Genomic DNA, 115343 nt, shown 5'->3' with positions numbered 1-115343 from the left:
ACCAACAAATGTAAAGATCATACCCATGCACCAAAGCATAGGAGGCTCAAAGCGAATCCGACCTCTATACATCGTAAGCAGCCAATTAAAAACTTTTACACCGGTTGGAACTGCAATAATCATCGTAGCAATACTAAAGAAGGTATTTACAGCTTCACCCCCACCCATTGTGAAGAAATGATGGCCCCAAACAAGAAGCGAAAGAATCAAAATAACCAACATGGCCCATATCATTGAAGTATAACCAAAGAGGCGTTTTGAAGAAAAAGTTGATACAACTTCAGAAACAATTCCAAAAGCAGGAACAACCAAAACATAAACCTCAGGATGACCAAAAACCCAAACATAGTTAATCCATACCATCGGATTTCCGCCACCAACATTGGTAAAGAAATTCATGTTCAAATAACGATCACATGCCAAGAGTGCAAATGCTACAGCCAAAACAGGATAAATGACTACAATAAGAACATTGCTGACAAAAGCACTCCAACAAAAAATAGGCATTCTCATCATTGTCATTCCAGGAGCACGCATTTTAATCATCGTTGCAATAAAATTCACTGATCCCATTGTTGTTGCAATACCAGAAAGCTGAAGTGACCATAAATAATAATCTACCCCTGTATCTGGACTCGTTTGCAATTCTGTAAAAGGTGGATACATCAACCAACCACCACGACCAAAATTCCCAACACCTAGGGATATGTTAATCAATATCGCCCCTGCAGCCGTAATCCAAAAACCTAGATTATTTGCAAAGGGAAAAGCAACATCACGCGCACCAATTTGAAGTGGTATAAGATAATTAAAAAGACCAAATAAAATAGGCGTGGCCATGAAAAAAATCATGATCGTACCATGCGCCGAAAAAATTTGATCAAAATGCTCAGGGGGCAAATAACCTGCTGTTTCACTCCCAAGAGCTAAAGCTTGATGCGTTCGCATCATAAGTGCGTCCGCAAAACCGCGAACAAGCATAATAATTCCAAGAACGATGTACATAATACCTATGCGTTTATGGTCAACCGTTGTAATCCAATTTCGCCATAGAATCCCCCACCACCCAAGTACTGTTAGAGCAATAACAGCAATTAAACCAACCAAAACAATCGCAATACATGTATACAAAACGATCGGTTCATGTGCAAGCGCATGAAAAGCACCTGCCGTAGGATCTGTAAGTCTTCCAAACATTTCTCAACCCATTTCAAATGAAATTCAAGTTTAAAAGAAACCTTTGTTAAAAGGGCTCTTTACTTTATTGACTCTGTTAAATAACATCAGGATCAAATACTGAACATAGTGCACCCCATAGCGTCTGAGCAGCAGCACGTTTCATTAAATCTTCATTACATACCGTCTTTTCATCGACACATCGATTAACAACACGATAGTAAAGCCGCTTCTCAACAGGTGCAAAATAACGAACTTCAGCATCTTTTTCCTTCGCAGCAATATCACCCATACGAGGCGCAATAGAAAGTTGACGATAAGATGAACGATCAAGTACTCGACCATTAGCCCGAGCTTTTACAATCCAATCCTCAAAATCCTGCAAAGACACAGAATGCCACTTAAACCGCATACCCGAAAAACCATCACCACTATAATTTGCTGAGGCTCCTTTGAATACTCCTTGCTCTTCAGCGACCAAATGCAACTTAGCATTCATCTGCGGCATAGCGTAAAGAACTGTACCCAATTTGGGAACCCAAAAAGCATTGACAGAATTCTCTGACGTCAATTGCAATAAAACTTGACGTCCTTCAGGCGCATAAATCTCATTAATCGATGCAACACCGTATTCAGGATAAATAAAAAGCCATTTCCAATCAAGAGCAACAGCATCAATCTGTAATGGCTTTCCTTCACCTACAACTTCCACTGGAAGAGGATTTGTAGGTTCAAGCTTATAGGTATAATAAGCTGTTAATGAACCTAAAACCATTACAATTACAACTGGAATACCCCACATCAATGCTTCAATTTTATTTGAATGTGCCCAATCAGGAGAATAGTCCGCTTTCATATTCGATGCACGATATTTTATAGCTAAAAATACCACACTCACCATAACTGGGATAACAATACAAAGCATCACCACCACACAAACAACGATCAAAATGAGCTGTTGACGTGCAACATAACCTGATGGCTGCATAACATCAATTTTACAACCAGACAAAAGCAGTGCTCCCCCTAAAATCACAAGCATTTCTAATTGTCTAACAAAGCTTTTCATCTCTATTTACCCCCGTCATACGCACTAAAAACTGTCATAAATATATACCTCACATTGTACAGATTTGAAAATAATTATCAAGAGAATTAAATGCCTATATTACTCTTATTAAACGCTTACTCTTTACCTATCACAATTTAATTGTTTTGCTTAATTGTTTTGCAATATACTCAAGTGCAAACCGATATCCATCACCTCCACACCCAGTTATGATAGCGTCTACACCTGCAGATGTATAAGAATGGTGACGAAAAGCTTCACGCTGATAAATATGAGATAAATGAACTTCTACTTTCGGCCCTGAAAACATTTTTAGGGCATCAAGAAGTGCAACAGATGTATGACTGTAAGCCGCTGGGTTAATGATCAATCCAGAACTTGCCTCTATTGCTTCTTGTATCCATGCCACTAATTGCCCTTCATAGTTACTTTGATAAAAATTTATTATAATATCATTTTTTTTTGCCCATTCTCTGCATCTTTTTTCAATATCTTCTAGAGTTTCAGTTCCATAAATTTCTGGCTCACGTTGACCTAGAAAATTTAAATTAGGACCATTTAAAATCGTTATTATCTCTGACATAGCAAGCCTTTTCTTTCAGACCTATCACTTATTAAAAAAATATTTAGCATGTTTTTACGGCAATAAAGCTCCATCCTTAATCTCAAAGAATTCTGCGCGTCCTTTTAAGTCATCAAATAAAAGACGATCTGTTCCTGTCATAAATGTTTGTACAGCTAAATCATCAAGAATATCAAATAGAGCAGCACGTCGATGCGAATCAAGATGGGCAGCCATTTCATCAAGAAGAAGAATGGGAGATCTTTCCGACATCATACCTGTTAGACGTGCATGACACAAAACTAAACCTGTTAGCAGCGCTTTTTGTTCACCTGTTGAACAAGATGTTGCTGCTCTATTTTTATCAGCATAAAAAACCTGCAAATCTGCACGATGTGGTCCTTCTAACGTCCGACCAGCAGCACGATCCATTGCGCGATTATGCCGCAATCGATCACAAAATTGTTCTTCAACTTCAGTTGCTGATATTTCACTAAGAGCTGTTTCTAAAAAACCATCAATTTGCAAAAAAGCTCGTGGAAAAGGTATCTGTGAGGGCATTTGTGTAAACATGTCATTTAAAAGACGAATAACATCAACACGCGCCGCAGAAATAGCTGTCGCCAATTCTGCCATTTGCTTTTCTAAAGCATCAAACCAAGCACAATCTTCATTTCCATCTAAAAACAAACGATTACGTGCGCGCATAGCTCTATCATAATCGGCTATGCGACGCCTATGCAAGGGATCAATCGCCAAAACCATACGGTCCAAAAAACTACGGCGCTCAAGTGAAGGACCTGTAAAAAGACCATCCATAGACGGTGTTAGGACACTAATATGACAATAATCTGTTAGGCAATCACTCGACTCATTCACACCATTAATATGGACCTTTCGACTGTTATCGCTAACCTCAAAAGCTGTACCAATCTTTACTTCACCATAAAGAGCGCATTCAAGACGCGCAAATACAACAAATCCTCCACCACCACCATCTACAAAGCTAACGTCAGAATAAACAGCACGCCGCAAACCACGACCAGGAGAAAGAAAAGATAACGCCTCTAAAAGGTTCGTCTTACCAGCACCATTATGGCCAGTAAAAACCACATGCTGACCAGAAAAATGAATATTGAAAAAAGAATAATTGCGATAACGTAAAAGCTTCAGCTGCCTCACTGCCACTTTGTGCACATGACTGGCCATGCATTGCAAAACAACTGCCCCTAAACGCGAATAGGCATTAGTACATAGAGCACATTCGCATCATCATTATCACGAATCAGAGCTGGTGCTCCAGCCTCAGCCAACATAAAAACCATCTCATCACTTGAAAGCTGCCCAGCAATATCCAAAAGATAACGTGAATTAAATCCTATCTCAAGCGGTTCAGATGCATAAGTTACTGATAATTGATCTTCTGCACTGCCCGAATCTGGGCTATTAACAACAAGCCTTAACTGTCCATGCTCAATCGTTAATTTAACTGCACGCCCCCGATCACTTGAAATCGTTGAAACACGATCAACTGCAGAAGAAAAGTCCTGCCTATTAACAATTAATTCTTTATCATTTCCAAGAGGGATAACACGTTGATAATCTGGAAATGTTCCATCAATTAATTTTGATGTAAAAATCACAGAGCCTATAGAAAAACGAATTTTTGTCTCCGAAAGCTCTATACATACATCGCTATCATTTTCTTCTGAAAGAAGTTTTTGCAATTCTCCTACAGCTTTACGGGGAACAATAACACCAGGCATTCCCTCAACTCCCGAAGGAGCTTCCATCTCAACTTGTGCCAAACGATGACCATCAGTTGCAACCAAACGCAATTTCAAAACACCATCATTAATAATATGGAAATAAATACCATTAAGATAATAACGGGTTTCTTCGGTAGAAATAGCAAATTGTGTACAATCAAGTAAATGTTTTAAGCCTGATGCTGATAGAGAAAAACGATAACCAAATTGCCCAGGAAGCGACTCCGGAAAGTCTGCCTTCGGAAGACATTGAAGCTGAAAATGTGCACAACCCGAAACAACGGACATTGTACCTGCTTGATTCTCATCGAGGGATAATACAACTTCATTGCTATCAGGAAGTTTTCGAATGATATCATAGAGCAAATGTGCCGGAACAGTTGTTGCTCCAGCTTGTTTAACATTAACTGCAAAAGATTCCATAACCTCTAAATCAAGGTCTGTTGCTTTTAACTGTACACGGCCATTTTCTGCATCAATCAACACATTCGATAAAATAGGAACAGTATTACGGCGCTCTACCACACGGTGAACCCGACCAAGAGACTTGAGAAATTGACTGCGATCAACTGTAATACGCATAAAAGCCCCGTATGATTTACTAAAAACTATAAGAATTCCTTAGAATTAAAGAATAGATCCCTTTAGAGAATCGCCTGCTAGAGTTTATTAAACCTCTCTTAAAATGGCAAGTCACTCCTGCATAAGAAAAAATAAATCTTTTCATTAAATTCTTTAAAGTCTCTCCAAAGAAAGAAACGATAAACACTATACAGCCTGTTCTCCAATCAACCGCTTAAGCAACTCAAGTTCCTTAGCCAAGGTCTGATCACCACAAACCAAATCTTCAATTTTACGCACAGCGTGTAAAACTGTTGTATGATCACGCCCACCAAAACGGCGCCCAATTTCTGGTAATGAGCGAGGAGTTAATACTTTTGCTAAATACATTGCAACTTGCCGTGGCTTCACAACCGTACGTGTTCGACGATTAGATAACAAGTCCTGTTTAGAAACATTATAATGGCGTGCTACCGTACGCTGAATTTCTTCAATCCGAATACGCTTAGGTTCACCAGGACGTGTCAAATGACCTAATAACTCATCAATCCGCTCTAAAGATAAATCAGACTCAAAAGATTGACGAAACAAGAGCTGATTAAACGCACCTTCAATATCACGCCCCGACCCTAAAACCGTTTTCGCAATATATTCCAAGATATCATCAGAAATTGATACCATGCCATCATCTTGTTGTGCCACCTTCAACCGCTGGCGCAACATTTGCAAACGCATTTCATAATCTGGTGCTTCAATTTCAAGAGCTACCCCTCCCTGAAGACGAGAGCGAACGCGAAGATCAAGCGATTCTAATTCTGCTGGTGGACGATCTGCAGCGACAACAACCTGTTTTGCACTATCAAGCAACATATTAAGCAAATGGCAAAACTCATGTTGTATCGACTTACCCTGCAAAAACTGCATATCATCAATAATCAAAAGGTCGATATCACGAAGCTGTTCTTTAAAAGAAAGAGCATCATTATCACGAATAGCTGTTGCAAAACGCCACATAAAATATTCAGCAGTTAAATAAATAACGCGCGCAGACGTTAAACGCTTCAATGCAGAAGCAGCAATCGCTTGAAGCAAATGTGTTTTTCCTAAGCCAACAGATGCGTGAATAAAAAGAGGATTAAAACGTAAGGCACTTTTATGCCCCTCTGCAATGGAACGCGCAGCTGCTAAAGCAACACGATTAGAAGCCCCCTCAACAAAACTTTCAAAAGTATAGCGAGAATCAAGTGGAGATCCAAAAACTCCCGTTTGAGAATTCTTAACTGAATGCTCTGCGCAACTTTCAACAAAAGATGAAGTCGCCTGCTCCTCTAGCACAACAGGAGGAACACTTCTTTTACAAACGACATCTCTTGAAACGCGTTCCATACCACGAACAATAACTTCAACACGAAGAATTGCTGAATTCTCTTGTTTCCATAAATGAGTCAAAAGAGAACCATAGTGATTATTAATCCATGAACGTAAAAAAGCAGTAGGAACAGAAAGTTTTACAAGAGTATGACTATATTCAGCAAGCTTCACACGTCCAAACCAACTGGTATAAGCCTCAACACCAACCTGCACCTTTAATTGCGCCATAACACGTATAAAAGCCGCCTCACTTTCCTCCTCTGAAACAATAGAATGCCCTATAGAAGCATTTCTACAAACGTTCTCATCACTTTCCGTCATCCTATTCTTTATTATGTTCTCTGCCGACAGGATATTTACCGAAACCCTTTTAAAGGAACTAGCTTTAGAGTTCAATTTATCCACCATCTTCCATCCTGATAAAAATAAAATTTTGTCCTGCCAAACAACTAAAATAAATCTAGCGAAGGCAAAACGCCCTACCCCAAATAAGATTACTCACCCTCCCCTAGGATAGCCTCATCACAACCCTACTAACAAAGATGACCAATAAGATTTACTTGCACTCATGATATGACCCACCCTTCTAAAATGGTAAACATATCCATTAAGAAAACTAAAAAACCGTCAGAAAACCTCTCCAACACAAAAGTTTCGAAAAGCCTAAATCAAAACATCTTGTATTCAACAAAATACAGAATAATGCGCTGATGTGACCCCTTCATGCTTCTTAGTCTTCATAAGAACCATACAAAACAGCAGAGGTAAAATGCAAGAGGTCAAAATAAAATCAAAAAACCCGAAAAAAATGCTTATATTAATGAGGACTGAAAAAAATATTGATTCAATTCATTTTTTTTCTCTAAATTTACCAATAATTAAAGAATCTCTTCAGATTTAAAAAAAAATAAAATGCTTGACAAAAAAGACTCTGTACAAATCCACAAAGCTTGTGGATAACCATACCTCCCTCTATAAACTTTCTCTCCTTTTTCAAGTGGAGAATCATTATCGATTCTTATTTTCAATAGAAACTTTTTGAAATAATAAACAAAAAGCCAGCATCCTTATGGATACTGGCTTTGTTCTCAATTAAAGGAGAAAAAGCTTAAACGCTGAGAGCCTTCAAACGTTTAGCTAAACGCGATACTTTCCTCGCAGCAGCATTTTTATGAAAAACCCCTTTAGAAACTGCACGCATAATTTCAGGCTCAAAATTCTTAAATGCAATCTCTGCAGATGCCTTATCGCCACCCGCTAAAGCATCATCAAACTTACGTATAAAAGTACGAACGCGTGAACGGCGGGCCTTATTAACCTGTGCGCGCGCCGCAACCTTGCGCACCGCTTTTCGAGCAGAAGGTGTATTCGCCATAAATATAATCTCTCTTTCAACACCTTGGTAAAATGAGTCTCAATAATAACTCTACCAATATAAATAAATCTAACCCAAGCAAAACTATAAAGCTGCCTATAACCGTGTGGGTTATAGCGCAATCCTAAAGCTAACGTCAATTAGATTTTCAAAGATAGCCATAAAAAAACGAAGCCAAACTCTTTGATCCGCAACTTTATAGCTTAATAATAGATATTCCTTAACAAACAAAAGAATTTAAACGGCTAACTTACGCAAGACATATTGCAAAATTCCACCATGATGCAAATAATCTAGCTCATCTTCAGTATCAACACGGCATAATAATGGAACGGTTTTTACCGTACCATCAGAAAAAGTAATTTTCGCTACAGTCTTTTGACGAGGTTTCAAGTTATGAATCCCTTCAATTGTCACCTTTTCATCTCCCTTTAAGCCTAAAGATTTCCAACTTAGCCCCTCCTCAAAAACAAAAGGGACAATGCCCATACCAACAAGATTAGAGCGATGAATCCTTTCAAAAGACTGCACAATCACTGCTTTGACACCAAGAAGATTGGTCCCCTTGGCAGCCCAATCGCGAGATGATCCATTACCATATTCAATACCTGCAAAAACAACGAGTGGAATACCTTCTTGTTTATACGCCATTGCTGCATCGTAAATGGTTTGTTCTACCGCTGACGGATAATGAACCGTATAACCTCCTTCTCGACCATTTTCCCCTAACATGAAATTACGAATGCGAATATTGGCAAAGGTCCCACGCACCATAACTTCATGATTCCCACGACGCGTTCCATACTGATTAAAATCAGCCACTTTAACACCATGATCCATTAAATATTTTCCGGCAGGAGAAGCTGCTTTAATAGAACCAGCAGGAGAAATATGATCCGTCGTGATTTTATCACCAAATAAACCTAAAATCCGTGCATCTTTAATATCTGGTAAGATATCAGGTGTTTTCTGCATATCATCGAAATAAGGTGGATTGCGTACATAGGTGGATTGCTCATCCCAAGAATAGGTAGAACCCGTAGGAATCTGAACTTTTTGCCAATTTTCATCTCCCTTAAAAACATCTGCATACTTTTCGGCAAAAACCTTCCGCGTGACATTTTTTTCGATAAACTCCTGTATTTCTTGAGAAGTTGGCCAAATATCTCTCAAATAAATGGGGTGGCCATTTGAATCTTCACCTAGAGGCTCCTTGGTTAAATCTTTACACACCGTCCCGATGAGCGCATGTGCAACAACTAACGGTGGTGAAGCTAAATAATTCGCTTGCACATCAGGGGAAACACGCCCTTCAAAATTACGATTTCCTGAAAGAACCGCAGATGCAATTATACCATTGTCATTAATCGTTTTGGAAATAGCTGGATGCAAAGGACCAGAATTCCCAATACATGTTGTGCACCCAAATCCTACTAAGTTAAATCCTAATGCATCTAAATCTTTTTGCAGACCCGAATTTTGAAGGTAAGCTTCAACGACTTGTGAACCAGGTGCAAGAGAAGTTTTTACCCATGGTTTACTCTTAAGACCCTTTGCCACAGCATTTCGTGCCAAAAGCCCCGCTGCAATAAGAACACTTGGATTCGATGTATTCGTACACGACGTAATCGCAGCGATCACCACATCACCGTGACCAAGCGTATATTCTTCACCCTCAACCTGATAACGCTTATCTTGTCCAGAAGTCATCTTATAGTCTTCGACCAATGCCTTCTCAAAACCCTGCCCAACATTTTCCAATGCAATACGTCCTTCAGGACGTTTAGGACCAGCCATAGAAGGGACAACGGTTCCCATATCTAATTCAATTGTATCACTAAAAATGGGATGAGCCACCATTTCATCATGCCACATCCCTTGTGCTTTGGTGTAAGCCTCCACTAAGGCAATCCGACTTTCATCACGCCCTGTCATATTGAGATAACGCACTGTCTCCTTATCAATTGGGAAAAAACCACACGTTGCTCCATATTCAGGTGCCATATTTCCAATCGTTGCCCGATCAGCAAGCGTCATATGCTCCAAACCAGGACCAAAAAACTCAACAAATTTACCGACAACACCCTTCCGACGTAGCATTTGGGTCACCGTTAATACGAGATCGGTGGCTGTTACACCTTCCTTAAGTTTACCTGTTAGACGAAAACCAATCACTTCAGGTAACAACATAGAAACAGGTTGGCCTAACATTGCTGCTTCTGCTTCAATACCACCCACACCCCAACCTAAAACCCCTAAACCATTTACCATAGTCGTATGCGAATCAGTTCCCACACAGGTGTCAGGATAAATCGTCTCACAGCCCTCTTCATTCTTCATCCATACACATTGTGCTAAATATTCTAAGTTAACCTGATGACAAATCCCTGTTCCTGGAGGAACAACGCGAAAATTTTGAAAGGCTTGTTGCCCCCATTTAAGGAAACGATAGCGTTCACCATTGCGTTCATATTCATGCTCAACGTTTTCCTTAAAAGCCATGGAATTGCCAAAAGCATCAACAATAACTGAGTGATCAATGATGAGATCAACGGGAATGAGAGGATTGATTTTTTCAGCGTTACCGCCAAGTTTAACCATAGCATCACGCATTGCAGAAAGATCAACAACTGCTGGAACACCTGTAAAATCCTGCATAAGAACACGTGCAGGACGGTAAGCAATTTCTGCCCCAGCGCTCCCTTTGTCGTTTAACCACTTAGCAACATTGAAGATATCCTCTTTTTTAACTATGCGCCCATCTTCGAATCGCAATAAATTTTCGAGAATAACTTTCATCGAAAACGGTAAACGAGAAACACCTTCAAGTCCGTTCTTCTCCGCTTCAATCAAGCTATAATAAGTATATTCTTTGCCACCAACATTTAATACTCTACGACAATTAAAGCTATCAATTTGAGTCATGACTGTCCACCCTCATACTATAACTACCCAATTTCCAGGAATGAACAACACAAACTACGAGTCAAGGTCGCAGCTTGAGCGCAGACGCAATTACCTCCGCCATCCATTTCCCCCTCCACCCTCTAGGCATAATGCGGAAATCAGCGCCAGAAACCATTTTACACCAGATATTGATGTAAGGTATCCCTTATAGAACTATTTCTAGAACTATTCTAGGTACAATTGCATAAAAAATGTGTTTTTTATTCTATAATGCAATAAAGAATATGAAAATAAAAACAAAATAGGCAATCACATGGTGTTATCAGGCAAAGATTTAGCCGCTTACAGAAACGAGGAAATTCTGTTTCAAGGTCTTTCTTTTTGTTTATTTTCACAGCAACTTATGACAATCACCGGTCCTAATGGTATCGGAAAGTCTACATTACTCCGAATCATTGTCGGTCTTCTTGAGGCTGCTGAAGGTCATATAATACTTAAAGACCATGATCAAATATACACTGTTGCAACTGCTTGTCATTATCTTGGTCCTCAAAATGCTATGAAACCTCTCTTATCTGTCATTGATAATTTGCAATTTTGGGCAGATTTTTACGGTCAACATTTACGTTTTGCGCATGAAGCTCTTGCCGATATTGGTCTTTCTAACCTTGAACATTTACCCTTTAACGCCCTGTCAACTGGACAACAAAGACGCGTAGCTATTGCGCGCCTTTTGCTCTCCTATCGTCCTCTTTGGATTTTAGATGAACCAATATCTGGGCTTGATAACCATGCTCAAAAACTCCTTGCTCGTATTTTCCAGCGTCATCTCAATCAAGGAGGTATGATTATCGCTGCAACTCATAATTCCATAGGCATTCCAGAAAACCATAAAATCGCTCTGGAAAAATTTTTACCTCTCTAGGAGAGAATAAAATGAAAGCACTGTTCTGGCGTGATCTTAAACTATTATTAGCGCTACAAGCCACTTCACTAACAGGATTATTGTTTTTTATCGCTGTTGTTGTCATAACCCCCTTTGCCATTGGACCAGATCCCAAAACTCTTGCACAAATAGGACCAGGTATATTGTGGTTTGGAGCCCTTCTTGCAGGACTCCTCAATCTGAACAAACTTTTCCAAATCGATCGCGATGATGGTAATCTCGACCAATTTATCCTTTCAGGAAAAAGACAAAGTTTTACACTAATTGTCTTTACAAAATGTCTTGCCCATTGGGTAGGAACAATGCTTCCTCTTATTTTTGCCACACCTATTTTAGCCCTCATGCTCCATTTAGATGTAGTAATAACTTTTACAACAATACTTACCCTTTTATGCGGAACACCAGCTATTATTTTTATTGGTGCTATAGGCGCTGCACTCGCAACCTCATTGTTGCACAGTACTTTGCTTATTTTTATCATTATCTTGCCGTGGATCATTCCAATTATGATTTTTGGTGTTTCCGCTGCTACAGCCCCAATAAACCCAAATACCTCTTTTCTCACTTCTCTAGCTCTTCTCAGCGCTTTTTCACTTCTTTTGAGTCTCTTTAGCTCTTTTGTTGCTGCGATAACGCTTAAACTTTTATCAGAATAATAAAAGATGATTGCCGCATAGCAAAACTCTGCCTATTATGAATTTTATGAATAAACTATCTCGTACATATAAAATCAGGTTACTCCCTGCAAGTTTCACCCTTTTCATGAAAATAAGCAGAGTCGTCTTACCTTGGTTGGCCGGCATAACATTGTGTTTCCTTATCTTAGGGCTTATTCTAGTGATGCATTCCCCTGATGACTATCAACAAGGCATTACTGTTAAGATTATGTACCTTCATGTACCCTTTGCGTGGTTGTCTACATTCTGCTATGTAACGATGAGTGCAGCGGCTTTAGGAAACCTGATTTGGAAATATCATCTTGCTGATGTAGCACTTAAATGTGGAGCGCCTATTGGGGCAATTTTTACCGCCTTGGCTCTCATGACAGGAGCGCTTTGGGGGCGACCTACATGGGGAACATGGTGGGTTTGGGATGCACGATTAACATCAGTTTTAATTCTGCTTTTTATCTATCTCTCCATTATCCTGCTTGGGCGTGCTTTTGACAACCAAGTAAAAGCCGCTCGTGCTACTGCAATTCTTACACTTGTTGGATTTGTTAATATCCCTGTTATTAAATTTTCCGTTAATTGGTGGAATACATTGCATCAACCAGCATCATTGTTACGTGCTGGAGGATCAACAATCGACAATGCTATGTTATGGCCCCTTATAACAATGCTCTTTTGTTTCATCTTTATGTTTATTGCTCTTTATTTGATGGCTATGCGAAATGAAATCAATCGTCATTATATCCGAATACTTCAGATTAAAAAATCCCGTCGTGCACAACAACAGGACGCTTCATCATGCTCGACCTAAATGGCATCCACGGCGGACTTTTAGGAAATCTATCTCAGAAAATTGATTTTTTCCTGAGCACCCTTAAACACGAGCAAATTGTTGTTTTAAGCTATGTGCTTTCTGCAATATGCCTCTTATGTCTTATTGGATATATTCTTTGCAAAGCCCTATACCAAAAAAAAATTCTCCAACAGCTAAACAAAAAAGAGCTGTCCCAAAAAGAAAAGTATAATGAAAAACATCCCTCCAAAACTTAAAAAAAATATATCTTTACCTGTTCTGCTTGTTTTTTTGGGACCATTTGTGCTTTTTCTTCTTCTCATGATGTTTTTTTTCAACTTTATGGGTAAAAAATACCTTCAAGATTCTTCTCTTCTCCCAAATGCATTGGCTGAAAAACCTGCCCCCAATATTCATCTTCCTCTTCTTGATAAAGAAAGTTATCTCAATTCAAAACAGTTTAAAGGACGTGTTACATTGGTCAATTTTTGGGGCTCTTGGTGTTTGCCCTGTCGCGAAGAGCATCCTATTCTTATGCAAATTGCACAAGATAAACGTTTTGATCTGATTGGTATTAATTACAAAGACAATAAAACAAACGCCCTGCGCTTTTTAAACAGTTTTGGTAATCCTTTTAAATTTATTGGCTTTGATGATTCAGGATATACAGCCATTGATTGGGGAATATATGGACCTCCAGAAACCTTTCTCTTGAATAAAGAGAGCATCATTATTGCCAAACATGTTGGTCCCTTAACATGGCAAATTTATCAAAAAAAAATTCTACCAAAAATTGAACAAGCGATTATGACAGAAGAAAAATAATGCAGGTTTGTAAAAACATAACGTTTTATCATGCTATGTATGCTATTTTATTTATACGGCCACTTATTCCTCTCAGAAAAATTTGACAAGAGTATTATCATTGTTGATTCAAAAACATGTGTAAAGAAATATCTGTAGAACAAACCTCCAAAATATGACAAAAATTTTAAGTAGTTTTCATTTTTCTTTAGAGATTAAATATCTGTTTGGGAGCTTTATTTTTGATTATTTGGACAAAACAATATTGCTATAGAACCATTGTTAGCTTAGTGACAGCAACCAACTATTGTTTTCAAAATCATATAGTATTTTTTCTCCGCTTTTTTATCTGAAATATACATTGTTATGAGGGGACTTCACCACTATTCTCATCTTTATAAAATAATAAATCTGCTCTTTTGCAGCGTCATTGTTATATTTATTCCCATTACACTTATCTGTTCGTAATAGACTCCATAAAGTCTATATTGAATCTATACATTCTTATTCTCTCGATAATTTCCCTTATGGTTATAACTAATAAGCTTGATTGAGTCTTAATAAGATAAATTCGAGTAAGAAAATATGACTACAATCAAAAAGTCTCATTTAACAGAGAAGATAAGTTATGAGTACATAATCAATTTATCAATGAACATTATAAAAGAATTCATTGTAAGAAATAAACTTTTGAGATGTAAAAAGTACACAAGAAGCTTTTTCGAGAGGAGAAAATATATTTTACAGAGAACTCTTTTTTAAGCACTCTATGACGTAATTACTGATCTCAACAGAACGATCACTCGTATACACTAAAAAAAACTCTAAAACAAGAAATATTCTAGAAGTTCATATGAGCTTATGCGTAAACTTTTATGACGCAAATAAAATAGGCTTTTGTTGCAATCATCATTTTTTATGAAAAATATTTGATTATGTTTTTTCTTCTAGAAATTCTTGCGGTGTAAAACGATACGTTTTTGAGCAAAATTCACATGTGACTGAAATATAGTTATCTTTAACCATTTTATTGCGTTCATCAATAGGAAATCCTTCTAGGATTCCTTTAATTTTTTCGCATGAACAAGAACATTGATCGACAAGAGAAAAAGAATTAAAAACTCTAACACCTTGTTCATGAAAAAGACGAAACAATAACTGTTTACTACCCACTTGGGGATCTGTTAATTCTGAACTTTCAATCGTTTTCATGAGTATTTTAGCTTCATGCCATTGGTTATTCAATTGGGTGTTGGTTTTCTTTTCTTCTCGCTTTTGATGAGGAGCATCTATTTTATGATGAGACGATTCTTGGGGTAAAAGTTGGGTCAAAATACCTCCAGCTCGCCAGCTTTTCTGCGGTTTTCCTTGTTGATCACGATTAATTAATATGGCAACAGCCAAACGAATATCGGTAGGAATTTGCTCTGATTGATCAAAATAAATACGAGAAGCTTCTTGTAAATTTGATCCCTCTAATGCAACTATCCCTTGATAGGGTTGCATGTGGGGACCTTGATCAATTGTGAAAGCTAAAGTGCCTTTTCCTAAAAGTATTTCTGAAGAGGTTTGACCATTGTCTATGGCTTGTTTAAGCTGTTCCTTATCAAAACGAGCATATCCACGTAAACTGGAAGGAGGCGAAAAATCGCACACCAACATATTAACCGGTCCATCGGAATGGGTTTGTAGAATAAATTTTCCCGTAAGTTTTAGAGAAGTTCCAATCAGAACCGTTAAAAGTAAAGCTTCTGCTAGAAGATAAGAAACCGGTTCAGGGTATTGATGTCTTGTGAGAATAGAATTTAAAGTTTCCCCAAGTTGTACGGCACGTCCACGGATATCAAGTTCTTCAACTTGAAAGGGAATAACACTATCATCTTCATGCAAGAAGTTGTTGTTGAGAGAGGCTTCATCCTTAGCTTGTTCACTCATAGCTTTACCTTTTTTATATAATTTGTTGTAGGGAGGCTATTGTGGAGAGAAAAATGCATCTTGTAAACACCAAGAAAGAATTGCTTTTTGAGCATGAAGACGATTTTCAGCCTCATCGAAGACAACGGAGTGCGGTCCATCAATCACAGAATCAACCACTTCTTCACCACGATGAGCAGGAAGACAATGCATAAAAAGAGCATCCGGTTTTGCTAATTTCATGAGAGCTTCATTGACTTGATAAGACTGAAAAATAGAATGACTGCGAGCACGAAACTCTTGTCCCATGGAGACCCATGTATCGGTCATAATACAATCAGCATCTTGAGCCGCTTCTTGGGGATTATGGGTTATCGTAAGATGCGCTCCCCGCTCCCGTGCCCAATCTATAAATTTTTCCTGTGGTTCATTGCCCTTTGGAGTAGCAATACGCAAATGAAAATCAAAAAGAGCTGCGGCTTCAATTAAGGAATGGAGCACATTATTACCATCTCCCATCCATGCAAATATTTTACCCGTAATAGGCCCTCGATGTTCTTCATAGGTTAAGATATCTGCTAGAATTTGACAAGGATGTGTATCATCTGTAAGAGCATTAATGACAGGAATTTGTGCATATTGTGCTAATTCGAGCATACGTTGATGTTTTGTTGTTCGCAATATCACAATATCTACAAAACGGGATAAAACGCGTGCCGTGTCAGCTATGGTTTCACTATGACCAAGCTGCATCTCTGAGCCCGTAAGCATAATTGTGTCTCCCCCAAGCTGGCGCATACTAATATCGAATGAAATACGAGTTCGTGTGGATGGTTTTTCAAAAATCATCGCGAGTGTTTTGCCTATAAAAGGTTTTGAACCTTTTCCTGCTTTAAAAGATGCTTTAAGGATTTTTGCATAATCGATTAATGCACGTGCCATTGCTGGCGTTAAAATGGATAAATCCGTGAAATGACGAAGAGCATTTGTCATGTGTGTGATATTTGTCTTTCCTTATTTATTTGCGAAAGATAAGAAATTGCTTTTTCAATACGACGCAAACTTTCATCTATTTCTTCTTCCTTGATAATAAGAGGAGGCAATAAGCGCACAACGTTATTGTTGGCAGCAACACTTAAGAGATATTCACTTTCCAACGCATTAACAACAAGATTTGAAGGCACAACACACTGAATACCCATCATAAGCCCCATCCCCTGAACTGCGCAGATAATATCAGGATAGATATTGAGAATGTGCAAAAGTCCATTTTTTAATTTATCCCCCATACGCTGAACATGGTTGAGAAAACTTGGCTCTAACAAAATATCAAGAATACTATTTCCTACAGCCATTCCAAGCAAATTGCCTCCAAAGGTTGATCCATGGGTCCCAGGTGTCATACTTTTTGCAACTTTATCCGTTGCAAGGCAAGCACCTAATGGAAATCCCCCTCCTAATCCTTTTGCGAGGGTAAGAATATCAGGCGTGATATCACTCCATTCATAAGCAAAAAGCTTTCCTGTTCGTCCCATGCCTGTTTGAACTTCATCTAAAATCAATAACAGACCATTATCATCGCATATTTTGCGCAAAAATCTTAAATATTCATGAGAAACCGTTCGTATTCCTCCTTCTCCTTGAATAGGTTCAATAAGAATAGCGGCGGTATTTTTATTAATAGCGTTACGCAAAGCGACTTCATCACAAAAAGGTACTTGAATAAATCCACCAGCTTTAGGTCCAAAGCCTTCAAGATATTTTTCATACCCAGTCGCAGCAAGTGCAGCAAGTGTACGTCCATGAAATGCCCCTTCAAAAGTAATTATTTCAATGCGTTCTGAATGACCAGCAGCATAGTAATAATGGCGTGCCGTTTTGAATGCGCACTCCAATGCTTCAGTACCTGAATTGCAGAAAAAAACCTTATCCGCAAAACTATTTGCACAAAGCCGCGTGGCAAAAGATGCCTGTTCAGGAGATTGAAAAATATTAGAAATATGCCAAAGTTTTTCAGCTTGTATTTTGAGCGTATCAACCAATTTTGGATGTGAATACCCTAATGCGTTAACAGCAATACCAGATGTGAAATCAAGATAATGTTCTCCTTTATCGGAAATAAGCCATACACCATGCCCTTGTTCAAAATGCAAATTTCGTCGTGCGAAGCATTCATAAAGTGATTGTATAGAGATGGTGTCCATCATAATTTCCTTTATATTTTAGTCTTTTCAATATATATATATACAAAGCAACACTACAAATAAAACAGCATGGTATATTTCGTTACGGTGCTTTCAACATTTCATTACGATTAATGATTACACCTATAGAATAGATCATTACACCAATTGAAAAAAAGTCAATGAAGGTTCTACAAATAAGCATTTTGGGAAAAAGCCTTAAACAAAAGTGAAAGTTTAACCTATGATTGATTTGCAAGTTGGGGAAAACATTCTAAATAAACTCTTCAAGAGGTAAAGACTCTTGTCATAGAGTGAGTGCATATTGTAATTTACAATATAATAAGCAAGATGATGTGTTTTGATTTGTAAATCCACAGGTTGGATGATTTTTTTATGCTCACGTAGAGTGTAAAGTTCTTTCATTCAGCGTAATGAAAACATTATTTAAACATTTGAAGATGCAACGGGGGAAAGCATCTTAGTGACGTAATCGGAATGGAGTGCTGGTATGGGTTGGACATGTGAACGCGTTGAGCTTCTTAAAAAGCTTTGGAGTGAAGGGTTAAGTGCAAGTCAAATTGCTGCTCAATTAGGTGGGGTCAGCAGAAATGCAGTCATCGGCAAAGTACATCGATTAAAGTTACCAGGACGTGGTAAGACAGCACAAGGAAGCACGCGTGCGCAAAAAACTCCCGTGGGAAGCAGCAATCCATCATCTCCACGTGTGCGTCGCAACACATCCACGGTATCGCCAATAAACACATCAGCTGTAAGTATTGAAGAAACCGCTTTAAAGACAGAATTTGTAGTGGAAGATGTAAAAGAAGTTGATATGTCCACAAAATCCAATGTAGTTGTGCCTATATCACGTCAACTTAATCTTCTACAATTGAGTGAAAATACATGTAGATGGCCGGTTGGCGATCCATTATCAGCAGATTTTCATTTTTGTGGTGCAGATTCTGATGAAAACAGCCCTTATTGTGCCTTTCATGCTAAGCTAGCATTTCAACCAATATCTGAAAGACGTCGGATAAGAGTGTAATATCCTCAATTGAATCTCGTATTCTACGCCTTCTGCGCTTCGCTATTAAATTTTAATTATCGAATTATTATGAGAAAGAAATTTAATGGAGCTTTTAATAAATGAAAAAATTTCTTCATGAAACTATTCAACGAAACTGTATCCTTTGGTGCTATTGCGCAGCTGTGTGTTGTAAAGTTATATTCCTGTTTATTTTCATAATTTTCTTTAATTTAGTTGTACTGCTTTTAACACTATCCATAGTGACATCTTTTGAATAAGCTAGTTTCTCAATTTCTCATGTTTTTATTCTTCGTGTATTTACATAGAGTAATGCTGTGGTTTATAAAAATAATTTATCGCTTTGCAACCTGAATGAGATCCATTTATATCTCTCTCATTTTAAGTCCTCTTATATTGAATCAATCAAAATCTTTTGTTTGGGCGTCACGAGCGAGATGAGAACTGTGGAGAGTTAAAAACACTTAAAGAAAGGCATGCCTCTTATAAATGCTTTCAAGTGCCAAGGACTTAAAGGGTTGTTGCAACATTGGGAGATGGCAAAGTGTACGATGATGCCAGATTGCCCTTTTATTAAGTATAAAGATAGGGGGTGCTTCATGGATTTATCATTATACTCTTCACGGATGCCGTCGCAAAATAGGCTTGGGAGCGTTGAGAGATGTTTCTTTAAAACAAGCCTGTGAATACATGCAATTCAATGTCATTCTGTTTTGCGTGAGGGATGTGCCCCGTTAAAGAATGCGATAAACAAAAGCGTGAAGCAATACGTAGAATGTAAAATAATATCTTTATAATTTTTTATAAAAAATTATAAAGAAGGGAATATTGTATTCAAGGCTCTTACGAAATATACAAAAACAATAAATTATAAGTATAAATAAATATAAAATCTAGAGCGACCACAATAACATCACTTTCCTTCTCCCGACACAAAACGGCGCAACCAAACATAAAGCGCACCTTCTCCGCCATGCTGACGCGCTGCTTGCTCAAACGCGTGGACATAATATCGAAAAGCTGGTGTTGATAACCAATACGGAACAAATCTATACAAAGCTCCATCGCTCCCAACGGATCGTCCTTTTCCTGTAATCACAAGGACATAACGCAATCCTCTCTGCTGAGAGGACTGTAGAAATTTTTTTAAGAAAAAATAAGCTTCTTCCTGCATATAACCATGGAGATCAAGACGCGCCTCAAGAGGACAACGACCTTGGGAAATTTTACGATATGCAACATGATCAAAAAAATGAATCTTTTGTGCTTGTGTAACTGACCTCTTTTCTCTTTTAATAATTGTCGAGGGTTGTTGATTTTCCTGAGACAATGAGGAGATTTGAGTTACAGGCTGTTTTTTATCATTAATATTTGCAATAGTTTCTGAAGCAGAAGAGAGCATCTTACCGTGAAGCGGTGTTATCGTACGACAAACCATCTCCCATAAAAGACGATCTTGTGAAGCCAATAAATCTCTTTTTTGTCTCCATTTACTTGAGGACATTTTAATTTCTCATAAATCATTGAATGCTTATGGAAGAAAAACAAAAAGTATTTTAATTTTCATTTTCTGTAGCAAAAAGCTTCCAGTTGGGATCTGACGATAAACTATTGCGAACAAAAGTCCAAATATCCCTGATTTCTACAATAGCATCAGGATCACCGTCTATACGCTCGCCCTGTTCATTATAAGTAACAGAAATCATCTCACTGACAATACGTATCGTTAAAAGTTCATCTTTTTCTTGTATTGCCGCCGCAACAAATTCGGCCTTATTAATTCCAACAAAAGTGAATTCTATTCTTTCTTTATTTTTTTCTCGTTGCTCAATAGCTATACAAAAGCTCTCAAAAACATCCTGACAAAGCAAGCTTTTAAGTTGATTGCGATCACCTTTGGCAAAAGCTGTTACAATCATTTCATACGCAATTTGTGCACCTTTTATAAAAAGTTGAGGAGAAAAATGAGGATCAATTCTATGAAATTCCCGCAAATTTTTATTCAAAACACTCCCCTCCGGTGAAATTTTATCAATTTCACTAAAGTCGTCTTTTTGTGAATTTTTCTGATGAGGGAACGAAACAATATTATCAGCCGTTTCTGCTTCAACTTGTTTTTTAGAACGTCGTGAATAAGGATCAAAGGGTGGCTTTTCAAACCCAATTCGTTTCCCTAATACATTACGGAGTTGCACAAAAATAACAACCATAACAACAAGAGCTATGACAAGTATAACGTCAAATTCCATAGGCGCTGTCAATCTCCAAAGCTTAAGTCTCTAATAAACATTGCAGTCAATACCATTTATCAATAAATATGTAAAATAAGGAATCTTATCATTCAAATATTTTTATAGATTTTGTATTTAAACGGAGTTCTCTTAAGAATTTCTCCCCCCTACTCATCTAGAAGGAAACTTTCATGTGATAAAACTTTATTCTATAAATCCTCGTTTTTTTGTTGTTATCTTTCTTTGCATTCTTTTAATCGAGATTGCTGGTTTTATCTTTGTTGGTCAAGAAATTGGTATTTTGGCAACCTTGAGTTTGGTTATTCTCACAACCATAGTTGGGGTTGTTTTATTGCGAATTCAAGGGATTAGCCTTTTAAAAAATATACAAAATGAACTTATCCAAGGACGCACATTAGAGAATAATATTATTAATGATGCTTTCATCATGTTTAGTGCAATTTTACTTATTCTTCCCGGCTTTGTAAGTGATTTCTTGGGAATATTACTTCTTATTAAACCAATTCGCTCTGTTGCTTGGCATTTCTTTGCATCATTAAAAAACAAAATGAATCCCAATACTAAAAGAAAAAATAACTCTGAAAAAATAATTGATCTTAAAGCAGAAGATTACACAATTCATGATACGACAGAATCTCCATGGCGCAAAAATGATGATAACCATTGAAATGCCTAAAAAATCTGTAACAAACTAAAAAAATATTCAAGATAAAGAGCGCATTTCTTGCAACCTTTTGCAAGGCGTGATAACCAATCTGGTCTTTAGATCTAAAATAAATATACATATTATAATGAGAGAGGTTTGTCGTATGGCCGAAGGTGAAATGAATAACAGTGGTGGAGAGCCGGTTTTTGCTGTATTAACTCAATATTTAAAAGATTTATCATTCGAAAACCCTAGTGCTCCTCGTTCATTGCGTGCACGTGAAAAATCACCACAAATTGATATCAATATTAACGTCAATGCTAACCCAATTGGTGATGACAATTATGATGTCGTTTTGTCTCTCTCCGTCAAAGCCAATGATGAAACTGAAACCTTATTTCATGTAGAACTTATTTACGGTGGTGTTTTCCACCTTAAAAACATTCCACAAGAACATGTTATGCCACTGGTCTTTATTGAATGTCCCCGTCTTTTATTTCCATTTGCTCGCCAAATTATATCTGATGCTACTCAAAGTGGTGGTTTTCCACCTTTGTGGATTGATCCTATTGATTTTGCAGCACTCTTCCAAAAGCGTCTTTCTGAAGAGCAAAAAGACAATCAAATACAGCCCTCTTAAAAAATTTATTTTTTTTGCTATCAAAAAGCCCCTTGATATATTATTGGTATATTAGGGGCTTTTTTTCCTTTAGACGACTTTTGCGGCATGATAAGCTGCAAGCATTGCAATATTGACAACATCTGTATCGCTCCCACTAAACGGTACAATTTGGACAGATTTTTCCAATCCAATTAAAATAGGACCAATGATGGTTGCTTCACCGAGTTCTTGTAACATTTTGCTTGCAATGGAAGATGCGTGATATCCAGGCATAACCAAAATGTTAGCAGGCTCCGTTAATCCCATAAATGGATATTGCTGCATCAATTTGGAATTGAGTGCCACATCAGCACTCATTTCTCCATCAAACTCAAAATCAACTTTGCGTTCATGCAAAATATTAATCGCATCCTGAATTTGCTGCGTCGTCTGCCCTTTCATATAACTAAATGTAGAAAATGCTAAAAATGCTACCCGTGGTTGATATCCAAATCCTCGCACAAATGAAGCTGCTTGTTCAGCTATATCCGCAAGTTCTTCAGCATTAGGATTTTCATAAACGGCTGTATCCGTAATAAACACAATTCGTCCACGGCAAATAGCCATTGAAATACCAATCAATCGTTCTTTTGGTTTTTCATCAATTGCACGACGTATATCGATCAACGCTGTTTCATAATTGCGTGTCACCCCTGTAACCATTGCATCAGCATCTCCTAGTGCCACCATACACGCAGCAAAATAATTGCGATCATTATTGATACGACGATGACAATCACGCAACAGCCAACCTTGACGCTGCATTTTTTTATAAAGATAATTCGCATAAGCATCTGTATGGCAAGAAAGCTTAGCATTCATAATAGAAATACCTTCACGCTCCAGATCAATTCCAGCGATAACAGCCGCTTCTCTTACTTGCTCTTCACGACCAACCAAAATTGCTTGTCCTAATTTTTGATGAACATAGGAAACGGCTGCCCGCATAACTTGCTCTTCTTCACCTTCTGCAAAGACAATTTGTTTTGGCGCTTGACGAACATGGTTATAAACCCCACGCATCATCGAGGAAGTAGGATCACGTCTCGCATTCAAATCGCGCTCATAGGCCTCTAAATCATCTATGTTCTTTTGCGCAACACCGCTTTCCATTGCTGCTTTTGCTACCGCTATTGAAACAACCGTAAATAAACGCGGATCAAAAGGAACAGGGATGATATAGTTAGGACCAAACTTTAATCGCTTTCCATAATAAGCTTCTGCAACGCTGTCAGGCACTTCTTCATGCGCTAAATTAGCAAGAGCCTTTGCCGCAGCAATCTTCATGTCTTCATTAATAACTCTTGCACGCACATCAAGCGCACCACGAAATATATAAGGAAAACAAAGAACATTATTAATCTGATTCGGATAATCGGAACGTCCTGTTGCGACAATGGCATCATGACGCACTTGCATAACCTCTTCCGGCGTAATTTCTGGATCGGGATTAGCCATAGCAAAAATAATCGGCTGGGGTGCCATGGATCTTACCATTTCAGGAGTAAGAGCACCTTTAGCAGAAACCCCAAAAAATATATCTGCACCTTCCATTGCTTCCATAAGCGTACGTTTATCTGTTTGAATAGCATGCGCAGATTTCCACTGATTCATTCCCTCTTTGCGGCCTTCATAGACCACACCCTTTGTGTCACATAATATGATATTTTCGGAACGAAAGCCCATCGCTTTAATCAATTCAATACAAGCAATCCCTGCAGAACCAGCACCATTACAGACTAACCGCGTATTTTGCATATCGCGCCCTGTTAAAGTCAAAGCATTGAGAACACCCGCAGCAACAATAATCGCTGTACCGTGTTGATCATCGTGAAAAACAGGTATATTCATCACCTCGCGTAGGCGGCTTTCAATCATAAAGCACTCTGGCGCCTTAATGTCTTCAAGATTAATTCCACCAAAAGAAGGTTCTAAATGGCGCACCAAATTGATAAAACTTTCTGTATCGTTTATATCAATTTCTAAATCAATGGAATCAATATCCGCAAAACGCTTAAACAACACTGCTTTGCCTTCCATGACCGGCTTAGAGGCAAGTGCCCCTAAGTTGCCTAACCCTAAAATAGCGGTTCCATTTGAAATAACAGCAACAAGATTACCTTTTGCTGTATAATCATAAGCTAGCGCTGGATTTTGAGCAATTGCCTTAACTGGAACTGCAACACCTGGTGAATAAGCAAGTGCTAAATCATGCTGTGTTGCCATAGACTTTGTTGCAATAATCTCAAGCTTTCCTGGTCGACCACGACTATGAAAATCTAGAGCTTCTCTTTCGCTCGCACTGTAAACAGTTTGAGACATTTTCTGATCCTGCTCGCTCTTTTTCATCTCACTTTATTTTCTCCAAAAACAGTGTAAATTTTGCTTGATAATGCGTATAGTCATTAAATTTGATTCATATATTAGAAATCGCTATGCTTGCCTTAGCAAATCTGATGATGCGTTGCAATTTAGAGATAAATAGATATTGAAGTAAACAAAAAAGAGTAAAAACTTCACTTAAAGGAAACAGGCCTCGTACAAATGGATAAAAAAAACAATCATAAAAATAATTTAATTCCACAGCCTGCCTCCCCATCTGCTTCCTCTCAAGAACGTCTTACACCTATGATGGAGCAGTACATAGAAATCAAAGCCGTCCATCATGATTCCCTTCTCTTTTACCGAATGGGGGATTTTTATGAATTATTTTTTAATGATGCGATTGAAGCTGCTCAGGCTTTAGGAATCACACTCACAGCACGCGGAAAACATTTAGGACAAGATATTCCTATGTGTGGTGTTCCCGTTCATGCTGCAGATGATTACTTACAAAAACTGATTGCTTGTGGTTACCGAGTTGCTGTTTGTGAACAAATAGAAGATCCTGCTGAAGCAAAAAAACGTGGCTCAAAATCTGTTGTTCGGCGTGATGTTGTTCGTCTTGTAACACCTGGAACAATAACAGAAGAAAAACTCCTTGATCCAACACGCGCAAATTATTTGATGACACTTTCCCGTATAAAAACCAATGATGGAGAGGATTTTGCTCTTTCTTGGATTGATATCTCAACAGGCATATTTCGTGTAACAGAGAGCCGCCAAGAAAAACTTTTAGCAGATATTATGCGTGTGGATCCACAAGAAATCATTGTTTCTGATTCATTTTTTCATGATAAATCTCACAAGTCACTTTTTAGTGTTCTTGATCGTATCGTTTCACCTCAACCTGCTTGTCTCTTTGATGCACTCACCGCTGAACGCGATATTTGCAATTATTTTAAACTCTCAACTCTTGAAGGCGTTGCCGATTATTCACGCTGTGAACTCTCTGCAATTGTAGCTGCTATTCGTTATATCGAAAAAACACAAATCACGCATCGCCCTCCCCTCATGCAGCCTGAACGCCAAAATGAAAGTGCAACTCTTTTTATTGATGCCGCAACCAGATTAAGCCTTGAACTTATTCGAACGACATCAGGTCAACGGGATGGAAGTTTATTAAAAGCTATTGATCGCACTGTAACAGGAGGAGGATCACGCCTTCTTATTGACCGCCTTATTGCTCCCCTCACCACTCCTTCAGCTATTGATACGCGTTTGGATTCTATCGATTTTTTTCTACGTAATCCTTCTCTTGCAGAAGCGATAAAGCTTATTTTAAAGGGGGGACCAGATATGCCCCGCGCCGTTTCACGTTTGGCTCTTGGACGAGGAGGTCCCCGTGATATGGCGACAATCCAGCGTGGCTTTGAAATCATTCGTGAATTGCATCAACTTCTTGATAATGAGCTTCTGCCTCAAGAAATAAGTGATGTACAACAGGGGTTCTCAAAATTACCCACAGCGTTATACTTTCATTTAGAACAAGCATTAGCTGATGATCTCCCACTCCTTAAACGTGATGGTGGTTTTATTCGTTCTAATTATCATAAAGAGCTCGATGAAATGCGTGCTTTACGTGATGAATCTCGCCGTGTCATTGCTGAGCTTCAAGCGCAATATGCCCAAGAAACAGATATTAAGACGCTTAAAATAAAGCATAATAATATTCTAGGTTATTTCATTGAAGTAACCAGCACACAAGCATCTTCCCTTACAAATAATCCACAAGCTAAAGCACGTTTTATTCATCGGCAAACAATGGCAAACGCTATGCGTTTTACGACAACAGAGCTCGCTGACCTTGAAAGCCGTATTGCCCATGCTGCCAATCACGCATTGACACTTGAACTAGAGATTTTTGATATTCTCGTTCATGAAATTACCGAACAAGTTGATTTTATTCGTAAAGCCTCTGAAGCACTTGCTATTTTAGATGTCTCTGTCGCTTTAGCATATCTTGCTGAAGAACAAGGATATTGCCGCCCTAAAATTGATCTTTCACTTACCTTTCATATTACAGCAGGACGCCATCCTGTCGTTGAGCAAGCACTCCGCAAACAAGCAGCAGAACCTTTTATTGCCAATAATTGTGATCTCTCTGTGCAAGAAAATCAGCAATATGCAGCAATCTGGCTGTTGACAGGGCCTAATATGGGAGGAAAATCAACTTTTTTGCGGCAAAATGCTCTTATTGCTATTATGGCGCAAATGGGGTCCTTCGTTCCAGCAACTTCAGCACATATTGGTGTCGTTGATCGCCTATTTAGTCGCGTTGGGGCTTCCGATGATCTTGCACGAGGGCGCTCAACCTTTATGATGGAAATGGTTGAAACAGCAACGATTCTCAATCATGCTAGCCACCATTCCCTTGTTATTCTTGATGAAATAGGACGTGGAACATCAACCTTTGATGGACTTTCTATTGCTTGGGCTGCTGTTGAATATCTCCATGAAGTTAACCATTGTCGTGCTATTCTTGCTACCCATTTTCATGAAATGACTGCACTTACCGAAAAACTTGACAGACTGCATAATGTAACCATGAAAGTCAAAAATTGGGATGGTGATGTAGTTTTTCTTCATGAGGTCACACCAGGAGCCGCTGACCGTTCCTATGGTGTACAAGTCGCAAAGCTTGCTGGACTTCCCCCAGCCGTTATTACACGAGCAACAGATGTACTCCATCAATTAGAACAAGGCGAAATGGCTGGAAAAGGACATAAACTCATTGATGATTTACCTCTCTTTTCTCTTAAAGCAACATCTCCCGTCAATGAAGAAAGAAACAAACATTGTGTTCTTCACGAAGCTTTAAAAAATATCCATCCCGATGAACTCTCTCCTAAACAAGCTTTAGAAGCAATTTACCACCTCAAACAGCTTGAAAAGAGTAACCCTTTATAGAAAACAGATGTTATTTTTTATTAAAAAACCTTCTTAATAGGAGATAACGTAACCATTTTTGATATACCACAGCATAAACAGTTATTTATCGTATTCCCATCGCTTTTCTACATAATATATTTTGATAAGTGTAATTGCCTATAGGCAAAACCCTATGCATTATATTTCATATTTCCTTAGATCAATATTGGCCCGTATACACAAAATTGGTCAATATCGACTATTTTTACAAGATAGTCGTTTTTTGTAAAGATTGTCATGAAATCTCCTCCACCTTGCAAATACGCCATATTTAGTGAATTATGCTTTTTCATGATCGATATTATTGTTATCATAGCAACATTTCTAGTTTAAAGCTGTTGGTGTTGAAATACCATCCCATTTTGCATAATAAATTCATGGATAATGGGTCTCGCATTTTCTTCACATTTTAAGTTATAAAGAGCTCTTTTACTGTTTTCATATGAAACATATAATCAGATATATCACAGCTGTACTTTATTTTCATAAACATCCTTCAACTCCTTCCCACACCTTAATGGATAAGGATTTTCATTCGAATCAAGTCTGCAAATAGTCCAGCTTCTAACGGATTTTCCTTGACTTCCTAATCATGTGCTTCTCTTAAACTCAAAGCTTTACAAACAAGTCTAAGAATATTCACCACACACTAAAAACACACTTAATATTTAAGGAAGATGCCGTATATCACAGCTCTAAATGACAGTGTTTTTACGGTACAACAAGATAATGCCACCAGTACAATAAATATCTTTCATAAATTATGAGTAATAAGAAATCATAATCTCATATAAGATTGGAATATGATATGAAAAGTAATTATACTGTATCTGTCTTACATAGCTGCTAAAATAAGCAATCTACCGCAGTTTTTAGTTGTATTGATAGCTTTTTAATCATACTCATCATGACTCGAAATATTCTGATAAGTTCATAAACTCATAAAATAATTAGCTTAGAATATCGTGCAAAAGATGCAAAAAATCAGAGCACTATCTCTATTCAACTCATCAAATATTACGTACTGCACCCTTTGCAGCAGATGTGGTCATCGCTGCATAGGCTTTGAGAGCCTTTGAAACTTTACGCTGACGCTTCTCAATCGGTTGCCAAGCGCCTTTTCCTTTTGCTTCCATCTTAGAACGGCGCTGGTTCATCTCAACGTCATCCACCAACATATGAATTCTACGATTTGGAATATCAATTTCTATGATATCCCCCTCTTCCACCAACGCAATTTCTCCTCCTTCAGCAGCTTCTGGTGAAATATGTCCTATTGAGAGCCCTGAACTTCCCCCTGAAAAACGTCCATCTGTAACAAGTGCACAAACCTTGCCTAATCCTTTAGATTTGAGATAACTCGTTGGATAAAGCATTTCTTGCATTCCAGGTCCACCACGTGGGCCTTCATAACGGATTAAAACAATTTCACCTGTTTTAATCTTATCAGTTAATATAGCTGAAACAGCTGAATCTTGGCTTTCAAAAATTCTTGCCGGACCTTTAAAAGTTAAAATTGATTGATCAACGCCTGCTGTTTTTACAATGCAGCCATCTTTTGCAAGATTCCCATAAAGAACTGCCAATCCTCCATCTTGTGAATATGCGTGTTCCCTATCGCGAATCACACCTTTTTCACGATCAAGGTCAAGGGTCTCATAGCGACAAGATTGACTAAAAGCTGTCTGTGTTGGAATACCACCTGGAGCGGCACGATAAAATGCATGAACTGTTGGCTCATTAGTTTGCTTTACATCCCAGCGGTAAAGAGCTTCTTTCATTGTTTTTGCGTGAACCGTATAAGTTGATGTATCAATGAGTCCTGCCGCATCCAGTTCACCTAAAAGCCCCATAATACCACCAGCGCGATGAACATCTTCCATATGTACATTTGCAACAGCAGGAGCAACCTTACATAAAACAGGAACACAACGTGAAAGATGATCAATATCCGTCATGGTAAAATCCACCTCACCTTCTTGCGCTGCGGCTAAAAGATGCAGTACTGTATTGGTTGATCCCCCCATGGCAATATCAACGGTCATTGCATTTTCAAAAGCCTTGCGTGAAGCAATAGAGCGCGGCAAAACTGTTTCATCATCTTCTTCATAATAACGTTTAACCAATGCAACAATCTGTTTTCCAGCTTCTTCAAAAAGCATTCGTCGATCTGCATGTGTTGCTAACATTGATCCATTTCCGGGAAGAGAAAGCCCCAATGCTTCCGTTAAGCAATTCATAGAATTGGCCGTAAACATTCCTGAACAAGAACCACATGTAGGACAAGCAGCACGCTCCATTTCAGCAACTTCTTCTTCTGAATTTTGTTCTGAAGCTGCTGCAACCATGGCATCGACCAAATCAACCGTTAGATCTTGATCCTTCCATTTAATCTTACCTGCTTCCATAGGACCGCCTGAAACAAAGATTGTCGGAATATTCAACCGTAAAGCAGCCATTAACATACCAGGCGTAATTTTGTCACAATTAGAAATACAAATAAGTGCATCTGCACAGTGTGCATTAACCATATACTCTACAGAATCAGCAATGATTTCACGTGAGGGCAACGAATAGAGCATTCCATCGTGCCCCATCGCAATTCCATCATCTACAGCAATGGTATTAAATTCTTTCGCAACACCACCGGCAACTGCTATCTGTTGTGCGACTAATTGCCCAAGATCTTTTAAATGAACATGCCCTGGTACAAATTGTGTAAAAGAATTCGCAATCGCAATAATGGGTTTACCAAAATCAGTATCTTTCATCCCTGTTGCACGCCAAAGTCCGCGGGCTCCTGCCATATTACGCCCGTTGGTTGATATTCTTGAACGGTAAGAAGGCATTATTTTTTTTCCCCTCAAATAATTCCATTTTGCTTGTTGTGCTGTAACTTCATTATAAAAACAAGAGCTTTAATATTCAAAAGAGAAAAATATCTTGTACTGCGGCATTTGAAGCACAAAATTAAAAGCTCTGCATAAACTTTTTCATAAAGCCTTTGTTTTTTATTACCTGTTAATCAACATCTAATCCCTGTGCAAGTCCACGTTTGAGACAAATATCAAAACGCTTCAGTATGACACAAACTGTTCCAGATTTTTGTATGCCAGATTTGGTTAGCATATTGCATCTATCTGTTTGCGTAATTTCTGGAATTGGAAAGAATATAAAGAAATCGTGATAAAAATCTATCATCTCCTTATAATTCAGCTTTACACCTTTCAAACGCATTCATAAAAATATCTTTTAAATAATGATGACGCATTATCTCATGCTTTTGTTTTTACACTCTTCAATAGAGCTACTCCCCTCAGGAAGAACAAAACACACCAAACAAAATACACTTGTATAGCCTTTATACTCATTTTAAAGAGACATCTTTCAATGCACTCGAGCCCATTTCACGATAGCGCCTATGAATGGTATAACAGCCCCCGTGAATAATATAAATCTATAAGGGACATCTTCACACTTATGAAGAAGAAAACTGACACCATCATACATTTTTTTATCCCCATATCGTGAACGTCCTTGGTAATTGAGACAATTAAAAAGAGATATTTTTATTCCTTTCTTCAAGTGTTTTTATCCACATGGCTCTCCCTGCTTATGACATCAAGCAAGTGACTTTAATTGTTTCAATATAAGAAGACCTCAAATGAGAGAACCTTATGATATTCGGGACTCTCATTCCAGTTGTAAAAAATTAATTATGAATATAAATCAATACTTAATCTAATTATAACTCACATTACACCCTTTACGAAAAAACAGATAGAATTTATAAAGAGTACAGCTTTTTCTCGTAAGGTAATCTAGTGCAGAGTTACAATTTGTAGTTCATGCTCATTGGCTCCAGCAAGGGCGATAGAACGCTCATCGGATAAAATGATAGGATAACCTGTTTCACCAAAGAGAGCCCATATCGTAATGCCTGGGGTCATCGGTGGAAGATCTGGAAAGTTTTTAGCCAGATCATCTGTACAAACTTTTTTTAAATAGGCAATCTGTCCCGCATCAGAGTAGGATGTGTTCTGAAACGACAAGTTTTGTTTGTGTTCTCCCATTTCACTGTTCCTTTACGCCTTAACTTTTATGACTCACCACTACTGACTTTAATTGGAATCTGTTTTATTTCTTTTTTTAATTTTGGTTGATACAGATTAATTGATAAAAGACCATTTTTCAACTCTGCATTTGTAACATGCATCCCTTCCGCGAGAACAAAGGTTCGCTGGAATTGTCGCGCAGCTATACCGCGATATAAATATTGATGATTTTGGTTGTCTGTTTGTTTACCATGAATAACCAATTGATTATCATCGAGTAAAATATTAAGATGGTTAATCTTAAATCCAGCAACAGCCAAAGTTATCCGGATATGATTTGCATCATCACTTTTATGCAAACGTTCAATATTATAGGCTGGGTAAGCCTCATCAGCTTTACCGATACGTTGCAATATTTTTTCTACGGTTTCAAACCCTAAAAGAAAAGGATTGGAGAAAGGCGTCACATGTGTCATTCATGAGTATCCTCTTTAAAACGGCTTTACTTGACCAAACTCTATAAAAGTGTTCGCTGCACTCCTCTCATATGGCGAGCGTGAATGATAACTTCAAGAGAGAAGATTTAAGAGAGTTCAATGCCTCAAAGTAACATAAAATTATCAAAGGTGCGAAATTTATCTAGTATATTGTATAATAAAGATGAAATTGCGGAAATATTTCGCCGTTTTTCTGTGCAACGCCCAACACCTAAGAGTGATCTTAACTACATAAATACTTTTACACTTTTAGTTGCCGTTGTGCTTTCGGCTCAAGCGACAGATGTAAGCGTTAATAAAGCGACAAAAGAATTATTTTGCCTTGCTGATCAACCGGAAAAAATGGTTGCATTAGGGGAAGAAGAAATAGCAAATCATATCCGTTCAATTGGCCTTTGGCGTGCAAAAGCACGTAATGTTTATGCGCTTTGCAACTGTTTAATTGATTATTATGGCGGTCAAGTACCCGATACGCGTGAAGCACTCATGGCCCTTCCTGGAGTGGGGCGCAAAACGGCTAATGTGGTCTTGAATGTTGCTTTTGGTCAGCCTACATTGGCAGTAGATACACATATTTTTCGCTTAAGCAATCGTCTTGGTTTGGCGCCTGGAAAAACACCAGAAATTGTTGAGAAAAAATTATTAAAGATTATACCGGTTCATTATATTCGCCATGCGCATCATTGGCTGATTTTACATGGTCGCTATATTTGTCAAGCCCGTAAACCACAATGTACGCAATGCATTATTGCCGATTTATGTAAAGCAGCCATCAAAACAAATGCAATTCCAGCACCTTTGGTTGAGCTTCAAGGCAATGGAGCGCCGATTTTTTTGTAATACGGTCTTGCTATTTTGTGTATACTAGCTTATGAAAACGTCTTTAAGAGCCGCCCGGCAGGGCATGCCGTGGCTGTTTAAATGCTTGTTCAAGCGTTGGTCCGCTTGAGTGAATAAAATGTTTGATTGAATAAATTAATGTACGGAGTAGCAAAATGCCCAAGATGAAGACCAAATCATCCGCTAAAAAGCGGTTTAAAATCACTGCGTCAGGCAAAATTAAAGTAGCAGCTGCCGGTAAGCGCCACGGCATGATTAAGCGTTCGAATAAATTTATTCGCGATGCACGTGGAACAATGGTTTTGTGTGAACAAGATGCTAAAAAAGTCATTCAGCATTATTTGCCGAATGGTATTTAAACCTTACGCTTTTGATTTTGAGGAGATTATAATATGGCTCGTGTGAAAAGAGGTGTGACAGCACACGCTAAGCACAAAAAAGTTCTTAAACAGGCTGAAGGTTTTTACGGTCGTCGTAAAAATACCATTCGTGCAGCTAAAGCAGCGGTTGATCGTTCAAAGCAATACGCTTATCGTGATCGCAAAAATAGGAAACGTACTTTCCGTGCTTTGTGGATTCAGAGAATTAATGCGGCTGTTCGCGCAGAAGGTTTAACTTATGGACGTTTTATTGATGGCTTATCAAAAGCCGGTATTGAGGTTGATCGTAAGGTTCTTTCAGATATAGCAATCCATGAGGCAGAAGCATTTTCTGCTTTAGTAGCTTCGGCAAAAAAAGCTTTAGAATATTTAAAAGATACGACACCTAATGCTTTCGAAGGCGCTGTCAAATAAGCCAGTCGTGTTCTCTTAAAGCATTCATTTATTCGAGGTCCCGTGCTGGCTATTGCGAGTGCGGGTTTTTCTTTATTAAAAAATAGGCAAAAATATGAATGATATTGAGCGTCTGGAACAAGAAATTTGTTTAGCCTTAGAGGCAGCAGGTGATGAACAAGCACTTGAAGAAGTGCGTATTGCAGCATTGGGTAAAAAAGGTAGTATCTCTGAAAAATTAAAAGAATTAGGAAAAATGGATGCTGGCGAGCGCCATAAAGTTGGACCAGTTCTTAATGGATTAAAAAATCGCATTTTAGAATTATGGGCACAAAAGCGTGATCTTCTGAAAAGACAGGCAATGGATGCCCGTCTTTCTCGTGAAACAGTTGATGTTACCTTGCCTGTTCGCTCTTCACCTATAGAACGGGGACGCATTCATCCTATTTCACAAGTGATTGAGGAAATTATTGCCATTTATACAAAGTTGGGTTTTTCTCTTGCAGAGGGACCTGATATTGAAACAGATTATTATAATTTTACAGCATTGAATTTTCCTGAAGGGCATCCAGCGCGTGAAATGCATGATACCTTCTTTTTTGATGTTGATAAAATGGGAGAACGAAAATTATTGCGAACCCATACATCACCCGTACAAATTCGCACACTAGAAAAACAAAAAGCACCGATACGGATCATTATTCCTGGAAAAACTTACCGCATGGATTCGGATGCAACACATTCTCCCATGTTCCATCAGGTAGAAGGTCTTGTCATCGATAAAACCTCCACCATTGCACATATGATGTGGCTGCATGAAACTTTTTGTAAAGCATTTTTTGAAGTTCCCTCTGTAAAAATGCGTTTTCGTCCCTCTTTTTTCCCTTTTACCGAACCATCTATGGAGGTAGATATTCAATGTGATCGTTCTGGTTCAGAAGTAAAGTTCGGAGAAGGACAGGATTGGTTGGAAATTTTAGGATGCGGAATGGTGCATCCCCAGGTGTTGAAAAATGTTGGTTTAGATCCAGATGAATATCAAGGTTTTGCATGGGGCATGGGCATTGATCGTATTGCCATGTTGAAATACGGTATGCCTGATTTGCGGGCTTTTTTTGATGCTGACCTGCGTTGGTTAGACCATTATGGCTTTCGTTGCTTTGATATGCCTGCTTTTTTTCCTAATAGAAATGTGTGATCTTAGTCATCGCTTTCATGTGAGGTTTTAAAATGAAGTTTACATTGTCCTGGTTAAAAGATCACTTAGAAACAAATGCATCTTTGAATGAAATTTGTGAAAAATTAACCGCTATAGGTCTTGAGGTTGATTACGTTGATGATCGGTCTTCTTTAAAAGGTTTTGTGATTGCAAAAGTTTTAACAGCAATAAAGCATCCTGATGCAGATAAACTCCAGATTCTGTCCGTCGATACAGGGACTTCCACACCTGTTCAAGTTGTCTGTGGAGCACCAAATGCACGCGCAGGTCTTATTGGTGTTCTGGCACTACCAGGCACTTATATTCCAGGACTTGATGTAACATTATCTGTAGGAAAAATCCGAGGTGTTGAAAGTTTTGGGATGATGTGTTCGCAAGCAGAGCTTGAATTATCAAATGAGCATGATGGGATTATTGAACTTCCAGAAGATGCACCTATTGGAGGTTCATTTGCAGCTTATGCTGGTTTAGATGATCCGGTTATTGATATTGGTTTGACCCCTAATCGTTCCGATTGCACAGGTGTTCGTGGTATTGCACGTGATCTTGCTGCCGCTGAAATGGGAAAATTAAAAGAATTATCCTTGTCAAAATTTGATCCTTCCTTTGAAACACCTCTCGATGTTTCATTAGATTTTTCGCAAGATTCATCATTATGTTTAGGTTTTGCTTGGCGTGAAGCGCGCAATGTTCAAAATGGTGCATCACCACAGTGGATGCAACAGCGTTTGAATGCAATTGGTCTGAGACCGATTAATGCGCTTGTTGATATGACCAATTACATCAGTTTTGACCTTGGTCGTCCGCTCCATGTTTTTGATGCAGATAAAATTAAAGGTAATTTGTGTGTACGTCGTGCGCGTGAAGGAGAACAGCTTCAAGCACTGAACGGGAAAATCTATCATCTGGGCCCTAAGAATTGTGTCATTGCAGATGACGAGGGGGTTGTTTCGATTGCCGGTATCATGGGCGGAGAAAGAACGAGTTGTGATGAAACAACACATCGCGTTATTATTGAATCGGCGCTTTGGGATGCGCGAAGCATTGCAGAAACAGGAAGAGCATTAGGTCTTATCAGTGATGCACGTTATCGATTTGAACGAGGTGTTGATCCGGCTTTTATAGACACAGGACTTGAGATTGCAACAGAATTGGTCTTACGTCTTTGTAGTGGTGAAGTATCTAAAAAGAGGATCGTTGGCTATCAGCAACAAGAAATCAAACAGATCGCTTTTCCTTTTTCTGAAATTAAACGTTTAACAAATTTGGAAATAGAACCTGAAAAAGTCATCTCTATTTTAACAAAACTTGGATTTTTTGTTGAAGGAAAAGGAGATGTTATTACGGTAAAAGTACCATCATGGCGCCCTGATATTATGGGTAAAGCAGATTTGGTGGAAGAGGTTATGAGAATTTATGGGTTAGATAAAATTAAACCTATTCCTTTGGAAAACTTTGCAGAAGGAAAAGATCAAATTTTAACATGCGCACAAATTCGTTCACGTGCTACACGTTTGGCTCTAGTGCAACGTGGTATGAAAGAAGCGGTGACATGGTCTTTTATTTCTGAAAATCAAGCTCTTGCTTTTGGAGGAGGTCAAGAAGAGCTTAAATTAGTTAATCCTATTGCTGCTGATATGTCAATGATGCGTCCTTCCCTTTTACCTGGCTTGATTATGGCGGCACAAAGAAATGCTGATCGTGGTTTTTCCGATCTTGCTTTGTTTGAAGTTTCAAGTATTTATGAGGGCGACACCCCTGATAAACAACACCGTGTTGTTAGTGGAATTCGTCGCGGAACAGAGCAATTTAAAGGGGCTGGGCGTTTTTGGAATGGAAATGCAACCGTCGTTGATGTTTTTGATGCCAAAGCAGATGCTTTAGCTATTTTAGAAGCATGCGATATGGATGTTGGGAAAGTGCAGATTGAAGTTGGAGCACCGGATTGGTATCATCCTGGTCGTTCAGGTGTCATAAAACTTGGATCAAAGATTATTCTTGGTTTTTTTGGTGTTTTTCATCCTGCTACATTAGAAAAGTTAGATGTCAGTGGCCCTTTATGCGGCTTTGAAATTTTTCTAGATCGAATTCCAGAATCAAAGAAAAAAACGACCAAAAGCCGTCCTCCTTTGAAACTCTCACCTTTTCAAATGGTGCGGCGTGATTTTGCCTTTATAGCGGATAAAACTGTTGCCTCTTCTCTTATTATTCGGGCGGCAAGTGGAGCCGATAAAAAACTTATTCATTCAGTGCAGGTTTTTGATATTTTTGAAGATTTAAGCTTTGGTGAAGATAAAAAATCTGTTGCAATTGAAGTAACTATTCAGCCCATAGAACGGACTCTAACAGATGAAGATTTAGAAAAGCTTGCCTCAAAGATCGTGGATAATGTTACCAAAATGACAGGTGCATATTTACGCTACTGAGTATTCTCATTTTTTATGAGATATTTTACATGAAGTGGGAGCATTTTTGAGTGCTCCCTTTTTGTTTGGCATTCAAGAGCTATAGAACTTCTTGAAAGGGGACCTCCTTACCAAAACAAGCTGCTTAAATCATCAATTTTTTCAATATGAAAAAACTGTTTTCAAACATCTTGAAAAGTTATTTTTTCTCTTAATCCTTCATTGCAAACGTAAAAGATAACTGCTATTGCTAAATGATAATGCAAATTATTTGCAATAAAAAGAAGGCATATAAAGAAAAGAGAGAATCAATGAACGTAAGAACGTTTTTCACCATAGTTTTGGGAAGTGTTATTTTTTTTACACCCAATTTTGCTTTGTGTGCTGGTAAATTTAAAGCTGTTACGACATTTACTATCATTGCTGATATGGCACGCAATGTAGCAGGTGATGCCGCTGATGTTGAATCCATTACAAAACCAGGTGCGGAAATTCATGAATATCAACCCACCCCACGCGATCTTATGCGTGCTCAGGGAGCTAACCTTGTATTGTGGAATGGTTTAGAGTTAGAGCTTTGGTTTGAAAAGTTTTTTCAAAATATCAAGGATGTTCCAAGTGTTGTTGTTTCAAAAGGTATTGTACCCATTAAAATTGGTGAGGGCCCCTTTAGCGGTAAACCCAATCCTCATGCGTGGATGTCACCGACCTCTGCTTTGATTTACGTTGATAATATTCGCGATGCTTTTGTAAAATATGACCCTGAACATGCTGAAATTTATAAACAGAATGCTGAAATTTATAAACAGAAAATTCGTGAAACGATTGATCCAATTAGGGCTGAATTAGAAGCCGTACCGCAAGATAAGCGTTGGCTTGTGACCAGTGAGGGGGCTTTTAGCTATTTGGCGCGTGATTTTGATCTAAAAGAACTTTATTTATGGCCCATCAATGCTGACCAACAAGGAACACCACAGCAAGTCAAGCATGTTATTGATATGGTTCGCAAATACAATATTCATGCAGTTTTTTCTGAAAGCACTATTTCCCCTGCGCCTGCTAAGCAGGTTGCCAGAGAAACAGGGGCTAAATACGGTGGTGTTCTCTATGTTGATTCTTTAAGTGAGAAAAATGGTGAGGTACCCACTTATATTGATTTATTACGTGTCACGAGTGGGCGTATTAGCAATGCTTTAGTAGAGGGAGTAAAAAACCAATGACGGAATGTGGAATTTTTGCCCAAGGAGTAACGGTAACATATCGTAATGGACATACAGCTTTACGCGAAGTGAATTTTGAAAGTCCAAAGGGTTCTATTACGGCATTGGTTGGTGTTAATGGATCCGGTAAATCAACGTTATTTAAAGCGATTATGGGGTTTGTACGCCCCTCAAAGGGAAAAATTCGTATGTTTGATTTGCCCGTTGATATAGCTTTGAAAAAAAATCTTATTGCTTATGTTCCTCAAAGTGAAGATGTTGATTGGAATTTTCCTGTCTTGGTTGAAGATGTTGTATTGATGGGGCGGTACGGTCATATGAATTTCTTTCGCTATGCCTGTACACAAGATTATGAAGCCGTTCGTATTGCCTTAGAACGCGTTGATATGTTGGCTTTTGCCAAGCGCCAAATTGGAGAACTTTCTGGTGGACAGAAAAAGCGTGTTTTCCTAGCGCGCGCTCTTGCACAGAAAGCAAAAGCTATTTTATTAGATGAGCCGTTTACAGGGGTTGACGTTACAACAGAAGATAAAATCATTGCTTTGTTACAAGATCTCCGTAAAGAAGGAGCAGTGATCTTGGTTTCAACTCACAATTTGGGTTCTGTTCGCGAATTTTGTGATCATACAGTTTTAATAAAAGGTACTGTTTTAGCTTCTGGGTTAACAGAAAAAATCTTTACAAAGGAAAATCTGGAGAAAACTTTTGGAGGGTCTTTGCATCACCATATTTTTGATCTTCAAACCACAAAAAAAAATGATGTTTTCATGGGAAGAAAGCAGTCTGCCGTTTGTGAAGATATTGAAAGAGTGGAGCACGTTGCATGATTTCTTGGTTGCTTGAGCCACTGAGCTATCAATATATGGTGAATGCAATGTGGGTTTCTGGGTTAGTTGGGTGTGTTTGTGCCTTTCTTTCAGCTTTTTTGATGTTAAAAGGTTGGTCATTGATTGGTGATGCACTTTCCCATTCAATTGTTCCTGGTGTAGCAGGAGCTTACCTTTTAGGGTTACCTTTTTCACTCGGCGCTTTTTTTTCTGGTGGTCTTGCAGCAGCAGCAATGCTCTTTTTTAACCACCGGACAAAGCTTAAAGAAGATACCATTATTGGGCTCATTTTTTCTTCCTTTTTTGCCTTTGGGTTGTTTCTCAAATCATTAAAACCAATGGCTGTTAATATTGATACGATTGTTTTGGGAAATATTTTAGCAGTGAGTTCAACAGATATTCTACAATTGGCTTTTATCGGCTTTGTTTCGTTGCTTATATTGCTTTTGAAATGGAAAGATCTTCTTGTTTCGTTATTTGATGAAACGCATGCGCATGCCATTGGATTAAACGTAAAATTTTTAAAGATTCTCTTTTTCACATTGCTTGCCGCTTGTACCGTTGCTGCGATGCAAACCGTTGGAGCGTTCTTAGTCATTTGTCTTGTTGTGACACCTGGGGCAACGGCCTATCTTTTAAGTGATCGTTTCGTAAACATCTTGGTTATTGCAGTTGTAATTGGAACCTTCACAAGTGTCTTGGGTGTTTATGTGAGTTATTTTTTGAATGCACAAACGGGGGGGGTTGTAGTGCTTTTTCAAGCATCTTTATTTGTTTTGGCTTTTATTTTTGCTCCTAAACATGGGTTTATTGCTGCGCGCTTACGCATAAATGCGGCAAAAAAGGGTGTAATATTATCATGATTGATCAATTACTGCTTCCGTTTCAGTTTTCTTTTATGCTTAAGGGTATGCTTATTGTCATGATTCTTTCTATTCCCATGGCGATGCTTTCCTGTTTTCTTATTTTGAAAGGATGGGCGCTGTTAGGCGATGCCATTTCTCATGCAGTTTTTCCAGGTGTTGTTGTTGGTTATATGACAACACCATGGGTAATCGCATTTTTAACTTCTTTGCCATTTGCTTGGTTTCAGCATATGCGTCCAGAGAATATTACAATGACTTTGATTACTTGCGGTGCTTTTGTTGCAGGAATGGTGTGTGCACTATTAACGGGTTTTTTAGGGAGCAATAGCCGTATCAAACAGGACACGGTGATGGGTGTGGTCTTTTCTTCAATGTTTGGTTTGGGGCTTGTTTTAGCCACGTCTATTTATAGTAGCTTAGATTTGAATCATATTCTATTTGGTAATCTCTTGGGTGTTAACTGGCTTGATATAACGCAGACGGCAATCATTTCTGCTGTTGTCACTTTTATTTTAGCAGCAAAATGGCGCGACTTTATGCTGTATATTTTTGACACAGTTCAAGGACGTGCAATGGGGTTACCAATATCTCTACTCCACTATACGCTGCTAACGATGATTTCTCTTACAATTGTTGCGGCTTTGAAAGCTGTAGGTATCGTACTCGTTATTTCTTTACTGATAGCACCAGGAGCAATTGCCTATCTTGTCACAAAGCGGTTTTCTTTTATGTTAATGATCGCGATACTTGTTGCAGCTTTTTCTGGTTTTTTAGGGATTTATCTCAGCTTATTTATCGGCTCTGATTCTGCTTCCACAATTGTGTTGATCTTGACGTTGATTTTTATGGCTATTTTCATGATGATTTTCTTTCGTCGAAACACAGTTCAAGAGACTTGAAAGTGTTAAAATTCATGCATATCAGCCATGCATTTTTATATATTGTTTCTCATTTTTATTTTAATTAGAGTTCGGATTGCTAGATTATTTTTCCTCCTAATATCTAGCAGGTGAATGCAGTAAATTTTCTCCCCCCCAACACTGCATTTTAATTAAGAGGCTGCATTGATTTATTCTGCAGCCTTTTTATTTTTTTCTAAAACTTTTTCTCATTTCTTGAAATCATTTAAAATGATTATAATATTGTGTAAGCTATTCGGTATTTTCAAGGAACTTATAACAGCAAAGACACTTACGCATGAAGGGATAGAGCGTAATTGTACACTCAGACATGTAAACAGAAAAAAACAGATACAATGTTTTTGTATAGGGTTTTGCGTAGAGGAAAATAGTACGAGAAAATGAAAAAAGATTTGAAGATATCGCACCCTTTACGTATCTGCTATTATATAGCAGGGTGGGCGATGGTTATATTAGGTATTATCGGTGTCGTATTACCTATTATGCCAACTGTGCCTTTTTTATTGGTTGCCTCATGGTGTTTTACGCGTTCTTCTCCACGTTTTCATCAATGGTTGAATAATCATCGTATTTTTGGTCCCCCTATTAAGCGATGGGAAGAAAAAAAAGCAATCTCTCCATTCGTTAAAGTTTTTGCAATGATGAGTATGACAGGAGGATTTTTATCCTTTTTTGTAATGCTACACCCTCCTTTGTGGATTTCTTTACTTGTTGCGGTTATATTATTGCTGATTGCCATTTATATTGTAACACGTCCATCTTCCTAATGATAAAAAAGGCTTTATGGGATACTCTTTTTAGCTTCAACTTATTTGTAAAAACTATGAGAACTTTTAAGTTTTGAATATAAGCTCTCCATTTCCAAAATGCATATGAAATAGCAAGCTTTTTGAACGCAATTAATTAATAATATGTTTGTGAAATAATTTTTATGAACACTCAAAATGTTCTCACTTGGTAAACAATGATAAATCACATTCATGGAAGAGAGTCATTATTTTTGTAAAGCATGTTTGTATGAATCTCTACATATACATCATTAAAAAGTCATTGATATGATAGTCATTTCTTTCTAAAAGACATTTCGTTTGTTTTCATATCTCTTAATGAGGATATAATACAAAGCTTACTAAACACCATCATTTTTATACTTATACAGTTAAGAAGCCGGTCTATTATATCAATCTTTAATGTTACATCTGTTATTAACTTAAGAATAATTCATAAGAAACAACAGAGTTTTTCAAATGGTTTTATATATACACGCATTCTTATTATAATATGCGAATAAATAATTTCTCTGTCTTTGTATAAAGCTTATTCGAAATAAAAATATTATTGCATTCTCTGTTTTTTAATGAAGTCATGCCCCTCACGTAAAACAAAAGGTCTCCCAAATCATGTTATTTACACATTTATTTTTAATGAAACATTTCTCAACGCTTTACTCATTTCATAATAGCAGACTATACATGGATAAAGTAAAATCTCCTGTAACATGTATAAAATCTATTTGAGCACCATCATCCTTGCCTTTCAAAATGCACACCAATAGTCACCATGCTATTTGTCATCCTCCAATGTTGCCTTAGTAATTCCTAATGCTACAATTATAGCTTGTCATCTGGTTTTGTATATTTTGACACTAGATTTTGTACCAATTTATTTTTTTCAAAGAGTTTAAAGATGTTCTCAAAGGGTTTTGAAAGCCTTTTCTCATTTTTACTTATGGAAACGCACTTTTTTCTGATTTTCGGTAATTTTTGCAATTTTAGGTGTCAAAATCTATTTTGATAAAACGCGCATTGAATGGTCAAAATTGTACATAAAAACAACAAATTACCACGTATTCCTACTTAATCCAACCTCTTCCCACTTAGTATAAAACCTACTGTCAAACTACAACAATAACCCTTAGAACTTGAAAACCTTCATACATGCAAGGAGATGAGTGTGCTTGATTTAACAGGGTTAAAATGAGAAAATCTCCTTGGCTAAACTTCCTTGGCACGTTAAGTATTTTTTTAATGCGTTGTAAATATTTTTAAGTCTTATCTATCGCGCCTTATGTAAGTGAAGCGTATGCGTGGTAGGCCAAGTAGAATCTGCTCAAAAACAGCCGAACTGTTTACAGACCAGCAAAGGTTAAAAATCCTCGTTTTAAGGCAGGACAAAAATCAATCTTATAAACAATATGATGGATCAATATACTTGTTTTAAAGAACCGGAAACTATGTTTTTATAGGTCTAGCAATTCGCTTTTTATTACCAAAAAAATTGAGATAACGTTGTACTTCTTTTGAATCACCGATCGTTTTTTCAGGATTATCTGAAAGTTTTACGGCTGGTCGACCATTGGCATAGGTCACCTTACAAACAAGGGAAAGAGCATCAAGAGTTTCGATTTCCTGAGGTGCACAGCCTGTAAAATCATTGGTAAGATCCGTGCCCCATCCAAAACTCATGCGCACTTTACCATGGAAATGATGATAGGTTTTTTCAATTGTATTGACATCAAGAGCATCAGAAAAAATTAAAAGTTTTTTGCGTGGATCTTTTCCTTTTTCTTTCCACCATTGAATAATACGTTCACCACCTTCAATAGGAGGCGCACTATCGGGTCTGAAACCCGTCCAATCAGCGACCCAATCTGGTGCATTGCGTAAAAATTCTTCTGTACCAAAGGTATCAGGTAAAACAATGAGAAGATTTCCACCATAATAACGATTCCAATCTTGCAAGACTTGATACGGAGCTCTGCGTAATTCATCATCGTTGTTGCTGAGAGCCGCAATAACCATAGGCAATTCGTGTGCATTGGTTCCAAGAGCTTCTAAATCCGTATCCATGGCAAGAAGAACATTAGAAGTTCCAGTAAAAGAATGACCAATGCCTTCTTTTAATGCTTCCACACACCAGCGCTGCCATAAAAAAGAATGGCGGCGCCTTGTCCCAAAGTCAGATATTTTAATATCAGGCAATTTTTTGAGACGTTCAACTTTACTCCACATTTTTGCTTTAGCACGCGCATAAAGTACATCAAGAGCAAAACGATCTAGTTTTTTGAGAGCAGCACGTGAACGTAATTCACTAATAATAGCAAGGGCAGGAATTTCCCACATGGAACTATGGGCCCAGGGTCCATGAAAATGAAGGATATATTGGCCATCTTTGCGGGTGAGTTCATATTCTGGAAGTTGAAAATTCTCAAGCCACTGAAGAAAATCCGGTTCAAAAATTTGTTTGCGTCCATAAAATGTATTACCAGCAAGCCAAATCATTTCTTTTTTTGTAAAGCGCAAACTAAGAGCATGATCAAGTTGGGCACGCAATTCACTCTCATCAATATCATCGACAAGACGTATTGTTTTAGAGCGATTTATGAGGGAAAAAGTAACATTAACATTAGGATATAACCCCCAAATCATCTGCACCATTAGAAGCTTATAAAAATCCGTATCAAGAAGTGACCGAATAATGGGATCAAGTTTCCAAGTGTGATTGTAAACACGTCTAGCAATATCCGGATGATTCATAACCTTTTTCTTTCATTTTCATAAAATCTAAAATATTATGCACCAACACGGCTAATATAGGCGGTGCAATATAACAACTCTACAGTTTTGGACAAGAATAAAAAGTCTGCTCTCTTTTTTCATCTTTAATCTTTAAGATTTGACAATACGTATAATTTCATGCTGACCTGTTTTTTGTAACTTTATCCCTGTATGAACTTCGGTATATTCTTTTCTATTAATATAGAGCATATTTTTAGGTCCCCATTTTACTTTAATGCAATAAACGGCATCATAAAACTTCATTGTTGCTTCATATTTTGGCCAAATAGAGGGTAAATGTGGCTGCAAAAACAATAGGTCTCCCTGACGCTGTATTCCAAGAATAGCTTGTGTTGCGGCGCGATAAAACCAACCGGCTGAACCTGTATACCAAGTCCAACCGCCTTGACCACATCGTGGTTCAACAGCATAAATATCTGCGACCATTACATAAGGTTCAACACGATAAATTTCAGGATCTTGTCCGTGGGTAATTGGGTTTATCATAGAAAATAAAGCATAAGCTTTATCGTTTTGTTCCATTTCAGCCAACGCAAAAATACTCCAAATGGCACCATGCGTGTATTGACCACCATTTTCTCGAATTCCTGGAGGATAACCTTTTATATAACCAGGCTCGAGCGTACTTTTATCAAAAGGCGGCCAAAAAAGGCGAATGAGTCCGCCTTTTTTATCATAGAGATGTTCCAACATTGATGTCATTGCTTGTTTTTGACGTTCAGGCGATGCCATTTGAGAAATGACAGCCCAAGATTGAGCAATGGTATCAATTTGACATTCATCATTGATTTTAGAGCCAAGAGGTGTTCCATCATCAAAATAACCACGTCGATACCAAGCACCATCCCAACCATTTTTCTCTAGGGATTTTGTTAAATGTTCAAGGTACGTACTCCATATTTGCATATGGCTATTGTCACCACGTTTTTTGGCTAAAGAGATAAATGCTTGTAATGTGTACCCAAGAAACCATCCTAACCAAATGCTTTCGCCTTTTCCTTCCACACCGACCAAATTCATGCCATCATTCCAATCCCCACCTAAAATAAGAGGGAGACCATGTGGTCCGCAGCGTTTAATGGCAAGGTCTAAAGCTAAAACACAATGTTCATAAACTGTTGCAACCTTTGGGGATTGGGTGGGTTGAAAATAAGCATCCTGTTGCCCACTTTTGAGAACATCACCTTCAATAAAAGGAATGAGCGTATCAAGAAAAGCGTCATCACCAGTGGTAGTGACATAGAGAGCTGTTGCATATGCAAGCCAAACGATATCATCAGAAATGTATGTACGAACACCAGCATTTGTGTCAGGCAACCACCAATGTTGCACATCACCTTCAAGAAATTGGTGCGCTGCTGCATTTAACAATTGTTCACGTGCTAATTGTGGTTCCAGCAATAACAAAGACAAGCTATCTTGTAACTGGTCACGAAAACCAAATGCACCACTCGCTTGGTAAAAGCCTGCGCGTGCCATGATGCGGCATGCGTAGATTTGATAAGGAAGCCAATGGTTGACCATAAGATTAAAAGAAGCATCAGGTGTTTTGACTTGAAAAGGAGAAACAAAATCACTCCATTGTTGTTTTTGTTTTGTGAGCAGAATTTCAAAATCACTTGCACGTGCTTGATCAAGTAGTTTTTCAGCTTCTTGCCTATTTTCAGCACTGCCAAGATAGAAGATGATTTCTTTTGTTTGCCCTGGTTGAAGATCAATATCATAGGCGAATGCTGAACAAGGATCACATCCTGCTTCAATGGTATTCGAAAGAGCAGCGGCTTTACGGATCGCATTTGGACGTGTTACGGTTCCCGTTGCACCAATAAATTCAGCGCGATTGGTCGTAGTGCTGGTTGGCATTTCGGACGCTGATAAAAATGTAACTTGTTGAGATTTCTCGATGTGATAGGGATTTTGAATAAAATGTGCACCCCATCTGGTCTCATAAGAGGAAACAATAAAGGGGGCATATTTTGTACGGACATTTCCCAAAACCCATTCAACATAATTATAAAGGCGTAAACTGCGTGGTTTTTTCCCTTCATTCGTAAGGATAAGACGTGAAAAGCGAATAGGTTTTTCGGGATCAAGTGTATGAGTCAATTCTAATGCGATTTCTGAATGTGTTGATTTAAAAGTTGAGAATCCAAACCCATGACACGCCTCATAGACAATATTTTCGTCACATTCAACAGTAGAAACGGGTGAGAAACGTTTTAAAGACTGGCGATCAACCAGATAAAGAGCTTCTCCTGGTCGGTTAGACGTTGGATCATTCGCCCAAGGAGTTAGTTGATAATCGCGGCTATTGTTAGCCCAAGTAAAAATTGCACCTTCAGCAGAGACATGAAAACCAAATCTGTGATTAGCAATGACATTAATCCACGGATGCGGTGTAGTGGTACGTCCATGAAGACGTATTACATAATGATTGTGCTGATTAAAACCACCGTAACCATTCCAATATCTTAGATCTTCTCCATTTGGGAGAAAAGAGGATGGTTTTTGTTGGCTAATAAGACCAATGGAAGAAAAAAGATTTTGTTCAGTTTGTGTTGTAAATTGCTGTCCTTCGTTATATCTTGGCAAGTCTAATTGATCATAAGGTTCTTGATAATTTTTACGAACTGTGAGATTAAAATCATTCTCATCAAGTCGTTTAAGTTGTTCAGATAAAGAGCCATTTTGGGCATCAAGAACGATACGCGCTGATGCAAGAAGCGTTTTAAAACTCTGTTCACTCATTTGATCGCGTCGAAGCATGAAAATATGTTGGCGTTCATCTGCTTTTTGCGTGTGGTGATAATAAGATTCACAGACCCACTCAAGAGCGCGTTGTGTACTTTGTATATAAGAAAATGTTTGTTCATTAAGAATGACCAAATCAACAATGAGTCCACGCATACGCCAATATTCATGTGCTTTAAGGAGCTCGCGCAGTACAGTTATATTTCCCTCGTTATTTAATCTAAGAAGACAGAGTGGATTGTCTCCTGAGATAGACATGGGCCAAAGATTAGACTGTTTTCCTAGCGTTTTTGCTAATATTTCAGAAGGAAGACGCCACGTTCTTTCTGGATAAATAAGTGGTGTTGCATATTTTTGATAGACAATAGCTTCTTTAAGCTGGGTTCCGCTCTGATACAGTGCGACTTGTGAGCGCGTCCATGCCATTGAAAGTTCTTTTTGAAACATATCAGGTTGTCGATAATGTTTAATATGATTATTTAGCGCTTCTTTTGTATGAGCAGCAAAAGTCCAAAAAATAAGTTCTGCTTTTTCATGGGCTGGAATTTTTATACGGCATCGCAATGACATAACAGGGTCAAGAACACAACCTTGACTGTTACTGAAACGAGCATTTTGGTCAAATGCAGCAGGACGATGAATGGATCGCCCCCGACCAATAAACAGAGAGCGATCTGTTTCAGCTTCTGTCTCTTGGAGAATATCTGTTGTACTAGAAACAAAATGAGCAACATAGATTTCAGGGTCACTAGGCGAGCGTTTGCGCCTTTTGGCAAAAATTGTTTTACCTTCTTCAGTAATTTCTGTCTCTATAAACATACGGGAAAAAACAGGATGAACTTGGTCTGTATCCATCGTGGCAAGTGCTAATTCACCATAAGAAGTCACTTCAATGAGTCGGTCTTTATTTGTCGTATTCATCAGTTGAATACGTCTCCCTTCGCCACATCCTTCAGATGTAATAAGACATTCAAGTGTTGATTTAATACCATCAACCATTTTTGTATATTCAGCCTTTTCATCTGTAAAAATGCTGACAGCGTCTTCTTCAATAACACGTGTTGGCTCACCAGTAACAGACCACCACCGTCCACTATGCGTATCACGTAAGAAGAATAAAGTACCTTGTTGATCTTCTGTTGCATCAGGAATAAAGCGCGTAATCGCATAATCGTGCCAACGACTGTAACCAGAACCGTTCGCTGTTAACATGGTAGAATAAAAGCCATTAGACAAAAGTAAAGTTGCTCGTGGTTTGAGTAACGGGTTTGTAATAATGCGCAAAGGGGCTGCGTCAAATGCTTGAGACTTATTGCGCATACGATTAACAGCTTTGGTATGAATAATAGGAATGAGATGAGGCGCTCTTTCCTGTAAGAGCAATTGTGTTGCTTCAATAACGGGATCACGGTGAAAACGATCACGCATTCGCCCTTGAAAAATAACATTGTTAAGAGCAAGAATAGACATGCCATGATGATGCGCATAATAATTGCGTACAATGGCGTATTTTTCCCCTGTTTTCACACGTGTTGGAGTAAAATCAACAGAGTCATAATAACCATATGTTCCTAAAGCTCCAAGATCACGGAGTCGTTTTAAATTAGCGACAGCGCAAGCAGGAGCATATTGTGCCGCTAGAAGGCTGGCATAGGGAGCAATGACAGCATTGCGTGAAAGACCACGTTGGAGTCCGAGGTTTGGAACACCAAAATGAGCGTATTGGTAATTCATTAAATGATCGCGAGCATTAAATGCGGCTTCTGAAATACCCCATGGCAATTCCCGTTTATGGGCATATTGTATTTGACAACGAATAATCAATCGATTTGTTTGATCTAGGAGAGATCCTAAAGGTTCATGCATTACGAGAGATGGCATAAGATATTCAAACATTGATCCAGACCATGATAGGAGTGCACCTTTCCCACCTATGGGTACGAGAAGTCGACCAAGACGAAACCAATGTTTAAGTTTTATATCTCCTTTTGCGATGGCAAAAAAGCTTGCAAGACGTGCTTCTGAAGCAAGTAGGTCATAACAATTTTCATCGAGTTTGTTTTCTTGAACACGATATCCTATGGATAAGAGATGCCGTTTAGGCTGTTCTAAAAAGTCAAATTTCATATCAAAGGCTATTTGCCGTGCCATTATAGCCAGCCTGTTTAGTTTTTTACTTAATTTTTCAGTATCACAATGAGCAGTCGCATCATTATGATGAGCGTTACAGGTGTCGATAAGGCATTTAGCCCAAGAAAGCGCACCAGCAGATTCTATCGTTTGAATTTTGTGGTCAAGTTCACCGACTAAGTGCACAATATCGTGGGCTGCAAGTGAAAGATCTATGATGTGAGAAGGGACCGTATTTTCTTGTTCTAAAAAAGTGAAGACAGAGTCATGAAAACGAGTGATGTTTTCTTCGATTTTTTGGCGTAAAGAGCGTAAACTGGGTTGATGATCTGGAATTTCTCTGACAGTTTCTTCAAGAATAGCAAGAACATCCGATAAGCCTTCTCGATCACTTTGGAAAAAAAGAGGCGGTTTTTCAGCCCATTCACTTAAAGCAGAAGAGAGTGTTACCAAATGACCGGCAAGATTTCCTGAATCAACGGTTGATACATAAGTAGGTAAAAGAGGCCTGAGTGTATCCGTTTCATACCAATTATAGAGATGACCACGAAACTTTTCCATTTTTGTAAGAGAGCGTAATGTACATTCAATACGGGTGATGGTCTCTTCAAAACCAATCCAGCCAAAATCACGTGCTGCAATAATAGAAAGGAGATAAACCCCAATATTCGTAGGCGATGTACGTTGAGCAACAAGAGGTTCAGGATCTTCTTGAAAATTATCGGGAGGCAAATAGTTGTTTTGTGCATTGACAAAGGTTGCATAATAAAGCCATGTCCGACGTGCAATAGAACGGAGTTTTTTTTCATCTTTTGAAGAAAGATCAAGGCTATCTTGAAAGGTTGAAGGTTGACTCACAATCCAAGCAATGAAGGGTGAAAAAAACCATGCTATCCCAAAAGGCAAAGCAACCAAGCTTGCAAAACTATCAGAAAAAAGAGGGAGTGCTATAGTAAGAATACCAATAAGCGATGCTGGTGCCATTGTAAAAACATAGAAACGCAAACTATTGGGTATTGATTTTGTTGCGGCAGAAGTTTTCCATTCAAGAAGATGCTGTTTTGAAATCGTCATACGATAGAGTGTACGAATAATCGCATCGGTCATAAAATACGCCGAATGAGCAAGAAACGTCGTTTTAAGAAATATATCAGCGCTTGTAAGAGCAATTTTGTTCCAAATTAATTGAAAATGTCCACGCAAAGAATGATCTATATTGGATGAGACAAGCGTTTTTAATACACATAGAATGGGTGAAATGAAGGAGCTAAACAACAAGAATAGTTGCCAGACGATTGCACTCTTTAAAGACAAAAAAGCCCATCCTGCAAATGCTGCGATTAACCACATAAGTGGCGTGAGAGAACGACGTAAATTATCCTGCATTTTCCAACGCGTCACGGAACTTATTTGACGGTGGGGAAAAAGATAAGGCAAAAGCTGCCAATCACCGCGGACCCAACGATGATAACGCATAACATCAATATTGTAAGCGGTTGGATAGTCTTCAATGACTTCTATGCTACTTACCAGAGCAGTACGAGCATAACCTCCCTCTAAGAGATCATGGCTAAGAATAGTATTTTCTTTAATTTTGCCATCAAGCGCTTGTTCAAATGCATCAATATTATAAAGACCTTTACCGATAAAGGTGCCTTCTCCTAAAAGATCTTGATAAGTATCAGAAACAGCAAAAACATAAGGATCAATGCCACGGTTTATAGAAAAAACCCGTTGGAGAATTGATGTTTTTTTTCCTGTTGTAAGAGAAGGAATAATGCGTGGTTGTAAAATGCTATAGCCCTTTACAACCTTTCCACTTTGTGGATCAAAAACGGGATAATTGAGTGGATGGTTAAGCTTTCCAACAAGTTTCGCGACGCTCTCTGGAGTAAGACGTGTATCACAATCCAGCGTCATAACAAAACGGCAATCCATGGGAAGATGTGGATTGGGAGGATAAAAGCTTGTATTTTTATCGCCTCTTAAGAGCCGATTAAGTTCATGAAGTTTTCCTCGCTTTCGTTCCCATCCCATCCAACATTTTTCGCTTGTATTATAAAGGCGTCGGCGATGTAAAAGGAAGAAAAGCGGAAGTTCATCACGATGATAACGACTATTGAGTTTATCAATACTCTTTTGCGCATAGTGCAATAAATCAAGATCATCTTGCGTTTCTCTCAATGGAGCATCCACCCAATCTGTAATGAGTGCAAAATGAATGGCACCTTTAGGATTGGAAAGATAGTGCACTTCAAGATTGCGCACTTGTTCATCAATGTCAGCGCGTGATGTCATCAAAGTAGGTACAACAACCATTGTCCGTGCATGTTTTGGAATACCTTCTTTATATTCATAACCAATGAGTTGTTTTGATGGGACAAACCACGAAACAACAGTGTTAAATAAAGCAAAAGCAGCATCGATAGCAGGAAAAAGCGCCAATCCAGTAAAGCAAAAAGACATCCATTGTGTCATGCCAGATAGCTGTAAAAGGGCGTAAATTACCAGCAAAAGAGCAAGCGTCAGAAGAGAGACAGGAACGGCGATGACTCTCAATTTTGAGCAACAGGAAGCGCGTGTCCATTTTATGAGAAAGGGCGGAATATACCCACAAGCCTTTTCAAATATGCCACGACCATCATCAACAAGGTACCACCCCACACAAGAATGATGAGGCATATCTTTAGAAGTGGAATTTGCCATTTCTACAACTTTATGTGCAACTTCCAGTTCACTAAGAGGCGAAAAGCGAGAAACTTTTTCAATGACTTGTCGATAAATATTGCGTGAGTGAGCATCAATTTCAGAAAAATCACTATTTTTACGCAAAATAGAATCGACACAACTCACTGTTTCAAACCATGCTGTCCAATCAACATCATCTATAGCTTTAAGAGAACAGATAATATTTCCCATGGTCACACCATCTGCTGCTTGTCGGGTATGTTCATCAGCTGTTGCAATCTCTAAGCTACTGCCTTGGCTTTTCAATTGCTTTTCAAGCCAAGTTAATGCTACGGTTGAATCGACAGATGCACTGCGCAGGCGATAGAATAAATGTGCTGAAAAAGTTGGATCAACAGTAAATGGTTTATACTGCGTAAAAAGAGAGTGTAGATTTGTTTTATTTTCTACAAGAGAAATTTTATCAGCTACTTGACTAGCAAGATGGCGCATATGTCGCGCTTTTTCGATACGTACTGAAAGACGACGGACATTTTCAATGAGCAGCATTTGCATAACTGAAGGAAGAGCCCACAATTCACCAATTGTGAGCGCACAAACTTCTTGAAATCCGTTGGTCATAGCAGTGAGTGTTTCTTGTGAAAAGCTGCTATCGGTATGCGCAATATAAAGCCAAGTTAAAGCAAAAATTCGTGGTATTCCGGCTTTGTGTGTAGAAAGAGGAAGTTGCTTTATGAAGGACTTGGGTAGATTACGACGTAGCTTTTGTATGGTTTTATCAATGGTGTAATGATTATCAATGAGCCATTGAGCAGATGGTGCGATGGTTTCATCATTTCGAGCAGCAAAATCACTGGTATGAAAGGCATGAAGAATAAGTTTAGCATTTTCATTCAATCTCTTGCGAAAATCTCCTACTCCTTCATATTCAGGGAGTAAAATTTCTTTACCAGAAGCTATATCATGCCCTAAGTTATAAAGATCTTCCTGTACCTTATAAATTGCACGAAGAGGAAAATCCGTATTAATAAAATGATCTTTTTTCTCTTTTTGAGAAAAAAAGCACTTTATGAAAGGTATTATGCACGTCATAGTGTCCCATTGTTATTCAATTACATTGTTTTTTATTTAAATTTTAAGCATTTTATCTGAATAGTGAACCGTTGTTAGACAAAAAACAAACTTTTTGTTTTTATTTGCAAGCATTTATAATTTTTGTTTCAATAATTTAAAAATAAGCAGACAATTTTTTTATAAAATAAAAAGGTCACTCCTAATGAGTGACCTTAATAATAAAACCAACTTTAATGATTGATGATTAATCTTGTTCTTGTTTTTTCAAAGCTGCACCCAGAATATCACCAAGAGAAGCACCTGAATCTGTAGAACCATATTGTGCAACAGCTTCTTTTTCCTCTGCAATTTCTAAAGCTTTAATCGATACTGAAATTTTACGTGTTTTTTTATCAAATGCTGTGATGCGAGCATCAACCTTTTGCCCAATTGCGAAACGCTCAGGACGTTGCTCATCACGATCACGCGCAAGATCAGCACGCCGAATGGTTGTCTCAAGGTTGTGGTCAATCAATTTCACACCAATGTCATTGTCGTTAACAGCAATCACTTCGCATGTTACAACTGCACCTTTTCGCAATTCGCCAGAAGCAGCTGCTTCTCCAACTTTATCGCTGGAAAGCTGCTTAATTCCAAGAGAAATTCGCTCTTTTTCAATGTCAACATCAAGGACCACAGCCTTAACGATATCGCCTTTATTATAAGTATCAATAACTTGTTCACCAGGACGGTTCCAATCAAGATCAGACAAATGAACCATACCGTCAACATCGCCTTCAAGCCCAATAAACAGACCAAATTCTGTTTTATTTTTAACCTCTCCTTCAATTTGCGAATTGACAGGAAATTTATTGGCAAAAGCTTCCCATGGATTTTCAAATGTTTGTTTTAAGCCAAGAGAAATACGCCGTTTAGAAGGATCAATCTCAAGAACAACCACTTCTACTTCTTGTGATGTAGACAGAATTTTTCCAGGATGAACATTTTTCTTTGTCCAGCTCATTTCAGAAACATGGATCAGCCCTTCGATTCCTGGTTCAATTTCAACAAAACCACCGTAATCAGTAATGTTGGTAACAGCACCCGTAATTTTTTTACCAATCGGATACCGGACACTGATGCTTTCCCAAGGATCACTTTCAAGCTGTTTCATTCCAAGAGAAATACGGTGCGTATCTTGATTAATGCGAATAATCTGCACTTTAATCGTTTGGCCAATTGTGAGCACTTCAGATGGGTGATTAACACGCCGCCATGCCATATCTGTAACGTGCAAGAGACCATCAATCCCACCAAGATCAACAAAGGCACCATAATCTGTAATATTTTTCACCACACCTTCAACGATTTGATTTTCTTCAAGATTTTGTACGATTTCTGAACGTTGCTCAGCGCGACTTTCTTCTAAAACAGTGCGGCGTGAGACCACAATATTGCCACGACGACGATCCATCTTCAAAATTTCAAAGGACTGTGAATTATGCATGAGGGGTGAAACATCACGAATGGGACGAATATCAACTTGGCTGCGAGGCAAGAAAGCAACGGCACCATCAAGATCAACTGTAAAACCACCTTTTACTTGGCTAAAGATCACTCCATCAACGCGTGCACCAGCATTGAATTTTTCCTCCAAACGGACCCAACTTTCTTCGCGCCGTGCTTTTTCACGCGATAAAACAGCTTCACCCATCGCATTTTCAATGCGTTCAATGTAAACCTCAACTTCATCGCCAACTTGCAAAGAACCATCTTTTGCTTTAGCTCCAAATTCTTTGAGAGGAATACGTCCTTCGACTTTAAGACCAGCATCAATAATGGCCATGTCTTTTTCGATTGCAATAACACGACCTTTAACAACAGATCCTTCATTAAGATCATTAGTTTGAAAAGATTCTGTTAAAAGGGCTTCAAAATCCGCTGTTGTGGGATTGTATTGTGACATAAGAACTCCTAATATATACCTTGTATTATAAGGTATGAGCGCTAGGTTAGTGTTAACATGAGTAACTCCCTAGCCTTTTCCTTGAATAAAGGAAAAAAGTTAGCGCTAGGCTGGAAGTTACCTTAACGAATTTATCCAATTATATGCATTTTTATGATTGGATCAACAAAACTGCATGCAATTTCAAATGTTGCTTCTATACTCAATTCTGACGTATCAAGCAAGTGGGCGTTTTTTGCTGGTTTTAGTGGACTTTGTTTGCGCGTTATATCGCGACTGTCGCGCTGTTCAAGTTGAGCTAGGATTTCATGATAATTTGCTTGAACACCTTTTTTTAAAATCTCTTGGTAGCGGCGTTTGGCGCGTGTTTGAACATTGGCTAGAATATAAAACTTGATATCGGCATCAGGACAAACAATCGTTCCGATATCACGCCCATCAAGCACACAGCCGGGCAAAACTTTAGCAAAGTTGCGTTGTTTTTCGACAAGAATTTTGCGTACAGCAGGGTTAATTGCTATTTTTGAAGCCGCTTCACCAAGTTCATGAGAAGAAAGAAGAGAAGGATTTAAGGTATTAAAATCAAGTTCTTTAGCATAAATAATAGCATTTTTTTCATCATTAAGAGCTAAATTTTGTTGTAAAAGCGTATGAGCAACACTACGATAAGTAAGACCAGTATCGAGATGACGAAGGCGATAATGTGCAGCAATTTTGCGTGCTAAGGTTCCTTTGCCTGAGGCAGCAGGTCCATCAATGGCGATAACAAAAGGCTTCAAGCGATTTTTCCCCCAAGTTGTTTTATAAAAGGAATAAATTCTGGAAAGCTCGTAGCGATCATTCGTTTATCATCAATGGTAACAGGTTTTTCTGATATAAGCCCAAAAATGAGAAAACACATAGCAATTCGATGATCAAGATGTGTGGCAACATACCCACCCCCCAAACCTTTGGCAGAACCTTTTCCATAAACAATAAGAAAATCTTGACCTTCTTCACAGTCTACGCAATTAATTTTTAATCCTTGAGCAACAGCAGACAATCGATCCGATTCTTTTACACGCAATTCTTCAATTCCTAGCATCACTGTTTTGCCTTCTGCAAAGGCTGCTGCTACTGCCAAAGCAGGATATTCATCTATCATCGATGGAGCACGTTCTTTGGGCACCGTAACGCCTCTAAGGACCGATGATTTTATCCGTAGATCAGCAACATCCTCTCCACCTGTTTGACGTCGGTTCAAAAATTCAATTTGAGCACCCATTTCCCACAATGTTTCGATAAGTCCTATTCGAGAGTTATTTATCAAAACATTTTCAATGGTGATATCAGAGTCTTCTATAAGAAGGGCTGCGATAATTGGAAAAGCAGCAGAAGAAGGATCACCCGGAATATGAATCGTTTGTCCAGTAAGATGGGGTTGACCATTAAGATGAATCAAACGCGCACCTTCGTTATCTTTTTCTATTTCAAGTTGCGCACCGAATGCTTTTAACATTTTTTCCGTATGATCTCGTGTCAGAACTGGTTCAATAACAGTTGTAGTGCCGGCGGTATTGAGTCCAGCAAGCAGGATTGCTGATTTAATTTGGGAGGAAGCTATTGGAACACGGTAACGAATCGGATTAGCCATTTTCGGACCATAAAGCGTTAAAGGAAGGTGATCGTCGCGCGTTGCCTCAATTTCAACCCCCATGAGACGCAGTGGATCAAGGATACGTCCCATTGGACGTTTAGAGAGAGAAGCATCACCAATAAAGGTTGTTTTCATATGATACGGACCAACCATTCCCATAACCAAACGAGCACCTGTTCCAGCGTTTCCAAAGTCTAAAGGTTTTTGTGCAGCTAAAAGGCAACCATTCCCTGTTCCTCGTATGATCCAGAAGTCTTCTTTTTTAATAATACAGGCACCCATAGCTTGCATAGCAGCAGCTGTATTGAGTACATCAGCGCTTTCAAGTAATCCATGAATATATGTCTCACCACTTGCTAATCCTCCCAATATAAGAGAGCGATGAGAGATTGATTTATCTCCTGGTATTTGAATTTTTCCAGAGAGACTACTTGATTTATAGGTGGTTATAGGGATTGCTTTTTGCATGGAAATTCTATTTAATTCTATCTAACTTTTATGAAATTGTGCATCCTTTAGCACATGCTTTAAAAGACGTCATGAAAAAATCACTGTGGAACAGTGTATTTATCTTTGACAAAGGTATTATTTTTCGATTAAGCACCATAAAATTTATCTTTTAATGGAATAATAGTTAATCAAAGAGGCACGGTTTATGGCAAAACAAGAACTTGGAACTAAACGTGTTGATCCAGAAACAGGAAAAAAATTTTACGATCTAAATCGCGATCCTATTGTGTCGCCCTATACAGGAATTTCTTATCCGCGTTCTTACTTTGAAGTTGCAGCAGCTGAAGCAAATAATGAGGAAGAAGTTGATACTGAAGAGCTTGATACAGCACTTGAAAAATCTGCTTTTATGCTTCTTGAAGATGATGATGTGGATTCTAAAGATGACGATCTTCCTGATTTAGAAGATAGTGATGTAGATCTTGGTGATGATGATGATACATTTTTGTCTCATGATGGTGACGATGAAGATGATGACGTTACTGATATTCTCGGAGGCGGTGTTTCTAATGATGACGATGCTTAAAAGAAGTAAAAGAGGACATCTTTTCCATTGAATGTAAATTCTTCTTGATCTTCAATTTTGATCGTTCTAGAAAAGCTGGAATTGTATACTGTCTTTTTGGGACAATTTGTTTTTATAGGGGCTATAGCTCAGCTGGGAGAGCGCTTGCATGGCATGCAAGAGGTCAGCGGTTCGATCCCGCTTAGCTCCACCAAAAGGACCAACTGTTCTATCAAGGGAATCAATTATAATAAAAGATGTGTGCATGTAATAAAAGATGTGTGCATCAATTTAAAAGGTTTATGTGCTATTTAATTATCATTCCAATAGCGCCTGTTCCTTGCATCTTAATGATATTATAATACATTTTTAATCATTTGTTGGATTATAAAATTTACTGTCGCAACCGTGAAAGTAGATAATTTTTTTATGCTTTGCAAAGAAATAGAAAATGAGCTGTTTAACTTACGCCTTGTCTTAAAGGATAAAATTTGAATTTCCTTTACCACAATATTTCCACAAATATCATAATATGTTGGTTACCGGTATCTTTTTAAAAGATATGAAGTACTTAAACAAAGAGTAGAGAATAAAATATTAAAATATACTTTTCAATTATTGCAAAACAGAACTTTTTTCGAGTATTTTTAGCCTGATCAGATGTTCTGCCAATTAAAAATTATCCACCTTGAGTAGCGTATACCTGCTCAATACTAAGGTATATTAACACTTAAATAATATATTGAATCAATTAATTTTTTTCCTTGCACGTCATAAACAAGGTCGAGGTGTAAGAGCAAAGTGGTGCTATCATTATATGTGCTAATTCCCAATGTTACGGATAATTCTTACATTTGAGAATGTATGTTCATAAAAAAACATTTTTAGTCTTTTCTTTCACAGTTTTTATCCACATACCCATTGTGCTTGTTATGTGCAAGCCAATGGTTTTATTGATTCAACCTCAAGAGATCTGAAACGATAAAACCCTACGCCATTCGAGATTCTTACTTTAATATGAATAACGATATATTATCTTTATAAATCAATATGCTTAAACCATTTAAGAAAAAGAATAAAAATGCTTCTCATAAATATTCTCAAATGCAAAAGCTATCACAACATTGGAGACTGACTTGTTACTTCATAGGCGTTACAAATCTTTCTCTGAATATTCCCTACCCTGAATATTCATTGTGTGTAAAGTTGCATATACCTTATCATCCTATAAACGGGAGTGTTTTTACAATACAATAAGATAACTTCTTTCAATTAAGATGAACTGGATGGACGACTATGTTTTATTTCATACAATACTAAATACACTTAGTTTTTTTGAAGACTGTAGCGCCCTCTTTATACAAAACAACGTTTTTTCGTTTAATGCATTTCTCGTTTTTTTATATTGAATATTTTACCCTTTTTATGAGGCCCGAATTGCATTTGTTTTAATTGCTATTTTATACGCTTAACAAAGAAAATATTCATATAATAATCAGCCAGTAATACGCATAATGAAAATAAAAAATGATATTATATTTTAAAATTTTTCTTCAATAATCTCTGGCACTTAGCCCAATGCGAAATGCCAGCGCTAAATAGAAGATAGTTTCTATTATAAATTTTTTTAACAAAGGAGGTAAAAATGTCGAGAGTATCTTCAAATATATTGTGTATTGCAAAAACTTTCTGTTGCTTGAGTTTATTCTAAAAAATAACAATTTATTTCATTGAACGATCGGAAAACGACACTATTTTATCATATCATGCGGAATTTTGCTTTCGAATAATTTTATCCCATCAATTCCCTGATTGAGATTTTCAAAAATCTTCCCTAATGCCATCCACATCTCTTTAATTGCTGTTCATAGAGCTTCGATATTCTCGCCATGCGCTGTGCTACCTGTGAAAGTGCAACAGTGACATGCCCGCCACTACGCGCATAAGCACCATGTCCCATATGATAATTTAAATAAAGGCTATATGCATCATCAAACCTCACCCCATTGCGTTGAACACTTTGGCTATGATACCAAGCAACAAAATCAGCAGCATCTGCGAAATTCGTACGCCATGCAAAAGACTTTCCTGTAGAGCGAAGATACATTGCCCATGTACTATCAAGCGCTTGAGCATAACCATAAGCTGTCGACCGACGCTTCCATGGGATAAAACCAAGTAGTTTTTTGCGTGGAGGACGTGCATTGTGACGAAAGCTCGATTCCATCTTAATGGTTGCAAGAATAATAGGCATAGGAATTCCATAGCGCATTTCCGCTCTTTGAGACACCTTACCCCAATTGTCAAAAAAACCATTTTTTTGTGCTAAAATAGCGCAAGCATTGTTTGTGTGAGTGGGAGTGGTTGTTGCACAGCCCCCTAGCAAAAACACCAGTGCCCCTAAAAACAAAAGGTGTCGCATATTCCTATTCCTCTCGTTTAAGAAATAAAACAAGATAGAGATACTAAAAAATGATTACCAATCAATAAAGAACATGATCTAACTTGTAATATTTAAGAAGCTTGCTTTGCTTTATTCCTCATCAGCAAAACGCAATGTTTGCGACTGAGCCAATGTTGTCATTTTTGTTGGTTCAGAGTAATTTTCTTTTAATTCGACAGTTTCAATGCGATTTGCCCGTTTCATAATTTTGGAAGATGATATTAAAATTCCCTCTATATCTTCACCTGCTTTGTAAAAGTGCTTCTGTAGTGCGCGAACACGCGTATCCATTCGTCCAAAATCTTCCATCAATTTTGCTACTTCTGATTGAATTAAATGCGCTTGTTCACGCATCCGCGCATCTTTCATAATGGTTTGTACCACTTGGACAGAGAGCATCAACAAAGATGGTGAAACAATAATCACATGGGCTCTATTGGATTTTTGTACCAATGCCTCAAAGTCCTCATAAATTGTTGCGAAAATCGATTCAGATGGCACAAAAAGGAAAGCAGTATCATGGGTTTCTCCAGGAATCAAATATTTTTGTGCAATATCACGAATATGAACTTCCATATCGGTACGAAATTGGCGTTCTGCCTCTTGACGCTCTTGCGCTGATTCTGCCTTACGCATAGCATTCCAAGCTTCCAGAGGAAATTTAGCATCAACAACAAGAGAAGGAGCTTTATTGGGCATATGAATGAGACAATCTGGGCGCTTTCCATTAGAAAGAACAGCCTGAAATGCATAGGCATTTGTTGGTAAGGCATCGGCAATAATTGCTTCCATCCGCCCTTGACCGAAAGTACCACGCGTCTGCTTATTGCTTAAAATGGACTGCAACTGAACAACTTGTCCCGTAAGCGATTGAATATTATTTTGTGCTGCATCAATCACTGCTAAACGCTCTTGCAAACGATTCAAATTTTCATAAGTGGATTTGGTCTGTACCTGAAGTGTTTGGCCTAAGCTTGTTGTCATCCCATTGAGTTGCTCACTGAGTGATTTATTCAATTCAGCCTGCCGTTGACCAAAAATTTCCGCCATCGTTTGCATTCGTCCTTGCATTTCAGCTTGTGTTTTCAGCAAGGTAGCCATCTGCATTTGTGCCTCACGTGCGCGTTCAGCAATTTCATTTTCCAAAAATGCTTTTTTTCGATAAGAATGTATCAACATAAAAAATGCCAAACAGACAAGTATAAATAAAAGCAAAAGCATTAGTTTAGAAAAAAAATCACCAGCAAGTATGGAAAAAAACGAATCAAACATAAATTGTAATATAACGCTCTTATTGTAAAAAAACGCAAGAATCCGTTATTCAATATTGACCAATAACAAACCATTGATTAATCTCTACTTATGCCAATGAGATCTTTAGTTACTTTACCTGATCCGATTTTACGGGAAGTGTCCAAACCTGTTGAGCAGGTCGATTCAGCTCTCCAAAAACTTGCGGATGACATGTTGGAAACCATGTATAATGCTAAAGGCGTTGGTCTTGCTGCTATTCAAATTGGTATACCGCTACGTATGTTGGTTATAGATGTCTCTGGAAATTCTGAAGATGAGCAGAAAAAACCACTTGTTATTATCAACCCTGAAATTTTATGGCTTTCAGATGAGCGTAATATTTACAAAGAAGGTTGTCTTTCTATTCCTGATTATTTTGCAGAGGTTGAACGTCCTAAACGCCTTCGTGTTCGCTATCAGAACCGTGAAAGAAAACAAACAGAAATTGAAGCAGACGATCTCTTAGCAACTTGCTTGCAGCATGAAATTGATCATTTAGATGGGCGCCTTTTTATTGATTACATTTCAAAGATCAAACGCGATATGGTGATACGAAAATTTAAAAAACGCGCAAAAGAAAAAAACATGCAGGAAGCAGTTTTGTAATGGCTTTACGATTAAGTTTTATGGGAACACCAGATTTTTCTGTTCCTATTTTACATGCTTTATTGGATGCAGGTCATGATGTTGTTGCTGTTTATAGTCAACCCCCTCGTCCAGCAGGACGTCGAGGACTTAAATTAATCCCCTCCGCTGTTCACACCGTAGCAAAAGAAAAATCCATTCCTGTCTTCACGCCTCAAACACTCAAAACAATCGAACAACAGGAGCAATTTGCAGCACTTTCTGTTGATGCTGCTATTGTGGTGGCTTATGGACTCCTTTTACCCAAAGCTATTCTCGAAACGCCACGTTTTGGTTGTTTTAATGCCCACGCTTCACTCTTACCACGTTGGCGTGGTGCTGCGCCTATTCAACGAGCAATTATGGCTGGTGATAAAGAAACAGGTATCATGATCATGAAAATGGATGAAGGACTTGATACGGGGCCTATCGCTCTTTCTCGCTCCATCCCCATTACTGATAACACCACCACTGCTGAGCTTTCAAACAGACTTTCACATATTGGCGCAGAACTTATGGTAGAGACTTTATCCACTCTTGAAAAAGGACAACTTAAACTGACCCCACAATCAGAAGAAGGCATCACCTATGCCGCCAAAATTAGAAAAGAAGAGACCCGCATAGATTGGACAAAACCTGCAGAGTTTATTCATAGGCATATTCGCGCGCTCTCTCCCTCTCCTAGTTGCTGGTGCAATATGAATATCGGTGGACGAGAAGAACGTGTAAAAATTCTTGATAGTCGTTTAACAACAGGTCCTTCTCTTGAAATTGGACGGATAGAACCAGATTCTTTGATTATCCATTGTGGGCAAGGACGGATAGAAATAACCTCTCTCCAAAGATCTGGCGGTAAAATTCTTGAGTGCGCAACCTTTTTGCGAGGTGCTCATATTTCTGCTGTTTTTTAAGATGCCACGTTTTAAACTCACTCTTGAATATGATGGTTCAAATTATGCTGGTTGGCAGCGTCAAGCAAAACTTCACACGATACAAGGAGCTCTTGAACAAGCAATTTTTTGCTTTAGTGGACAACAATTGACCATAACAACAGCAGGAAGAACCGATGCGGGCGTACATGCTACGGGACAAGTTGCGCATGTTGATTTTGAAAAAAACTGGCTCTCCCATACTGTGCGTGACGCGCTCAATGCTCTTTTACGTAAACAGGGAGAGGCGATTTCAATCTTAAATGTAGAAAATGTCCCTGATGACTTTGATGCACGATTTTCCGCTGTAAAACGCCATTATCTTTTTAAAATACTTAATCGTCGCTCTCCACCAGCTTTAAATGCCAAACGCGTGTGGTGGATACCAAAACCTCTTCATGCTGAAGCCATGCATGAAGCTGCGCAAAAGCTTGTAGGACAACATGATTTTACAACTTTCCGTTCAGCACATTGCCAAGCCAAAAGCCCTATTCGCACCCTTGAACGTCTCGATATTCAAAGAGAAGGTGAAGAAATTTTCCTTTATGCACAAGCTCGTTCTTTTCTTCATCATCAAATCCGTTCATTCGCAGGAAGCCTCATGGAAGTGGGTATTGGACGTTGGACAGCTCAAGATCTCGAAACAGCTCTTCATGCTAAAGATCGTAAACGTTGTGGTGTTGTTGCCCCCCCCTCAGGACTTTATTTAACCAAAGTAGAGTATTAATTATCCTTCAAGAGTGAGCATCTCAAAAGTCGTTAAGGCAGTTTATAAAAAGAACGAATTTCTTCAAAAGCTTCTGCTGCTGTATTAACAAATTTCACAAAATTAATATCAGTAGGAGAAATTGTACCTTGTGCAGACAGATACTCAAAATTGACAGTATTGCTCCAAAATTCTTTGCCAAACAATAAAATTGGTACCTGTTTCATACGCCCCGTCTGTACTAAAGTTAACGTCTCAAACAGTTCATCCAGAGTTCCAAATCCGCCAGGGAAAATGGCTAATGCTTTCGCTCGTACTAAAAAATGCATTTTGCGCATCCCCAAATAATGAAAATTGAAACATAAATGCGGCGACACATACGAATTAGGCTCTTGCTCATGTGGTAAAATAATATTCAAGCCAATCGTTGGGGCACCAACATCACAAGCACCACGATTTCCCGCCTCCATGATTCCTGGTCCGCCCCCCGTAACAACCACAAATTCACGATATTCTGTCGTAGCAGAATAGAGTGAGCACAAACGTGCAAACTCTCTTGCTTCATCGTAATAATGTGACATAGCATGCAAATTTTTCTTTTGTATTTCATTTTTTGCAGCCCACGCTGCTTGCCCAGGTTCAGGAATACGCGCACCACCAAACAAAACAACTGTTGATTGAATATCATATTCTTTAAGGGTTATTTCCGGCTTTAAAAATTCAAGACTAATACGTTGTGAACGCAGCTCTGGACGCATCATAAAATCTTGATCGATATAGGCTAAACGATAAGTAGGCGAACGCACCTGTGCTGAATTAGAGACTTTATGGATCTGTTGTAGAGCATCCTTCGTATGGAGAAGTGGCGTCCAGTTTTCTTGCTCCCTTTTTCTTTTTTCTTTACAGCTTTTTTTCATGCACCTGTCCTACTTCCTCATCGTTTTATTGACTGAACACATTTCTTCGCGTAGTTCATAGAGAATAAATCTTGAAGCTTTCAACTTGTTTAACGGAACTCTCGTCATGACCCATATCACACAACTTGAAATTATTATCGAACAAGCTTTTGACGATCGCGATTCTATCGATACTACCACAAAAGGCGAAATACGTGAGAGTGTTGAACATGCATTGAACCTTCTTGATAAAGGTGAAATCCGTGTTGCAGAACGACAAAAAAATGGACAATGGCATGTTCATCAATGGTTGAAAAAAGCGGTTTTACTCTCTTTTCGGCTTAATCCTATGCAAATTATTACTGGTGGAATCAATGGGACACATTGGTGGGATAAAGTTCCTTCAAAATTCTCTGGTTGGCAAGAGGCAGATTTTAAAAGTGCTGATTTCCGTTCCGTTCCTGGAGCCATTGTACGTCATTCTGCTTACATTGCACCCAATGTTATATTGATGCCATCCTTTGTCAATCTTGGTGCTTTTATCGATGAGGGCACAATGGTTGATACATGGACCACCGTTGGTTCTTGTGCACAAATTGGTAAACATGTCCATCTTTCTGGCGGTGTTGGTATTGGAGGTGTTTTAGAACCACTGCAAGCAAATCCAACAATCATTGAAGATCATTGCTTTATCGGTGCTCGCTCTGAAATTGTTGAAGGCTGTATTATCCGTGAAGGTGCTGTTTTGGGAATGGGAGTCTTTATTGGAAAATCAACAAAGATTATTGATCGTACAACAGGTGAAATTTTTATTGGTGAAGTACCAGCCTATTCAGTGGTTGTACCAGGTTCTCTCCCTGGAAAACCTTTACCAAATGGTGAAGCAGGCCCAAACCTTTATTGTGCTGTTATTGTAAAACGCGTTGATCAAAAAACACGAGAAAAAACATCTATTAATGATCTTTTACGTTCTTAGACACAAGATTAATTCATAATAATATTTCATCGTTTTTTAACTTGAATAATAACCTCGAATACAAGGATTCTCTCATTTCAAATCCTTTCATAGTGAATCAATCACTATCATTTCCTTGCTCGTTACAAACACAGTTGGTATGTGGGTAAGAAACACTTCAAGAAAAGAGTGAAATACCTTTAATGAATTCTCTCAAGTGATAAGGACTGTCATAATATTTTGAGCTGAAAAAGAGTATGATAGGTGCGCTTTGCACCTTTCTGACGCGTAAAAGCGGTAATGCCAAATGGATTTTATATCATTCACAGTGTATTTTACGTTATATTTTTCATAGCCCCCGTTGTGAAATGGAGTTTGATGTATTGAGTGATGATTTACGAAAACGAGCACGCCAATATGCAACATAAATGTATTTTGTTTAAAGCATTCTGTTTTACGTGAGAAAGTGATACCATTATGCAATACACAAGAACATGAAGCACGACGCAATTCTATTTAAAAGTGTTCTTTAAACACCTGAACCAATCGACAAAAGCAAAAGCGCAATCAATGAGAGAAAATACCCCTTTTTTCATTATTTGTTCATTTTGAGCGCTTGAATAAATGCCGATTGTGGAATTTCTACTTTTCCAAATTGGCGCATCCGCTTTTTGCCTTCTTTTTGCTTTTCCAAAAGTTTGCGCTTACGCGTAACATCACCCCCGTAACATTTCGCTGTTACATCTTTACGCAAAGCACGAATCGTTTCGCGCGCTATAACTTTACCACCAATAGCCGCTTGAACTGGAATCTGAAACATATGCTGAGGAATAAGATCTTTCAGTTTTTCACACATTGAACGCCCGCGCTTTTCTGCAATCGTGCGGTGAACAAGCATCGATAATGCATCAATAGGCTCTCCATTCACCAAAATAGACATTTTAACTAAATCACCTTCTGCATAATCTGTCATTTGATAATCAAAAGAAGCATAACCCTTTGAAATCGATTTTAGCCGATCATAAAAATCAAAAACAACTTCATTCAGTGGTAAATCATACGTTACCATAGCACGGGTTCCAACATAGGACAAACCAACCTGTACCCCACGCCGCTCTTGGCATAGCTCTAAAATTGACCCAAGATAATTATCAGGAGTCATGATTGTCGCTCGAATCCATGGTTCTTCTATGGAAGAAATTTTAACCACATCAGGCATATCCGCTGGATTGTGCAACTCTTTAACAGAACCATCATTCATATTCATGCGATAAACAACTGAAGGTGCTGTCGCAATTAAATCCAAATTAAACTCACGCTCTAATCGCTCTTGAATAATTTCAAGATGCAGAAGTCCCAAAAAACCACAGCGAAAACCAAACCCCAAAGCCGCAGATGTTTCCATTTCAAAAGAAAAACTCGCATCATTTAAGCGTAATTTGCCCATGGCTGCACGCAAATCATCAAAATCGGCAGCATCAATTGGAAAAAGTCCACAAAAGACAACCGGTTGCGCCGGCTTAAAACCAGGCAAAGCATTTTCACAAGGACGACGCTCTTCAGTAATCGTATCCCCAACCCGTGTATCTGCTACCTCTTTGATAGAAGCAGTGATAAAACCAATCTCGCCTGGTCCTAATTCATCAACCTGTACCATTTTAGGTGTAAAAACCCCAACGCGCTCAACTGGATATTTTGCACCTGTACCCATCATACGAATGGTTTGGCCTTTTTTTAAAATACCATCTATCACCCGTACCAAAACAATGACACCAAGATATGCGTCATACCAGCTATCAACCAACATTGCTTTCAAGGGATTTGCAACATCGCCTGTATGTGGAGGTGGTAATTGTGCAACAATTGCCTCCAGAACATCAGGAACACCCAAACCTGTTTTTGCTGATATTTCTACTGCTTGAGATGTATCAATGCCTATCACATCTTCAATTTGTTCTTTAACACGCTCAGGTTCTGCTGCTGGAAGATCAACTTTATTGAGAACAACAACCAACTCATGGGAATTATCAATGGCTTGATAAACATTTGCTAACGTCTGCGCCTCTACGCCTTGGCTTGCATCCACCACCAACAGAGAACCTTCACAAGCTGCCAGTGAACGCGAAACCTCATAAGCAAAATCCACATGACCTGGTGTATCCATAAGATTTAAAATATAGGTTTCACCATTCTTTGCCTTATAGTGTAAACGTACCGTCTGTGCTTTAATAGTAATTCCACGTTCACGCTCAATATCCATGGAATCGAGTACTTGTTCTTTCATCTCACGTGTATCAAGCCCACCTGTTATTTGAATCAAACGATCAGCTAAAGTGGATTTGCCGTGATCAATATGCGCCACTATGGAAAAATTACGAATATAATTACGATCTATTGTCATATAAGGCGATTTAGCAAAGAATAATACAAAACGCAAAGACCAATTATGCTCCGGCTTCTATCAAAAGAATATAAACCTAAAAAGCTTCTCAAAACACAACTTTTTATAGCCTAAAAAATGAGGCTTTTGTTTGCTAAATTAAATCCAAGGGTGCTAAAATGATCCTTTCACATCTTATTTGATAACTCATATGCTGTAGTAAGCTAGCACCATCACACACTTTGCCAATCTCCAATATTGCGACGATCCTTTACACTTGAAAAAGTTTATAAGGGATATGCCTTTCTTGTACAGTCTTTACCCACATGCCCCCACCCACTTGTGATGTGTAAGAAAGTGATTTGGATTGATTTAACATGAAAATGATTTGAAGTGAGAAAGTTTTACAGTATTCAGGGTTCTAACTCAATGTGAATAATGATATATTATAATTATAAATCAATGTATTATCATATTTATATGATGGGCGTGTATATCATTTAGGCTTGCAATAAATTCGCAAGAAATGCTTTTTTATTTGTACGCAATAATCTTCTTTTTTAGCAATCTTATATAAGATAACATGAATATCGAGGGAGTTTCTTCTTAATTTTTAAAACTTTAGAAATAGGCTTTATTGAACAAAGTTTTTATGTCCTTTTTATACAACTCCTCCCTTCCTTCATTAAATATAAAACACACAAATCCTCTTCGATTCATTGGATAACGCATTGATTTATAATGATCGTTTATTGTTTTGCAATTTAAATTAAAGCTCTGAATATCGCGAGCTTCTCTCATTTTAAATCTTCTCATAATGAATCAATAAATTTTTTGCTCCCCCATTATAAAACAGAGCTAGTGTATGGATAAAAACGTTTAAGAAATGAGTAAAAATACCTCTCTCTTTCAAATGCCAAAAGCTATCGTAATATTGAGAACAGATAAAGAAAATGCTCGTGCCTTTTATTTTAAGTAAAATGATGATGCTCTGTGGTTTTTCTATACTTCATGCAAACCGTCAATGAATATGATGTATATTGAGAAAATTATCTTTTAAAAAACGCTTTAATGTACAACGTTATGGGGATACTTTGGGCGTTCTATTTTGCGTGAGAAGCGTAACTCTATTAAAGGACAAAAGAAATAACGTGCGACAGTGCGTAATTTTCATTATTCAAAAACATTACCGTAGATGTTTTTGAAAGTTGTTAAAGCCGAATTTAAAGATGAGCGTTAATTTTTACCTTTATATCACCTCATGCTTTGGCTCAATGAAGGTTGTCTGCCCGGTTCAGAAATCTGACAAACAGATAGAAGCATACTATTTCTCCACTTTGGCATGCAAAAGCTGGAATAATTTATAGAACTTCTTAATCATCTTAGTATTAAAAAAGCTCCAAAAATGAAAACTCTACAAGCAAAAATCTCATGTAATAAAATCATAATAAAAAAATGTATAGCTAATCAATTTTTTTAATTGCTTTATTTTTTTTACGCCATTGTGAAGGTTGTAATTCAGCCACAATTATCCCAATCAGAATAAGCAAACCGCCCAATAAAGCTAAGGGAGATAAATGTTCGCCAGCCAAACGCCCAACAATACCAGCCCATACCGGTTCACCTGCGTAAATGAGTGTCGCACGCGTAGGGGAAATAGACTTTTGTGCCCAATTCATAGCTAATTGAATGATGGCACTCATTAATGCCAATCCTATACCAATATTAAACCACACCCACGAAAATTCAGGGATGCTTTCACCCATCAAAGGCATACAAGCAAATGAAAAAAAACCACTAAAAAATAACTGAATAATGGTTACACGCCGACTATCAACCTTGTTCGCAAAAATTCCGATGAGTATGACTTCTCCAGCAATCGCTAAAGCGCCTAACAAAGTTAAAATTTCGCCTTTTGAAAAATCAAAATTTCCCGGCTTTTGTCCTGAAATAAATACAAGCCCAATAAAAGCGAAAATAATACCAATCCAACAAGCTAAACGGGGAGGTTTTTTAAAAACAATCCATTGCAAGATTGGAACCATCGGTACATAAAGCGCTGTGATAAAAGCTGACTGACTACTAATAATTGTTTGAAGTCCAGCTGCTTGAAAAGCATAACCAAAAAACATGGCTAAACCTATCGCCATCCCAGCGAAAACTTCATAAACAGTTATACCTTTTATAGAGCGCCAAAAAATTACCCCACATATAAGAGATGCAACAATAAAACGAAATCCAACAAAAAACAGAGGACCACTATAGCGTACCGCAATGTGAATGACTAAAAATGTAACGCCCCACAATATTGTCGCAGTAAATATTGCCAATTCTGGCTTACTTAATAAAGGATATTTAAACTGTTTTAGATTCACCATGAAAAACTTTCTCTTCCAATTTTCCCCACAATTTATGAAACAATAAGCGTTCCAACTCCCTGTTCGGTAAACAGCTCTAGTAAAACAGAATGAGGAGTTTTACCATTTAAAATGACAACACCTTCCACGCCATTTTGAAGGGCTTTTATACAAGTCTCTACTTTTGGAATCATGCCTCCTGAAATTGTCCCATTTTTAATAAATTTCTCAGCTTCAGCAACTGTCAATTCTTTTAAAAGTTTACCCTGTTTATCCAAAACACCAGGAACATCAGTGAGAAATAAAAGGCGTTTAGCCTCTAATGCACCAGCAATAGCTCCAGCAAAAATATCAGCATTGATATTATAAGTTTTACCATCGCGTCCTGGAGCTACAGGAGCAAGAACTGGTATCATTTCAGAAGATGCTAAAAGATCTAGCAATGTGCGGTCAACTTCAACAGGCTCACCAACAAACCCCAAATCTAAAACACGTTCAATATGCGAATCAGGATCAATGACAGTTTTATAAGCCTTTTCGGCAAAAACCATATTGCCATCCTTGCCGCATAATCCTATTGCCCATTCACCCTCAGCATTGATGAGAGCAACAATTTCTTTATTTATGGAACCCGCTAAAACCATTTCAACCACTTCAACGATCCGCTCATCGGTTACCCGTAGTCCGTTTTCAAATCGTGATTCAATCCCCATTTTCATTAAAATTTCAGCAATTTGAGGACCACCACCATGAACAACAACAGGATTAATCCCCGATTGCTTTAATAGAGCAATATCACGCGCAAATGCTCGCCCCAAAGCAGGATCACCCATAGCATGGCCGCCATATTTTACCACGACCGTTTCATTTTCATATTTTTGCATATAAGGTAAAGCAGACGATAAAAATGCTGCTTGTTTTTCCAAAACATCTACATCACCGTTTTTAGCATCATCCATCAATAGAGCCTCCTCATCACTTTTTACCATCTCTTAATGAAATTTAGGAAAAGTGAAAACAATAAAACCAAACTTTACTCTATCCACCCCCTCCCCTGAAAACCGTCAATTTTCCTCTAAATTACGAAAAAGGAATAGCAAAATGAAATACAAAAAACTTCCTTTAAAAATTGACAGCGAAAAATTAAACAAAATAGACGTAAAAAAATGTCATTATTTTATGATCTTATATATAAAATTGAAAAGCAAAATTTTGAAGCTAAGCCGTACATTCAACTCATTAGTTTATCCCTACGGATACTTAACAATGAATGGGAATATATACAACCATTGATTTTATAAGATAAAAATAAAGTTTCTTATAATAATAAAATTAACATATTCCCAAGATTAAGAAATCACTCAACCGCTTTATAGCTTATCTCAATAAACTATAACTTTGGTTTTAAAAATTTGACTTTTTCTCAATCATAAAACATGAGGAAATGTCAACTGAACGCTCCTTATGGAGAATCATAATAAGTTGATTTATAATAATAATTTATCTTTTTATATCGTAAAATCGAAAAAAGGCTTTGCAACATTATCCATATATTGTGATAGCTCTTCAAAAGCATCTTCGTAAAAGCATTTAATTGTTTAGATTACTCTCTTCGTAAGATTTGATAAAATTTCTCATTTTCATGATCTGTCATTAAGTTTTTCTTTTTGCATAGCAATACATGCTTGAATTATTCAATGTTTTTTAGAATTGTTAATTCTTTTAATGTATTATTTTAATTATGTTATTTTATGAAAAAAGATTCATTTCGTATACTTCTCTTTCCATATCACTAACAATTTCAATAATATGTCGTGCTGTTTTCTAAGCATATTGTGCTATTTTTTTATTGTATTTGTTTTTTCTTTTTAAAGGTAACTTCCTCTATCTTCCCACCAACTTTTTATTATGCCAATAAATTCAATTAAGTGAATTCCATCGAATCTGTTTCCCCACAAGAGAGATACATCGAATACCTCAAAAAGTGTTTTGTTATGTCTTCTTTAGCATTCAACACACATTATCTCATTCCACAATTTCTTTGGAACAAAATAAACTTGATTATAGCGTTTTTATTATCTGGAAGAACTATTTATGACATCAGAAATACAAAACTAAATCCGCATCTAAAAAGACATGATTACTGCTAAAAGCTAAGATGAGGCATGTAAAAGCTATTCCGAACAAAATAACCCTTATTTTAAAGGAAGCAGTGATTAAAACTATGAAAAATGCCAAAAATAAAATCGGTTATAAGAAGTTGATACTTTATTTGAAAAAGATGGATTGCCTAACAGCTTATTTAGCGTTTCTTGGCAAGCCGCTACCTATTTTATAGTTTTATTATAGAGCCTTTAAAAAGAAATTTTGAGTGAAAAATAAACACCAAAAATACTGAATGCATAAAGGCAGTTATCATGACACTGGCAATATTTATTATCAATCACTCAATTGCGTTCTTATATGGATAAGCCCTTTTTAAAATGTCATAGACACTCAAAAATAAGACTTATCCATAAAACTCATGAAATATAAAAACTATCAGCAGCAGGAGTTTATCCTAAATTAGCTGTCTCTCTCTTTTCTTTTCAAGAAAAAATGCTTTTCAAAGATAATGAGACAATAGAAAGCTTAATGAAAATAACTTTCCCACAGTTCTCTCTAATTATTCTGAGAACATTCACATAATTTTAACCAGAAATATTTTCAAAAAATTCTTTCATACGTGAAAAAAAACCATGTGATTGCGGTGAATTTTCATGATTTGAGAGTTTCTCAAATTTTTGCAACAATTCACGTTGTTCTTGCGTTAATTTCTGCGGTGTCTCAATCGTGATATGGATGTAAAGATCACCCCTTGCTTGCTGACGGCGCAACATGGGCATACCTTTGCCTCTAAGGCGGAATTGACGTCCATTTTGTGTCCCTTCTGGAATCTTAACGCGTGCTTTAACACCATCAAGGTCGGAAACTTCAAACTCTCCTCCTAAAGCAGCTGTTACCATTGAAATAGGAACGCGACAGTGAAGATCTGCTCCTTCTCGCTGAAAAAACTCATGCGGTTTAATGGAAAGGAAAATATAAAGATCACCATTGGGGCCACCACGAATACCAGCATCACCCTCACCAGAAAGGCGAATACGCGTTCCATCTTCAATACCAGCTGGAACATTTACGCTTAATGAACGTTTTTTCTCTATACGCCGTGTCCCCTGACATTTGGGGCATGGATCCGTAATAGTTTCACCACGTCCATGACATGTAGGACATGTCCGCTCAATAGAAAAGAAACCCTGTGCAGCACGCACACGACCAGATCCATGACATGTTCCACAAACTTGCGGCTTAGAGCCTTTTCTCGCTCCTGATCCTTCACAAACATCACACGTAACGGAACTGGGAATATTAATTTCTGCAGTTTTTCCTGAAAATGCCTCTTCTAAAGTCACTTCCATATTATAACTCAAATCTGCGCCACGTTCGCGACTATCACCACGCTTACGGTGTGTCCCTCCCATAATCTCACCAAAAAAGTCTTCGAAAATATCCGCAAATCCACCACCAGCAGCAAAACCACCAAAGGGATTTGCTCCCCCTTGACCACCGCTATTTTCAAAGGCCGCATGGCCAAATCGATCATAAGCAGCACGCTTCTGGGGATCTTTAAGAACTTCATAGGCTTCGCCAATTTCTTTGAATTTTCGCTCTGCCTCTTTATCCCCCGCGTTGCGATCAGGATGATATTGCATTGCCAACTTACGAAAAGCAGATTTCAACTTTTTATCATCACATTCGCGAGTCACGCCAAGAATTTCATAATAGTCAACCTTCATCATGTATTCCTGATAATTTTTCTGTCATCCATCTTTATGGATAATATTGCTTTTAATTTATATTTTTAGCAACAAAGTTGCAACTTATCTCAAATAATAAAGCCCAGCCTTATATTTCAAAGGCCGGGTTTATCAATTAATCAACACATATGCTGACACTATTTCTTCTTATCATTAACTTCTTCAAAATCAGCATCAACAACATCATCATTCTTTGCCTCTGTTTCAGTGTCAGCGCTCGCTGCTTGTGAGGCTTCGTACATAGCCTGTCCAAGTTTCATACTGACTTCTGCTAATTTTTGCATCTTTGTTGTTACTTCTTCCGTATCACTGCCTTCAAGCGCAGATTTCAAATCAGATATTGCTGTTTCAATCTGTCCCTTTTCTTCAGCTGATACTTTATCGCCATATTCATTGAGCGACTTTTCAGTTGAATGAATAAGAGCCTCCGCTTGATTTCTAGCTTCAACACCTTCACGGCGTTTTTTATCCTCAGCCGCGTGCTCTTCTGCATCCTTTACCATTTTTTCAATATCAGCATCACTTAAACCACCTGATGCCTGAATACGAATTTGATGCTCTTTACCTGTTCCCTTATCTTTGGCCGAAACATTAACAATACCATTCGCATCAATATCAAAAGTAACTTCAATTTGAGGTATACCACGTGGGGCTGGAGGAATACCAACAAGATCAAATTGAGCCAATAACTTATTATCACTTGCCATTTCCCGTTCACCTTGGAAAACACGAATCGTCACAGCACTCTGGTTATCATCAGCTGTCGAAAAAACTTGCGATTTTTTCGTCGGGATAGTGGTATTGCGCTCAATAAGGCGTGTGAAAACCCCACCCAAGGTTTCAATACCCAAAGATAAAGGTGTTACATCTAGCAACAACACATCTTTGACATCGCCTTGCAATACACCTCCTTGGATGGCAGCACCCATTGCGACCACTTCATCAGGATTAACGCCTTTGTGTGGATCCTTACCAAAGAAGCTCTGCACAACTTGCTGAATCTTGGGCATACGTGTCATTCCACCCACTAAAACAACTTCGTCAATCTCACCGGCCTTTAATCCAGCATCTTTCAACGCAGCTTTACAAGGTTCAATGGTACGCTGCACTAAATCGTCAACGAGAGATTCAAATTTTGCCCGAGTCAATTTCATTGTTAAGTGCTTGGGACCTGATTGATCTGCCGTGATAAATGGTAAATTGATTTCTGTTTGCTGTGACGAAGAAAGCTCAATTTTTGCTTTTTCTGCCGCTTCTTTTAAGCGCTGTAAAGCGAGTTTATCATTTTTCAGATCAATTCCTTGTTCTTTTTTGAATTCATCGGCAAAATAACCGACCAAGCGCATGTCAAAGTCTTCACCCCCTAAAAACGTATCCCCATTGGTTGACTTAACTTCAAAAACGCCATCTCCAATTTCAAGGACTGAAATATCAAATGTACCACCACCAAGGTCGTAAACAGCAATTGTTTTTCCGTCCTTTTTGTCCAAACCATAAGCTAAAGCAGCAGCAGTTGGCTCATTAATAATCCGTAAAACTTCAAGTCCAGCAATTTTACCTGCGTCTTTCGTGGCTTGACGTTGCGCATCATTAAAATAAGCAGGAACCGTAATAACGGCTTGTTCAACTTTTTCACCAAGATAAGATTCTGCTGTTTCCTTCATCTTTTGCAAAATCATAGCTGAAATTTGTGACGGAGAATATTTCTTTCCCGCCTCTTCAACCCATGCATCACCATTGTCACCTTTAACAATTTTATAAGGAACAAGCGCTTTATCTTTTTCAACCATAGGGTCATCAAAACGGCGCCCTATCAAACGTTTAACTGCAAAAACTGTCCCTTCAGGATTTGTCACCGCCTGCCGTTTAGCAGGCTGCCCAACAAGCCGCTCCCCCCCATCAGTAAAGGCAACAACGGAAGGTGTTGTTCGCGCTCCTTCTGAGTTTTCAATAACTTTTGCGTTTTTGCCATCCATAACAGCCACACAAGAGTTCGTTGTCCCCAAATCAATACCAATTACTTTTGCCATATTATAATCTCCATTCAGCAAGCTACCTCAACCTTCATAAAGCATCTTTTTAAGATAGCTCCTCATAACACCTAAAGCCCGTATATTGCTTCAAGCAATATAAATAATAATAAACTGCAAGTCGCAACAAGCCTTGCTGCCTCGTATATAAGAACAGGCTTTTATTGCTACAAGAGAATAATGAGAGAAACATCTCCAAAATAAAAAATTTATTTTAAAATAGGCACTCTAATGACCCATAAATACCATATTTATGAGAGACTTGAGAGCATAATATATTTTTCTTGCAATTCTCAAAAAATATATCTTTCTATAAAAATTAAAAAATAAAAGAATGATTGCACTCTCGCTCTTGATCTTCTCATCATTGATAAAATCATACTCACGTAAAAGCTTTTTAAAAGGCGAATAATTTATATCACAAATATTATAAATTTTCCTTGGACTAAAATAGTCATCATATCTAATGCTCATATCAGTAAAGGTATTATCTATCGATCTCCTTTTAAAAATTCTCCTTCTAACGGTCTCATTGTTTGCGGCTATTTGAAATCTGTGCTTTAAATTCATCTAAAGCGTTTTTTCTTAACTGTATAATTTTGAACTTTGAAAATATATAAAAATACCTCTGTATAAACGCTTTAAAATGCCAAGAGCTGTCATAATATTAAAATTGGTAAAGTAGTTGATGATTGTTCTGTATTATATCTTCATTAAGTAAAATAGTAGTGCATCATAGATTTTATACCATTTGCAAATACTATTTATGAGATGAACACGGAAGCGTTAAGAGGTGTGTTGTCATTGTAAATCTTACTGTCTTCTTTTAAATTTCAAGAATTCTATGATTTTTATATTCAAATCAATTTCATTTTAGCATTTCTTTCTTTTATTTTAAATAAAAGCTCTGCTAAAATAAAAATATTCAAAGTGTGAATCTTATGAAGGAGGGTAAATCAATGATGACATCTATTATTAAAAAAATAACAAATCTCATCTTTAAGAATATAATACATACACAATATCCATACAAAAAGGTTATCATAAATATCGTGTGTGCTCTTCTCTTTGCTGGTATAACCTTGCCAGCAGGTGCTCAGCAATATAAACTTGGCGACATAGAAATTCTCAATCCTTGGACACGCGAAACACCTAGAGGTATAAGAGTTGGTAGCGGTTATCTCTACATTATTAATCACAGTAATACCCCAGACCGTTTGGTTTCTATTTCCACAAACGGAGTAAAAACAACAGAGATACACTCTATGGCTGTCGTTAATGATATTATGAAAATGGAAAAAATGCACAATGGCATTGAAATTCCGGGAAATGGCGAAATCACGCTTAAGCCTGGCGGTGATCATATTATGTTCATGGGGCTTTCACAACCATTTAAGTTAGGTGATAAAATTAGCGCAAAATTAACATTTGAGAAAGCAGGAACCATTGATGTTGATTTCTCTGTAAACGCTATGAAAGTACCATCACCTTCTAAATCCTCTCCTGTTCACTAAGCTCCTTTTATTATAAATACACACTTTATAAAATGAAGAAGCGTGAAATTTTTTACGCTTCTTTATTTTTTGTTTAATGCCATCAGTAAAAAATTATCCCCTTTGATGAATTAACTATGGTCAATTTCAGGAATACGTAAAACTTGTCCAGGATAAATTTTATCGGGAGATTTTAGCATTGGCTTATTGGCTTCAAAAATAAATGTGTTTTTATTACCTTGCCCTTTTCCATAAACCTCTTCAGCAATTTTCCAAAGATTATCACCAGATTTAACCTCATAAAAGCGAGAAGTTTTTCTAGGCGTTGTATCTATAACCTTTAATTGATTAACATCTACAGAAGAGATACCTTGTGAATTGCCAACAACCAGCAGTGCTTTTTCAAGTGTTTCCCTATCTGGAACTTCACCGCTTAAAATAGCTTTACCGTCTTCAACTTGAATATTGACTTTTTCTGTACCGAGTTGAAAATGATCAAATGCTCTCTTAAAATCCTTTTCTTTTGGTTCATGGTCCCCAATACCTAACTTTTCCCCTACGGTTTTAATAAAATTAAAAAATCCCATTACGACCTCCTTTCGTGTAGCAGAAACAAATTTTTGTGCATATATTGCCACATTCTTTTCTTTGCTCTTAAAACACATAGGCAGATTTTCTAAACTTCAACAATCAAAACTACATCTGTTCAATTATGAGACAAATACAATAATAAACTTTGTAATAAACCTTGATAAAAAAGCCTTTATGAAAATTTTCTCTCAAATGAAAGGATCTTAATAGACGTAGAAACATTATAAATTATGAAAGCAAAACAAGATTTTACAGTAATGACAAAAGGTTTTTTACTTTGCTACAATTTGTATCATATTTGTTTTGCAAAAAAAATATGAACTCCCATATAAATAAGTGTGGGTAATTTGCTACCACAGCAATAGAAAGGTCTAAGAAACCATGAAAGATACACCAACAATCACGCAAACGATTGTACTTGTTGATGATGATCGCAATATTTTGACATCTTTATCTTTTGCGCTTGAGACAGAAGGATATCGGGTTGAAAGCTATACAGATGGAGCATCTGCACTCAAGGGTCTCACACTTCACCCTCCACACTTAGCTATTTTTGATATTAAAATGCCCCGAATGGATGGGATGGAACTTTTGCGTCGTTTGCGTCAAAAATCTGATCTTCCAGTTATTTTTCTTACCTCTAAAGATGATGAAATTGATGAATTATTTGGTCTCAAAATGGGAGCTGATGATTTTATTACTAAACCTTTCTCCCAACGTCTTCTTATTGAACGCGTGAAAGCTATTTTACGCCGTTCTAATGCACGTAACCAACCGCTTTCTACAGGAACTTCTTCCACCTCTTCTCTCAAACGCGGAGATCTTGTGATGGATCAAGAACGCCACACCTGTACATGGAAAGATAAACCTGTTATTTTAACCGTTACGGAATTTTTGATTCTGCAAACCTTAGCACAAAGACCAGGAGTTGTAAAAAGTCGTGATGCTTTAATGGATGCTGCTTATAGTGATCAAGTCTACGTAGATGATCGCACCATTGATAGTCACATTAAACGTCTGCGTAAAAAGTTTAAACAAGTGGATGATGATTTTGCAATGATTGAAACACTTTATGGTGTAGGTTATCGTTTCCACGAGGTATAAAACTACTTTGTCGCAAAAATTTGAATGGCAATCAAATCGATGACAGACAATTCTCAACTGGAAACTTTACAAAAAACAACCGTTAATGGTACATCCTCAACGCCATTTCTTATGTTCGCTCGTTTGCATCTTCGAACACAACGTCTCTTTAGACAATTGCTTTTTTCCAGCCTCACACGTCGCATTGTTATATTAAACATTGCTGCTCTTGCCGTTTTAGTTACAGGCATTTTATACCTTAACCAATTTCGCGATGGTTTAATTGAAGCAAAAATCAAAAGTTTATGTACCCAAGGAAAAATTATTGCTGGAGCTATTGCTGCTTCTGCAACAGTAGATACAAATTCTATCCTCATTGACCCCCAAAAACTCTTAGAGTTACAGACTGGTGAAAGCGTTACACCCGCTCCTCAATCAACCGATTCTTGGGATTTTCCTATTAACCCTGAGCAAGTTGCCCCTCTTTTACGGCGTCTTATTACACCTAAAACGACAAGAGCACGTATCTATGATCGTGATGCTACTCTCCTTCTTGATTCGCGCGTTCTTTATTCTAGTGGAGAAGTTTTTAGTTATGATTTACCCCCACTTAAAACAGAACAAAACATGTGGGATCGCCTTACTTCATGGTATTCAAGCGCATTTTATGGCAAAGGTATTGCTCTTGACAGAGAACAAACAAAAACCAGTGGTATTGCTTATCCAGAAGTGTACCGCGCATTAAACGGATCTCTTGCTACGGCTAAAAGACGCAACAGACAAGGGCAATTAATTGTTTCTGTTGCCGTTCCTGTTCAACGCTATCGCGCAGTGGTTGGAGCTCTTCTTCTTTCAACCACTGGTTCCGATATTGATAACATTGTAAAAGGCGAAAGACTGGTTATCTTTAAAGTTTTTGCCGTTGTAGGTAGCGTACTTTTGGTTCTTTCTCTCTTTTTGGCCCATACGATTGCCCATCCATTAAGTAAATTATCTGCCTCGGCTAATCGAGTGCGTAATGGTAATAATCAGCGTGTAGAAATTCCTGATTTTTCAATGCGTGAAGATGAAATTGGTCACCTTTCAACTTCTATTCGTGATATGACCAATGCCCTTTATATGCGTATTGAAGCCATTGAACGCTTTGCTGCTGATGTAAGCCACGAATTAAAAAATCCTCTCACCTCTCTACGCAGTGCTGTTGAAACGCTCCCTCTGGCTAAAAATGAAGAAGCACAAGAAAAATTGCTGGAAATTATTCAACATGATGTGCGCCGCCTTGATCGGTTGATTACAGATATTTCTGATGCATCGCGACTCGATGCAGAGCTTGCACGAGAAACCGCAGAGATTGTTGATATGACACCGCTTTTGGAAAGTCTTGTTCATGCTGTTCAGGAAGTGTATCGTAATACGCAAACTATTGATATAAGCCTTAATATTGTCCCACGTTCTCATGGAAAAGCTTATCTTGTATTGGGACATGAACTTCGTTTAGGACAAGTGATTTCAAATCTTCTTGAAAATGCGCGTTCTTTTATTCCTCGGAATCGTGGCAAAATTTGCATTACTATGAAAAGTCATGCTTCAATCCTTATTTTAACCATTGAAGATAATGGCCCAGGTATTCGTTCAGAAAATATTGAACGCATTTTTGAACGTTTTTACACAGATCGACCAAATGAAGATGCTTTTGGACAAAACTCTGGACTTGGCCTTTCTATTAGTCGGCAAATCATCGAGGCTCATAATGGGACAATTACAGCCGAAAATATTATTGATCCTACACTTGGGAAGTGTAAAACTGGTGCACGTTTTACTATCATGCTTCCGCTTGCTAAATAAATCTTTTATCCAAAGTAAAAGACATGAAAACAAAATGTGAAATACTCCACGCAAATTGCCTTCAACTAGGCGGCAAGGGGCTGTTAATTATAGGTCCATCCGGATCAGGAAAATCAACCATCACCCTTTCTTTGCTTGACCGCGCTGAGTGGTCAAAACGTGAAGCGAAGCTTATCAGTGATGATTATACAATGTTGCGTGCGGAAAATGGAAAGCTTCACGGATACACTCCTGATAATTTAGAGGGCGGCATCGAGATTCGTGGCGTTGGTCTTTATATGATAGAATTTGAAAAGCACACAACTATCGATTGTGTTATTTTTCTCGGTCCGGAATATGAACGTTTTTCCACAAATAAAACTTTTCAATTTGAAAATTTGCACATTCCTCTTTTAAAACTTCCCTCTCTTCGTGAAGCCGATTGTACAGCCATTTGTCAAGCTATTGAAGCATTTTTGTTTAGAAAAGTATGGCAAAAATCTGTCTAATTTTTTTCTAAAGATAAAAAAATCACAATTTTTGCCTTTTTTTTGCAAATTTTTCTTGGCAGCAAGATAAAGCCTTGTACAATGTCTTTCCCACCAACTATGGTTGGGTCTTATTAGTTAACAGGAGTTTGCGTAAATGATTGGACTCGTGCTTGTAACGCACGGTGAGCTGGCTGTCGAATTTTTACATGCCGTGGAACATGTTGTTGGAGTACAAGAAAAGTTCGCAACAATATGCGTTTATCCCGATGACGATATAGATCAGCGCCGAGGTGATATTATAGCCGCAGTAACCGATACAGATACGGATCATGGCGTCATCATATTAACAGATGTGTTCGGTGGAACACCATCAAATATAGCTATTCCTGCTATTGAAAAAGGACGCGTTGAAATGATTGCGGGTGTTAATTTGCCCATGCTTATTAAACTGATTTCTATTCGCAAATGTCCTGATATTTCATTATCAGACGCGTTAAGAATAGCACAAGAAGCAGGGCGTAAATATATTAATGTACCAAGTATGATTTTATAGCGGATAATAAAATACCAATGTTTTCCAAAGATACCCTCCCATGTATAAGTCGTCATTTCAATATCTGTAATAAACGTGGGTTGCATGCACGTGCTTCTGCAAAATTTGTACAAACTGTTGACAATTTTAATGTTACTGTTGAAGTTGAAAAGGACGGGAAAATTGTTGGCGGATCATCAATTATGGGACTTATGATGCTAGCGGCTTCATCCGGTTGCAACCTCACCATTCGTGTTTCAGGACCAGAAGCAACAGATGCTCTTAATGCTCTTGAAAAGCTCATCAATAACAACTTTGGAGAGGAAAACTAGTGCTTTTTCATCATAAACAAAGATGATAATTCTTAGAAAATAGGAACTTTCGATCATTATTTTGAATTTTAATTTCTCTTCCCGCTTTTATACCAATATTCATATCCATTATAGATTGGCATAATTATCATAAATGTAAAAGCTTATAGTAATTTTGTTATGCTCGATTTTTTTCTTCCTTTCCTAACATTATTTGACCAATTTGAATAGTTTTGCGTATTATGGCTATTCCCCGACTTAATCATATAATTAAATTTTTACAGAAAAGAGAACTCTTTACCTTGTATTAAAGTATGCTTTATTTTAGGCTAAAGATAAATGTCAAAATAATTTCGCACATCAAAAATCTATCAACTTTTCTTATTTTCTGCTAACTTTGTAGCCTTTATAATACACAAGTAATCTTCCATTGCACATCATTGTGATACAGATCCTGAAAACGCAATTCTTATCAATATCATAACTATTTTCTTAAAACAAATAAGCTGTGTATATTCATAATTATGGTAAGCATTTTTTAAACATTATTTTTCTATACTATTGCCTTATGTTCTTTGGTAGACAACACACTCTCGTTATCTATCATTGTGCTTGGAGTGGCATCTTTTCATTGTAAAGAGGTAATATTGTGGGTCGTCTATTTAGTGCCCTTCAAATTCCTCAACAAACAACACAACAACTTGTGTCGTTGCAAAGTGGCTTACCAAATACGCAGTGGATTAATTCGCAAAATTTTCATGTCACCTTATCTTTTTTTGGCAAAGTTGAAAGTTCTACCGCAGATATACTTATGCACGCCTTTGACACAATAAAGCTCTCTCCTTTTATGCTACAAATAGATGGCTTTGATATTTTTGGTTCAGAAAATACTGCCCCCTCTCTTGTTATTCGCATTAAACCTTGTAAAGCTCTCAATCTTCTACACGAAAAGATGCAATCTATCCGTAGCCATTTAGGTCTAACACCTGATGAAAGAGAATTTACTCCACATATTACTATTGCGCGACTGCTTGATACTAAACCTGAAGACCTTGTTCCTTATCTGTTCTTTCGAAGGAATTTTTCATTTCCTCCTTTTGAGGTTGATCATTTTGTTTTATTTTCATCGCCATTTCCCTCAAGCGATGCCGTGTATGTTGTAAAAGGAAATTGGCCACTTCAAAAATAAAAGGGTGTTTGTCACACCCTTTAAAAACTCTTTGAGAAAAGACCCTATATATATGAAACTGCAGGGAATACTGCATTTTACGATAGAGGTTTGTTATTGATGTGTTTTAAGCCGAATCAGCTTCAACAGAAGCTTCTTTTGCTCCTCCTTTAGCTACACCCACTATAGCTGGACGTAGCACCCTTTCCCCGATAATATAACCTGCCTGAACCACTTGTTGAACAGTATTATCTGGAACATCAGCATTGGGAATTTCAAACATCGCTTGATGAAAGTGAGGATCAAATTTTTGCCCCTCTGGATGAATTTTTTGCACCCCATGACGTTCTAATGCTGCCATCATGGCACGTTCAGTCATTTCAACGCCTTCTGCTAATGATTTCAAACCAGCATCACTCTCCCGTGCACCTTCTGGAATCGCTTCCAAAGCACGATTGAGATTGTCAGAAACCGATAACATATCCCTTGCAAAATTAGCAATGGAATAAGCCTTTGCATCCGCCACATCTCGCATAGTACGGCGTCGAAGATTTTCCATATCTGCAACAAGACGTAAAAGTTGATCTTTCAATTCTTTATTTTCATCCTTCAAAGACGCTAAAAGATCACTAACCTCATTGCTTTCTGTTTCAACGACTTCGTGTTCCTCTGTTTTATGTGTTTTTAAAAATTCATCGGCTGCCTGTTTAAGTGTATTACGATCAGCTGGATTTTTTAAATCACAATTTTCAAATGAAGCGTCAGTAAATTTGTTTTTTTCATCAGACATAAAAATTTTATTCCTTCATAAGATTCGTTATTCTCGATATCGAAATTCTACAGACAAAAATCAAGGGGTATCGATGTATATAATACAATGAGCTTTTATAGTACAAATACTTACTTGCACCGTTTTAACGCAATAACTGTGACACAAGTTGAGCTGTATAATCAACCATGGGCACAATCCTTGCATAATTAAGCCGTGTGGGACCAATAACGCCTAAAGCACCAATGACTCTTTGTTGTGAATCACGATAAGGTGCTACAACTAAAGAAGAACCAGAAAGTGAAAATAGCTTATTTTCTGAACCAATAAAAATTCGAACCCCCGAACCTTCATCCGTTAAATCAAGAAGCTGTGCCATACTCTCACGTGTTTCAAGATCATCAAACAAATGGCGCAACCGTTCTAAATCTTCTTCTGCTTTTACATCTTCAAGCAAATTGCTACGCCCGCGAACAATGAGGTGTATTTTATGATCAGCATCTTCTCCTCCCCAAAGAGCTAATCCCGTTTCAACAAGATGATGCGATAAATCATCAAGTGCAGCCCGTGTTTCTGCACATAAGCGGGCAATTTCCCCTTTAGCTTCACTTAGTGTGCGCCCTTGGATATGGGCATTGAGAAAATTCGTTGCTTCCGTCAATTGTGCATGAGTAACCCCTTCTGGTAAATGAACAATACGATTTTCAACTTCACCTTGTTGAGTCACCAAAACGGCAAGAGCATGCTCCCTATCAAGGCGCACAAATTCAATATGTTTCAATGTTCCTTCTTGTTTCGTTGCTAAAACAAGCCCTGCCCCACGTGAAAGATCTGAAAGAACTCGGCTTGCTTGAACAAGAAAATGTTCAACCGATTGTGCATGACCAGCCTCTTTGACTTGCATTTCAATATTTTCTCGCTCTTCGTTTGGCAAATCACCCGCTTCCATAAATGCATCAACAAAAAAGCGTAAACCTGATTGTGTCGGCATTCGACCCGCAGAAACATGTGGTGCATAAATCAAACCGAGATGTTCAAGATCACTCATCACGTTACGAATCGTTGCAGGTGATAATGTCTGTTGCAAAAGCCGCGAAAGATTACGTGACCCTACAGGTTCCCCATCATTAAGATAAGCTTCAACAATATGGCGAAAAATATCACGCGAACGCTCATCAAGATATTTTAGTTCATTATCAATAGTTTTGTGTTTCATCACAATTGTTTCACTATTTTTAAAATCCTCATCTCTTATATAAGTTTTGCCAAGGTTTGGTCAAATAGTCTAAAGTAGTATAAAAACATATTATCCTATTGAGCTGTAAAATGCTACCTTTCAGAGTGATGCTTGATAAATTACGCAGGAAATATTTTTTGTTAGAGTGTGTGAGAAATATTTAAGATAAGAGTTGATCTGTAAAGTGGTCTGCTGTAGGGACTTGTCAAAAGAATCTAGATTGATTAAAAACCGCTGTAAGTAGAAAATTTTACCCTTTAGAGCAAGCAGAAAATTGGAAATTTACCATAAAAATGCTATCATAAAAAAGACATGTCTTTCCTATCTTTGCAAGGTTATCTTCGTACAAGATAAAAAATTTTATTGGAACAAAATATCATAAAACATGTAAAATAATCATATCATGTAAAATCAAGCAGAATATGTGTGTATGAGCATTTAAGCCGATTTTTAGCACAAAAATAATTCCCCTTTCATTTTTGGAGAAATCTATATGAGAAGCATAGCAGATAAAAAACTTGTCATTGCTACACATAACACCGGAAAATTGCATGAAATCACTACTTTAATTACGCCTTTCGGTTTAATAATACAATCGGCAAAAGAACTGGGCTTGCCAGAACCAAAAGAAACAGGAAAAACATTTGAAGAAAATGCTTATATTAAAGCTTTTTCAGCAGCAAAAAAGACAGGACTTCCTGCCCTCTCTGATGATTCAGGCTTAGAGGTAGATGCATTGGAGGGTGCGCCAGGCGTTTATACCGCTGATTGGGCAATTCAAGCCGATGGTACACGTAATTTTCCAAAAGCTATGAAAAAAATAGAAAATGAACTCCAAAAAGTCGGAGCACGAGAAAAAAACCAACGGAAATGCCGTTTTATATCCGTCATTTGCATTGCATGGCCTGATGCTCATGCAGATTACTTCCGCGGATGCGTTGAAGGAACGTTCATTTGGCCTCCACGGGGAGACAAAGGCTTTGGTTTTGATCCTATTTTTTTACCCGATGGATATGAAAATACCTTTGGAGAAATGTCAACAGAGCAAAAACACAACTGGAAATGTAATGATATTCCCCCTCTTTCACATCGCGCACGTGCTTTCAAACTTTTGGCAGAAAACCTTTTAGCATTCTCATGAATGAACCTTTTGGCATTTACATTCATTGGCCCTTTTGTGCAGCTAAATGTCCTTATTGTGACTTTAATTCGCATGTTCGCATCCATGGTGTTGATCAACCACGTTTTGTCACCGCCTTTAAGCGCGAAATAGAAACGCAATACCACAAAATAGGCCCACGCCATATTACAAGTATTTTTATTGGTGGAGGAACCCCTTCTCTTATGGAGCCGCAAACTGTCGATGCCCTATTGCAAGCACTTGCAAAAAAATGGGTAGTCGATGATAAAGTTGAAATTACATTAGAAGCTAATCCATCCAGTGTGGAAGCAGAGCGCTTTCGTGGATACCGTGCGGCAGGTGTTAATCGATTATCTCTAGGGATACAAGCGCTCAATGATAAAGCATTGCGCAAACTTGGCCGACTCCATAATGTGGAACAAGCTCTTTGCGCTATTACTTTAGCACGGCAAATTTTTCCACGTTTATCTCTTGATCTCATTTATGCCCGCCCCGAACAAACCCTTGAACAATGGAAATCTGAACTTGTACAAGCAATTGATTTAGCAGCGGACCATCTTTCTCTTTATCAATTGACAATCGAAGAAGGAACTGCCTTTAAACGGCTTCATGATGCAGGAAGACTTATCCTTCCCCCATCAGAGCTAGCAGCAGATCTGTATCATCTTACTCAAGAAATAACGGCACTACATGGACTTCCTGCCTATGAAATCTCAAACCATGCAATGCCCGGTGCCGAATCAGCACACAATCTTCTTTATTGGCGTTATCACCAATATGCAGGCTTTGGTCCAGGAGCACATGGACGTTTCATTGAGCATACACCGAATCATTCCTCTTTCTGTTCAAAAACATTGTCATCACACCTTGAAAACCGCGAACGTTATGTCACAATAAATGAAAAGCATCCCGAACAGTGGCTTAATTTGGTAGAAACAACAGGACATGGCTGTATTGAAACAGAACATTTAACCACTGAACAACAGGCAAATGAAATGCTCCTTATGGGATTACGCCTTTGCGAAGGCTTAGAACTTATACGCTATGAAACCTTAAGCCCTAAACGCATTCCAATGGAAAAACTGATCGATTTACAACACCAAGAATTGATAGAAATGGTGGATAACCAACGCTTAAAAGCAACAACCAAAGGACGTATTGTTCTTGATCACATCATCAGCCAACTCGCAAACTAAAGTTTTTATAACAACATACTTATTTTAATCATAATTATCATTTTTCACAGCAAAGGTGAGATTAGAATATCGTGAGATTCTCTCATTTCAAAACTATTTATAGCAAGTTAGTTACCGCCATTTGCTTACACCTTAAAAAGGGAGAAGCATGTGGATAAAAACTATAAAAAAGGAGTAAAAAGGCCTCTGATGAACACTCTTAAATACTAAAAGCTATTGCAATATTTTGAGCTAGAAAATGTATGGTGCTCTAACTTTATTTTTCATAAACATAAAGATGAGGAGGCATTATAGATTTTATATTACAACATTCATAAGCACCGTAGTAGCACAAATGTGATAAACATTGAGAAAATTTCTTTAAAACAAGTATGTGAATGCATAATACGATAATGTATTGTTCTTTATGAAATCGTGGCACCATTTAAAGAACCAGAGAAATAAGCATGAAACCATGCATCAATTTCTGATTATTTAAAAAGATCTTACTCTATTTACTTTTGAAAACCGTAAAGCCGAATAAAAAAGAAAGTAAAAAAGCACGCTGATTTTCACCTTTATACCTTTATATTTTTCCTCAATGAGATTGTATGTCTGTTTCAGAGATTATAAAAAATAGATATACGCAATACTTTTATCCTATTCTGGCATGTAAAAGCGGTTATCGCAAAAAGTACTGAACCAATATTTATTTGAGATACGCGGCTGTATGATTGGTATTGATTTATAGGTCACAGCAAAATCATGAGCTTTATTAAACAAATAATGCACTCAAATGGCAAATATACCCGATATGAATCGAGATTGCTTTGTTAGCGAGCGAAACGATGTTAATCCCATATGATCTTACTTGTATGCATAATGCTTATGAGTATCTGTACGCGTCCTTTAAGGTTATTTTATTAAAAAATTGAGAATAATACTAGGACAATCCTTGGCTAAAGAAGTCAACGTGATGCTACAAAAGAATTTCTGTGTACCTTTATCATAACCAATATTAAAGCTGATTAAATAACCTCACCTTCTATCTCGTAATGATATTGCAACGGAAGTTCTTGGGGACAAAAAAAGCAGAGCAAAATATATGAAATAAAATAAACTTAAAGCGCTTTTCCTATAGTCTTTATTCTAAGAGAGTCTAATTGGAACAAGAAGTGCCTTTTGTGAGAGCTCAGAAACCATATTAAAACATGAGCTGTGAATGAGCGCATTTATGTTGTACGAACTTTTTACAATAGCAGCATGTTTTTGTGTGTCTTCATGGCTTCAACCTGTCACTACACAATGATGATATAATATTCATTGTTTTCCATATATGATTGCACCGCCTTTCTACACCTTAAAGAACTAATATTTTCAATCCAATATGGTCTAAACAGTTCTGCTTCTTCAAGCAGGTCTCTTTTGGCTTTTCAATTATGTAATTCACTTAACTTAAAGACTCTACAGGCAAGAATCCCAACTTAAGAATATTCATTACTTACTCTAAGACTACTTAATATATTAAGTTTTACGAGTCTCGTATCACCACACCATAAATGGCAATATCTTATGGCACAACAAGATAAAGGTATTTTTGAACCAGCAACCTTTTCTTTATGCAAAAAATTCAATAATAAAACGCTCATAAATAGTAGTAAGTGTTTCCATTGCATCAAGGGCTACACACTCATCTACCATATGCATCGTTTGCCCTGGTAAGCCAAATTCAACCACTGGGCAATAATCCTTAATAAATCGCGCATCTGAAGTACCACCAGAAGTGGAACATTCTGGTATATTCCCTGTTACACTTTTAATAGCATTGGATAAAGTTTGAATGAGTTTATCATTTTTGGTCAAAAAAACATCTCCTAAACTTGGAATCCATTCAAGCTGATAAGAGGAATATTGATCACCATTGTTTTTTGATTGCACCAAAGCAAGACGCTTTTCAATTTCCTTCATCAGTGTTTCTTTTGTCCAAAGATCATTGTAGCGTATATTAAAATGAACTGTTGTCTGCGCTGGGATAACATTGACCGCTAAATTACCGGTATCGATGCTTGTTAGCTCTAAATTACTGGGTTGAAAATTTTCTGTCCCTTTATCTAAGACGATTTGTGTCAATGCTTGAATAAGCTTACTTGCCAAAGGCAAGGGATTGGCAGCCCTCTCTGGAAAAGCAACATGACCTTGACGACCCTTCACGGTAATAACACCAGAAATCGATCCGCGGCGACCAATTTTGATAATATCACCAACAGTCTTTACGCTTGTTGGTTCTCCCACAAGAGCCGCAGTCCATTTTTCGCCTTTTTTTTCTGCCCATTTGAGAAGTTTTACCGTACCATTAACAGCAGGCCCCTCTTCGTCACCAGTAATTAAAAGGCTTACCCTTCCTTTAATGGGTCGTTTCTCAAGAACTCGCGCTAGAGCCGCAATAAAACAAGCGATACCACCCTTCATATCAACAGCACCCCGCCCATATAATTTCCCCTGATCTATAACAGCTTCAAAAGGTGGGTAAGTCCAATCTTCCAATGCACCTGGCGGTACGACATCCGTATGACCCGCAAACATAAGATGGGGTCCTTCACTCCCCATTTTTGCATAAAGATTTTCAACATTATCTGTATTTTTATCCGTAAAAACAGGGCGATCGACGTGAAATCCCATTTTTTTCAAAAATTGTTCCAAAGTTGATAAAGCCCCTGCTTCATGAGGTGTAACAGAAGGACAACGAATAAGTGCCTGTAATAGCTGAAGTGGATCTGTAAGAACAGACATAAAAAACCTTCCCATTTTTTATAAGTCATCGGAACTTAGGGTTATTACGCTGAATTACAAAAAAGATAAAGCAAAACATTGAAGACACTCAGCAAACCAAGCAGGGGAGAACAATCGTGCTGAGAGCTTCAATGGCTTCCTCATTATACATGAGCAAGCACACACTCAACAAAACACTCAACAAAAAGTTCCGTTAAATATTGCCTTCATTTGAAAGTTTTTTACGCCTCTAAATTATATGAATCAAAATTAATTGCATGCAGTCTAGGAGCATTTTCTTTCAACCAAGCACGATATGTTTTACTATCAGGACATAGCTCTTCACAAAGAGCCCAAAATCTTGGCCCATGATTCATTTCAACAAGATGAGCAACTTCATGGGCAACAACATACTCAACAACTTCTTTTGGTGCCATAATAAGGCGCCAAGAAAAAGAAAGACGCTTATCGATTGAACAAGAGCCCCAACGACTTCTCGTATCTTTATAACAAATGGATTTGACTTTACGCTCTACCTGATGAGCATAATGTGCCACCAAAGGCGTTATAATAAGCGCCGCTTGTTTTTTCAAAACGTCAGCAATGCGTCTTGGGAGATATTCTAATTGACCATAAACAATAATTTCAGGCCCTTGCTCCGCATCTGCTGTAATGATTTCTGTTACCCCACGTCCCTCTCTATGCTTTATGGTATGAGAAACACCCAATAAGGGAATTGTCGCCCCCTCTTTGAGATAAGCATTTTTATGAGAGATTTGTACATGAGCAAGACGTGCCTCAATCCAAGATCGATGCTTTTCAATAAAATTTTCAACCGCATAGAGATTTATTGCTGGTGGTGTTGTTACACAAATCTCCTGACTTCTGGCATCAATACGTAAGGTAAGACGGCGCGCATACTTATTTTCCCGCACCCGTACAGGTACAGAGCGCTCAGAAAAAATAAAATGCTGTTTAGAAATGCTCATATATTTTTATCTTCATCAATAAATGTACCCCTTACTTTGCATTAATCTGATTAATAAAAGATCTCAATACTGTTTCAAGGCAATCTAAATCTTGTGGACGAGAAAAGTGATGATCCGCATCACGAACAAGTGTCAATGTTACATCATGGAGAGGTAAATGATCAAGTAAAGTCAATGTATGCTGATAGGGGATATCTTCATCTTCCATCCCTTGTAGAATATGGACTGGACATCCAACATCAATGCATCCTTTCATAACACAATTTTCGCGCCCATCTTCAATCAATGTTTTTGTAAAGGGCATTGGCTCTGTATCATCAACTGCAGGTCGTTCAATATAGCCTTTCTCCTCCAAAATCTTCCATTCTTCTGGGCCTAATTTTGGTTCCACCAATGTTTGTGTAAAATCAGGTGCTGGAGCAATCAATATCATGCCAGCAAGCTTCTTATTTTTCTGTGCTAGCATCATTGCAAGCCTTAGCGCAATCCACCCCCCCATAGAGGAACCAATCAAAATTTGTGGACCCTCACAATAGGTTTCAAAAGTCGCTAAACTTTCCTTAACCCAACGCGAAATTGTTCCTTGAAAAAAATCACCTTCAGATTCTCCATGTCCAGAATAATCAAAACGTAAACAAGACAAATCATTCTTCTGAGCAAACTGATCAACTAACGTTGCCTTACTTCCTAACATATCGGATTGATAGCCAGGAAGCCAAACCAAACCTGGAGATTGGCGCCCCTTGCGATAGCGTACTGCAAGTGCGGTGTTCTCAAATGAAAAAAACTGACAAGGAATATTTTGATCCATGATTTTTTATCCTCTATAAAACAATTTCTTTAAATTAAGAGAAAAACTTTTATAATCTAAATCATTCCAAAAAGTAATAAATCAAATAATGAAAATAACACGAATTATAGTTGTTTTTAGGTACATAATTGTATATTAAATTAACTGTAGTTGAATCAAAATTTAAGGAGCATAAACCATTCGTAAACCGTTTAAAATGACACCTACCCAAAAAGACGGACCACGTTCAAATCAGGATATTCGGGTACCTCATGTTCAGCTTATCAATGATGAGGGACAACATCAGGGAGTTGTTGCGATACAAGAAGCTCTTGCTATGGCTGCAGATGCGGGACTTGATTTGGTTGAAATTGTACCAAATGCGGAGCCACCTGTATGTAAAATCATCGATTTGGGAAAATTAAAATATCAAACCCAAAAAAAAGCTGCTGAAACACGTAAGAAGCAAAAAGTCATCGAAATCAAAGAGATTAAGATGCGCCCAAATGTTGATGTCCATGATTATGGAGTTAAACTCAAGGCTGTTCATCGCTTTATTGATCATGGTGATAAAGTAAAGATTACTTTGCGTTTTCGTGGTCGTGAGATGGCTCACCAAGATCTTGGATTAAAGCTTCTTCAGCGTGTGAAAGAAGATACAAGTGAAATTGCCAAAATCGAATTGGAGCCAAAGCTTGAAGGCCGGCAAATGATGATGGTGATAGCACCTAAATAGTTTTGCATTGGAATAATATTCGCATGCAACGCATCAAAATGATGTGTATAGTATTATTTAGAAGCACCACATAGAATTTTTGTGGTGCTTTTAAGGTTTTATAAATGTGTATAAATATCAATTTATAAGAAGAATTCGTTATTTTGCATATTAATGAGAAAGCTCAAACATCGTAAGGTCTTCTTATTTCAATCTCTCTTATCATGCAATGCGGCAAAATTGTTTGCTTACACATCACAAATGGAGATGATACATAAAATTATTAAAAAAGCAGAAATGTTTTTTGTGAACCATTTCAAGTGCCAAAGACTATCACAATATGGAAATTGGTAAATACAATAGAGAAACTCGCCGGTACCTTTTATTGAAAACTAAAAATAATGATGAACAACGAATTTTCGTTATACCTTTCACAGAAATTTTGCACTACATTCTTCACTCTCACCGTCGTGAAATTGATGTGATGAACCTTGAAAGAAAAAGCTATTTTTGTAAAAAAGATTAAGGGGCTTTTTAATTAAGAGTGTTTCAATCTTGCATAAAATAATGAGAGAATATAGAAGCTCTTCATGGCTAAAAAACAAATTTCCTCTTTTGACAAACATCTTATTATCCGCCTTTTGCGAGAAAATTTTCGTAAACATATGCGTTGGTACAGTGCGGCTATCTTCTCAATGATCATCATTTCTTGTACCACAGCAACCAGTGCATGGATTATGCGGGATGTTGTTAATCAGATTATTGATGCACAAAATTTTCCTATGATTGTTTTGATTTCTAGCTTCATTGCTTTTATCTTTATTCTCAAAGGAGTTGCAACTTTTTTCCAAACTTACTTTCTAAACAAAGCAGGCAATAGTATCATTGCTGAACAACAGCGTAAAATTTTTGCACGACTTATGGAACAAGGAGTCTCTTTTTATCATAATAACACTTCATCTGATCTTCTTGTTCGTGTAACTCATAACGCGACAGCCGTACGTAATATAATTGATACTATTATCACAACTTTTGTACGTGATTTGCTTTCCGTTAGTGGTCTGTTGCTTGTCATGTTCATTCAAAACTTTGTGTTAATCTCCATTACTTTAATCGTAGGACCACTAGCTTTTTTAGGCGTTCGAATGGCTTTAAAACGCGTTCGCAGCTTGATGGAAAAAGAGCTCCTTTCACTTGGTGAAATTATCAAAATCGTACAGGAAACGGCTGTTGGTATTCGAATCATCAAGGCCTTTTCACTAGAAGAAGTCATGAAAAAACGGATGGACAAAGCCATTTGTGATGTTGAAAAACAAACAAACAGTATTGCAACACTCGAAGCTATTACCAATCCAATTATGGAAACACTCACGGGTGTTGCCATTGCAGGTATTATTTGTTTTTCCGGTTATCTTGCAACCCAACGCGCAGGTGTTCAAGGTGAATTTATGTCCTTTATTGTTGCTTTACTTTTAGCTTATGAACCCGCAAAAAGACTAGCAAATGTACGTGTTAAAATTGAATCTGGCTTGGTCAATATCCGTACGATGTTTGAAATACTCGATTGTCCCCTTACAGTTGTAGAACATAAAGAAGCTAAAGATCTGAATAAAACGCAAGGAACTATTCGTTTCGAACATGTTTCTTTTGCATACACTAATAACAAAATGATATTGAAAGACATCAACCTAGAAATAGAAGCCGGAAAAATGACAGCATTGGTGGGACCATCCGGTTCGGGAAAATCAACCCTTATCAACCTTATTATGCGCCTCTATGACCCCACAAAAGGACGCATATTGATTAATGATCAAGACATTCGCTACACAACATTTCGCTCTCTGAGAAACCTGATGGCCTATGTAGGACAAGATACTTTTCTCTTTCAAGGAACTGTTAAATATAATATCGGGCTTGGAAAAGAAGGGGCTAGTGATGACGAAATTATCGAAGCAGCAAAAGCAGCAAATGCTCATGACTTTATTATGAGTTTGCCAAATGGTTATGATACACAGATAGGTGATAATGGCTGTAATCTTTCAGGGGGGCAAAAACAACGACTCGCTATCGCTAGAGCAATGATTCACGATAGTGAAATTCTGATTCTTGATGAAGCAACAAGTGCGCTCGATTCACACACCGAAGCACAAATTAATGAAGCCATTCACCACCTTACTAAAGGACGCACAACGATCATTATTGCTCATCGCCTTTCAACGATTGCTCGTGCTCATAAAATTGTGGTCATACAAAATGGACAACTGATTGAACAAGGTACTCAAAAAGAATTGCTAGCAAAAGAACATGGGTTTTATAAAAAACTTCATAATATCCAGTTCAAAAAACATACCCCCTAATTTCTAGATCCTTAAATAAGATTTGAAATAAAAAATGGATAGAAGGTAATGCTCCATTTATAAAAAAAGACTTGTTATCAAGAAAAAGCATTACTTCAATCAAGAATTGGTAAAGAATTTATGGTTTATTGAAAATAAAATTCTTGGATTTAGATGAAAACTTTACTCGTTGTTTTGTTGAATGCAAAAGATAAGATGTAATTTGCTTATTGCAAATTTTCTTTATATTTATGATGAATCAATCAAAAGCGCTTGTTGTACGTCATAAGAGATATTGGTATATGCATAAAAACTCTTAAGATAAGCAATAAAATAACTCTACACTTTCAAGTGAAAAGATTGTCAGCAACATGAGAAGCTGAAAAATAGAATGATAATACCGGCTTATAGCTTTAGTAAATACTTATACCTTTATTAATAATGGTAGTGTGGATTTTATACCATTCATAAGAGGTACTTTATACCATTTCACAAGCAATCTTATGAAATAGACTCAAGCGCACACTGAGAAATGTTGCTTTAAAACAAGTACATAAACTTGCAATACAATAATGTTATATTTTGGAGTACTCTGTTCGCGGAGCTATTCGTTATAAGAAAAGTGATCTCATTCAAGACACAATAAACAAAAATCTAAAATAATAGGTAATTTTTATTATTAAAAAATATTGCTTTAAATGCGTTTGACAATAAAATCGATATCTTATGAATTCTCCGCTTAACGCTTTTGTTTATCACGTTCTTTAATGGAATCATGTCCTTCACGTAAAAACAGAATGCCATTGTGTTGCAAATTCACGTACTTGTTTTAAAGAGACCTCTCTCAAAGTCTTCCCTAAGCCCATTCGCAATAACATTCGTGAATTGTATAACGATAAATCCATTAACCCCCTCTATCTTTACGCTTATGGAGTAACAAGCCGGCACCACTCACACTATTCTGCCAGTCCCTAATGTTGCGACAGCTCTTAGCTCTCGAGATGATTCATAAGAGGCATTTTTAGTTATTTCTTAATAGTTTTATCCACACAGGATTCTCCGCTTGTAGCATACAAGCCGAATGATTTTGATTGATTCAATACGAAAGAGATTCGTACGATATTCAAAGTTCTAATTCAAGTTGAATAACAATAAATTATCTTTATAAATCAATATATTGCACACACTCCATTCTTTAGGCAACAGCACGATATGGGCTTGAAAACAAGGTAAGGTATTTCTCTAAAATAAATATATAGCAGCAAAATAACATACTATCTTTCGTGAAGATTTTGTCCCTTTAGAGAATAGCATAACAAAAATCAAATATTTCAGATATATCTCTTCACGCCTCAACAAAAAGCTTCTTCTTTTATAGGATTTCTAGTCTATGCCTCCTTCCTCAGATTTAGAAATGAGAGACAAAAAACGAAGAAATTGTTTTTTGTAAATTCAATCTTTAATAATCTCTTTCATAAAAGAGACCTATACTAGAATTTTGTTCATTTCCTATGGCACCTTTAGCTTTGAGATGACGCGAAATATCTAAATTAATTGTCCCTTTCGTCGTTCCATCAGACCCTGCTTCAAAACCCAAATAAATATTATTGTGTATGTAGCGTCCAATACGTAAGCCTGTATTCCCCTTCTCATTAACGATAACATCAAGATCATCAAGTCCAATTTTAGTTCGTAAAGTATTCAACAAAGATGTATTAGAACTACCTGCAAGATCAGCCGCTGCTGCTGCAAGTTGAGCAATCTGAAATGGTGATAATTCATTAAGAGAGCGATTAAAAATCAAACGCGCCAAAATCTCATCCTGAGGCAAATTTGGTTGTGATGAAAAATTAATATCAAGATTATCAACCGTCCCACTTACAGTTACAGTGACACGAATATCACCACTGTTATTGTTGGTTACAAAATAAACCGTAGGATTAAGATTACCACTAAAACTCGCTTGTCCTTGATCAAAATTAAGACGTTGCGACAGGATATCAAAACGTCCACGAATCATTCTAAATTCACCAACTGGATGCACATCATTCAATGGACCTGCTAGATTAATGCGTCCTCCCAGTTCAGCATCTAAGCCTTTTCCGCGTACAAAAAATTGATTGCGTGCTGTAATACGCATGTTTGATAGCACGACAGATGAAGATTCTTGTGTAACTATACGGCTTTTGCTTTTGTTCGTGTTCTTAACATCAGCACGTTCAAGTGTTGTTTGAATCGATTTAGTTAAATTCTTATTTCTAACATCAAGAAACTTGGCACTTTTAAAATGATCAGGAACAAAAACTTCAGCTTTTTCAACGATGATATCACCACCAAGAACAAGACTATTTAAAAAATGACCTGTCATTGTCATCTCACCTGATAATGTTGCCAGAATCATAGAACCATCATTATAATTGGCATTATCAAGATGAAATATCAAATCTGTCTCTAGACCATTAGAGATACGACCTGAAGCAGAAATTCCTCCCCCCTCAAACGAAGAAGCTGAAGCTTTTTCTATAAGGATATGATCACCTTTCAATTTGCCTTCAATCGTTATATTATTTAATCCTACATTTGTTTGTGAATCAAAAAAGCTACCGTCGCCTATAGAAATATTTCCTATCAATTGTGGCTTTGATAATGACCCATTAAGAGCTGTATCAATTCTTGCTGTACCCGTTATATGTGCACCACGCTTAGCTAATAAGAGATTAACAAAATCAAGAGGCATTATCCCTTTAACGTTTAATTTTGCCTCTGAACCATTAAGAGATACAGGCCCATGGATGGAAAGATCTAATCCTTTATCTCCAGTAGCTATCATATTTTCAATATGAAATGTCGATTTTTTATAAGAACCACGAGCATTTATATTGATTGACATCGGTCCTTTATGCGTCATAGCGGTTAAATTTTGACTAGAAAGCTCAAAATGAGCAGATGGATCCTTCATTGTTCCACCAATATCAACTTTACCTATCACTGTCCCATCAAGCGCTTGTCCTGCAATAAAACCATTCGCCAAACGTGCAGATAAATTTTGCAAATTAATATGAAGATCAAGCGCATTTTTCTCTAGAGATACACGCCCCTGAGCTTGTGCTTGTACTCCTTCTCCTGTTAAATTTGCATTCAAAGTAAGATTTTGATCTACAGTATTTCCCGTAGCAGAAAGAGAAAAAGGCATAATTTTTTTATCTTGAAAAGCAACGGTTGTCAGTCCCTCACCTTTTATATCGTAAGTTATATCAGGTTTTTTTAAATGACCACGAATCATAACCTGCCCTGTTACACTCCCTGCTGCTCCAAGATCGGATTTCCACAGATTGACTAAAGCAGCAGGAAGCGCATTCATTGTAAGTTGTAAATTCAGGGTATCTTGAATATTTCCTGCTAAAATGATGTTGCCTCCATTTATTGCAATTCCTAATTCATTGATTGTCATTCCATCTTTATCAAAAGAAATTATAGATGGCTTCGGCAATGTTGCATGAAAAGTATGTTGTTTTAAGTCCACAGCTTCAATTTGCACTTCTCGTTTTATACTTTCTGGAAGTTCCTCAACCATTAAACGACCAGAAAGCCTTGCATTGAGAGTATCATGCAACATCGCCTGGACAGTAAAAACCGTTTGTCCATTATTCCTATCAGCGTGAGCATTTAAACGATTGACCATTACCAAAGGTGTTTGAATATGTTCTGCATTGATAACTCCTTCAAACTGAGTCATGCCAAAAGGATCGAATATGTCAGCATCTATTGCCAATTTTTTTATTTTATTCTTGGAAAAATTCAAATGGTTAACATGCGCCTTCACATTGGTTTTTTGTCTGCCATTTTGTTCATCAAAAATAAAATCTCCTTTTACTTTTCCACTACCATCCTGCAAAAATAACGCTGAAAGTACGGAAATATCATCGGCATCAATATGCAGCGCTCCTTTCAAAAAACCGCCAAGTTGTTGAGAAAGATCACCCGTTATTTTTGCACTTCCCCCTCTAATATCGATATTTTCAAGTTTTCGAATTTTATGAGAATCTTCAAAAGAGGCCGATAAATGCAAAGGTTTCTTAGCAAAAATTCCTTCACCTTTTACCACCCCTGTTAAAGAAGTAACTGGTGCTGTATTATCTACAAATGCATCTATGTTAAATGTTGTGTTTTGAAGTTTCTTCCCTACAATTAATGCTTCAGAAATATGGGCACGTGTATTTAGTTTTATATGGCTATTGCGCCCTCTCGCCGTACTTTGAATTGTAAGTGCACCGCTTATCTTTGAGTCTAATTTGGACAAATCAGATATTTGAGCAGATAGATCCATTTTAGCGCTTTCATCTGAAAAATAACCATTAGCCTCTATATTTGTATATTGATTTTTCAAATTAAAATGACGTAAAGTGAAGCCCTTTGTATTTCGAGCAGTGCCACCTGAAAGAGTAGTATTTCCTTTGAATAAACGATCAAAAGACTGCACGCCTATTTTCATATCGTCAGCCATTCCTGATAATTGGAGATCAAAAATGCCACTCAATAAACTGATCGTTCCTTTGGCTTTAATATCTGCATTACCAGAAAGTGATTGTTTACTGAACACTTCCAAAGGAGTTAATGTTTGAGCTTTTAAACCGAGATCGCCTTTAAAAACAAAATTCTCCATTGTCCCTTTTAACCAAGAAGAAAAACCCTGAGCCGTAACACTCAGATCATGAATCAAAATTGGTTTGTTCGAAACAATATCCGTATCTAAATGCACATGAACCGCTTGGCTTAAATTTTCTACTAACGCTCCCTTAATCTTTTTAACCCCTTGAAGCGTCCCTTTAACCTGAACACCAACATGACGAGAAGCTGCATTATCAAGATTTTCGCTTACTCCTCCCATATCAAAAATTGCATCGCGAATATAAATATTTTTATTGCTTAAATGATTTACAACCAACCGCCCATTCCAAGATTGTTGACCTTCGCGACCATAGTCAATGTTCAAAGCAAGAGTATTCGCAGGTTTTGGCACTTCTGATATAGGTAAATGAATAGACTCCTTTTCGTTATCAAGAGCCATTTTGCCATCAACAAAAAGCCGTCGCAAGAATCCATCAGCGGTTATTTCAGCATTGGCTATAACATTCATTGCTTTGTTCTGAATAACCATCTGATCAAGGTGTGTCACACCTTCTTTTGTTCTTCTTGCCTTTGCTTTTAATGTTATATCAGATTCGAAGAGACTACGATATTGAACAGGTATTAAAGGGCTCAGTGTTCCCTCTAATTTCGTAGAAAAACTCTGTCCTTCTGGAACACTTGCAAGAATAACATTACCATCTAAAATAGAATGATGATCGGACTCTAAAGAAAGTTTGATAACCAAATCATCAAAAGTACCATCACCTTTCACGACGAGACTTAATGCTGGACGTTGTTCAATGTTAAAAATATTCGCCAAAATACCATTTTGTGGTTCGTTAGCAGAAATATCAATTTGAGCTGTACGATTACTATCAGATATCTTGGTGAGAACAGAAAAAGAACCCGGTGCATCTAAACGATGCGCCGCTATATCGACATCAAAATTACCACCAGCCAAGGTGAAATTGCCTTTTAAGGACATATCAGCAGAAAAACCAAAAAGATTCTGTTCAAATGTCACATGTTGAGCTGTAAGCGTATTGATAGAAAGAGCAAGCGGTAATTTTGGTAAAGAGAATTTACCAGTCTCAAGGGAAGAAACAAAAGAAGAATTGCCTTGCGGTTTGCGTAAAAATGTAACCTGTTCTGCCGAAAGCTGGTTAATATCCATCCGCCCTCTCAGCAACGCTAGACGATTCCAATCCATTTTAGCATTGGTAATTTTAAGCCAAACCCCTTTTTTATCACTGACAGTAATAGTATCAATTGATGTTTGAGAAGACAGTGTCCCTTGCATATTGTGTAAACGAACTTGACGATTAGGCGCTGAAAGCTTTCGTTCAATTAAAGAAACAAACCATGAGCGATCATCTGTTTTCATTTCGCTAGAGGGAAGAATGTCTCCTCTTTGCGCAAAAACAAAACTACCCACCCCAAAAAACAAAAATACAAAGAAGAAAGCTGATAAACGTACACCTTTTTTCATTAAAATGCTTGCCCTATACCCACATAAAAACCAATGCGAGGGTCACCCTTCTCTCTCTTTAAAGGAAAGGCTAAATCAACGCGTAAAGGACCAAGACCCGTCATATAACGACCTCCTATACCGGCTCCCCATTTAATTTTTTGAGAAAAATCAAAATTCGCCTTTTTCCCTACTAAACCTCCATCAAGAAAACTGACAAACCCTATTTTATCATTTAAAGAAACACGCAATTCTGCTGACCCCTCAATAAGCGCCCGTCCACCAACAACCCCATCATTTTCTGTTTTGATACCAATATTACGGTAAGCATAACCACGAACAGAGCCCCCACCACCAGCAAAAAAAAGCGTATTTGCGGGTACTTGTGCTGTATCATTCCCAAGAATTGTACCAAGCTTTGCCCGCGCAGCAACAACAAAACGATCCCCTTCATCCAACGCCCAATAAGAACGACCTTCTGCTGTTACTTTTGCAACAAAGTTGCTAAAACGCATCTCATAAAAAGGCTCAATGAAAACTTCACCATATAAACCTTTTGTTGCATTAAACTTATTATTACGACTATCGTAAATCAAGCCGCTAGGGAAACCGATTGTTGTAAAATTACGGCTCCCAAAATAGATATCACGTGAATAACCATTTGAAACTTCTACAGCAGCCTGTCCCGATAGATTACCATTAAAAATATGCGTAATACCTAATTTTCCTTTGATGGCTTTTGTCGTATAATTTTCTAAAACATCTTGTTGTATTTTTAATTCTGATCTGAAATCTGTATCTGGCGTGAGTACACCGGGCTTTACAAATGTACCACCGAAAAGATAATCAAAATTTTTAAAATTATATGATTGCTTTTTATTGCTACCAACACCACTTATTTTTGTTTCAATTTTAAGAGTCTCTGCATGACCCAAAAGATTATTATGCATCCAATAAGTCTCAAAACCAGCACCGTCTAAAGTTGAATAGCTACCGCCTACACCAAAACGACGCGGTTTACGTTCTTGTACAACAAGTGCAAGCGGTAAACTACCATCTAGATTAATAGTATCAGCCTCACGTATATTGATAGCACGAAAAACACCAAGGCGCGCAAGACGTTCATTTGCCTTAGCTAACGCATCAGAATCGTATATCTGCCCTGGTTTCAATCCGGTCATCCACGCGATATAAGCTGAATCTACACGTGGTTTCTTACTTATATTACGCACACTTAAAGGACCATAATAAGCCTTTTGTCCAGGACCAACAACAATCCGTCCTTCAACACGCAATGTAGCATGATCAGCCACGACTTCACTCTTCATAATTTTAGCTTTCGCATAACCTTGTTGCCGCCATCCTTCTATCGCCCATTTTTCTGCTTTCAAAATGGTTTCAGATTTAGCAATAGCCCCAAATTTATAGCCCAATTCTTCAATTGTGGGCATTTTATGCGCTTTACGTTTTTCAAACGGAGCTACTTTATCAATATTGGCAATACTAAAAACATATTGTGGACCAGCATTAATTGTAATAACGATATTCGATTGTGCTGGAAGTTGAGTTACCGGACTTAAATCAGCGACTTCTAAGCCATTAATTTTAATACTAATAACACCACCATAGCGTCCATCAGCATAAAGAGCAGAAAGAATTGCTCGATAATCTGAACGCGCCTTGGCGAGCAAACCAGAAGAACTGGCGGATGCTTTCTCTTTATCAGCAACAAGAGAAGAAACAGATTTAACTATTTTTATACCTTCTAATGGTGCACCTGGCGGTGCAACAACATCAACTTTATAAAATTTCTCTGTACTTTTGGTATAATGTGAAGAAGAATTTGTTTTCTTTTGACCAAAAAAAGGGATGCCGAAAAAATCAAATGCAGCAAGTGGCTGTGGAAAAGAAAAAGTAAAACACAAGCCTATAAATACACAGCGCACAGTCCCTGATTTTAACAAAATTCTTGTCTGGTATACCATAAAATCAGATACCTTATAATACACTTTGCATCTACTACGCTTTAAATAATAATAAAAATAAGAAAGGTAAATATAATTACTTTGCACATTTTACACGTTTTATCACATCAAATAACACTCTGCGATACATAACGTTATCCTCCCCTTATATTTTCATAAAATTTTGCACTGTTGTATAACACGAACAGCCTCATTCTTTTTTTCTTAACATATTTATTTAGCTTATTATAAATGTTTTATTGCGTCCCATATCATCATGGTTAAATTTGTACAAATGACTTTCCATGGGAATGCTAAAAAACTGCCCACGTATATAGTTCTCTCTATAAAAAAAGCTATAGAGATGCTTCTTGATTTTTATAAATAGATATGATTGTCTCTACCAAGTCTAAAGGGGGAAAATAAATAAATGATCGCACGTATTACAACTGTTGCTTTTCGCGGTCTAGAAGCAGTCCCTGTCGATGTACAGGTTATGATTTCGTCTGGTAAAATAGGAATGGCTATTGTTGGATTAGCTGATAAAGCAGTTGCAGAAAGCCGTGAACGTGTACAAGCAGCCCTCCACGCTTGTGGACTTTCTATGCCTACTAAACGAATTACGATTAATCTTGCACCAGCTGATTTGCCTAAAGAGGGATCGCATTATGATTTGCCAATCGCCGTAGGCTTAATGCTTGCTATGGGAATCCTCCCTCCCGAAGTAGCTCAAGACTATGTCATTTTAGGAGAATTATCACTGGATGGTTCACTTACCGCTGTTAATGGTGTTTTACCAGCTGCCATGACAGCTTTATCACTCGATAAAGGACTGATTTGTCCCTTCCAATGTGGACCTGAAGCAGCATGGGCAAATGCAGAAATAAATATTCTTGCCCCAGAGACTCTGCTCACTATAGTCAACCATTTCAAAGGAACCCAAATTCAAAAACGTCCACAACCGCGTCAATATACTATCGAAACTGAACTTCCAGATCTTTGCGAAATCAAAGGACAAAAAACAGCCAAACGTGCCTTAGAAGTTTGTGCTGCTGGACGCCATAACCTTTTGTTTGTAGGTCCCCCTGGTGCTGGAAAATCTATGCTAGCGCAACGCTTACCTTCCATTTTGCCACCTCTTGATAGCCGTGAGCTTTTAGATGTCTCTCTGATTGCTTCTATTACAGGAGAAACGGTTCATAATACCATTTCACTTCATTGCCCCTTTCGTTCCCCACATCATTCTGCTTCCATGGCCGCAATGATTGGTGGAGGGCTTAAAGGACGACCGGGAGAGGTCTCCCTTGCTCATAATGGTGTGTTATTCCTTGATGAATTGCCTGAATTTTCTCCACGGGTTCTTGATTCTCTTCGTCAACCTTTAGAAAGTGGGGAGTCAGTTATCGCCCGCGCTAATCACCATATTAGCTATCCTGCTCGCTTCCAACTTATTGCCGCAATGAATCCTTGCCGTTGTGGTATGGCAGGCGAAAAAGACCATGTTTGCCCTAAAGGGATACGCTGTCAAATCGATTATCAGTCCCGTATTTCTGGTCCTCTGCTTGACCGAATTGATTTACGGATTGATGTCCCTGCTTTGACGGCTATGGACCTTATGCAACCAGAACAATCAGAAAAAAGCTGCGACGTTGCCAAACGCGTCGCACGGTGCCGTACCATTCAAGCTAAACGTTTTTCAACAATGGGGTTTGATCATATTCGTACCAATGGCGATTGCCCTGCCAAAATTATAGAACAGATTGCCATTCCTGATAAAAGTGCGACCATACTCTTACGAGATGTGAGTGAAAAAATGCACCTCTCCGCACGCGCTTATCATCGCATTCTCAAAGTTGCACGCACAATTGCTGATCTTGACGGATCAGATACTCTTTCACGCTATCATCTCGCAGAAGCTATTTCCTATCGACTAGGCGCAGAAAGATTAACAGCCCTTAATTAAAAACTACTCATCAATAAAAACTTATTGGAAAATAACGCAAATAAAGTTCTGTAAGTTTACCATCCTCTTCTAGAGATTTCAGCGCATAATTGAGTATATCAACCAATTTTTCATTCTTTTTTGCAACAGCAAGCTGCATTCCTTGCCCCAATAACTGTGGCGCCATATATGCCCCCCCAACAAAATGGCAGCAATCAACAGATTTTTGTTTTTTGAACCATAATGATAAAGCAAATCCATCATCAAAAATAAGGTCAATTTTACGCTCTTGTAATGCTTTATAGAGCTCTTCTCTCTTTTTAAACCTTTGCCATTTGGCTTTAGGAAAATAATATTGAAAGAGTTTTTCGTGAACACTTTTAGACAAAACACCACTGGTTAAATGTATCAATTGATCGCTTATTGGCTCATCGAGATTTAAACGTCGAGAAGCAACAAATCGCGCTGGAAAGCGCAAATATGACTTTGTAAAAACAAGATCTTGCTGGGTTTTACTTGTTTCTTTTAAACCCGCAATAATGACTTCTGCACCACCATTTTTAACATGTTCTACAAGCTCTTTCCAAGGAATCACTTCTATTTCACAAAGCTTCTCTAATTTTAATTTTGAGCAAATAGCGCGCAATAAATCGATATTATAACCTGCAAGATACCCCGATTGATCAATAAAATTAAAAGGAGGAAAATCAAAAGTTGTTACAAAACGCAAACGAAAGATATCCGTTGTATCAGGTTGTACCAAATGTTCATGCGAATCAAAAAAAGAAGGCAACCTTTCAGCTTCTGCGTAAGAGGAAAATAGACCCCCCCCCGCTACAAATAAAATACGAATAAAAATATTGTATGGATTATTGAATAAAAAGTACTGTAAACGCAATTGAAGATGTTTCATACATATAGATTTTTTTATTTTCAAAATCTCTCCCCCATTTTTCAAAACTAAGATGCAACACTTCTAAACTATTATCTAACGCACTTCACCAAAATATCTGGCGTTTAATAAATAAAATTCTTGCTATTTTTGAAACCATTGAAAATGCTTAGATTTCTGATGTTAATTTTCCAAAATGAATATATAAAAAGTAATTTTAGAGAAAAGCGATTTAATTTTTTAATATAAGAAATAAGCTGTATATACTTTAGTGGTACACTTTATTTTATCAAAATATCCCGCGTACCTTAAAATATTAAGACCATTTCCTTGCGTATCACAACCTGGGAAGTATATAGATATATTGAAGAAAAGAGTAAAAATACCCCTCAAATGCCGAGGGTTTTCTCAACATTAAGGTTGCATCAACATTTAAGAGCTGAAAAATAAAATGATGATTCTGATTTGCACTTTATTGTCACGATGGGAAAGATGGGGGACATAAATCTTGTAGTATTCACAGGGTATTTTGCGTTATACTATTCAAACATCGTTGTAAAATGAGTTTGGGAACATTGAGAGATGCTCCTTAAAAAAGCGCGTGAATAAACAGTACAATGGCGTTTTGTTTTGAATGAGCGATGCAACCTCACGAGAATGCAAGAAACAAAAGCGTAAGATAATTCGTCATTACCCTCATTATTCAAAAACATCACCGTAGACGTTTTTTTAAATTGTAAAGTTGAATATAAAAGATGATCGTGGAAACGTGTTTTTACATTTACGCATTTATATTTTCCTCAAATGAAGCTTTTTTCACATTTTAAAGATGACACAAACCAATATACACAATATTTTCGCCTCAATCTAACATACAAAAGTTTGAACTGCTTAGAGAGCTCGCAACCTTTGTTTTAAATATATGGTAGAATTAGGATTGAAAAATTGATTTATGGATAAAACAAGTGAGACCTTTATTAGTGTAACACAAAAATGCATAACTAATTCTGAAACATTACGCATATGCAAAAATAAAAAAAGTAAATAGCATCGTTTATGAAACAGCTTTTTGTATAAGTCATAAGTGTTTATTCGCCTTATATCACCGCCCTAGTGTTTTACAGCATAGCAGTACACTATCATTTTATCATTCTCTCCATTATATATCGACAGATATTGAATCTAGATCTGATATACGGTAAATATTTAATGTGGTTATTCCATAAATAACTGATCAGAACATTGAGCTTTAAAAAAAGCGGATAAAATATTGTAAATTGAACACAGGAATGGACTAACTTATGAGTGATGAAATAACCTCACCAGCACAAAGCAATAACTATGATGCCGCTTCTATCAAAGTTCTCAAAGGTCTTGATGCTGTACGCAAACGTCCTGGTATGTATATCGGTGACACTGATGATGGATCGGGGTTACACCATATGGTCTATGAAGTTGTAGACAATGCTATCGATGAAGCTTTAGCCGGTCATGCAACTCTTGTAAACGTCACACTCCATGCTGATGGTTCTTGTTCTGTTCGTGATAATGGACGTGGAATTCCGACAGATATCCATCCAACAGAAGGTATTTCTGCCGCTGAAGTTATTATGACACAGCTTCATGCCGGTGGAAAGTTTGATCAAAACTCTTATAAAGTTTCAGGCGGATTACACGGTGTTGGCGTCTCTGTTGTGAATGCATTATCCGTTTGGCTTAAATTGCAAATCAAACGCAATGGTAAAATTCATGAAATATCATTTACCCACGGGGTAGCTGATGCTCCATTAAAAGTTGTTGGCGATTGCGATCAAGAAAGTGGAACAGAAATTAGATTTTTACCAAGCTCTGAAACCTTTACTATGGTTGAGTTTGATTTTGAAACTTTAGAGCGTCGTTTACGGGAATTAGCTTTTCTAAATTCTGGGGTTTATATTCTTCTTGTTGACGAGCGTCATGCTGATATTAAATCCGTTGAATTGCATTATGAAGGTGGATTAATAGAGTTTGTGAAATATATTGATCAATCAAAAAAAGCTCTGCTTGATGCTCCTATTTATATTGCAAGTGAAAAGGATGGTATGAGCGTTGATGTTGCCCTGTGGTGGAATGATTCCTATCATGAGAAGGTCTTGTGTTTTACCAATAATATCCCTCAGCGTGACGGTGGAACGCATTTGATAGGTTTCAGAAGTGCCCTTACACGCCAAATTAATGGCTATGCTGAATCTTCAGGTATTGCTAAAAAAGAAAAAGTGAACTTAACCGGTGATGACTGCCGTGAAGGATTAACAGCTATTCTTTCTGTCAAAGTTCCTGATCCAAAATTTTCTTCACAAACAAAGGATAAGTTAGTCTCTTCTGAAGTGCGCCCTATTGTTGAAAGTTTGGTCAATGAAGGTCTTTCAATATGGCTGGAAGAACATCCTCATGAAGCAAAACTTCTCATTAGTAAAGTGGTAGAAGCTGCAACAGCACGTGAAGCAGCACGCAAAGCACGTGAACTCACAAGACGAAAAGGGGCGCTTGATATCACTTCTCTACCAGGAAAGCTTGCCGATTGCCAAGAACGAGATCCCGCAAAATCAGAAATCTTTATTGTCGAGGGGGATTCGGCTGGCGGTTCAGCAAAAAGTGGGCGCTCACGTCAAAATCAAGCAATTTTACCCCTTCGTGGTAAAATCCTCAATGTTGAACGAGCACGTTTCGACCGCATGCTCTCATCTGATATGATTGGAACACTTATTACAGCTCTTGGAACGTCTATCGGTAAGGATGAATTTTCACCAGATAAATTACGTTATCATAAGATTATTATCATGACGGATGCGGACGTTGATGGAGCCCATATTCGTACTCTGCTGCTCACTTTCTTTTTTAGACAAATGCCCGAGTTGATTGAACGTGGACATCTTTATATTGCTCAGCCTCCTCTTTATAAAGTATCGCGTGGAAAATCTTCCCAATATATTAAAAATGAAGCAGCATTTGAAGAATTCTTGATCGATACTGGATTAGAAGAAACAACGCTTGAGCTTTCAACGGGAGAAGTTCGTGCAGGGGCTGATTTGTATCAACTCGCTAAAGATGCTCGTATATTACGTCAACTTTTAAATGGTCTTCATACCCGTTATGACCGTAATATTGTTGAACAAGCAGCAATTGCTGGCGCTTTTAATCTTGAAGTCTTTGCAACACAAGAAAAAGCGCAAAAAATAGCAGATACTACAGCACACCGCCTTAATCTGATTGCTGATGATATGGAACAAGGTTGGAGTGGACAATATACAGCAGATGGAAGTTTATGTTTTGAGCGTATTTTGCGTGGTGTTAAAGATGTTGTTACGCTTGATGTGGGACTTATAAATTCAACTGACGCACGCCAAATTGATCGCATTTCCCAAAATTTTATCGACATATATCATCCTCCTGTTCTTTTACGTCGCAAAGATAAAACAGAGCGTATTTTTGGTCCTATGAGCCTTTTAGAGAGCATTTTTACAAACGGTAAAAAAGGTGTTACTCTTCAACGTTATAAAGGTCTTGGGGAGATGAATGCTGAACAACTTTGGGAAACAACGCTTGATCCCAATGCACGTTCTCTTTTACAAGTAAAAATTAATGATGCAACCGATGCAGATTTACTCTTTTCTCGTCTCATGGGTGATGAAGTTGAACCTAGACGTATTTTTATTCAAGACAATGCCTTAAGCGTTGCCAATCTTGATATCTAAAGGTACTCTTCTGTTTTTGGCTGTGTAAACGTCGTAGTTTTATACGTTGTTTTTTCGTAGTTGAACATTCCCTCTCTATTTCATTTACGATAAAAGAAAAATAAGGAAGATCATATACATGGCAATTGAAACAGAACGTGTAGGAACCAAGGGTGGCATGGAGCACTCTTTTGGTTTTACAAGAGTAGATGAAACACAAAAACAATCCATGGTGGATGGTGTGTTTCATTCTGTTGCTGAAAATTATGACAAGATGAATGATATCTTATCCTTAGGGCTACACCGTGTGTGGAAAAATTCCATGATTTCTTGGCTTTCCCCACCAGCACTTTCTCATTGGAAAGTTCTTGATGTCGCTGGCGGTACAGGTGATATTGCTTTTCGTATTCTTAATGCTTCACGCCAAAAAGCCCATGCTACAGTGCTTGATATTAATGGCTCAATGCTCAGCGTTGGCAAAAAACGCGCACAAAAAAATGGTCTTGCCCCTCTGATTGATTTTGTTGAAGCCAATGCAGAAAATCTACCTTTTGAAGATCAAAGCTTTGACGCTTACACGATTGCTTTTGGAATTCGCAATGTTCCTCATATTGATCAAGCTCTTAGAGAAGCTTTTCGTGTTTTAAAGCCCGGTGGACGTTTCTTATGTTTAGAATTTTCAAATGTCGAGATGCCTTGGCTCGATAAAATTTATGATCTTTGGTCTTTCCATGCTATCCCTAAGCTGGGTCAATTTATCGCAAATGATGGCGATGCTTATCGTTATTTGGTTGAATCTATCCGCAAATTTCCTAAGCAAGATGATTTTTCCCATATGATCAAGCATGCGGGGTTTTCGCGGGTATCGTACCGCAATCTCACCGGTGCGATTGCAGCGCTGCATTCAGGTTGGAAAATTTAAAAATGGTGCAAATTTCCCCTTACTTTCAATTGATGCGTGCAGGATGGGTTTTAACACGTGAAGGTGTTTTAAGTGCTCTTCCTCATGATGGTCTTCAAGGATTTCCAGCGCTATGTCATCGTATAGCGAGTGCATTAGCACGACGCAAAACAAAAAAGAAACAGCGATCTGAAAATATTTCATATGCCATTAATAAGCTTGGACCCTCTTACATAAAACTTGGTCAATTTCTTGCAACAAGGCCTGATATTGTCGGCCGTGATATTGCGGAAGATTTGTCACAGCTACAAGATCGCGTCCAAACATTTTCTTGCACCGCCGCTATTGCTCAAATTGAAAGTTCTCTTGGTCGCTCTATTGATGATTTATTCGTAAATTTTTATCCCCCCATTGCCGCCGCTTCTATTGCTCAAGTTCATCCAGCTGAATACAGTGATGAAACTGGCCATACGACAAAATGTGCTGTAAAAGTTATTCGTCCCAATATCAGAGCACGTTTTTCTAAAGATCTTAGAGGATTCTATCTCATTGCTCATTTACAAGAGCGCTATATCCCTGCCTCTCGAAGGCTTCGTCCTGTTTGTGTAGTGGATACTTTAGCACAAACAACACGGCTTGAAATGGATTTACGCCTAGAAGCAGCAGCTATATCTGAAATGGCTGAAAATATTCAACATGATACAGGCTTTCGGGTTCCACGTATTGACTGGGAACGGACAGGACGTAATGTTCTTACAATGGAATGGATTGATGGTATAAGAATATCCGAAATTTCCAAACTCAAAGAAGCAGGATTTGATTTGAAGGCGCTTGCTATTACGCTTATTCAATCTTTTCTTCGTCATACACTGCGTGATGGTTTTTTTCACGCCGATATGCATCCTGGTAATTTATTTGTAGATGAAAAAGGATGTATTGTTGCTGTTGATCTAGGCATTACAGGAAGGCTTGGCAAAAAAGAAAAGCATTTCCTTGCTGAAATTCTTTATGGCTTTATTACCCGCGATTACCATCGGGTTGCACGCGCCCATTTTGAGGCAGGTTATGTTCCTTCACACCATAATATCGAAAGCTTTGCGCAAGCCAACCGCGCTATTGGCGAACCAATTCACGGACAATCAGCACAAAGCATTTCCATGGCTAAATTGCTCACTTTATTGTTTGAAGTCACTGAATTATTTGACATGCAAACGCGACCTGAACTTTTATTGTTGCAAAAAACGATGGTTGTTGTGGAAGGCGTTGCCCGCACATTAGACCCCACTTTTAATATGTGGAAAGCTTCTGAACCCGTTGTCAAAGAATGGATTAGTAAAAATTTAGGACCCGTAGGCGTTGCAAAAGACTTTAGTGAAGGAGCACAAGCTCTCCTTTCGCTGGCACGCAAAACACCACAATTGGTTCAAAATTTCCAACGGATAGAAGAAGATTTTAATCAAATGAGAAAAACAGGTTTTAATCTTTCTCCTACTACCCTCAAACAACTTGCTGTGGAACAAAGTCATCGAAACCGTTATGGTCGTTATAGCCTTTTCATCATTGCACTTTGTTGCACTTTTCTTACTTTTTACTTTTTTCATCTTTTCTAATCTCCTTAATATGCTAAAAATATCAACAATGAAATCATTGCAATCATTTTGTTTCTTGGAGGTATTTTATGGCCAGTATTACCATTCGTAACCTGTCTCCTGAAACCAAAGAAGCTTTGCGCATACGCGCCGCGCAAAATGGTATTTCTATGGAAGAAGAAGTCCGACGCCTTTTAAGCAATCCCACTCCTCTCACCACACAACCTCTTCATGCTAGTGCTGTTGAAGTGAAATCATTGAAATCAAAATCTCTCCTTCTTATTATTGGTGGAAGTATTGCATCCTATAAAGCCCTTGATTTGATTCGCCGTTTACAAGAACGTGGAGCACATTTAAAAGTTGTGATGACAAAAGCAGCGCAAAAGTTTATTACGCCTTTAGCCGCTGAAGCTTTAAGCGGTGGTACTGTATATACTGATTTATTTTCACGTGAAGAAGAACACGATATCGGACATATCCGATTAGCACGTGATGCTGACCTTATTATTTTAGCTCCTGCTACAGCCAATCGCATTGCAAAAATAGCCAATGGCATAGGAGATGATCTGACTGATTGTGTCCTTTTAGCGGCACGCTGTCCACTCTTAATTGCACCCGCCATGAATCCGTCCATGTGGGTGCATCCAGCAACTATTCGTAATGTTGCACAATTGCACGCAGATGGCGTTCATATCATCGGACCAGAAATCGGAAAGATGGCTGAACGTGACGAGATTGGATATGGACGTATGAGCGAACCTTTAACTATTATCGCTGCTATAGAGAATCTTTTGAATGTGCATGAAAAACCTCTCTTTGGCCGCCATTTCATCGTTACCTCTGGCCCTACCCATGAACCAATTGATCCAGTGCGTTATATTGCTAATCGGTCTTCAGGTAAACAAGGCCATGCCATCGCAACCGCTCTTGCGCATTTGGGTGCAAAAGTAACACTTATTTGTGGACCTGTTAATCTTGCAGACCCACAAGAAGTAAAAACCATTCATGTTGAAACAGCACAACAGATGTTACAAGCCGTTCAAACCGCATTGCCTGCTGATGGTGCTATCTTTGTTGCCGCTGTTTGTGACTGGCGCAGTCAAACGCAGTCTTTACACAAAATTAAAAAGAATGCTCATAAAATACCACCATCCCTTCATATGGTTGAAAATCCTGACATTTTAGCAACGATTGGACACGCTCCAAACCGCCCCTCATTGGTCATTGGTTTTGCTGCTGAAACATGTGATATCATTGCCAATGCGCAAAAAAAATGTGTTGAAAAAGGAGCTGATTTCATTCTTGCTAATGATATTTCTCTTCAACTAGATGGTACAAGTGTCATGGGTGCTGATACAAATCAAGTTTATCTCGTAAGTAGAAAAAAAGTTGAACAATGGCCCCATATGAGTAAACAACACGTAGCGCAAAAATTAGCAAACGTGATTGTATCATTTTTTGCCCCCAAAACACCTACTCCTCATGAGGAAAATATACCCCTTTGCAAATAAGAACTCTTCAAACGCGTTGATATTAAAACACCTTATAAAATAGAACTGACAATATGTGTCTATCCATCTCAATTAGTATATAATATTTCTGGTTTATAATGATAATATCGCATTGTTCATATTAAATTAGAATCCCAGATATCATAAGATTCTCTCATTCCTAATCTCTCTCATGTTGAATCAATAAAAATCATTTTCTTGCACGTTGTAAACAAGGATAACTGTATGAATACAAAACGTTTCAGAAAGAACTAAAAGCGCTTATAATGGACCGTCTCAAGAACCAAGGGCTTGTCTCGGACAACACTGAGGATGATGGTGCCAACGTGCTCTTTTTATTAAGCGTAAAGTTAGTGATGCCCTATAAGTTTTATATTATTCACGAGAGCTTTACCC

The 115343-nt window shown here is 37.8% G+C and carries 80 protein-coding genes, 1 tRNA gene and 1 pseudogene (1 of these 82 cut by a window edge); 42 read left to right on the top strand and 40 right to left on the bottom strand.

Annotated features, from left to right (window positions below):
* The 8 genes from cyoB to acnA form a co-directional block, all read right to left on the bottom strand.
* Positions 1 to 1197, bottom strand: the 5' portion of a protein-coding gene (gene cyoB / locus ACFIKX_RS07030; protein ID WP_375611433.1) for a cytochrome o ubiquinol oxidase subunit I. It extends 822 nt beyond the left edge of the window; only the first 1197 of its 2019 coding nucleotides appear in the window; its start codon is at positions 1195 to 1197; the stop codon falls past the left edge of the window.
* 76 nt (positions 1198 to 1273) lie between these two features.
* Positions 1274 to 2245 (bottom strand): ubiquinol oxidase subunit II, encoded by a 972-nt coding sequence (cyoA, locus tag ACFIKX_RS07025; RefSeq protein ID WP_375611432.1) that lies wholly within the window; start codon positions 2243 to 2245, stop codon positions 1274 to 1276.
* A 130-nt stretch (positions 2246 to 2375) separates the two neighbouring features.
* Complete coding sequence (aroQ, locus tag ACFIKX_RS07020; RefSeq protein WP_375611431.1) at positions 2376 to 2828, bottom strand: type II 3-dehydroquinate dehydratase; 453 nt, start codon at positions 2826 to 2828, stop codon at positions 2376 to 2378.
* Between the two features lie 54 nt (positions 2829 to 2882).
* The gene (gene recF / locus ACFIKX_RS07015; RefSeq protein ID WP_375611469.1) at positions 2883 to 4016 is read right to left on the bottom strand and encodes a DNA replication/repair protein RecF; all 1134 of its coding nucleotides are present in this window, start codon (positions 4014 to 4016) and stop codon (positions 2883 to 2885) included.
* Between the two features lie 20 nt (positions 4017 to 4036).
* Positions 4037 to 5158, bottom strand: coding sequence for a DNA polymerase III subunit beta (gene dnaN, locus ACFIKX_RS07010; protein WP_375628430.1), 1122 nt, complete (start codon positions 5156 to 5158; stop codon positions 4037 to 4039).
* Positions 5159 to 5344: 186 nt separating this feature from the next.
* Complete coding sequence (dnaA, locus tag ACFIKX_RS07005; protein ID WP_375628432.1) at positions 5345 to 6916, bottom strand: chromosomal replication initiator protein DnaA; 1572 nt, start codon at positions 6914 to 6916, stop codon at positions 5345 to 5347.
* 700 nt (positions 6917 to 7616) lie between these two features.
* Positions 7617 to 7883: a 30S ribosomal protein S20 gene (rpsT, locus tag ACFIKX_RS07000; RefSeq protein WP_375612830.1), complete on the bottom strand. Its 267-nt coding sequence runs from the start codon at positions 7881 to 7883 to the stop codon at positions 7617 to 7619.
* A gap of 237 nt (positions 7884 to 8120) precedes the next feature.
* The gene (gene acnA, locus ACFIKX_RS06995; protein WP_375628434.1) at positions 8121 to 10808 is read right to left on the bottom strand and encodes an aconitate hydratase AcnA; all 2688 of its coding nucleotides are present in this window, start codon (positions 10806 to 10808) and stop codon (positions 8121 to 8123) included.
* Positions 10809 to 11103: 295 nt separating this feature from the next.
* On the opposite strand from acnA, the gene ccmA reads away from it, so the two are divergent.
* Genes ccmA through ACFIKX_RS06970 form a run of 5 tightly spaced genes read left to right on the top strand, consistent with a single transcriptional unit; the run spans position 11104 to position 14025 of the window.
* Complete coding sequence (gene ccmA, locus ACFIKX_RS06990) at positions 11104 to 11715, top strand: heme ABC exporter ATP-binding protein CcmA (RefSeq protein ID WP_375628436.1); 612 nt, start codon at positions 11104 to 11106, stop codon at positions 11713 to 11715.
* Between the two features lie 11 nt (positions 11716 to 11726).
* Positions 11727 to 12392, top strand: a complete 666-nt coding sequence (gene ccmB / locus ACFIKX_RS06985; RefSeq protein WP_375611427.1) for a heme exporter protein CcmB — start codon at positions 11727 to 11729, stop codon at positions 12390 to 12392.
* Positions 12393 to 12438: 46 nt separating this feature from the next.
* A complete protein-coding gene (locus tag ACFIKX_RS06980; protein WP_375611426.1) occupies positions 12439 to 13218 on the top strand; it encodes a heme ABC transporter permease in 780 nt (259 codons plus the stop codon).
* The gene (locus ACFIKX_RS06975) at positions 13206 to 13457 is read left to right on the top strand and encodes a hypothetical protein (protein WP_375628439.1); all 252 of its coding nucleotides are present in this window, start codon (positions 13206 to 13208) and stop codon (positions 13455 to 13457) included. The genes ACFIKX_RS06980 and ACFIKX_RS06975 overlap by 13 nt, the downstream gene beginning before the upstream one ends.
* Entirely contained in the window at positions 13432 to 14025 is a 594-nt protein-coding gene (locus ACFIKX_RS06970) for a DsbE family thiol:disulfide interchange protein (protein ID WP_375628441.1), read from the top strand. Before ACFIKX_RS06975 ends, ACFIKX_RS06970 begins: the two co-directional genes overlap by 26 nt.
* A 912-nt stretch (positions 14026 to 14937) precedes the next feature.
* On the opposite strand, the gene ACFIKX_RS06965 is transcribed toward ACFIKX_RS06970, so the two are convergent.
* From ACFIKX_RS06965 to ACFIKX_RS06955, 3 genes are read right to left on the bottom strand one after another with little or no spacing between them, the layout of a single operon-like run.
* Positions 14938 to 15939 carry an Hsp33 family molecular chaperone gene (locus tag ACFIKX_RS06965; RefSeq protein WP_375628443.1) on the bottom strand — a complete coding sequence of 334 codons (1002 nt, stop codon included), beginning with the start codon at positions 15937 to 15939 and terminating at the stop codon, positions 14938 to 14940.
* A gap of 36 nt (positions 15940 to 15975) precedes the next feature.
* A complete protein-coding gene (gene argF / locus ACFIKX_RS06960) occupies positions 15976 to 16911 on the bottom strand; it encodes an ornithine carbamoyltransferase (protein ID WP_375628445.1) in 936 nt (311 codons plus the stop codon).
* Positions 16908 to 18122: an aspartate aminotransferase family protein gene (locus ACFIKX_RS06955; protein WP_375628446.1), complete on the bottom strand. Its 1215-nt coding sequence runs from the start codon at positions 18120 to 18122 to the stop codon at positions 16908 to 16910. The genes argF and ACFIKX_RS06955 overlap by 4 nt, the downstream gene beginning before the upstream one ends.
* A 490-nt stretch (positions 18123 to 18612) precedes the next feature.
* On the opposite strand from ACFIKX_RS06955, the gene ACFIKX_RS06950 reads away from it, so the two are divergent.
* Together ACFIKX_RS06950 and ACFIKX_RS06945 are read left to right on the top strand one after the other, a co-directional pair.
* The gene (locus ACFIKX_RS06950) at positions 18613 to 19149 is read left to right on the top strand and encodes a GcrA family cell cycle regulator (RefSeq protein WP_375628448.1); all 537 of its coding nucleotides are present in this window, start codon (positions 18613 to 18615) and stop codon (positions 19147 to 19149) included.
* A gap of 529 nt (positions 19150 to 19678) precedes the next feature.
* Positions 19679 to 19927 (top strand): annotated as a pseudogene (locus tag ACFIKX_RS06945) (Arm DNA-binding domain-containing protein); the annotation flags it as partial.
* A 135-nt stretch (positions 19928 to 20062) separates the two neighbouring features.
* On the opposite strand, the gene ACFIKX_RS06940 reads toward ACFIKX_RS06945, so the two are convergent.
* Both ACFIKX_RS06940 and ACFIKX_RS06935 read right to left on the bottom strand, forming a co-directional pair.
* Positions 20063 to 20653, bottom strand: coding sequence for a Smr/MutS family protein (locus ACFIKX_RS06940; RefSeq protein WP_375611420.1), 591 nt, complete (start codon positions 20651 to 20653; stop codon positions 20063 to 20065).
* Positions 20654 to 20705: 52 nt separating this feature from the next.
* Positions 20706 to 21398, bottom strand: a complete 693-nt coding sequence (locus ACFIKX_RS06935; RefSeq protein WP_375611419.1) for a Tim44/TimA family putative adaptor protein — start codon at positions 21396 to 21398, stop codon at positions 20706 to 20708.
* A gap of 175 nt (positions 21399 to 21573) precedes the next feature.
* Here ACFIKX_RS06935 and ACFIKX_RS06930 point away from each other — a divergent pair, with 175 nt between their 5' ends.
* Entirely contained in the window at positions 21574 to 22068 is a 495-nt protein-coding gene (locus ACFIKX_RS06930; protein ID WP_375628450.1) for an FxsA family protein, read from the top strand.
* Positions 22069 to 22210: 142 nt separating this feature from the next.
* Positions 22211 to 22687 carry a protein-export chaperone SecB gene (secB, locus tag ACFIKX_RS06925; RefSeq protein WP_375628452.1) on the top strand — a complete coding sequence of 159 codons (477 nt, stop codon included), beginning with the start codon at positions 22211 to 22213 and terminating at the stop codon, positions 22685 to 22687.
* A gap of 69 nt (positions 22688 to 22756) precedes the next feature.
* Here secB and ACFIKX_RS06920 read toward each other — a convergent pair whose 3' ends face one another.
* Positions 22757 to 25057, bottom strand: coding sequence for an NADP-dependent malic enzyme (locus tag ACFIKX_RS06920; RefSeq protein ID WP_375628453.1), 2301 nt, complete (start codon positions 25055 to 25057; stop codon positions 22757 to 22759).
* A gap of 195 nt (positions 25058 to 25252) precedes the next feature.
* Between ACFIKX_RS06920 and mutS the strand changes: the two genes are divergently transcribed.
* Positions 25253 to 27997, top strand: coding sequence for a DNA mismatch repair protein MutS (gene mutS, locus ACFIKX_RS06915; protein ID WP_375628454.1), 2745 nt, complete (start codon positions 25253 to 25255; stop codon positions 27995 to 27997).
* Positions 27998 to 29028: 1031 nt separating this feature from the next.
* On the opposite strand, the gene ilvD is transcribed toward mutS, so the two are convergent.
* From ilvD to ACFIKX_RS06900, 3 genes are all read right to left on the bottom strand, one after another.
* Positions 29029 to 30867 carry a dihydroxy-acid dehydratase gene (ilvD, locus tag ACFIKX_RS06910; RefSeq protein ID WP_375628456.1) on the bottom strand — a complete coding sequence of 613 codons (1839 nt, stop codon included), beginning with the start codon at positions 30865 to 30867 and terminating at the stop codon, positions 29029 to 29031.
* Positions 30868 to 31839: 972 nt separating this feature from the next.
* Positions 31840 to 32091, bottom strand: coding sequence for a DUF1150 domain-containing protein (locus ACFIKX_RS06905; protein ID WP_012754519.1), 252 nt, complete (start codon positions 32089 to 32091; stop codon positions 31840 to 31842).
* 26 nt (positions 32092 to 32117) lie between these two features.
* Positions 32118 to 32549, bottom strand: a complete 432-nt coding sequence (locus tag ACFIKX_RS06900) for an Hsp20 family protein (protein ID WP_375612819.1) — start codon at positions 32547 to 32549, stop codon at positions 32118 to 32120.
* Positions 32550 to 32669: 120 nt separating this feature from the next.
* On the opposite strand from ACFIKX_RS06900, the gene nth reads away from it, so the two are divergent.
* From nth to ACFIKX_RS06850, 10 genes are all read left to right on the top strand, one after another.
* On the top strand, positions 32670 to 33410 hold the full coding sequence (nth, locus tag ACFIKX_RS06895) for an endonuclease III (protein WP_375612818.1): 741 nt from the start codon (positions 32670 to 32672) through the stop codon (positions 33408 to 33410).
* A gap of 155 nt (positions 33411 to 33565) precedes the next feature.
* Positions 33566 to 33769: a 50S ribosomal protein L35 gene (gene rpmI, locus ACFIKX_RS06890; protein ID WP_183193590.1), complete on the top strand. Its 204-nt coding sequence runs from the start codon at positions 33566 to 33568 to the stop codon at positions 33767 to 33769.
* 33 nt (positions 33770 to 33802) lie between these two features.
* On the top strand, positions 33803 to 34204 hold the full coding sequence (rplT, locus tag ACFIKX_RS06885; RefSeq protein WP_012754515.1) for a 50S ribosomal protein L20: 402 nt from the start codon (positions 33803 to 33805) through the stop codon (positions 34202 to 34204).
* A 94-nt stretch (positions 34205 to 34298) separates the two neighbouring features.
* Positions 34299 to 35381, top strand: coding sequence for a phenylalanine--tRNA ligase subunit alpha (gene pheS / locus ACFIKX_RS06880; RefSeq protein WP_375612817.1), 1083 nt, complete (start codon positions 34299 to 34301; stop codon positions 35379 to 35381).
* A gap of 32 nt (positions 35382 to 35413) precedes the next feature.
* A complete protein-coding gene (gene pheT, locus ACFIKX_RS06875) occupies positions 35414 to 37828 on the top strand; it encodes a phenylalanine--tRNA ligase subunit beta (protein ID WP_375628460.1) in 2415 nt (804 codons plus the stop codon).
* Between the two features lie 290 nt (positions 37829 to 38118).
* Entirely contained in the window at positions 38119 to 39027 is a 909-nt protein-coding gene (locus tag ACFIKX_RS06870; protein ID WP_375628462.1) for a metal ABC transporter substrate-binding protein, read from the top strand.
* Positions 39024 to 39854 carry a manganese/iron ABC transporter ATP-binding protein gene (locus ACFIKX_RS06865; protein WP_375628464.1) on the top strand — a complete coding sequence of 277 codons (831 nt, stop codon included), beginning with the start codon at positions 39024 to 39026 and terminating at the stop codon, positions 39852 to 39854. The genes ACFIKX_RS06870 and ACFIKX_RS06865 overlap by 4 nt, the downstream gene beginning before the upstream one ends.
* On the top strand, positions 39851 to 40717 hold the full coding sequence (locus ACFIKX_RS06860; protein ID WP_375611406.1) for a metal ABC transporter permease: 867 nt from the start codon (positions 39851 to 39853) through the stop codon (positions 40715 to 40717). The genes ACFIKX_RS06865 and ACFIKX_RS06860 overlap by 4 nt, the downstream gene beginning before the upstream one ends.
* Positions 40714 to 41619 (top strand): metal ABC transporter permease, encoded by a 906-nt coding sequence (locus ACFIKX_RS06855; protein ID WP_273790250.1) that lies wholly within the window; start codon positions 40714 to 40716, stop codon positions 41617 to 41619. The genes ACFIKX_RS06860 and ACFIKX_RS06855 overlap by 4 nt, the downstream gene beginning before the upstream one ends.
* Positions 41620 to 42020: 401 nt before the next feature.
* Positions 42021 to 42407, top strand: a complete 387-nt coding sequence (locus tag ACFIKX_RS06850) for a YbaN family protein (protein ID WP_375611405.1) — start codon at positions 42021 to 42023, stop codon at positions 42405 to 42407.
* Positions 42408 to 43871: 1464 nt separating this feature from the next.
* On the opposite strand, the gene pncB is transcribed toward ACFIKX_RS06850, so the two are convergent.
* From pncB to aroA, 5 genes are all read right to left on the bottom strand, one after another.
* Positions 43872 to 45176, bottom strand: coding sequence for a nicotinate phosphoribosyltransferase (gene pncB / locus ACFIKX_RS06845; RefSeq protein ID WP_375628467.1), 1305 nt, complete (start codon positions 45174 to 45176; stop codon positions 43872 to 43874).
* 132 nt (positions 45177 to 45308) lie between these two features.
* Positions 45309 to 53879, bottom strand: a complete 8571-nt coding sequence (locus tag ACFIKX_RS06840; RefSeq protein WP_375628469.1) for a GH36-type glycosyl hydrolase domain-containing protein — start codon at positions 53877 to 53879, stop codon at positions 45309 to 45311.
* A 226-nt stretch (positions 53880 to 54105) separates the two neighbouring features.
* Positions 54106 to 55806: a 30S ribosomal protein S1 gene (gene rpsA / locus ACFIKX_RS06835; protein WP_026500132.1), complete on the bottom strand. Its 1701-nt coding sequence runs from the start codon at positions 55804 to 55806 to the stop codon at positions 54106 to 54108.
* Positions 55807 to 55937: 131 nt separating this feature from the next.
* Positions 55938 to 56585 (bottom strand): (d)CMP kinase, encoded by a 648-nt coding sequence (gene cmk, locus ACFIKX_RS06830; protein WP_375611402.1) that lies wholly within the window; start codon positions 56583 to 56585, stop codon positions 55938 to 55940.
* Entirely contained in the window at positions 56582 to 57910 is a 1329-nt protein-coding gene (gene aroA / locus ACFIKX_RS06825; RefSeq protein WP_375628471.1) for a 3-phosphoshikimate 1-carboxyvinyltransferase, read from the bottom strand. Before aroA ends, cmk begins: the two co-directional genes overlap by 4 nt.
* Positions 57911 to 58097: 187 nt before the next feature.
* Between aroA and ACFIKX_RS06820 the strand changes: the two genes are divergently transcribed.
* Positions 58098 to 58478, top strand: coding sequence for a TIGR02300 family protein (locus ACFIKX_RS06820; protein ID WP_375611400.1), 381 nt, complete (start codon positions 58098 to 58100; stop codon positions 58476 to 58478).
* Positions 58479 to 58595: 117 nt separating this feature from the next.
* A tRNA-Ala gene (locus ACFIKX_RS06815) sits at positions 58596 to 58671 on the top strand.
* 1620 nt (positions 58672 to 60291) lie between these two features.
* Here the strand turns inward: ACFIKX_RS06815 and ACFIKX_RS06810 are convergent.
* Both ACFIKX_RS06810 and ACFIKX_RS06805 read right to left on the bottom strand, forming a co-directional pair.
* The gene (locus ACFIKX_RS06810; protein ID WP_375628474.1) at positions 60292 to 60879 is read right to left on the bottom strand and encodes a hypothetical protein; all 588 of its coding nucleotides are present in this window, start codon (positions 60877 to 60879) and stop codon (positions 60292 to 60294) included.
* A 111-nt stretch (positions 60880 to 60990) separates the two neighbouring features.
* Entirely contained in the window at positions 60991 to 62172 is a 1182-nt protein-coding gene (locus ACFIKX_RS06805; protein WP_375628476.1) for a DNA recombination protein RmuC, read from the bottom strand.
* 90 nt (positions 62173 to 62262) lie between these two features.
* Here ACFIKX_RS06805 and def point away from each other — a divergent pair, with 90 nt between their 5' ends.
* Genes def through truA form a run of 3 tightly spaced genes read left to right on the top strand, consistent with a single transcriptional unit; the run spans position 62263 to position 64473 of the window.
* Complete coding sequence (gene def, locus ACFIKX_RS06800) at positions 62263 to 62799, top strand: peptide deformylase (protein WP_375628478.1); 537 nt, start codon at positions 62263 to 62265, stop codon at positions 62797 to 62799.
* Entirely contained in the window at positions 62799 to 63728 is a 930-nt protein-coding gene (fmt, locus tag ACFIKX_RS06795; RefSeq protein WP_375620855.1) for a methionyl-tRNA formyltransferase, read from the top strand. Before def ends, fmt begins: the two co-directional genes overlap by 1 nt.
* 1 nt (position 63729) lies before the next feature.
* Positions 63730 to 64473: a tRNA pseudouridine(38-40) synthase TruA gene (gene truA / locus ACFIKX_RS06790; protein WP_375612809.1), complete on the top strand. Its 744-nt coding sequence runs from the start codon at positions 63730 to 63732 to the stop codon at positions 64471 to 64473.
* Positions 64474 to 64505: 32 nt separating this feature from the next.
* Here truA and ACFIKX_RS06785 read toward each other — a convergent pair whose 3' ends face one another.
* Positions 64506 to 65369: an LOG family protein gene (locus ACFIKX_RS06785; RefSeq protein WP_375628480.1), complete on the bottom strand. Its 864-nt coding sequence runs from the start codon at positions 65367 to 65369 to the stop codon at positions 64506 to 64508.
* A 106-nt stretch (positions 65370 to 65475) separates the two neighbouring features.
* Between ACFIKX_RS06785 and dapD the strand changes: the two genes are divergently transcribed.
* The gene (gene dapD, locus ACFIKX_RS06780) at positions 65476 to 66324 is read left to right on the top strand and encodes a 2,3,4,5-tetrahydropyridine-2,6-dicarboxylate N-succinyltransferase (RefSeq protein WP_375611393.1); all 849 of its coding nucleotides are present in this window, start codon (positions 65476 to 65478) and stop codon (positions 66322 to 66324) included.
* A gap of 574 nt (positions 66325 to 66898) precedes the next feature.
* On the opposite strand, the gene lepA is transcribed toward dapD, so the two are convergent.
* The 5 genes from lepA to dnaK form a co-directional block, all read right to left on the bottom strand.
* Positions 66899 to 68704, bottom strand: a complete 1806-nt coding sequence (gene lepA, locus ACFIKX_RS06775) for a translation elongation factor 4 (RefSeq protein WP_375611467.1) — start codon at positions 68702 to 68704, stop codon at positions 66899 to 66901.
* Positions 68705 to 70146: 1442 nt separating this feature from the next.
* Positions 70147 to 71061 carry a DMT family transporter gene (locus ACFIKX_RS06770; RefSeq protein ID WP_273790236.1) on the bottom strand — a complete coding sequence of 305 codons (915 nt, stop codon included), beginning with the start codon at positions 71059 to 71061 and terminating at the stop codon, positions 70147 to 70149.
* Between the two features lie 32 nt (positions 71062 to 71093).
* Positions 71094 to 71999 carry an acetylglutamate kinase gene (gene argB / locus ACFIKX_RS06765; RefSeq protein WP_375612884.1) on the bottom strand — a complete coding sequence of 302 codons (906 nt, stop codon included), beginning with the start codon at positions 71997 to 71999 and terminating at the stop codon, positions 71094 to 71096.
* A gap of 1731 nt (positions 72000 to 73730) precedes the next feature.
* Positions 73731 to 74873 carry a molecular chaperone DnaJ gene (dnaJ, locus tag ACFIKX_RS06760; RefSeq protein ID WP_375611466.1) on the bottom strand — a complete coding sequence of 381 codons (1143 nt, stop codon included), beginning with the start codon at positions 74871 to 74873 and terminating at the stop codon, positions 73731 to 73733.
* 158 nt (positions 74874 to 75031) lie between these two features.
* Positions 75032 to 76924 (bottom strand): molecular chaperone DnaK, encoded by a 1893-nt coding sequence (gene dnaK / locus ACFIKX_RS06755; RefSeq protein WP_273790233.1) that lies wholly within the window; start codon positions 76922 to 76924, stop codon positions 75032 to 75034.
* Positions 76925 to 77883: 959 nt separating this feature from the next.
* On the opposite strand from dnaK, the gene ACFIKX_RS06750 reads away from it, so the two are divergent.
* Positions 77884 to 78438: a copper chaperone PCu(A)C gene (locus ACFIKX_RS06750; RefSeq protein WP_375611390.1), complete on the top strand. Its 555-nt coding sequence runs from the start codon at positions 77884 to 77886 to the stop codon at positions 78436 to 78438.
* 110 nt (positions 78439 to 78548) lie between these two features.
* On the opposite strand, the gene lysM is transcribed toward ACFIKX_RS06750, so the two are convergent.
* Entirely contained in the window at positions 78549 to 79004 is a 456-nt protein-coding gene (lysM, locus tag ACFIKX_RS06745) for a peptidoglycan-binding protein LysM (protein WP_375611389.1), read from the bottom strand.
* 385 nt (positions 79005 to 79389) lie between these two features.
* On the opposite strand from lysM, the gene ACFIKX_RS06740 reads away from it, so the two are divergent.
* The 6 genes from ACFIKX_RS06740 (at position 79390) to thpR (ending at position 84438) form a co-directional block, all read left to right on the top strand.
* Positions 79390 to 80112: a response regulator transcription factor gene (locus tag ACFIKX_RS06740; protein WP_005774392.1), complete on the top strand. Its 723-nt coding sequence runs from the start codon at positions 79390 to 79392 to the stop codon at positions 80110 to 80112.
* Between the two features lie 39 nt (positions 80113 to 80151).
* Positions 80152 to 81936 carry a stimulus-sensing domain-containing protein gene (locus ACFIKX_RS06735; RefSeq protein ID WP_375628484.1) on the top strand — a complete coding sequence of 595 codons (1785 nt, stop codon included), beginning with the start codon at positions 80152 to 80154 and terminating at the stop codon, positions 81934 to 81936.
* A 23-nt stretch (positions 81937 to 81959) separates the two neighbouring features.
* Positions 81960 to 82424: an HPr kinase/phosphatase C-terminal domain-containing protein gene (locus ACFIKX_RS06730; protein ID WP_375628486.1), complete on the top strand. Its 465-nt coding sequence runs from the start codon at positions 81960 to 81962 to the stop codon at positions 82422 to 82424.
* Positions 82425 to 82560: 136 nt separating this feature from the next.
* Positions 82561 to 82959, top strand: coding sequence for a PTS sugar transporter subunit IIA (locus ACFIKX_RS06725; protein ID WP_375611386.1), 399 nt, complete (start codon positions 82561 to 82563; stop codon positions 82957 to 82959).
* A gap of 17 nt (positions 82960 to 82976) precedes the next feature.
* On the top strand, positions 82977 to 83270 hold the full coding sequence (locus ACFIKX_RS06720) for an HPr family phosphocarrier protein (RefSeq protein ID WP_012754483.1): 294 nt from the start codon (positions 82977 to 82979) through the stop codon (positions 83268 to 83270).
* A 628-nt stretch (positions 83271 to 83898) separates the two neighbouring features.
* Positions 83899 to 84438 carry an RNA 2',3'-cyclic phosphodiesterase gene (gene thpR / locus ACFIKX_RS06715; protein ID WP_375620860.1) on the top strand — a complete coding sequence of 180 codons (540 nt, stop codon included), beginning with the start codon at positions 83899 to 83901 and terminating at the stop codon, positions 84436 to 84438.
* 106 nt (positions 84439 to 84544) lie between these two features.
* Here thpR and grpE read toward each other — a convergent pair whose 3' ends face one another.
* Positions 84545 to 85207: a nucleotide exchange factor GrpE gene (gene grpE, locus ACFIKX_RS06710; RefSeq protein ID WP_375628489.1), complete on the bottom strand. Its 663-nt coding sequence runs from the start codon at positions 85205 to 85207 to the stop codon at positions 84545 to 84547.
* 124 nt (positions 85208 to 85331) lie between these two features.
* Complete coding sequence (hrcA, locus tag ACFIKX_RS06705; RefSeq protein ID WP_273790224.1) at positions 85332 to 86402, bottom strand: heat-inducible transcriptional repressor HrcA; 1071 nt, start codon at positions 86400 to 86402, stop codon at positions 85332 to 85334.
* 514 nt (positions 86403 to 86916) lie between these two features.
* Here hrcA and rdgB point away from each other — a divergent pair.
* Together rdgB and hemW are read left to right on the top strand one after the other, a co-directional pair.
* Positions 86917 to 87564: an RdgB/HAM1 family non-canonical purine NTP pyrophosphatase gene (gene rdgB, locus ACFIKX_RS06700; protein ID WP_375606138.1), complete on the top strand. Its 648-nt coding sequence runs from the start codon at positions 86917 to 86919 to the stop codon at positions 87562 to 87564.
* The gene (gene hemW, locus ACFIKX_RS06695) at positions 87561 to 88760 is read left to right on the top strand and encodes a radical SAM family heme chaperone HemW (protein WP_375628491.1); all 1200 of its coding nucleotides are present in this window, start codon (positions 87561 to 87563) and stop codon (positions 88758 to 88760) included. The genes rdgB and hemW overlap by 4 nt, the downstream gene beginning before the upstream one ends.
* A 1596-nt stretch (positions 88761 to 90356) precedes the next feature.
* Here hemW and dapE read toward each other — a convergent pair.
* The 3 genes from dapE to ACFIKX_RS06680 all read right to left on the bottom strand — a co-directional run bounded on the left by dapE (position 90357) and on the right by ACFIKX_RS06680 (position 93308).
* The gene (gene dapE / locus ACFIKX_RS06690; RefSeq protein ID WP_375628493.1) at positions 90357 to 91529 is read right to left on the bottom strand and encodes a succinyl-diaminopimelate desuccinylase; all 1173 of its coding nucleotides are present in this window, start codon (positions 91527 to 91529) and stop codon (positions 90357 to 90359) included.
* Positions 91530 to 91750: 221 nt separating this feature from the next.
* Entirely contained in the window at positions 91751 to 92497 is a 747-nt protein-coding gene (locus tag ACFIKX_RS06685; protein ID WP_375611379.1) for a M48 family metallopeptidase, read from the bottom strand.
* Between the two features lie 31 nt (positions 92498 to 92528).
* Positions 92529 to 93308, bottom strand: coding sequence for an alpha/beta hydrolase (locus ACFIKX_RS06680; RefSeq protein WP_375628495.1), 780 nt, complete (start codon positions 93306 to 93308; stop codon positions 92529 to 92531).
* A gap of 196 nt (positions 93309 to 93504) precedes the next feature.
* On the opposite strand from ACFIKX_RS06680, the gene infC reads away from it, so the two are divergent.
* Together infC and ACFIKX_RS06670 are read left to right on the top strand one after the other, a co-directional pair.
* Positions 93505 to 94023, top strand: coding sequence for a translation initiation factor IF-3 (infC, locus tag ACFIKX_RS06675; RefSeq protein ID WP_026500140.1), 519 nt, complete (start codon positions 93505 to 93507; stop codon positions 94021 to 94023).
* A gap of 569 nt (positions 94024 to 94592) precedes the next feature.
* Positions 94593 to 96359, top strand: a complete 1767-nt coding sequence (locus ACFIKX_RS06670; protein WP_375628498.1) for an ABC transporter ATP-binding protein — start codon at positions 94593 to 94595, stop codon at positions 96357 to 96359.
* Between the two features lie 761 nt (positions 96360 to 97120).
* Here ACFIKX_RS06670 and ACFIKX_RS06665 read toward each other — a convergent pair.
* From ACFIKX_RS06665 to ACFIKX_RS06655, 3 genes are all read right to left on the bottom strand, one after another.
* The gene (locus tag ACFIKX_RS06665; RefSeq protein ID WP_375611376.1) at positions 97121 to 97243 is read right to left on the bottom strand and encodes a hypothetical protein; all 123 of its coding nucleotides are present in this window, start codon (positions 97241 to 97243) and stop codon (positions 97121 to 97123) included.
* A gap of 554 nt (positions 97244 to 97797) precedes the next feature.
* Complete coding sequence (locus tag ACFIKX_RS06660) at positions 97798 to 102456, bottom strand: translocation/assembly module TamB domain-containing protein (protein WP_375628500.1); 4659 nt, start codon at positions 102454 to 102456, stop codon at positions 97798 to 97800.
* On the bottom strand, positions 102456 to 104420 hold the full coding sequence (locus ACFIKX_RS06655) for an autotransporter assembly complex family protein (RefSeq protein ID WP_375628501.1): 1965 nt from the start codon (positions 104418 to 104420) through the stop codon (positions 102456 to 102458). Before ACFIKX_RS06655 ends, ACFIKX_RS06660 begins: the two co-directional genes overlap by 1 nt.
* A gap of 409 nt (positions 104421 to 104829) precedes the next feature.
* On the opposite strand from ACFIKX_RS06655, the gene ACFIKX_RS06650 reads away from it, so the two are divergent.
* Positions 104830 to 106362 (top strand): YifB family Mg chelatase-like AAA ATPase, encoded by a 1533-nt coding sequence (locus ACFIKX_RS06650; RefSeq protein WP_375612798.1) that lies wholly within the window; start codon positions 104830 to 104832, stop codon positions 106360 to 106362.
* 10 nt (positions 106363 to 106372) lie between these two features.
* On the opposite strand, the gene ACFIKX_RS06645 is transcribed toward ACFIKX_RS06650, so the two are convergent.
* Positions 106373 to 107254, bottom strand: a complete 882-nt coding sequence (locus ACFIKX_RS06645; RefSeq protein ID WP_375628626.1) for a transporter substrate-binding domain-containing protein — start codon at positions 107252 to 107254, stop codon at positions 106373 to 106375.
* A 1280-nt stretch (positions 107255 to 108534) separates the two neighbouring features.
* Here ACFIKX_RS06645 and gyrB point away from each other — a divergent pair.
* The 4 genes from gyrB (at position 108535) to coaBC (ending at position 114947) form a co-directional block, all read left to right on the top strand.
* Complete coding sequence (gene gyrB, locus ACFIKX_RS06640) at positions 108535 to 110967, top strand: DNA topoisomerase (ATP-hydrolyzing) subunit B (protein ID WP_375628502.1); 2433 nt, start codon at positions 108535 to 108537, stop codon at positions 110965 to 110967.
* A gap of 118 nt (positions 110968 to 111085) precedes the next feature.
* Entirely contained in the window at positions 111086 to 111868 is a 783-nt protein-coding gene (ubiE, locus tag ACFIKX_RS06635; protein ID WP_375628503.1) for a bifunctional demethylmenaquinone methyltransferase/2-methoxy-6-polyprenyl-1,4-benzoquinol methylase UbiE, read from the top strand.
* 2 nt (positions 111869 to 111870) lie between these two features.
* A complete protein-coding gene (gene ubiB, locus ACFIKX_RS06630) occupies positions 111871 to 113457 on the top strand; it encodes a 2-polyprenylphenol 6-hydroxylase (RefSeq protein WP_375628505.1) in 1587 nt (528 codons plus the stop codon).
* A 68-nt stretch (positions 113458 to 113525) separates the two neighbouring features.
* Complete coding sequence (coaBC, locus tag ACFIKX_RS06625; protein ID WP_375628507.1) at positions 113526 to 114947, top strand: bifunctional phosphopantothenoylcysteine decarboxylase/phosphopantothenate--cysteine ligase CoaBC; 1422 nt, start codon at positions 113526 to 113528, stop codon at positions 114945 to 114947.
* Positions 114948 to 115343 lie beyond the last annotated feature (396 nt).

The sequence above is a fragment of the Bartonella sp. CM86QHHN genome (assembly GCF_042194695.1).
In the GTDB taxonomy this organism is placed as follows: domain Bacteria; phylum Pseudomonadota; class Alphaproteobacteria; order Rhizobiales; family Rhizobiaceae; genus Bartonella.
The sequence above is the reverse complement of the archived record's forward strand: the minus strand, read 5'-3'. Positions and strand labels throughout refer to the sequence as shown.

Bases quoted from the DNA above. Each gene is read 5' to 3' on its own strand.
- cyoA (WP_375611432.1), bottom strand. From the start codon at position 2,245: ATGAAAAGCTTTGTTAGACAATTAGAAATGCTTGTGATTTTAGGGGGA.
- aroQ (WP_375611431.1), bottom strand. From the start codon at position 2,828: ATGTCAGAGATAATAACGATTTTAAATGGTCCTAATTTAAATTTTCTA.
- recF (WP_375611469.1), bottom strand. From the start codon at position 4,016: ATGGCCAGTCATGTGCACAAAGTGGCAGTGAGGCAGCTGAAGCTTTTA.
- dnaN (WP_375628430.1), bottom strand. From the start codon at position 5,158: ATGCGTATTACAGTTGATCGCAGTCAATTTCTCAAGTCTCTTGGTCGG.
- dnaA (WP_375628432.1), bottom strand. From the start codon at position 6,916: ATGGTGGATAAATTGAACTCTAAAGCTAGTTCCTTTAAAAGGGTTTCG.
- rpsT (WP_375612830.1), bottom strand. From the start codon at position 7,883: ATGGCGAATACACCTTCTGCTCGAAAAGCGGTGCGCAAGGTTGCGGCG.
- acnA (WP_375628434.1), bottom strand. From the start codon at position 10,808: ATGACTCAAATTGATAGCTTTAATTGTCGTAGAGTATTAAATGTTGGT.
- ccmA (WP_375628436.1), top strand. From the start codon at position 11,104: ATGGTGTTATCAGGCAAAGATTTAGCCGCTTACAGAAACGAGGAAATT.
- ccmB (WP_375611427.1), top strand. From the start codon at position 11,727: ATGAAAGCACTGTTCTGGCGTGATCTTAAACTATTATTAGCGCTACAA.
- ACFIKX_RS06980 (WP_375611426.1), top strand. From the start codon at position 12,439: ATGAATAAACTATCTCGTACATATAAAATCAGGTTACTCCCTGCAAGT.
- ACFIKX_RS06975 (WP_375628439.1), top strand. From the start codon at position 13,206: ATGCTCGACCTAAATGGCATCCACGGCGGACTTTTAGGAAATCTATCT.
- ACFIKX_RS06970 (WP_375628441.1), top strand. From the start codon at position 13,432: ATGAAAAACATCCCTCCAAAACTTAAAAAAAATATATCTTTACCTGTT.
- ACFIKX_RS06965 (WP_375628443.1), bottom strand. From the start codon at position 15,939: ATGAGTGAACAAGCTAAGGATGAAGCCTCTCTCAACAACAACTTCTTG.
- argF (WP_375628445.1), bottom strand. From the start codon at position 16,911: ATGACAAATGCTCTTCGTCATTTCACGGATTTATCCATTTTAACGCCA.
- ACFIKX_RS06955 (WP_375628446.1), bottom strand. From the start codon at position 18,122: ATGGACACCATCTCTATACAATCACTTTATGAATGCTTCGCACGACGA.
- ACFIKX_RS06950 (WP_375628448.1), top strand. From the start codon at position 18,613: ATGGGTTGGACATGTGAACGCGTTGAGCTTCTTAAAAAGCTTTGGAGT.
- ACFIKX_RS06940 (WP_375611420.1), bottom strand. From the start codon at position 20,653: ATGTCCTCAAGTAAATGGAGACAAAAAAGAGATTTATTGGCTTCACAA.
- ACFIKX_RS06935 (WP_375611419.1), bottom strand. From the start codon at position 21,398: ATGGAATTTGACGTTATACTTGTCATAGCTCTTGTTGTTATGGTTGTT.
- secB (WP_375628452.1), top strand. From the start codon at position 22,211: ATGGCCGAAGGTGAAATGAATAACAGTGGTGGAGAGCCGGTTTTTGCT.
- ACFIKX_RS06920 (WP_375628453.1), bottom strand. From the start codon at position 25,057: ATGAAAAAGAGCGAGCAGGATCAGAAAATGTCTCAAACTGTTTACAGT.
- mutS (WP_375628454.1), top strand. From the start codon at position 25,253: ATGGATAAAAAAAACAATCATAAAAATAATTTAATTCCACAGCCTGCC.
- ilvD (WP_375628456.1), bottom strand. From the start codon at position 30,867: ATGCCTTCTTACCGTTCAAGAATATCAACCAACGGGCGTAATATGGCA.
- ACFIKX_RS06905 (WP_012754519.1), bottom strand. From the start codon at position 32,091: ATGGGAGAACACAAACAAAACTTGTCGTTTCAGAACACATCCTACTCT.
- ACFIKX_RS06900 (WP_375612819.1), bottom strand. From the start codon at position 32,549: ATGACACATGTGACGCCTTTCTCCAATCCTTTTCTTTTAGGGTTTGAA.
- nth (WP_375612818.1), top strand. From the start codon at position 32,670: ATGCCTCAAAGTAACATAAAATTATCAAAGGTGCGAAATTTATCTAGT.
- rpmI (WP_183193590.1), top strand. From the start codon at position 33,566: ATGCCCAAGATGAAGACCAAATCATCCGCTAAAAAGCGGTTTAAAATC.
- rplT (WP_012754515.1), top strand. From the start codon at position 33,803: ATGGCTCGTGTGAAAAGAGGTGTGACAGCACACGCTAAGCACAAAAAA.
- pheS (WP_375612817.1), top strand. From the start codon at position 34,299: ATGAATGATATTGAGCGTCTGGAACAAGAAATTTGTTTAGCCTTAGAG.
- pheT (WP_375628460.1), top strand. From the start codon at position 35,414: ATGAAGTTTACATTGTCCTGGTTAAAAGATCACTTAGAAACAAATGCA.
- ACFIKX_RS06870 (WP_375628462.1), top strand. From the start codon at position 38,119: ATGAACGTAAGAACGTTTTTCACCATAGTTTTGGGAAGTGTTATTTTT.
- ACFIKX_RS06865 (WP_375628464.1), top strand. From the start codon at position 39,024: ATGACGGAATGTGGAATTTTTGCCCAAGGAGTAACGGTAACATATCGT.
- ACFIKX_RS06860 (WP_375611406.1), top strand. From the start codon at position 39,851: ATGATTTCTTGGTTGCTTGAGCCACTGAGCTATCAATATATGGTGAAT.
- ACFIKX_RS06855 (WP_273790250.1), top strand. From the start codon at position 40,714: ATGATTGATCAATTACTGCTTCCGTTTCAGTTTTCTTTTATGCTTAAG.
- ACFIKX_RS06850 (WP_375611405.1), top strand. From the start codon at position 42,021: ATGAAAAAAGATTTGAAGATATCGCACCCTTTACGTATCTGCTATTAT.
- pncB (WP_375628467.1), bottom strand. From the start codon at position 45,176: ATGAATCATCCGGATATTGCTAGACGTGTTTACAATCACACTTGGAAA.
- ACFIKX_RS06840 (WP_375628469.1), bottom strand. From the start codon at position 53,879: ATGACGTGCATAATACCTTTCATAAAGTGCTTTTTTTCTCAAAAAGAG.
- rpsA (WP_026500132.1), bottom strand. From the start codon at position 55,806: ATGTCACAATACAATCCCACAACAGCGGATTTTGAAGCCCTTTTAACA.
- aroA (WP_375628471.1), bottom strand. From the start codon at position 57,910: ATGCAAAAAGCAATCCCTATAACCACCTATAAATCAAGTAGTCTCTCT.
- ACFIKX_RS06820 (WP_375611400.1), top strand. From the start codon at position 58,098: ATGGCAAAACAAGAACTTGGAACTAAACGTGTTGATCCAGAAACAGGA.
- ACFIKX_RS06810 (WP_375628474.1), bottom strand. From the start codon at position 60,879: ATGCGACACCTTTTGTTTTTAGGGGCACTGGTGTTTTTGCTAGGGGGC.
- ACFIKX_RS06805 (WP_375628476.1), bottom strand. From the start codon at position 62,172: ATGTTTGATTCGTTTTTTTCCATACTTGCTGGTGATTTTTTTTCTAAA.
- def (WP_375628478.1), top strand. From the start codon at position 62,263: ATGCCAATGAGATCTTTAGTTACTTTACCTGATCCGATTTTACGGGAA.
- fmt (WP_375620855.1), top strand. From the start codon at position 62,799: ATGGCTTTACGATTAAGTTTTATGGGAACACCAGATTTTTCTGTTCCT.
- truA (WP_375612809.1), top strand. From the start codon at position 63,730: ATGCCACGTTTTAAACTCACTCTTGAATATGATGGTTCAAATTATGCT.
- ACFIKX_RS06785 (WP_375628480.1), bottom strand. From the start codon at position 65,369: ATGAAAAAAAGCTGTAAAGAAAAAAGAAAAAGGGAGCAAGAAAACTGG.
- dapD (WP_375611393.1), top strand. From the start codon at position 65,476: ATGACCCATATCACACAACTTGAAATTATTATCGAACAAGCTTTTGAC.
- lepA (WP_375611467.1), bottom strand. From the start codon at position 68,704: ATGACAATAGATCGTAATTATATTCGTAATTTTTCCATAGTGGCGCAT.
- ACFIKX_RS06770 (WP_273790236.1), bottom strand. From the start codon at position 71,061: ATGGTGAATCTAAAACAGTTTAAATATCCTTTATTAAGTAAGCCAGAA.
- argB (WP_375612884.1), bottom strand. From the start codon at position 71,999: ATGGATGATGCTAAAAACGGTGATGTAGATGTTTTGGAAAAACAAGCA.
- dnaJ (WP_375611466.1), bottom strand. From the start codon at position 74,873: ATGAAGGTTGACTATTATGAAATTCTTGGCGTGACTCGCGAATGTGAT.
- dnaK (WP_273790233.1), bottom strand. From the start codon at position 76,924: ATGGCAAAAGTAATTGGTATTGATTTGGGGACAACGAACTCTTGTGTG.
- ACFIKX_RS06750 (WP_375611390.1), top strand. From the start codon at position 77,884: ATGATGACATCTATTATTAAAAAAATAACAAATCTCATCTTTAAGAAT.
- lysM (WP_375611389.1), bottom strand. From the start codon at position 79,004: ATGGGATTTTTTAATTTTATTAAAACCGTAGGGGAAAAGTTAGGTATT.
- ACFIKX_RS06740 (WP_005774392.1), top strand. From the start codon at position 79,390: ATGAAAGATACACCAACAATCACGCAAACGATTGTACTTGTTGATGAT.
- ACFIKX_RS06735 (WP_375628484.1), top strand. From the start codon at position 80,152: ATGACAGACAATTCTCAACTGGAAACTTTACAAAAAACAACCGTTAAT.
- ACFIKX_RS06730 (WP_375628486.1), top strand. From the start codon at position 81,960: ATGAAAACAAAATGTGAAATACTCCACGCAAATTGCCTTCAACTAGGC.
- ACFIKX_RS06725 (WP_375611386.1), top strand. From the start codon at position 82,561: ATGATTGGACTCGTGCTTGTAACGCACGGTGAGCTGGCTGTCGAATTT.
- ACFIKX_RS06720 (WP_012754483.1), top strand. From the start codon at position 82,977: ATGTTTTCCAAAGATACCCTCCCATGTATAAGTCGTCATTTCAATATC.
- grpE (WP_375628489.1), bottom strand. From the start codon at position 85,207: ATGTCTGATGAAAAAAACAAATTTACTGACGCTTCATTTGAAAATTGT.
- hrcA (WP_273790224.1), bottom strand. From the start codon at position 86,402: ATGAAACACAAAACTATTGATAATGAACTAAAATATCTTGATGAGCGT.
- rdgB (WP_375606138.1), top strand. From the start codon at position 86,917: ATGAGAAGCATAGCAGATAAAAAACTTGTCATTGCTACACATAACACC.
- hemW (WP_375628491.1), top strand. From the start codon at position 87,561: ATGAATGAACCTTTTGGCATTTACATTCATTGGCCCTTTTGTGCAGCT.
- dapE (WP_375628493.1), bottom strand. From the start codon at position 91,529: ATGTCTGTTCTTACAGATCCACTTCAGCTATTACAGGCACTTATTCGT.
- ACFIKX_RS06685 (WP_375611379.1), bottom strand. From the start codon at position 92,497: ATGAGCATTTCTAAACAGCATTTTATTTTTTCTGAGCGCTCTGTACCT.
- ACFIKX_RS06680 (WP_375628495.1), bottom strand. From the start codon at position 93,308: ATGGATCAAAATATTCCTTGTCAGTTTTTTTCATTTGAGAACACCGCA.
- infC (WP_026500140.1), top strand. From the start codon at position 93,505: ATGACACCTACCCAAAAAGACGGACCACGTTCAAATCAGGATATTCGG.
- ACFIKX_RS06670 (WP_375628498.1), top strand. From the start codon at position 94,593: ATGGCTAAAAAACAAATTTCCTCTTTTGACAAACATCTTATTATCCGC.
- ACFIKX_RS06665 (WP_375611376.1), bottom strand. From the start codon at position 97,243: ATGGATTTATCGTTATACAATTCACGAATGTTATTGCGAATGGGCTTA.
- ACFIKX_RS06660 (WP_375628500.1), bottom strand. From the start codon at position 102,456: ATGAAAAAAGGTGTACGTTTATCAGCTTTCTTCTTTGTATTTTTGTTT.
- ACFIKX_RS06655 (WP_375628501.1), bottom strand. From the start codon at position 104,420: ATGGTATACCAGACAAGAATTTTGTTAAAATCAGGGACTGTGCGCTGT.
- ACFIKX_RS06650 (WP_375612798.1), top strand. From the start codon at position 104,830: ATGATCGCACGTATTACAACTGTTGCTTTTCGCGGTCTAGAAGCAGTC.
- ACFIKX_RS06645 (WP_375628626.1), bottom strand. From the start codon at position 107,254: ATGAAACATCTTCAATTGCGTTTACAGTACTTTTTATTCAATAATCCA.
- gyrB (WP_375628502.1), top strand. From the start codon at position 108,535: ATGAGTGATGAAATAACCTCACCAGCACAAAGCAATAACTATGATGCC.
- ubiE (WP_375628503.1), top strand. From the start codon at position 111,086: ATGGCAATTGAAACAGAACGTGTAGGAACCAAGGGTGGCATGGAGCAC.
- ubiB (WP_375628505.1), top strand. From the start codon at position 111,871: ATGGTGCAAATTTCCCCTTACTTTCAATTGATGCGTGCAGGATGGGTT.
- coaBC (WP_375628507.1), top strand. From the start codon at position 113,526: ATGGCCAGTATTACCATTCGTAACCTGTCTCCTGAAACCAAAGAAGCT.